Origin of the sequence: Pseudomonas sp. WS 5059, from assembly GCF_012985525.1 — a bacterium.
Classification (GTDB): Bacteria; Pseudomonadota; Gammaproteobacteria; order Pseudomonadales; family Pseudomonadaceae; genus Aquipseudomonas.
In genome coordinates this window covers 172,144-287,486 of the sequence record NZ_JAAQWO010000004.1, presented here as the reverse complement: position 1 = coordinate 287,486, position 115,343 = coordinate 172,144, and the positions used below count along the sequence as shown (strand labels likewise).

The window sequence follows — 115,343 nt, the reverse complement described above, 5'->3', positions numbered from 1 at the left end:
AGGCCCAGCGCGAATGGGGCCTGTCGACCTATATCGAAGCGCTGAAAGAGGCGGTCGATGTGGTCACGGCGATTACCGGCAGCAAGGACATCAACATGCTCGGCGCCTGTTCGGGCGGCATCACCTGCACCGCGCTGCTGGGCCACTACGCGGCGCTGGGCGAGAAGAAGGTCAACGCCCTGACCTTGCTGGTGAGCGTGCTGGACACCACCCTCGACACCCAGGTGGCCCTGTTCGTCGACGAGCAGACCCTGGAAGCGGCCAAGCGCCATTCGTATCAGGCCGGCGTGCTGGAAGGCCGGGACATGGCCAAGGTATTTGCCTGGATGCGCCCCAATGACCTGATCTGGAACTACTGGGTCAACAACTACCTGCTGGGCAATGAGCCGCCGGTGTTCGACATCCTGTTCTGGAACAACGACACCACGCGCCTGCCGGCAGCCTTCCACGGCGACTTGATCGAACTGTTCAAAAACAACCCGCTGGTGCGGGCCAATGCCCTGGAAGTGTGCGGCACCCCGATTGACCTCAAGCAGGTGACAGCCGACATCTACTCGCTGGCGGGCACCAACGACCACATCACGCCGTGGCAGTCCTGCTACAAGTCGGCGCAGTTGTTTGGCGGCAAGGTCGAGTTCGTGCTGTCCAGCAGCGGGCATATCCAGAGCATCCTCAACCCGCCCGGCAACCCCAAGGCGCGCTACCAGACCAGCGAGAGCATGGGCGAGAAGGCATTGGACTGGCAGGAAAATGCCACCAAGCATACCGACTCGTGGTGGCTGCACTGGCAGGGCTGGGTGGGTGAGCGTTCAGGCAAGCTCAAGAAGTCCCCTACGATTTTGGGTAACAAGACCTACGCAGCAGCAGAGGCTGCGCCAGGCACATACGTTCACGAGCGCTAAGGCCACACTTTTGTGTGATTGCAATGAGATCAAATGTGGGAACTCGGTCAGGGTGGGAGCGGGCTTGCTCGCGATGCAGGCAACACGGTGTATCTGTCAGGCCGAGTTGATGCCATCGCGGGCAAGCCCGCTCCCACACACACCTGCTCCCGCATGGGCCGCATTCCAGCAGTAACACTTCACAGGGCTTGAGCATGCCGCAACCGTTCATCTTCCGTACCATCGACCTGGATGGCCAGACCATCCGCACGGCGGTACGACCGGGCAAGTCTCACTTGACGCCATTGCTGATTTTCAACGGCATCGGCGCCAACCTTGAGCTGGTGTTTCCGTTCGTCCAGGCTCTGGACCCGGACCTGGAAGTGATTGCCTTCGACGTACCCGGCGTCGGCGGGTCGTCGACACCCAGCCGCCCCTATCGTTTTCCCGGCCTGGCCAAACTCACCGCGCGCATGCTCGATTACCTGGACTATGGCCAGGTCAATGCCGTGGGGGTTTCCTGGGGCGGCGCCCTGGCGCAGCAGTTTGCCTACGACTACCCGGAACGCTGCAAAAAGCTGATCCTCGCCGCCACCGCCGCCGGCGCCTTTATGGTGCCCGGCAAGCCGAAAGTGCTATGGCTGATGGCCAGCCCGCGGCGCTACATCCAACCGTCCCATGTGGTGCGTATCGCACCGATGATTTATGGCGGCTCGTTCCGCCGCGACTCGAAACTGGCCGCCGAACACGCGAGCAAGGTGCGCTCGGCCGGCAAGCTGGGCTACTACTGGCAACTGTTTGCGGGCCTGGGCTGGACCAGCATTCACTGGCTGCACAAGATCAAGCAACCGACCCTGGTACTGGCCGGCGACGACGACCCACTGATCCCGCTGGTCAACATGCGCATGCTGGCCTGGCGCATTCCCAATGCCCAACTGCACATCATCGACGATGGCCATCTGTTCCTGATCACCCGGGCCGAAGCCGTGGCACCGATCATCATGAAGTTTCTCCAGGAGGAACGCCTGCGTGCGGTGATCCATCCGCAGCCGGCGCCCTATAGCAACACCTGAGCGGTATCGGGTCAGGACGACCCCTACGCGCAACTTGGCCAGAACCGACTATGGTTCTGAATTGGCGTGCTTGTTGGCGAATTGACGAAGGAGTGTTGACCCATGCGTGACCGACCCGTAAACGTCCCGGCGCCTACACCCGCCGCGTTCATCAATGCACAAAGTGCGATCACCGGGCTGCGCGGCCGGGATCTGCTGTCGACCCTGCGCAGTGTCGCCGCCCATGGCTTGCGCAACCCGCTGCACAGCGCGCGGCATGCGTTGGCATTGGGTGGGCAATTGGGCCGGGTACTACTGGGTGAAACCGTGCACGAACCCAACCCCCACGACAGCCGCTTCGCCGACCCCACCTGGACCCTCAACCCCCTGTACCGGCGCAGCCTGCAAGCTTATTTGAGCTGGCAGAAACAGACCCGGCATTGGATCGACGACAGCAGCCTTAGCGAAGACGACCGCGCGCGGGCGCATTTTGCCTTCTCGTTGCTCAACGATGCGGTGTCGCCGTCCAACACCCTGCTCAACCCGCTGGCGATCAAGGAGTTGCTCAACTCCGGCGGCAACAGCGTGGTGCGTGGCATGAGCAACCTGTTCGATGACTTGCTGCACAACAACGGCCTGCCGCGCCAGGTCACCAAGCAGGCCTTCGAGGTCGGCAAGACGGTGGCCACCACGCCTGGCTCGGTGGTGTTTCGCAATGAACTGCTGGAGCTGATCCAGTACAAGCCCATGAGCGAAAAACAGTACGCCAAGCCGCTGCTGGTGGTGCCGCCGCAAATCAACAAGTACTACATTTTCGATTTGAGCCCAGCCAACAGCTTCGTGCAGTACGCCCTGAAAAACGGCCTGCAGGTGTTTATGGTCAGTTGGCGCAACCCCGACGTGCGCCATCGCGAGTGGGGCCTGTCGACCTACGTGGCGGCCCTGGAAGAGGCCCTGAACATCTGCCGGGCGATCAGCGGCGCCCGTGAAGTGAACCTGATGGGCGCCTGCGCCGGGGGCCTGACCATCGCCGCCCTGCAAGGCCATCTGCAAGCCAAGCGCCAACAACGGCGGGTCGCCAGTGCCACCTACCTGGTAAGCCTGCTGGACAGCCAGATCGACAGCCCCGCCATGCTGTTTGCCGACGAACAGACCCTGGAAGCGGCCAAGCGCCGCTCCTATCAACAGGGCGTGCTGGATGGCCGCGACATGGCCAAGGTCTTCGCCTGGATGCGCCCCAATGATCTGATCTGGAATTACTGGATCAACAACTACCTGCTCGGCAAGGAGCCACCGGCGTTCGACATCCTGTACTGGAACAACGACAACACCCGCCTGCCGGCAGCCTTGCACGGCGATCTGCTGGATTTTTTCAAGCACAACCCACTGAGCCACCCCGGTGGCCTGGAAGTCTGCGGCACGCCCATCGACTTGCAGAAAGTCACGGTGGACAGCTTTAGCGTGGCAGGGATCAACGATCACATCACGCCCTGGGACGCGGTCTACCGCTCAACCTTGCTGCTGGGCGGCGACAAGCGCTTCGTGCTCTCCAACAGCGGGCATATCCAGAGCATCCTCAACCCGCCGGGCAATCCCAAGGCGAATTTTGTCGAGAACCTCAAGCTGAGCAGCGACCCCCGCGCCTGGTACTACGACGCCAGCCACATCGAGGGCAGTTGGTGGCCGCAGTGGCTTGAGTGGATCCAACAACGCTCCGGGGTGCAGCGCGAAACCCTGACGGCCCTGGGCAACCAGAACTACCCACCGATGGAAGCGGCGCCGGGCACTTATGTGCGAGTGCGCTGAGCTCAACGATCAGACTAAGAAGACTGGATGAAAACCCGCGACCGGATCCTTGAATGTGCCCTGCTGTTGTTCAACCACAAGGGCGAACCAAATGTTTCAACCATGGAGGTGGCCAATGAAATGGGGATCAGCCCCGGCAACCTCTATTACCACTTCCATGGCAAGGAACCCCTGGTACTGGGGCTGTTCGAGCGTTTTCAGGGGGAGTTGGCGCCGCTGCTCGACCCGCCGGCCGATGTGCAGTTGGCACCGGAGGATTACTGGCTGTTCCTGCACTTGATCGTCGAGCGCATGGCGCACTATCGGTTCCTGTTCCAGGACCTGTCGAACCTGGCCGGGCGCTTGCCCAAGCTAGCCAAGGGCATTCGCAACCTGCTGACCGCGCTCAAGCGCACCCTGGCTTCGCTGCTGGCGCGGCTCAAGGCCGAAGGGCAGTTGGTCAGCGATACCCAGGCACTGGGGCAGTTGGTGGAGCAGATCACCATGACCCTGCTGTTTTCCCTGGATTACCAACGCATCCTCGATCGTGAGGCCGAAGTGCGGGTGGCGGTGTATCAAGTGATGATGCTGGTGGCGCCGCATCTGTTGATGCCGGCGCGGTTGGCTACCGAGCGTTTTGCACTCAAATACCTGGATGACACCGATTAACAATGTGGGGTGTGCTGTTGCAAGCGCCCAGTAAAAACGCCCGACCTTTGCAGGCCGGGCGCTTTTATTTGTCCCGTGTAAATCAGGACTGACTGGATGGCGTCGGGGTGGCCGGCGTTACAGTCGGGGTCGCTGCGGCGGGCGTCGGCGCGGTGGCCGAGTTGGTCGCAGGTGCCGGGGTTGCAGGCTTGGCCGCTACAGCAGGCTTGGGCGTTGCAGGTTTCTTGGCTACGGCCGGCTTTTTCGCTGCTGGCTTTGCCGCAGGTTTTGCCGCTGCTGGCTTGGCTGCAGGCTTCGCGGCGGCCGGTTTGGCAGCGGGTTTTGCTGCCACTGGCTTGGCAGCCGGCTTGGCCGCAGCCGTTTTTGCCACAGGCTTGGCAGCAGGTTTCGCTGCCGGCTTGGCCGCTGGTTTTGCAGCAGCTTTAGCCGCTACTGGCTTCTTGGCAGCAGGCTTGGCGGCAGGTTTGGCTGCTGCCGTTTTCGCCGCTGGCTTGGCTGCAGGTTTAGCGGCTGGCTTGGCCGCGGCCTTGACCAGTGGCTTGGCCGCGGTTTTCGCCGCAGGTTTGGCCGCAGCCGTTTTCGCGGCCGGCTTGGCAGCAGGCTTGGCCGCTGCTTTGACGGGAGCGACTTTAGCACCGGTCAGCTTTTCGATTTGCTTGGTCAGGGTATCGACCTTGCTGTGCAGCGCCTTCACTTCATTGCGGCTCGGCACGCCCAGGCGCGAAATAGCACTGTTCAGGCGCTTGTCGAGTGCACCTTCAAGTTCGCCCCAAGTACCCAGTACCTGCTTTTTCGCATCACTGATACGGGACTTGGCCGAACTCGCGCTCGCCTTGGCCGCATCTACTTGTTTACCGACTGTGCTCTTGGTCAACTTCTCGGCCTTCTCACCGTCTTTAACCAAAGTCTCGAAGAGTTTACTGCCGTCACTGTCGATCTTCGAGTACACGCCTAAACCAGCCAGCCAGATCTTGCGGGAGTATTCTTCAACTTTCCCGACCCAAGAGCTGCCTTCTTTCTGAGTAGTCTTTTTAACAGCCATCCGATGTCTCCTTAGTGTTTACGCGCGACACGTTCGAGCAATGCCGTTAGCTCATCGAGCTTAGCAGAGAGTGTCTCCACGTCATGTTTAGACGCAATGCCGATTCGATTCAAGGCACTTGCAACACGCGCGTCAAAAGCCTTCTCGACTTTATCCAGTTGCACTTCGACGCGACCTTTGACGCTGGAGACATTGCTCTTAACGTAATCAATCTGACTGTTGGCGGCATCAAGTTGTTCATTCACAACTTTTTTGCCTTTGCTTTCAACATGTTGACCGGTCTTAACGAGCTCCTTGAAGTACTCGCTGCCTTCGCTGCCGACCTTCGCGTAAGCCCCCAAACCCGCCAGCCAGATCTTGCGAGCATAGGTTTTAACGTCGCTCAGAGCGCTGATTTGGGTGTCGATTTTTTTCTTCAAAATAACTTTGGCCATGGTGCACCTCACGCATAAAAGGGTGGAGGAACTGCCCACAGGAGTTGAGGGCTGAGTACAAAGTAGGGAGAAAAATTAGAATCGGCACCCTAAGAACAGCACAATGAGCCTCCAGCCAATGCGGCGCGCAGTCGCAGATCAGGCCAGGGCTTTATCCAGGGCCTTCTCGATTTCGGACTTGATGGTGCCACTCATGGCCGACATCAACAGGCCCAGTTCCACTTCAATCCTTAACGAATCCTCGGCCACTTTCAGCGTGCCTTTGACGCCGGAACGCTTGAGGTTCAACGTGTCGCCAGACCAAGATGGCTCCAGGCCATATTGTTCCTTGAGTTTATGCGCCAACTTCTCGGCTTTCGCCCTGGCAGCTTCCTTACCCAGTGCGTGGGCACGTTCAATCTGTATGCGGGCCATTTGAATGACTCCTCGTTATAAAGACGTATTGAGCACCCTGCTTACCCGCCATGCGGCAAAAGGTCTCGGCGGCCACCTATCTTACCTTCAGCCTTGCCAAGACAAAGCATGCCTTGGGGATTAGAATGCCCCCATTCTCTTTTGGTGACAGCGATATGACTGATCAGCGCAAAGGCAGCGATGCCGAACCCACCACTCACTTCGGCTTCAAGAACGTCCCGGAAAGCCAGAAAGCGGAAAAAGTCGCTGAAGTGTTCCACTCCGTGGCCGCCAAGTACGACCTGATGAACGACGTGCTGTCGGGCGGCATGCACCGCCTGTGGAAACGGTTCACCATCGAGTTGTCCGGCGTGCGCACCGGCAACCGGGTGCTGGATATCGCCGGTGGCACCGGCGACCTGGCCGCCAAGTTCTCCAAGCTCGTTGGCCCCACCGGCCAGGTGGTATTGGCGGACATCAACGGCTCGATGCTCAAGGTCGGCCGCGATCGCCTACTGGACAAGGGCGTGGCCGGCAACATCGAGTTCGTCCAGGCCGACGCTGAAAAGCTGCCGTTCCCCGACAACCATTTCGACTGCGTGACCATCGCCTTCGGCCTGCGCAACGTGACCCACAAGGAAGACGCCCTGCGCTCGATGCTGCGGGTGCTCAAGCCCGGTGGTCGCCTGCTGGTGCTGGAGTTCTCCAAGCCGACCAACGCGCTGATGTCCAAGGTCTACGACACCTACTCGTTCGCCTTCATGCCGTTGATGGGCAAGCTGATCACCAATGATGCCGAGAGCTATCGCTACCTGGCCGAGTCGATCCGCATGCACCCTAACCAGGAAACCCTGAAGTCGATGATGGTCGAGGCCGGCTTCGACCGCGTGACCTATCACAACATGACCTCCGGTATCGTCGCCCTGCATCGCGGCATCAAGCCCTGATGTTGTTCACGGGCCTTCTCGCCAGTGTCGAACACGGCCTCAACCGTGTCCTGCGCCTGGACAGCACCGCCCTGGCACGGCTGGCGCACCTGAACGGCAAGATCATTGCCGTCGATTGCACCAGCCCGGCCTTGCAGCTGTTTATCCTGCCCAGCGACGAAGGCCTGATGCTCGCCGCGCACTGGGCCGCCGATGCCGACTGCACCCTGCGTGCACCGGCGGCGAGCCTGCTGCGCCTGGCCTTGAGCCGTGACAAGACCGCGATCCTGCACGGCCCCGAGGTGACCCTTGAAGGCGACAGCGCGGTGCTGATGGACCTGGCCGCCGTGCTGCAAGACCTGGAGCTGGACTGGGAATACGAGCTGTCGCGCTGGCTCGGCCCGGTGGCCACCCAGTTGATCAGCGGGCACCTGCGCAGCCTTTCGCGCTGGTACCAGCCGGGTTTCGCCAGTCTCAATAAGAACCTCGCCGAATACCTGAGCGAAGAATCGCGCACCCTCGTCGGACAACGGGAAGCCGAAGCGCGCTTTCGTGAACTCGACCAGGCCAAACTCGACCTGGAACGGCTTGAGGCGCGCTTCGAGCGCCTGAGCCGCTCCCTTGATCCAAGCGATAACGCATGAAGCTGCTCGCCGTCCGCCGTCTGTTCCGAATCCAACGCGTCGTCATTCGCTACCGCCTCGATGACCTGCTGTTCGCCCTGCCGCTGCCGTGGTTGTTGCTGGCAGTGCGCTACGTGCTGCCGTGGCGCTGGTTCCCGCGCAAGACCCTGGACCTGAGCCGTGGCGCGCGCCTGCGCCTGGCCTTGCAGGACCTGGGGCCGATCTTCATCAAGTTCGGGCAGATCCTGTCGACCCGTCGCGACCTGCTACCCGAGGATATCGCCGACGAGCTGATGCTGTTGCAGGACCGCGTGCCGCCGTTCGACTCACAGCAGTCGATGAAGCTGATCGAAGAACAGCTGGGCAAGAAAATCAGCGAAGTGTTCAGCCGTTTCGACGTCGAGCCCCTGGCCTCGGCCTCGGTTGCCCAGGTGCACGCCGCGCAGCTTAAAACCGGCGAAGAGGTGGTGGTCAAGGTGATCCGCCCTGGCCTCAAGCCGATCATCGGCCAGGACCTGGCGTGGCTGTTCATTCTGGCCCGCGCCGCCGAGCGTTTCTCTGCCGATGCGCGCCTGCTGCACCCGGTGGATGTGGTCGCCGACTACGAAAAAACCATCTACGACGAACTCGACCTGTTGCGTGAAGCAGCCAACGCCAGCCAGCTCAAGCGCAACTTCGAAGGCTCGCCACTGCTGTACGTGCCGCAGGTCTATTGGGACTGGTGCCGGCCAAAGGTGCTGGTGATGGAGCGCATCTACGGCGTGCAGGTCACGGACCTGGCGACCCTGGCCGACCAGCGCACCGACATGAAGATGCTCGCCGAGCGTGGTGTGGAGATTTTCTTCACCCAGGTGTTTCGCGACAGCTTCTTCCACGCCGACATGCACCCCGGCAATATCTTCGTCAGCACGGTAAATCCATGGAGCCCGCAGTACATCGCGATCGACTGCGGCATCGTCGGCAGCCTCACCCCCGAGGACCAGGACTACCTGGCGCGCAACCTGTTTGCCTTCTTCAAGCGTGACTACCGGCGCGTGGCGCAATTGCACATCGATTCGGGCTGGGTGCCGGCCGAAACCAAGCTCAATGAGTTCGAGGCAGCAATCCGCACCGTGTGCGAGCCGATCTTCGAAAAACCGTTAAAAGATATTTCATTCGGCCAGGTACTGATGCGCCTGTTCCAGACCGCGCGACGCTTCAATATGGAAGTGCAGCCGCAACTGGTGCTGCTGCAAAAGACCCTGCTCAATATCGAAGGCCTGGGCCGCCAGCTGTACCCGGACCTGGACCTGTGGAACACCGCGCAACCGTTCCTCGAACGCTGGATGCGCGAGCGCGTCAGCCCGAAAACCCTGCTGGGCAACCTGCAAAGCCAGGTCGAGCAGCTACCGCACCTGGCCAACATGACCCGCGACCTGCTCGAGCGCATGTCCCAGCCCCACGCCAAGGACCCGGCGCCGCCGTGGCACCAGCGCAAGGACGACTGGTTCCTGCGCCTGCTGGGCGCGGCGCACCTGGGCGGTGGCGCGGTGCTCGCAGCCGGTGGGCCGTTGAACGAGCTGGGCCATTGGCCGGCCGGGATCATGGTCGCCGTGGGCCTTTATCTGGTCGTGCGTCGATAGGCCGACCGGTTATACACTGTTGCACATTGCCGGGGCGGGTCGCGCACGGCTGTCGGAGTCGAAGATGAAAGACTGGCTGGACGAGATCAAATGGGACAGTGACGGCCTGGTGCCAGCCATTGCCCAGGACCACAAGACCGGGCGCATCCTGATGATGGCCTGGATGAACCGCGAGGCCCTGAGCCTGACTGCCGCCGAGCAGCGTGCCATCTACTGGTCACGTTCCCGTGGCAAACTGTGGCGCAAGGGCGAAGAGTCCGGGCATGTACAAAAGCTGCACGAAATGCGCCTGGACTGCGACGCCGACGTGATCGTGCTGATGGTCGAGCAAGTCGGCGACATCGCCTGTCATACCGGCCGCCACAGCTGCTTCTACCGAGTGTTCGAGAACGGCGCGTGGAAAACCGTCGAGCCGGTGCTCAAAGACCCGCACGCCATTTACTCGGCAGGACATTGAACATGAGCGATACCCTGAACCGTGTGGCCCAGGTGCTGGAGGACCGCAAAGGTGCGGACGCCGACAGCTCCTATGTCGCCAGCCTGTACCACAAGGGCCTGAACAAGATTCTGGAAAAACTCGGCGAAGAATCCGTCGAGACCATCATCGCCGCCAAGGATGCTGAAATCAGCGGCGATTACAGCGATGTCATCTATGAGACCGCTGACTTGTGGTTCCATAGCCTGGTCATGCTCGCCCAACTGGGGCAGCACCCACAGGCCGTGCTGGATGAACTGGACCGTCGCTTCGGCTTGTCCGGGCACGCCGAAAAGGCCTCGCGCCCGTCCGCCTGAATAACTTTCTGACTGAGGAATTGCAGCATGGGCATTTTTGACTGGAAACACTGGATCGTCATTCTCGTGGTGGTCGTCCTGGTGTTCGGTACCAAGAAACTGAAGAACCTGGGCACTGATGTCGGCGAATCCATCAAGGGCTTTCGCAAGGCCATGAACGACGACGAAAAGCCGGCCGATACCGGCGCCACCCCGGTTCCACCGGCGCAACCTGTACACCCGCAGGCGGCACAGCCGATCACCGAGCGTCGCACCTTCGACGTACAGGCCGAGAAAGTCGAAGAGCCGTCCCGCAAAGACTCGTGAGCACTGACTAATGTTTGGTATCAGCTTCTCTGAACTGCTGCTCGTCGGCCTCGTTGCCCTGCTGGTGCTGGGGCCTGAACGCCTGCCCGGCGCCGCGCGCACGGCCGGCCTGTGGGTCGGGCGCCTGAAACGCAGTTTCAACGCCATCAAACAGGAAGTTGAACGGGAAATCGGCGCCGACGAGATTCGCCGGCAACTGCACAACGAACACATTCTGTCCCTGGAGCAGGAAGCGCGCAAAATCCTCGCGCCCCAGCAACAGGCGCCGACACCGGTTGAGCCGGTGGCCGAGCAGAGCATTGCGCCGGTGGCCGAGACAGCCCCGATCGCCACGCCCGCTCCCCCAGCAGAGCCTGCGCCGACGCCCGCCGCGTCGCCCGCTCCCCACGACCCTACATTGCCGCCGCGAGCCCCATGAGCGCTGATAAACCGGAAAACGACCAGCATATGCCGCTGGTCTCGCACCTCACCGAGTTGCGCACCCGCCTGCTGCGGTGTGTCGCGGCGATCTTCGTGATCTTTGCCGGGCTGTTTGCCTTTACCCAGCAGATCTACACCTTCGTCTCCACGCCGCTGCGCGAGTACCTGCCGGTGGGCGCGACGATGATCGCCACCGACGTGTCCTCGCCGTTCCTCACGCCGCTCAAGTTGACGATGATGGTGTCGCTGTTCTTGGCGATCCCGGTGATCCTGCACCAGATCTGGGGCTTTATCGCACCGGGCCTGTACAAGCATGAAAAACGCATCGCGGTGCCGCTGTTGGTGTCGAGCATCATGCTGTTCTACACCGGCATGGCGTTCGCCTACTTCCTGGTGTTCCCACTGATCTTCAAGTTCTTCGCCGCCGCTACCCCGGCCGGTGTGGAAATGATGACCGACATCACCAGCTACCTCGATTTCGTGATGACGCTGTTCTTTGCCTTCGGCGTGGCCTTCGAGATCCCGGTGGCGGTGGTGCTGCTGGTGTGGATCGGCGTGGTCGACGTGAAGTACCTGCGCAAGATCCGCCCGTACGTGATCATCGGCTGCTTCGTGGTCGGCATGATCCTGACCCCACCGGATATCTTCTCGCAAACCTTGCTGGCCGTGCCGATGTGGATGCTGTTTGAAATTGGCATCTTGTTTGGCAGCCTGATAAGCAAGCGCGGCGAACACCCGGATGACCAACCCGCCGATGACGACCAGCCGCCAGCGACCCAATCGTGAACCTGCTGCTGCTTGAAGAGGCCGACTTTATCGCGCCCGACCGGGTCGTGCTGCGTGACCGGCGCCTGGTGCACATGCAAGAAGTGCATCGCGCCGCGGTCGGCGACAGCCTGCGCGTGGGGCGCATTGGCGGCTTGATGGGCAATGCACAGTTGCTGCGCCTGGAAGCGGGCGAGGCCGAGCTGCAAATCAGCCTCGACCAGCCGCCACCGGCCAAGTTGCCACTGACCCTGCTGCTGGCCCTGCCACGCCCGAAAATGCTCCGTCGGGTGTTGCAGACCGTAGCGTCCATGGGTGTGCCACGGGTGGTGCTGCTCAACAGTTATCGGGTCGAGAAAAGTTTCTGGCAGACCCCGTTCCTGGAGCCCGAAGCCATCCGCGAGCAACTGATCCTCGGCCTGGAACAGGCGCGGGATACGGTGCTGCCCGAGATCGTCATCGAAAAACGCTTCAAGCCCTTCGTTGAAGACCGCCTGCCGGCCCTGGCCCAGGACACCCTGGGCCTGGTCGGGCATCCCGGCGATTACCCGGCCTGCCCACGCGGCCTGGATGAACCGGTGACCCTGGCCATCGGCCCCGAAGGTGGCTGGATTCCCTATGAAGTGGACTTGCTGGCCAAGGCCGGCTTGCAGCCGGTGCAACTGGGCGCGCGGATCCTGCGCGTAGAAACTGCCGTGACCGCCCTGCTCGCCCGCCTCTTCTAACCCTGCCCCTCCAAACACCACGGGGCTTTGTGCCGCTACAGAATCCCGCTCGCATGCCGATACCCTCAGGATAAGTCCAAGCCTTGTTCAGGGGAGTTCACCGCATGTACCGTTGGCTAGCTGAAAAACTGGGGAATGTGAGCGTCAATCGCAAGCTGAGCGTGGGCTTTGGCCTGGTCTTGGTCCTCACGCTGCTGATCACCTTCACCGGCTGGACGGGCCTGAGTGGCGTGATCAGCCGTGGCGATAAACTGGGTTTTATTTCCAGCCTCAACGAACTCACCAAAGACCTGCGCCAGGCCCGGCTGGACTATGAAATGCGCCGTGGCGAACAAGGCCCGGGGCTGGTCAACGAGCTGATGGATAAACTCGACAGCGGCCTGAAGACCGCGCGCAGCCAGATCGAGCAACCGGCCGATGTCGCCATCATCGATGAGCAGTTGGCCGCCGTCGCCAAGTATCGACAGGCCTTTGGCGCCATGGTCCAGGCCGGTGCCCACCGCGAAGATGCACGCAGCAAGCTTGGCGCTACCGCCGACAACGCCGTCGGGCGCGTCGCGGAAATCGAAAAAGTCCTGCTGCAAGGTGACAGCGTCCCCCAGTTCAACAGCGCGGTCGAACTGAGCAAGTTGATCCAGCAGGCGCGTTTCCAGGTGCGCGGCTATACCTACAGCGCCAAGGTCGAAGCTGAGCAACCGGCGCTGGATGCCATTGCCAACGCCCTGAAGAGCGCCGACAGCCTGCGCAGCCAACTGCCGGATCAATACAGCGCCAACCTGCAGGAGGCCAGCGACTCCCTCAAGGCCTACCTCGCCGCCGTCAGTCAGTTTCGCGATTCCCAGGTGGCCAGCGCCGCAGCCCTCAAGGCCATGGCCGAGCAAGGTGACCTGCTGTTCGAGCGCAGCAAAAAACTCACCGCCTCCCAAACCATCATCCGCGACGCCGACGCCGCACAGGCCAAGTTCCTGTTGATGCTGGCCACCGCCTTGGCGCTGGTCTTTGGCATGGTGGCGGCCTGGGCGATTACCCGGCAGATCGTGATTCCACTGAGCCAGACCCTCAAGGTCGCCGAGCGCGTCGCCGCCGGTGACCTGACCCATGATCTGGTTTCGCAACGCCAGGACGAATTGGGCCAACTGCAACGCGCCATGCAAAGCATGACCATGGGCCTGCGCGACCTGATCGGCGGGATCAGCGACGGCGTGACGCAAATTGCCAGCGCCGCCGAAGAGTTGTCGGCGGTTACCGAGCAGACCAGCGCCGGGGTCAACAGCCAGAAGGTGGAGACCGACCAGGTCGCCACCGCGATGAACGAAATGGCCGCCACCGTGCAGGAAGTGGCGCGCAATGCCGAGGAGGCCTCGGAAGCCGCCGTCGCCGCCGACCAACAAGCCCGCGAAGGCGACAGGGTGGTCGGCGAAGCCATCGCCCAGATCGAGCGCCTGGCCGGCGAAGTCGGCAATTCCACCGAGGCCATGGGCCATCTCAAGCGCGAAAGCGACAAGATCGGCAGCGTGCTGGACGTGATCAAGTCCGTGGCCCAGCAAACCAACCTGCTGGCACTCAACGCCGCCATTGAAGCGGCACGCGCCGGGGAAGCCGGCCGTGGCTTCGCGGTGGTGGCCGATGAGGTGCGCAGCCTGGCGCAGCGCACGCAAAAATCCACCGAAGAGATCGAAGAGCTGATCGTTGGCCTGCAAAGCGGCACCCAGCAGGTGGCGACCATCATGGACAACAGCCGCGGCCTCACCGACAGCAGCGTCGAGCTGACCCGTCGCGCCGGCAATGCCCTGGGGAACATCACCCGCACGGTCTCGGCCATCCAGGCGATGAACCAGCAGATCGCCACCGCCGCCGAGCAACAGAGCGCCGTGGCCGAAGAGATCAACCGCAGCGTGCTGAACGTACGCGATGTGTCCGAGCAGACCGCAGCAGCCAGCGAAGAGACTGCCGCCTCCAGTACCGAACTGGCGCGCCTGGGCACCCATCTGCAATCACTGGTCGGCCGCTTCCGGGTCTGACCCCTGCCCTTCGCGGCGATCCGTCCGGGTCGCCGCTCGCAGCTTGTGAAATTTCCTACACGTTTTTCAGTCCATGATCGGTACACCTGGCGCCTACGCCGACTAGCGTTCAAATGGATTCAATGTGTCCGCGCCCGTCGGCGCCCCGGCACGTCGAACGCCTTTGTTCACTTGCCGGAGGTTGGCCATGCTTCGTCGAATGACTCAACTGCTGGGTAACACCAGCGTCACCCTCAAACTGGCCCTGGGTTTTGCCTTGGTGCTGGCCCTGAGCCTTGTAATCGCCCTGACTGGCTGGCAGTCCCTCGCCGCCTCGCTCTACCGCTCACAAACCCTGACCGTGCTGGCGCAACTGGCAGTGACCGGTGAACAAGTGCGGGCCGACCGCATCGTGTACCGCACCCTGGACGACGCAACCAGCCTCAATAAATTGAGCGTCTCCATGGACAAGGTCGACGGGTACATGAGCGAGCTGTCAAACCGTCTCAAGGCGCCAAAAGCCCTGCAATACCTGCAGAGCATGGCCAGTATTTCAGGCAAGTTCAAAACCACGCTCAAGGATGTGCCATCACTGGTCAAGCAGCGGGAAACTGCCCGCGAACAGCTGAAACAGAGCTCCATCCGTACCAGCGACAGCCTGGCGCAACTGGCCAGCGACCTGCCCGACCAGGACGACGAAAAAGCCCTCGATGCCATCGAAGCCCTGCGCCTGGCCATTGAACAAGCCGAAGACCGCGCCCTGAGCCCGGCCTGGGCGGCCAGCAGCCTGGATACCTATGCCCAGGCCGTCAGCGACGCCGAGCGCAGCCTCGAACTCGCCCAGGCGGCAGTGGAGAAACTGCCCGTGGACAGCAGCGCATTGAGAAATGCCGTGCTCAGCCTGCGCACCCATCTGGCACGCCTGCGCGATAACCAGCTCACCACCGAAACGGCGCAAAACGAGTTGGAGCAGCAGCTGGATCAACTGCTGGTACAGAGTGACCTGTTGAGCCAGGACCAGGCCCAGCGCCGCAATCGGGAAGCCGAACAGGCCCGCACCCAGACGCTCGCCATTACCGCTGCGGCCGTGCTCTTTGGCGCCCTGGCCGCCTGGATAATCGCCGGGCAGATCGTCAAGCCACTGCGCAGGGCCCTGGCCGTGGCCAATCGCATTGCCGACGGCGACCTCAGCCACGATGTGCAGACCCGGCGCCGCGATGAGCTGGGCCAGTTGCAATGCAGCATGGCGCAAATGACCCTGAACCTGCGGGGGCTGATTGGCAGCATCAGCGACAATGCCCGGCAGATCGCCAGCGCCGCCGAGGAGTTGTCGGCCGTCACCGAGCAAACCCGGGCGGGCGTGAATAATCAGCGTGACGAAACCGAGCAGGTGGCGACCGCCATGAACCAGATGCTCGCCACCGCCCAGGAAGTCGCGCGGCATGCCGAACAGGCCTCGATTGCCGCCGGCCAGGCCAATCAGCAGACCGAACTGGGCGACCAGGTGGTGACGGATGCGGTGGCGCACATTGAACACCTGGCCCACGAGATGGCGCGCTCCAGCCAGGCGATGCTGGGCCTGCAACGGGAAAGCCAGAAGATCGGCAGCGTGCTGGAGGTGATCAAGTCGGTGTCCCAGCAGACCAACCTGCTGGCGCTCAATGCGGCGATCGAGGCCGCACGCGCAGGTGAAGCCGGCCAGGGATTTGCCGTGGTGGCCGACGAAGTACGCAGCCTTGCCCAGCGCACCCAACAGTCCGCCGAGGAAATCGAAGAACTGATCGGCGGCTTGCACAGCGGCACGCAACAGGTCGCCGACATCATGGACAACAGCCGCGCCCTGACCGACCGCAGCGTCGGCCTGACGCGCAATGCCGGCGACGCCCTGACGGAAATCGCGCGCACTGTGCTGGTCATCCAGGAAATGAACCCACAGATCGCCGCCGCCGCCGAACAGCAAAGTGCGGTGGCCGAGGAGATCAATCGCAGCGTGTTGAAGGTCAGGGATGTGTCGGAGCAAACCGCCGCTGCCAGCGAACAGACGGCGGCGGCGAGTATTGAATTGGCACGGCTGGGCACGAATCTTCAGCAGTGCGTAGGCAAGTTCAAGGTCTGAACCTGCCCCCGTGGGTTACAGAACCTGGCGCAGGAACGCCTGTGCCCGTGGGTCCTTCGGTGCATCGAAGAACTGCGCGGGTGCAGCGTCTTCCAACAGTTTGCCGTGATCGAAGAACAGCACCCGGTCTGCCACTTCACGGGCAAAGCCCATTTCGTGGGTCACGCAGACCATGGTCATGCCTTCCAGGGCCAGGGTCTTCATGACGTCCAGCACTTCGCCGACCATTTCCGGGTCCAGTGCCGAGGTGGGCTCGTCAAACAACATGACCTTGGGCTCCATGGCCAGCGCCCGGGCAATCGCCACGCGCTGTTGCTGGCCACCCGAGAGCCGCGAGGGGAACTCGTTGGCTTTTTGGGCGATGCCGACCTTTTCCAGCAATGCCAGGGCCTTGGCCTCGCGCTCCTTCTTGCCGCGCTTGCGCACGACTTTCTGCGCCAGGCACAGGTTTTCCAGCACGGTCATGTGCGGGAACAGGTTGAAATGCTGGAACACCATGCCGACTTCCCGGCGATAGGCGTTCACGTCGGTCTTGGGGTCGGCCAGTTGCAGGCCATCAATGCTCACCGAGCCCGAATCGAACTCTTCCAGGCCGTTGAGGCAGCGCAGGAACGTCGATTTGCCGGAGCCGGACGGGCCGATCACCACCAGCACCTCGCCCTTGGCTACCTGGGTGGTGACGTGATCCACCGCGCGCACCACGTGCCCACGGGTGTCGAAGACTTTTACCAGATCGCGCACTTCAATCACTTTGGGCGAGCCTCCGCTCAAGCCGGCTGGCCATTTTCGACAGCGGCAGGTTGATCAGCAGGTACAGGCCTGCGACACAGAACAGGATTTCAAACGGCGAGAACGAGGTGGTGATGACCTCGCGACCGCTCTTGAGCAGCTCGGTAATGGCGATCACCGACACCAACGAGGTGTCCTTGACCAGACTGATAAATTGCCCGGCCAACGGCGGCAGCACGCGCTTGAAGGCCTGCGGCAGCACCACATGGCGCATCGACTGGCTGGCGCTCAAGCCCAGGGAGCGGGCAGCTTCGCCCTGGCCACGGGCAATCGACTGCACGCCGGCACGCACGATTTCGGCCACGTAGGCGCCGGTAAACAGCGACAGCGCGGCGATGCCGGCGAACTCGCGCGACAGGTTCAGCACCGTGCCGATGAAAAAGTAGAAAATGAAGATCTGTACCAATAGCGGCGTACCGCGTACCAGTTCGACATAGATCGTCGACAGATCGCGCAAGGTCGGATTATTCGACAAACGACACAGGCCGGTTGCCAGGCCGATGAACAAGCCCAATACCCCCGAGACCAGCGACAGCCACAGGGTGGTCCACAACCCCCACATCAATGGGCCCAGCGCCCAGTGCCGGGTCACACCGATCACATCGCCCTCGGCCACATCGTCGCCACGGGCCACTTGCAGGCTGTTTTCGGCCACCGTCAGGTGCTGTTCGGCGCCGGCGTCGTTGCGCAGGGTGACTTGCGCCACGTCGCCCTTGCGCACCAACTCGACCACCGTGGAAATATCCGCCGCCCGCTTGGACTCTTCAGCCTGGTAGGCGAAGTATTGCGGCACGCGGTTCCAGCGCCATTCGTAGGACATCAGCGAGGTGGCGTAGTACAACGCGCCGGCCATGCCGACCAGCACCAGCACGGTCAGCAGGTGCCAGGACCATTGGGCTTTTTTCTGTTTCATTGCGGGTTCCGGGATGTGTATCGGCTGTCAGGCCGCCATCGCGGGCAAGCCCGCTCCCACACTGGAATGCATTCCAAATGTGGGAGCGGGCTTGCCCGCGATGGGCGCGACGCGGTTTCTAGCTTATTCCATGTCCTTGAGCCACTCGGAGCTCTTGAACCACTTGTCATGAATGCGATCGTAGGTGCCGTCGTTGCGGATCTGGTGCAGGAAGTTATTGATGAAGTTGATGCTGTCGTAGTCGCCCTTCTTCAAACCGAATGCCAACGGCTCGTAGGTGAAGGGTTCTTCGAGGTACACCAGCTTGCCATTGCCGACTTTTTTCTCGGCAACCACGTTGTACGGCGCGTCGTAGACAAAGGCGTCGGCCTTGCCGTTGACCACGTCGAGCACACCTTCCTGCTCGTTGTCGTAGCCGTGGTACTTGGCCTTGGAGATCAGCTTCTTGGCCACCATCTCACCCGTAGTGCCGAGTTTGGAGGTCAGGCGGTACTTCTCGTCATTCAGGTCTTTGTAGGACTTGATGGTGCCTTCCAGTTCCTTGCGGATCAGCAGGGTCTGACCAACCACGATGAAGGGTTCGCTGAAGTTCAGGCGCAGGTTGCGTTCCTGGGTCAGGGTCATGCCGCTGCCGATCATGTCGAACTTGCCGGTGAGGAAGGCTGGGATGATGCCGTCGTAACCGGTGGAGACCAGTTCCAGCTTGACCCCCATGGACTTGGCCATCGCCTTGAGCAGGTCGACTTCAAAACCAATGATTTCGCCACGCTTGTTGGTCATCTCAAACGGCATGTAGGTCGGATCCATGCCGACTTTCAAGGTGCCGCGCTTGACCGCTTCGTCAATCGCACCGGCCTGGGCCGTATTGACTGCCAGCAGGGCCGTAACGCCGAGCATCAGCATCGAAAGATACTTTTTCATCACCAAGTCCCCTGACTCATTTTATTTTGATGCAGGCCTTCACAGGGCTGCACTATTTCTTCGGGGAGCGATGCTAACCCACTCGCCCACCGGCACAAAGGTCTAGCCGGGATTTGTTGGCGGATATGACAGAAAAACCCCACAAAACCCCGGAGAAAAGCGCAGTTAGACGGCTTGACCTGACGGGTAAGCCCCTAGGAGTTATGTAAGCAGTTGTGACCATCATTCGATCTCCGACAACCAGTCCGTGTCCCGAAACCACTTGTCATGCAGCCGATCGTAGGTGCCGTCCTGGGCTATCTGATTAAGGAAGTGATTGATCCAGTTCAGGCTATCGTAATCGCCCTTTGGCAATCCAAACGCCAGGGGTTCGTAGGTGAAGGGCTGCTCCAGGGCCAGCAGTTCGCGGTTTTGCGGCTTGGCCAGGGCAATCAGGTTATAGGGTGCATCATGGATAAAGGCATCAACCCTCCCGTCGACCAACTGGCGCACGCCTTCCTCCGCCGTGGCAAAGCTGCGCAGTTGCGCAGCCCCCAGGAAGCGCCGCGCCGCCGCTTCGCCGGTGGTGCCGTCTGCGGCAGCAATCCGATAGCCGGCTTCGTTCAGGTCTTCAATGCTGCTGACTTTGCCGGCCAGGCGCGGGTGCAGCAGTACGGTCTGGCCAACGATGATGAACGAGTCGCTGAAGTTGAGCTTGAGGTTGCGCTCCTGGGTTACGGTCATACCGCTGCCGATCATGTCGAAGCGGCCGCCCAGCAGGCCCGGGATCAGCTCGGTATAGGCCACCGGGACCCATTCCAGCGCCACCCCCAGGGCATTGCTCATTTCTTCGAGCAGGTCAGCTTCAAAGCCGATGACACGCCCCTGCTTGTCGGTCATTTCAAAGGGCACGTAGTTGGGGTCGGTCCCCACTTTCAAGACCCCGCGCCGCACGGCCTCATCAATAGCGCCCGCGTGCGCCATCTGTACCTGTAGCAACGCGACAATACCCAGCAGTATCGACCAGTAACCCTTGATCATGAAAAGCCCCTTTTTCATTAAGCAGCCGCGTACCGTGCGTTGCGGGTCTAGCGCAAGCCACAGGCGGTCGAGTCAGATTTGGGGGGCGATCCTAACCCACTGGCAGGCACGGCAATACGCCTTGAACCAGGGTCTTTTGTATCGAAGTTAGAAGGCTAAGGCAGAAGCGAAAAACGCTGTAGGAAGGGCGTTTCAAGCGCCCCCGAGACGAATCCCGGGGGCGTCTGAATCAGGCTGGCTGAGCCTGGGATGACAGCGGCTTGAGCGGCAGCAACGGCGCATGCGGGTCGGCCTTGACCGATTCGCGCCAGGCGCCAAGCCATTCGGCATGCCCCTCGCTCCAGACTTGCTCATGCAGGCGCCCCAGGGCCACCGGGTCGCTGAGCAAGGCCACGCGTTCGTTGTTGTTCAGGCCCGCGGGGCCGACTTTCAAGGCATGTCGCACGCGATCGGCGCGCAGCCACTCAATCGGCTCCGCATGGCCATGGCGGGAGGTCGCCAGGGCACAGGCCAGGGCGTTCTGCTGCGGATCGACCACTGCCCGGATAAAACCGTCATTCAGTGCATGCCAACGGTTTTCGTGGGTGTAGCGGTCGGTCGACAGCAGCGCCTGCGGCGGATTGTATTCCTCGGGGATCAGGAACAGGCTTTCGTCGCGCGACTTGAGGCCCAGATTGACCCGGCTGGAGATCACCGAGACCGGGATCGACAACATCAGCGAACCGACAATCGGCACCAGCCACCACAGGAAGCTTGGGTTCAACCACACCACCAGCAGCGCCCAGAAGAAGCCCAGCAAGGTCTGCGGGCCGTGGCGCTTGACTGCCTCGCTCCATGGCGTGGAGTCATCGTCACGTTGCGGCGAGTTCCAGGTCGCAGCCCAGCCGAGGAACGCAGCGAGCACGAAGCGGGTGTGGAAAATCATCCGCACCGGCGCCAGCAGCATTGAGAACAGCATCTCCAGCAGCATCGACAAAGTCACCTTGAACTTGCCACCGAACTCTTTCGCGCCCTTGGCCCAGATCAGGATGATGCTCAGCAATTTAGGCAGGAACAGCAGCACGATGGTGGTGGAGAACAGGGCCACCGCCTTGTCCGGATGCCACTGCGGCCACAGCGGGTACAACTGGCGCGGCGCCATGAAGTACTGCGGCTCCATCAGTGTGTTGACCGCCAGCAGGGCCGTGGACAGCACCAGGAACAGGAACCACAACGGCGCCGACAGGTACGACATCACGCCAGTGAGGAACACCGCACGGTGTACCGGGTGCATGCCCTTGACCAGGAACAGGCGGAAGTTCATCAGGTTACCGTGGCACCAGCGACGGTCACGCTTGAGTTCGTCCAGCAGGTTGGGCGGCAGTTCTTCGTAGCTGCCCGGCAAGTCATAGGCAATCCACACGCCCCAGCCGGCACGGCGCATCAGCGCAGCTTCAACGAAGTCGTGGGAAAGAATCGAGCCGGCAAACGCACCTTTGCCGGGCAACGGCGCCAGGGCGCAGTGCTCGATAAACGGCTTCATGCGGATGATCGCGTTGTGGCCCCAGTAGTGGGATTCGCCCAACTGCCAGAAGTGCAGGCCCGCGGTGAACAGCGGGCCGTAGACGCGGGTGGCGAACTGCTGCATGCGCGCATACAGGGTGTCCATGCCCGAGGCACGTGGCGCGGTCTGGATGATCCCGGCGTCCGGCGTGGCTTCCATCAGGCGCACCAGGCTGGTCAGGCATTCGCCGCTCATCACGCTGTCGGCGTCGAGGACCACCATGTACTTGTAGTCACCGCCCCAGCGACGGCAGAAGTCGTCAAGGTTGCCGCTCTTGCGTTTGACGCGACGACGACGGCGGCGATAGAAAATCTTGCCAAAGCCACCGGCCTCGCGGCAGACGTCGAGCCAGGCTTGCTGTTCGGCGATGCAGATGTCGGCGTCGTTACTGTCGCTGAGCACAAAGAAGTCGAAACGATCCAGATCGCCAGTGGCAGCGACCGACTCGAAGGTCGCGCGCAGGCCGGCAAACACCCGGGGCACGTCTTCGTTGCAGATCGGCATGACCAGCGCGGTACGGGCCTCTTTCGGGATTGGCTCGTCGCCGGCGCTTTTCCCGGAGATCCGGTACTTGTCGTGACCGGTAAGCAACTCAAGGAAACCCATCAGCGCAGTCCAGAAACCCGCCGAAACCCAGCAGAACAGGATGCCGAACATGATCAGGATGCTGGTTTGCAGGGCGTAGGGCAGGACCTGGGTGGCAGTTTGCAGCAGGGTCTGGTTGCGCACCTCGTCAAAGTCGACGAAGGACCAGCCCTGGTACGGCATGATGCCTTTCATGTACCAGCCGGCCACGATCGTCTGGCCGAGCATCAGCACCAGCAGGATATAGCGGCGGATCGAACCCACGGTGCGCCAACGCGCAGCCGGCAGCACGCGCTCGTCTTTGGGCGGCGCAGGCGGGTTGCTACGGCCGGTCAGCCGGCGCCAGCCACGTACCAGGATATTGGTGCGCCAAGGCTCGGGCACCACTTTGGTACGCCGGATCGGCGGCGTGGCCTTGAGGCAAACCCGACCGCTGGCGTCGAGCACCAGCATTTCGGCTTCCTCTAGCTCCTCGGCCGTGTTGAGGGTGAGCCTTCGGCCAACCGAGGCCTGCGCCGCGTCCACCGGGGCGTCAAAGGTCGACGACGACAGGCGCTCGTGCAGTTCGGAGAAGGACTTGCAGCCCGCCAGTTCGGCGCGCTGCTCGTCGGTCATCGGAAGATGCGCCAGGTACTCGGCAAGAGTCTCTGGCTGGACTTGGGAGTTACTCATCGGCAGGCAACTGATTGCTCCAGGTTTCGGTCAGGACTTGTTCTGTCTTGACTGGCTCCGGGGTGGCTGGGGCAGCTTCTGGCTGCTTGTCTTGCTTGTCCTTGGCGTCTTTCTTGGCGTGTTTCTCGTGTTGCTTGGCCAGGACTTTGTCAGCCTTCAGGACTTGGGTGGAAGCCTGCTCTGGCTCAGGCTTGACGATGTCCTGGACCAGGGCCGCACGCATTTCGGTCGGTTTGCCCGCATCCTTGATCTTCAAGCGCAGGGTCAGGCGCCAGCCTTTGGTGTGCGGGTTGTAGCGCACGCTGTTTTCCACGACTTCGCCGTTTTCACCGACGCTGACCTGGCTGCGCACTGCCGCATCTGGCTTCAGGGCCTTGAGGGACGGGCCCTCGAAGTCCACCAGATAGGCCACGCTGCCGTCTGGCTGGCGGATCAGGTTGGACTGTTTCACATCACCAGTAGAACGCAGGGTCTGCTTGACCCAGGCACTGTCCGGCGAGTGGAACGGTGCATCGTTGAGAGTCCAGTGCAGGCGGTAGGCGATATCCAGCGGCTCGCCGGGCTTGGGCAGTTCGGCCGGGCTCCAGAAGGCAACGATGTTGTCGTTGGTCTCATCGGCAGTCGGGATCTCTACCAAATCGACGGAGCCCTTGCCCCAGTCGCCTTCAGGCTCGATCCAGGCGCTTGGGCGCTTGTCGTAGTTGTCGTCGAGGTCTTCGTACTGGCTGAAGTTGCGACCACGCTGCAACAGGCCGAAACCACGCGGGTTTTCTACCGAGAAGTTGCTGACCGACAGGTGTTTTGGGTTGTTCAGCGGGCGCCAGATCCACTCGCCGTTGCCGGCATGGATCGACAGGCCGCTGGAGTCGTGCAGTTCGCGACGGTAGTTGAGCACTTTGGACGGCTGGTTGGCGCCGAACAGGAACATGCTGGTCAACGGGGCAACGCCCAGCTTGCTGACCTTGTCGCGCAGGAACATCTGCGACTTGACGTCGACAATGGTGTCGGTGCCCGGGCGCAGGATCAGGCGATAGGCGCCGGTGGCCCGTGGCGAGTCCAACAGGGCAAAGATCACCAGGTGCTTGTCACCCGGCTTTGGACGCTCGATCCAGAACTCGGTGAAACGCGGGAACTCTTCGCCGGACGGCAGCGCGGTATCAATCGCCATGCCACGGGCGGACAGGCCGTAGACCTGATCCTTGCCCACGACGCGGAAATAGCTGGCGCCGAGCATGGTCATGATTTCGTCTTGCTTGTCGTCCTTGTTGATCGGGTACAGCACGCGAAAGCCGGCATAACCCAGCTGGTCGGTGGCTTTTGGATCAAACTTGACGTCGCCGAAATCGAAACGAGTCGGGTCGTACTTGATTTCCTGGACGTCAGTCGCGGTGATTTCGTTGATCTTCACCGGCGTGTCGAAGTGCATGCCCTGGTGATAGAAGGACAGCTTGAACGGGGTTTTCTGATCGGCCCACTCGGCTTTTTCATTGCGGAAACGAATTTTCTGGTAGTCAGCGAACTTCATTTCGCGGAATTCGTTCGGCAGATTGCTGCGCGGGGCTTCGTATTTCTGCCCGGCCAGCTCTTTTGCCTTTGCCGACACATCGTCCAGACTGAATGCCCACAGTTGACCCGCGCCGAACAGGCAAAACAGGGCAGAGCCCGTCACCAGTGCGTTTCGTAACCGTTTGGCAGACAATTTTGGTGCATTACAGGGACTAACAATCACGAGCAACCCTCGCCGAAAACAGATCAAAAAACCAACGGCCAGCTATCTATATGCCAGGTTGGCGAGCATTGTTCCGACTCCGATGGGGCTAAATGATTCCCCACGGGCGAGCGGACAAGTCTCTACCTAAGTCAAAAATGGATCAATTTACGCTGATCCCCGTAGCGCGCGATTATCTAGTAGCCGGTGAGATAACGCAGCAGGGGCAGCGAAGTATTTGTAGCGAAAACTTGCGTTTTTGCGCATTAAAAGTCGTTTTTCATACAATCAGGTCTGTAAAAGGAAGGTGACCGGGCCGTCATTGACCAAATGCACCTGCATATCCGCGCCAAAACGCCCCGACGCCACAGTGCCATGCAATTGTTGCGCTTGTAGCAACAAGTGCTCGAAAAGTGCCTCGCCCACTTCCGGAGGCGCCGCTGTGGAGAAGCTGGGCCGCAGGCCGCTCTTGGTATCGGCCGCCAGCGTGAACTGCGACACCAGCAGCAAACCGCCGCCAACGTCCTTCAACGACAGGTTCATCTTGCCCTCGTCGTCACTGAACACCCGATAGTTAAGCAGCTTATGCAACAGCTTGTCGGCACTGGCCGCTGTATCTGAAGGCTCGACGGCCACCAGTACCAGCAAACCCTGGTCTATCGCGCCCACCACTTGCCCTGCCACTTCGACCCGGGCGCCACGCACCCGCTGCAAAAGGCCCTTCATGCTTCTTCAGGGGGCAGATCAAGCAGACGCCGTGCCATCTGGCTCGCGGCACGCACCAATGCATCGGTGATGCCCGGCTCGGACGCTGCGTGGCCCGCCTCGCGGATCACCTGCAGCTCGCTGTTGGGCCAGGCTTGGTGCAGCTCCCAGGCATTATCCAGCGGGCAGATCATATCGTAGCGGCCATGGACGATGATGCCCGGCAGATGGGCGATCTTGTGCATGTCGCGAATCAGCTGGTTGGGCTCCAGGAACGAGTTGTTGGTGAAGTAGTGGCACTCGATACGCGCAATCGACAAGGCGCGCTGAGGCTCGGAGAAGCGTTCGATCAACTGCGGGCTGGGGCACAGGCCCAGCATGCGGCCTTCCCAGGTGGACCAGGCCTTGGCGGCATGCATCTGGGCGATCTGGTCGTTGCCGGTGAGGCGCTTGTGATAGGCGCTGATCATGTCGTCGCGCTCTTCCAGCGGGATGGGCGCGATGTAGTCCTGCCAGTAATCCGGGAACAGGCGGCTCGCGCCGGCCTGGTAGAACCACTGGATATCCTGGGGGCGGGCCAGGAAGATGCCGCGCACGATCAGGCCATGCACGCGCTCGGGATGGGTTTGCGCATAGGCCAGGGCCAGGGTCGAGCCCCAGGAGCCGCCGAACAGCACCCACTTTTCGATGCCCAAGTGCTCGCGAATGCGCTCAAGGTCAGCGACCAGATCCCAGGTGGTGTTGTTTTCCAGGTTGGCCCGTGGCGTGGAGCGCCCGCAACCACGCTGGTCAAAGGTGACGATGCGGTACAGGTTGGGATCGAAATAGCAGCGGCTGTTGGCATCACAACCGGCGCCGGGGCCACCGTGGATGAAGACCACGGGCAAACCTTGCGGGGAACCACTTTCGTCGACATACAGCGTGTGGGTTTCATCGACGGCCAGATCGTGCCGGGCGTAGGGTTTGATCTGCGGGTACAAAGTCTGCATTGCGCACTCCGTAAGGGGTCGGTTCCATCCCTGGGGGGACGTCTATTATTTTGCCGTCTGGCATCATAAACCCGAATTGTGCAATGAGCATGTCCTTGAAGGCCTGGACCTGGGTCAGCGATCAGCCAGGAAGGTTCACGCAACCACGTGTGGGAGCGGACTTACTCGCGATAGCGGCGTATCAGTCGACATATTCGTGAACTGACAGACCGCCGTCGCGCGCAAGCCCGCTCCCCACAGTTTGATCTTCGTTGCCTCAGGTGTAGTGCTTCTGGCCCCAGGCCAATAGCCCTTGCAGCAACTGCCTCAACACCACCCGCGTCGGTTCGGCCAAATCCTGCCGATACCTGAACGGCTCAAACTCCTCCATATACGTGCACTGCCCCAACTCCAGCTGCACCGCATGAATACCCTGCGCCGGGTTGCCGTAGTGCCGGGTGATATGCCCGCCCTTGAAGCGTCCGTTCAGCACATGGCTGTACTGCGGATGCGCCGCACAGATGGCTTGCAGCTGGCTGGCCAACTCGGGGTCGCAGGCGGCGCCATTGAAGGTGCCGAGGTTGAAGTCCGGCAACTTGCCGTCGAACAGGTGGGGGATCACCGAGCGGATCGAGTGGGCGTCGAACAGCAACGCGTAGCCAAATTCAGCCTTGAGCCGTGCCAGTTCCTGTTGCAGGGTCTGGTGATAAGGCGTCCAGATCTGCTCCAGGTAGGTCGCCCGCTCCGCCTTCGACGGCTCCTTGCCTTCGATAAACAACGGCACGCCATCAAACAGCGTCGCGGGAAACAGGCCGGTGGTCGCGCCGACATACAACGGCTTATCGTCAGACGGCCGGTTCAGGTCGATGACAAACCGCGAATACTCGGCCGCCAGGGTGCTGGCCCCCAGTTCCTGGGCAAAGTCGTACAGCGTGGGGATATGCCAGTCGGTATCCGGCAGGCTTTGCGCCTCGGGGATCAGGCCCGCTGCAACCGCAGGCGTCAGGCGCAGGCCGGCATGGGGCATGCTGATCAGCAGCGGCACACGGCCTTGTTTGAAGTTCAGAACCTTATCCACAGCAGTACTCCTTACTCACAAAGGCAGCCTTACACATCGACGTCGACGCCATGGCGCACGACGCGTTTATCCAGCTCGCCGCCCAGCCAGTAGGCCAGGTCGGCGGGGCGATCGATCTGCCAGGCGACAAAATCCGCGACCTTGCCCACTTCCAGCGAGCCGTGGGTGTCGCCCATGCCCAGTGCCGTGGCGGCATGTCGGGTGGCGCCGGCCAGGGCTTCTTCCGGGGTCATACGAAACAGGGTGCAGGCCATGTTCAGCATCAGCCGCACGGACAAGGCCGGCGAGGTGCCGGGGTTGAGGTCGCTGGCGATGGCGATCTTCACCCCGTGCTTGCGCAAGGCATCCATCGGCGGCAACTGGGTTTCGCGCAAAAAGTAGAACGCGCCCGGCAGCAACACGGCGACGGTGCCGGCAGCGGCCATGGCGATGGCGTCTTCTTCGATCATGAACTCCAGGTGGTCCGCCGACAGCGCCTGATACCGCGCCGCCAGGCTTGAGCCATGCAGCGACGACAGTTGCTCGGCATGCAGTTTTACCGGCAAGCCCAAGCGCTGCGCGACTTTGAACACGCGCTCCACCTGCTCGGTGGAAAACGCCAGGTATTCACAGAACGCATCCACCGCATCCACCAAGCCTTCTGCTGCCAGGGCCGGCAGCATCTCGTTGCAGATGTGTTCGATGTAGTCATCGGCGCGATCCTTGTACTCCGGCGGTAACGCATGGGCCGCCAGGCACGTGGCGCGTACGCTGACCGGCAACTCCTGCCCCAGGCGCCGGGCCACCCGCAGCATCTTGCGCTCGTTGGCAAGGTCCAGGCCGTAGCCGGACTTGATCTCTACCGTGGTCACGCCGTCACGCAGCAAACTGCGCAGGCGCTTGCGGCTGCTGTCGAACAGCTCGTCTTCCGTCGCCGCACGCGTGGCGCGCACGGTGCTGGCGATGCCGCCGCCGGCCGCCGCGATCTCGGCGTAGCTCACGCCTTGCAGGCGCTGCTCGAATTCGCCGCTGCGGTTGCCGCCAAATACCGTGTGGGTATGGCAGTCGATCAGCCCCGGCGTGACCCACGCCCCTTGCAAGTCATGGGTCTGCCCGTAGTCGCCAGGCGGTAGCTCGGCACGGGGGCCGATCCACTCGATCAGCGAACCGGCCGTGACCATGGCGCCATCCTCGATGATCGAGTACTCGCCCCGGGCCATGGTTGCGATGTGGCAGTGTTGCCAAAGCGTTTTCATCAACGCCTCCCTAAGTTATCGGTGAGACAAAGCCGGGTCGTAATTGACCTTGGCCGCTTGCCCGGCTGCGGGCTTGACCCACAGCAGGTAGGCGAGGACCAGCAACACGATCCATACGGCGCCTACCAGCAGCGCGGCCTGGGTGTCCGGGAAGTAGCCCAGCACGCCAAAAATAAACAGCATGAACACAATGGCCGCCGCCGGCGCATAGGGCCAGAACGGTACCGGGAATTTCAGTTCGGCGATCTGCTCGCGGGTCATCGAGCGGCGCATTGCCACCTGCGTGACCAGGATCATCAGCCATACCCACACGGTAGCGAAGGTGGCAATCGAGGCAATCACCAGGAACACGTTTTCCGGGATCAGGTAGTTCAACACCACACCGCCCAGCAGCGCCGCGCCCATCACCACCACGGTCATCCATGGCACACCGTGGCGCGACAGTTGCGCAAAGCCCTTGGGCGCCTGCCCTTGCTGGGCCAGGCCGTACATCATGCGGCCTGCGCCGAAGATGTCACTGTTGATGGCCGAGACGGCCGCCGAGATCACCACGATATTGAGGATGGTCGCCGCCGAGCCAATCCCCAGGTTGCTGAAGATCTGCACGAATGGGCTGCCCTGGCTGCCGATCTGCGGCCATGGGTAGATGGCCATCAGCACAAACAGGGTCAGCACGTAGAACAGCAGGATGCGCAGCGGCACCGCGTTGATCGCCTTGGGGATCACCCGCTGCGGGTCCTTGGCTTCACCGGCGGTGATGCCGATGATTTCGATGCCGCCAAAGGCAAACATCACCACCGCAAACGAGGCGATCAGCCCGCCCACGCCATTGGGCATGAAGCCACCATGGGCCCAGAGGTTGCTCAACCCGGTGGCCGGGGCTTCGCCGGCCGAATGCGCGCCGAACAGCATGATGCCGAACCCGCCGAGGATCATTGCGACAATCGCGCCGACCTTGAGCAGTGACAGCCAGAACTCCATTTCGCCAAATACCTTGACGTTGCACAGGTTCAGCCCGCCGATCAGCAGGACGATGCCGAGCACCCAGACCCAGCGTGCGACTTCGGGAAACCAGAAGCCCATGTAGATGCCAAAGGCGGTGACGTCTGCCAGGCAGACGATGATCATCTCGAAGGCGTAGGTCCAGCCGAGAATAAAACCGGCCATCGGGCCCAGGTAAGTGCTGGCGTATTGGCCGAACGAGCCGGACACCGGATTGTGCACGGCCATTTCCCCGAGGGCGCGCATCACCATGAACACGGCAGCGCCACCAATCAGGTAGGCCAGCAACACCGCCGGGCCAGCCATCTGGATGGCCGAGGCGGAGCCGTAGAACAACCCGGTGCCGATCGCCGACCCCAGTGCCATGAAGCGAATATGGCGGGCGGTCAGCCCGCGTTTGAGACCTTGCGCTTGCTGGTGCATTTCTCGTCCCTAATTATTGTTATCCAGAGAGAATCCGAACCTATGGGCGATCACCTGTGGGAGCTGTCGAGCCTTGGCGAGACAGCTCCCACACGGGATCGGGGTGGTGCTTAGAGACTTGGCAGCAGCTTGGCCGGCACCAACTCGTTCAGGCAGCGGCTGGCCAACAGCTCGCTGGCAGCGTTGATGTCCGGGGCGAAGAAGCGGTCCTTGTCGTAGAAGCCCACTTTGGCGCGCAGGATCCCACGGGCCTTTTCCAGCTTGGGCGAGGTTTTCAGGCCATCGCGCAGGTCCAGGCCCTGGCAGGCGGCCAGCCATTCCACTGCGAGAACCCCACGGGTGTTTTCGGCCATTTCCCACAGGCGCTTGCCGGCAGCCGGCGCCATCGACACGTGGTCCTCCTGGTTGGCCGACGTCGGCAGGCTGTCGACGCTATGGGGATGGGACAACGCCTTGTTCTCGCTGGCCAACGCCGCCGCCGTCACCTGGGCGATCATGAAGCCGGAGTTGACCCCGCCATTGCCCACCAGGAACGGCGGCAATTGCGACATGTGCTTGTCCATCATCAGCGAGATGCGGCGCTCGCTCAGGGAGCCGATTTCAGCGATGGCCAGGGCCATGTTGTCGGCGGCCATCGCCACCGGTTCGGCGTGGAAGTTACCGCCGGAGATCACATCGCCTTCGGCGGCGAACACCAGCGGGTTATCGGATACGGCGTTGGCTTCGACCACCAACACCTCTGCCGCCTGGCGGAACTGGGTCAGGCAGGCGCCCATGACTTGCGGCTGGCAACGCAGGGAGTACGGGTCTTGCACCTTGTCGCAGTTCTGGTGGGACTGGGACACCTGGCTGCTGTCGCCGAGCAGGTCGCGATAAGCGGCGGCCGAGTCAATCTGCCCACGCTGGCCACGGGCCGCATGAATGCGCGCGTCGAACGGCGAGCGCGAGCCCAGCACCGCTTCCACGGTCAGGCCGCCACAGGCGATAGCGGCGGCGAACAGGTCTTCGCCTTCAAACAAACCGCGCAAGGCGTAAGCGGTGGAGACCTGGGTGCCGTTGAGCAGCGCCAGGCCTTCCTTGGCGGCCAGGGTCAGGGGCGCAAGGCCGGCGACTTTCAGCGCTTCGGTCGCCTCCAGCCACTCGCCTTTGTAACGGGCCTTGCCTTCGCCCAGCAGCACCAGGGACATATGGGCCAGCGGCGCCAAGTCACCGGACGCGCCCACCGAGCCCTTGAGCGGGATATGGGGGTAGACCTCGGCGTTGATCAGGGCGATCAGCGCATCGATTACCTGGCGGCGAATCCCGGAAAAACCCCGGCTCAGGCTGTTGACCTTGAGCACCATCACCAAACGCACCAGCGCATCGCTGATCGGCTCGCCAACCCCGGCCGCGTGGGACAACACCAGGGAACGCTGGAGGTTTTCCAGGTCTTCGCTGGCGATACGGGTCGAGGCCAGCAGGCCGAAACCGGTGTTGATGCCGTAGGCGGTGCGGTTCTCGGCGAGAATCTGCTCGACACAGGCCACACTGGCTTCGATCTGCGCCGAGGCGCTGTCATCCAGGCTGAGGGTTACCGGCTGCTGGTAGATGGCCCGCAGTTGGGCAAGGGTCAGTTGGCCTGGAATCAGATTTAGCGCAGTCACATTCATGCTCCTTTTGAAATAGGGTTCAGTGCAAATTCGGTAAAACGTGGTTCAGCAAATCAGGGGTGTTGAGCAGCTTTGCGGTGGTCGCGATATCCGGTGCCAACCAGCGGTCCTGCTCATAGGCCGGGACGTGCTCGCGCAGCAGGCGCCAAGCCGCGTGGGTGCCGGCGCCGAAGCCTTGGTGTTTGAGGAACTCAAAGGCCTGGGCCGCCAGCAGGTATTCGATGGCGAGGATCTGGGTGACGTTTGCCAGCACCGAATGCAGCTTGAGCGCAGCGTTGGTGCCCATGCTCAGGTGGTCTTCCTGCAGGCCCGAGGTGACGAAATTGTCGAGCACCGCCGGCTGCGCCAGTTGACGATTCTGCCCACAGAGGGAAGCGGCGACGTACTGCACGATCATCATCCCCGAGTTGACCCCAGGGTTGCTCACCAGGAACGCCGGCAAGCCGCTGACGTGAGGATTGATCAGGCGGTCCAGGCGGCGCTCGGCGATGGAACCGATCTCGGCCATGGCGATAGCCAGCATATCCGCCGCCAGTGCCACGGACTGCCCGTGGGGGTTGGCCTGGGACACCACGTGGTAGTTGTCTGGCGTGCCGAGCAGTAACGGGTTGTCGGTGGCGCCGTTGAGTTCGGTTTCAATCTGGCGGGTGGCGTGTTCCAGCTGATCGCGGGCGGCGCCGTGGACCTGGGGGATCGAACGGATGCTCAGCGCGTCCTGGGTACGAATGCCCCGGCTGGCGGCAATCACCTCGCTGCCCGCGAGCAACGCCCGCAGGTTGCTGCCGACCTGCTGCATGCCAGGGTGTGGCTTGAGGGCAATGATCTGCTCGTCGAACGCATCGATCTGCCCGCGCTGTGCTTCAAAGCTCATGGCGCCGATCACATCGGCCCATTGCAGCAAATGGTGGGCATCGGCCAGGGCCAGGCAGCTCAGGCCGCTCATGCACGGCGTGCCATTGACCAGGCACAGGCCGTCCTTGGCGCCGAGCACCACCGGCTGCAGGCCTTCGGCGGCCAAGGCGGCCTGGGCGGTAACGATCTGGCCGCGATAGCTGACATTTCCTACACCCAGCAAGGCAATACCGATATGGGCCATATGGGTCAGGTAGCCCACCGAACCCTGGGACGGCACCTGCGGGGTAATGCCATGGTTGAGCAGCGCCAGCAACGAATGCACCACCTGCGGATGCAGGCCGGACTTGCCCTGGCTGTAGTTGAGGACAGCGGCGCAGATGATGGCGCGAGTCTGCTCATCGGTAAGCGGCGCACCGACACCGCAGGCGTGGCTGAGCAAGGTATTGCGCGACAGCTGGCTCAGTTGCTCGCCCTTGAGCGACACATTGCACAACGCGCCCAGACCGGTGTTGACACCATAGGCGCGCTCGCCGCCGGTGACGATGCGTTGCACGATGGACTGGGCATTGTCGATGCGCGCCCAGGCCTGGCCCGACAGCGCAAGCTCGGCGCCGAAGCGCGCGACGGCGACCACGTCCTGCCAGTGCAGGGGGGTGTCGGCGATGACGATTTTTTTAGCCTGGGACATCTTCATACCTTCTTCAAATTTTTGCGGCCTTGCCGGCCTCTTCGCGAGCAAGCCCGCTCCCACATTTGGAATGCGTTCCCCTGTGGGAGCGGGCTTGCTCGCGAAGAGGCCGGCCAATTCACCACAAGGCTCGGTTCAGACCACCGCCGCCCGCCGCTGAACAAACCGATCCACGTACTCATCGGCCGGCGAATGCAAGATCTCCCGCGGCGTGCCGACCTGGATCAGCTTGCCGTCCTTGAGGATCGCGATGCGATTGCCGATGCGCACGGCCTCGTCCAGGTCGTGGGTGATAAACACGATGGTCTTGTGCAGGGTCTTTTGCAGTTCCAGCAACTGGTCCTGCATCTCGGCGCGGATCAGCGGGTCGAGGGCACTGAACGCTTCGTCCATCAGGATGATGTCGGTGTCAGCCGCCAGGGCCCGGGCCAGGCCCACCCGTTGGCGCATGCCGCCCGACAACTGGTGCGGGTATTTGTTTTCATACCCCTTCAAACCCACGGTTGCGATCCAGTGCAAGGCACGCTCGGTGCACACTTGCTTGGTTTCGCCGCGCACTTTCAGGCCATAGGCCACGTTGTCCAGCACGCTCTTGTGCGGCAGCAGGCCGAAGCTCTGGAACACCATGCTGATCTTGTGCCGACGGAACTGGCGCAAGGCGTCCATATCCAGTTGCAGAATGTCTTCGCCGTCCACCAGGATCGCGCCGCTGGTGGGGTCGATCAGGCGGTTGAAGTGGCGCACCAGGGTGGACTTACCGGAACCCGACAGGCCCATGATCACAAAGATCTCGCCGGTGCCGATGCTCAGGGACAGGTCATTGACCCCCACCACGCAACCGGTCTGCGCCAGCACCTGGTCCTTGGTCTGGCCCTGGCCAATCAGCGCCAGGGCTTCCTTGTCACGGGCGCCGAAAATCTTGAATACGTTTTTAACTTCGATCTTGCTGACAATAGTCATTTGCTCGCCTCATGCCGTGGACGACCATAGGCCTGGGTAATGCGGTCGATGACCACTGCGAGAATCACAATCGCCAGGCCAGCCTCCAGGCCGCGCCCGACGTTAAGGGTCTGGATGCCCACCAGTACGTCTTCACCCAGGCCACGGGCGCCGATCATCGAGGCGATCACCACCATCGACAGGGCCATCATGGTGGTCTGGTTGATCCCGGCCATGATGCTCGGCAGGGCCAGCGGCAGTTGCACGCCAAACAGCTGCTGCCAGCGGTTGGCGCCAAAGGCATTGATGGCTTCCATCACTTCCCGATCCACCTGGCGAATGCCCAGGTCGGTCAGGCGAATCAATGGCGGCGCGGCGTAGATCACCGTAGCGAAAATCGCCGGCACCTTGCCCAGGCCAAACAGCATCAATACCGGGATCAGGTACACGAAGCTGGGCATGGTCTGCATGATATCCAGCAACGGCATCAGCACCGAGCGCAGGCGATTGCTGCGCGCCGAGAGGATGCCCAGGGGAATGCCGATCAGCACCGAGATCACCGTGGCCACCATCATCAGCGCCAGGGTTTGCATCAGCTTGTCCCACAGGCCGACCGCGCCCACCAGGAACAGCAGGCCGACGATCACCGCCGTGGTCAGCACCTTGCGGGTGGCGTGCCAGGCAACGCCGCCGACTATCGCCAGCATCAGCCACCAGGGCGCCGCGCGCAGCAGGCCTTCCAGGTTGACGATAGCCCACAGCAAGGTGTCGGAAATCTGCCGGAACACATCGCCGTAGTTGGTCACCAACCCATCGACCCAACCGTTGACCCAGTCGGCGATGGAAAACGTAAAACTCTCAGGAAACATAACGTGCTCTCGATCCAGTGGAGTGTGGCCGGTGTCCGGCTGCCTGTTCAGGGTAGCCGGGAGCACTGTGCCTACAAGGCCGCGTCTATTTTCTTGGCTGCGTCTTCACTGACCCAGGCGTGCCAGACCTCCGGGTGCTCCTTGAGGAAAATCTTCGCCAGCTTCGACGAATCAATCCGCTCTTTGCTCATGCGCGCCAGGTTCTGGTTGAGCAGGTCGATCGGCAGGTTGACCTTCTCCAGCACCGCCACCAGTTCCGGGGCCTGCTCGTGGAACGTCTTGGACAGGCCGACCTTGATGGTCACGCTTTTATCCACGCCGGGTTTTTCGTCGAGCTTGACCAGGTCCACCTGGCCCATCAGTGGCGTCGGCGACCAGTAGTAGAACAGGATCGGTTCGCCACGCTTGTAGCTCGACAGCACCGCTGCATCCAGCGCCGGGCCGGTGCCTGGGCGGAAGTTGGTGTAGGAATTTTCCAGGCCGTAGCTCTTGAGCATTTCGCTGTTGTCCAGCTCGCAGGTCCAGCCGGCCGGGCAGTTGTAGAAACGGCCTTTGGCGGGCTCTTCCTGGTCCTTGAACACTGCGGAATACTTGGCCAGGTCGGCGATGCTTTTCAGGTCCGGGGCCTTGGCTTCGAGCTTGCGCTTGGCGTCGCCTTCGATCACGTAGCGCGGCACGTACCAGCCTTCAACCGCGCCGACCACGGGCGCACCGACACCCACGACCTTGCCGGCCTTCTCGGCCTTTTTCCACACTTCACTGCGGCCAACCCACTCTTCGGCGAAGATCTGGATATCGTTACTGCCCAGGGCGTTTTCCATGGTGATGGAATTGCCCGGCAGGCTATCGGTTTTACAGTCGTAGCCTTTTTCCAGGACCACTTGCAGGACGTCAGTCAGCAACATGCCGCTTTCCCAGTTCAGGCCGGCGAACTTCACCGGCTTGCCCGACTCGCACCAGCCGGCCGCCTGGGTGGCGCCAGCGCTGGCCAGCAGGCCGGCGGCGAGCAATGGGGTCAGCAGGGTCTTATGCATTCTCATTATGTGACGCTCCCAATCATGAAATGGATTACGGCAGTCAAAAGGCATCCTGCCTTGTCCACGTCCCATCAGGCTTGTGCACTCAGCCCGTTGTTTTTAGGGGTAACTTGGGGTGCAGCGCCCTGCTCTACCGGCAGGATCAGCCGCTCAGGAATCGCACCGTGCCATTTTTTCGCACACACGTAATACAGGGCGGCGGGCAGTACCAGGCCAATGATCCAGGAAATATCCACACCCCCCAGGCTGGCCACCAGGGGACCGGTGTAGAACTTGGTGGCGATGAACGGCAACTGCACCAGCACCCCGAACACATAGACGCTGATACCCAGCGGGTTCCAGCGGCCGTAGCGACCATTTGGATCGGCCAGCGCCGGCACGTCATAGCGATCGCGGGTGATGCAGTAGTAGTCCACCAGGTTGATCGCGCTCCAGGGCGTAAAGAACGCCAGCAAAAACAGGATGAAGGACTTGAACGCACTGAGGAACGAGTGCTGCCCGAGCAACGCGATCAGAGTCGCCGCACCGACGATGGCCAGCACGAAAACCAGGCGCTGCATGCGCGACACCTCCATGCGCCCGCGAAAACCGCTGACGATGGTCGCAATGCACATGAAGCTGCCGTAGGAGTTCAGCGTGGAAATGGTGACTTTGCCGAACGCGATGCTGAAATACAGCAGTGCCGCCGTAGCCCCCGTGCCGCCCAGGCCCACGATGTAGGCCACTTCGTTACCGGCAAATTTGCCGTTGGACATCGCAGCGGCAAACACACCGAGAATCATCGCCACCTGTGCGCCAATGACCGAGCCGGCGCCTGCGGCCAGGAAGGTTTTCACCGAGGACGTGTTGCGCGGCAGGTAGCGGGAATAGTCCGCCACATAGGGCCCGAAGGCGATCTGCCAGGAGGCCGCGAGCGATACCGCGAGTAGGAAGCTGCTCCAGCTGAAGTGACGGATTTGCAGGAGTGCGCCAACGTCGGTCTGGCTCATCAGGCGGCTGAACAGGTAGACAAAGGCAATCACGCCAATGACGCTGGCGACACGGCCGATGAAATGGATCACCCGGTAACCGAGCACCGTGACCAGCACGATGACACTGGCGAAAATCAGAATGCCAACACTGTCGCTGACCCCAAACAACTGGCCCAGCGCCTGGCCGGACAGCACGGTCCCGGTGGCGGTGAAACCGAGGTACATCAAGCACACCAGCACAATCGGGATGGCTGCGCCATACACACCGAACTGCACCCGGCTGGAAATCATCTGCGGCAGGCCAAGCCTGGGCCCTTGCGCCGCATGCAACGCCATCACGCCGCCGCCCAGCAGTTGACCGACCAACAGACCGATCAACGACCAGAACACATCCCCGCCCAGCACCACGGCCAGGGCCCCGGTGACAATCGCGGTGATTTGCAGGTTGGCACCCATCCACAGGGTGAACTGGCTCAATAGACGACCGTGTCTTTCCGCTTCCGGGATGTAGTCGATCGAACGCCTTTCGATCAACGGGGTGGAGCTTGCACGCGCGTCTTTTGCAGCCATGGGTATTCAACCTCTAATGGATTGTTTTCGGTGGTGCGGCTCAAACATGTTTCAAATACACAGCAGGTCAAATGTGGGAGCTGGCTTGCCTGCGATTGCATCACTGTGATCTGCCTGACAGACCCAGTCGCCCGCATCGCAGGCAAGCCAGCTCCCACAGGAACCGAGCCAGGCGCTACTTGATCATTGGCAGGTTCAGGCCCTGCTCCTTGGCGCAATCGATCGCGATCTGGTAACCCGCATCGGCATGACGCATCACCCCGGTGGCCGGGTCGTTGTGCAGCACGCGGGCAATGCGCTCGGCGGCTTCGTCGGTACCGTCGCAGACGATGACCATGCCGGAGTGCTGGGAGAAGCCCATGCCCACGCCACCACCGTGGTGCAGCGAAACCCAGGTCGCGCCGCTGGCGGTGTTGAGCAGGGCGTTGAGCAGTGGCCAGTCGGACACGGCGTCGGAACCGTCCTGCATGGATTCGGTTTCGCGGTTGGGGCTTGATACCGAGCCGGAGTCCAGGTGGTCACGGCCGATCACTACCGGTGCCGACAGCTCGCCGCTGCGCACCATTTCGTTGAATGCCAGGCCGAGCTTGGCGCGCTGGCCCAGGCCAACCCAGCAGATGCGCGCCGGCAGGCCCTGGAAGCTGATGCGCTCGCGCGCCATGTCCAGCCAGTTGTGCAGGTGGGCGTCGTCGGGGATCAGTTCTTTGACCTTGGCGTCGGTTTTGTAGATGTCCTGCGGGTCGCCCGACAGTGCCGCCCAGCGGAACGGGCCGATGCCACGGCAGAACAGCGGGCGGATGTAGGCCGGTACAAAGCCTGGGAAGTCGAATGCGTTTTCCACGCCTTCTTCCTGCGCCATCTGACGGATGTTGTTGCCGTAGTCGAAGGTCGGTACGCCCATTTTCTGGAAGTCCAGCATCGCCTTGACGTGTACGGCCATCGACTGCTTGGCGGCCTTGATCACGGCGGCCGGTTCGGTCTTGGCGCGGGCGCGGTATTGGTCCCAGGTCCAACCGGCGGGCAGGTAGCCATTGAGTGGGTCGTGGGCGCTGGTCTGGTCGGTGACCATGTCCGGGCGCACGCCGCGCTTGACCAGTTCCGGGAGGATTTCGGCAGCGTTGCCCAGCAGGGCGATGGAGATGGCCTTGCCTTCCTTGGTGTACTTGGCGATGCGCGCCAGGGCGTCGTCGAGGTCGCGGGCTTGTTCGTCGACATAACGGCTGTTCAAGCGGAAATCGATACTGACCTGCTGGCATTCAATGTTCAGCGAGCACGCGCCGGCCAGGGTCGCGGCCAGAGGCTGGGCGCCGCCCATGCCGCCGAGGCCGGCAGTGAGCACCCAACGGCCCTTGAGGTTTGAATCGTAATGCTGGCGACCGGCCTCGACGAAGGTTTCGTAGGTGCCCTGGACGATGCCCTGGCTGCCGATGTAGATCCAGCTGCCGGCGGTCATCTGGCCGTACATGGCCAGGCCCTTGGCATCCAGTTCGTTGAAGTGCTCCCAACTGGCCCAGTGCGGCACCAGGTTGGAGTTGGCGATCAACACACGCGGGGCATTACTGTGGGTCTTGAACACGCCGACCGGCTTGCCCGATTGCACCAGCAGGGTTTCGTCGTCGTTCAGGTTGGTCAGGCTTTCGACGATCTGGTCGTAGCACTCCCAGTTACGCGCCGCACGGCCGATACCGCCGTACACCACCAACTCTTTGGGGTTCTCGGCCACTTGCGGGTCGAGGTTGTTCATCAGCATGCGCAGCGGCGCTTCAGTCAGCCAGCTTTTGGCGGTGAGCGTGTTGCCACGGGCGGCGCGGATTTCAACGTCGCGGTACTTGGTAGGCTTGTTCTGGGAAAAGTCAGTCACAAAAAACTCCTCAGCAATCGATGCGCGAACACGATGGTGCGAAGAGGATGTTTAGCGACTCTTATGCACACACCTTTACTTGTACATACAAGCATATGCAATCGAGCGGCCAACTTGATGAGGGAGAGCTTAAGATTTTTTGGGGTGGGCGTGCAGGCCTCTGAAATCAAGGCTTGGGGGCTTGATAAAATTTCTTAAAGCACTGGTTTGGACAGTTGGGGAGTTGTTACAAAAGCAGGGTATTGCGCCATGCTGGGGCATTCGGTAACAACTTGGTGCGGGACTGGAAACAGATTGTGCAGCCTATACATAACCCATGTGGGAGCTGGCCTGCCTGCGATAGCCATTTGTCTGACACACCGCAATCGCAGGCAAGCCAGCTCCCACATGTTTAATCGCGCGCGGTCAGTTCGATCAGGCAGCAGCGACCTGTCACGCTGATATCCAGCAAGTCACTGTTACCGTCCACCTGCAAACAATCATGATGGCCCAGCACTTCGCCCAGCACCTTCACCTCATCGGCCACACTGAACACCAGCACGGTGTGAGCGGTACTGAAAAACTGCTGCACTCCGTCCACCCATTGCAAACGTGCGTGGTAACGCTGGGGCGAATAGATCAGGTTGAAGTCGCGAATCGGCCCGGTGATCAGGCGGCACGCCACCTGGCTTTCACCCTTGAAGGCAAACGGCTGCAGAGGCAGCAGGCCGCGCTGCTCTTCGCCGTCCACCGTCAGCACCATGCCGGCACCCTGGATCACGGTGATGATCCGCTGATACCCGGCAAACGTGGAAAAACCACCCGACTCGCCGATGTCGGCAATCGACAGGCGCCAGCCAAAACCGTCGAGGCCCAAGCCTGCATCACGGGTGATTTCTTCGGTGCTGCCACCGCCGTTTTTCCACGGCATGCGTACGTAATCGGCGGCGCGCCAGACCTTGACTGCACTCATTTGCTGAAGCGTCCTTCGAGGCTATGCCGGGAACCTGGGTGGATCAGCCGCGCAGCGGTCACCGGCTGGCGCCCAGACCAGGTGCGCCGGCGAATCAGCAGGCACGGCTCGCCGGCCTCGATCTGCAGCAGCTTGCATTCCTGCGGGTCGGCCAGGATCGCTTCCACCACATGCTCACCCTCGGTCAGCGGCGCCACCTGGTTGAGATAGGCGTAGGGGGTTTGCTGGGTGAAATCCTGTTGCAGGTACTGGGGGGCGACCAGGGCGTTGACGAAACGGTCTTCGATTTGCACCGGGATATCGTTTTCGTAGTGCACGATCAGCGAGTGGAACACCCGCCCGCCTTCACGCATTTCCAGGGCCACGGCGCGCTCGGAACCAGCAGCCTCCTCGCCCAGGGTAATCACCTTGCAGGTGTGGCGATGGCCGCGGGAGGCGATCTCATCGGCGATGTTATGCACCTCGAACAGCGCCGACTGGCTCTTGGGCTCAGCAACGAAGGTGCCGACGCCTTGCATGCGCACCAGCAAGCCTTCGGCGGTCAGCTCCCGCAGGGCGCGGTTGATGGTCATGCGGCTAAAGCCCAACTGGTTGACCAACTCGCTTTCCGACGGCACACGATAGTGCGGCGGCCAGTTGCCGTTGAGAATCTGCTGGCTGATCATCTGCTTGACGCGGGCATACAAGGGCGCCGGACTTTCGTCCATGTGGGCAGCCAGCGGGGACTTGGCGGGCGGAGTCGGCACGGGGAATCCTTGCAGGAGGAAAAGATGCATAGATTGCCGGAGTTTACCGAGCAGGCAAACGTCTGTATATGTATATACAAATAAACACACGACCGGGGTGCCTTGATCATGTCCGCTTTCTTTGCCGAACGCGCGCTGCTGCCTAATGGATGGGCCACTGATGTACGCCTTGAAGTCAGCGCCGATGGCCTGCTGACCAACGTGACGGCCAATGCCAGCGCAGACGGCGCCGAACGACTGAGAGGCCCTGTGTTGCCGGGCATGCCGAACCTGCACTCCCATGCGTTCCAACGGGCCATGGCGGGGCTGGCGGAAGTCGCCGGCAACCCCAATGACAGCTTCTGGACCTGGCGTGACCTGATGTACCGCATGGTCGGCCAGATCAGCCCCGAGCAATTGCAGGTCATCGCGCGCCAGCTGTATATCGAGATGCTCAAGGCCGGCTACACCTCGGTCGCCGAGTTCCACTATGTGCACCACGATATCAGCGGCCAGCCTTACAGCGACCCCACCGAACTGTCGCGCCAGATCAGCCTGGCCGCGGCCAGCAGCGGGATCGGCCTGACCTTGCTGCCAGTGCTCTACAGCCACTCGGGCTTTGGCGGCCAGGCGCCGAACGACGGACAGCGCCGCTTTATCAACAGCACCGATAACTACCTGGAGCTGCAAGCGCGCCTGCAACCGATCCTGGCGGCACAACCGGCCCAGCAACTGGGCCTGTGTTTCCACTCATTGCGCGCGGTAACGCCGCAACAGATCAGCGCAGTGCTGGCCGCCAGCGACCAGGCCTGCCCGGTGCACATCCACATCGCCGAGCAGCAAAAGGAAGTCGATGACTGCCTGGCCTGGAGCGGCAAGCGCCCACTGCAATGGCTGTATGACAATGTGCACGTCGACCAGCGCTGGTGCCTGGTGCACGCCACCCACGCCAACCCCGACGAAGTGACATTGATGGCCAACAGCCGGGCGATCGCCGGGCTGTGCCTGACCACCGAGGCCAACCTGGGCGACGGGATCTTCCCGGCGGTGGACTTCCTGGCCCAGGGCGGGCGCATGGGGATTGGGTCGGACAGCCATGTGTCCTTGAGCGTGGTCGAAGAACTGCGCTGGCTGGAATACGGCCAGCGCCTGCGCGACCAGCGGCGCAACCGGCTGTATCGCAGCGATCAACCGATGGTCGGCCGCACCCTGTATGACGCAGCCCTGGACGGCGGCGCGCAGGCGCTGGGGCAACCGATTGGCCGCCTGGAAGTCGGCAAGCGTGCGGACTGGCTGGTGCTCGATGGCAATGATCCGTACCTGGCGACGGCCCATGAGGATGGCATTCTTAATCGCTGGTTGTTTGCCGGAGGGGATCGGCAGGTGCGCGATGTGCTGGTCAACGGCCAGTGGGTGGTGCGCGATGGGCATCATGCGGGCGAGGAAGAGAGCAGCCGGGCCTTCACGCAAGTCCTCAGAGACCTACTGTCTTAAGAACAACACATAACCCCTGTGGGAGCGGGCTTGCCCGCGATAGCCGTGTGTCAGTCGAAATCGTCATCGACTGGCCCGCCGCCATCGCAGGCAAGCCAGCTCCCACATTGGGTAGTGTGGTGCCCTTCTGGCTTTGCAAAAAACCAGCAAAAAAAGAGCGGGCTTTATGGCATGCCCGCCCTTCTTTACTCGACCTTGTTTCGGGTTACTGCGAGGTCTTGGCCATCTGTTTGTCCGACGTACGCCAGATCAACCGTGTGGTGTCGTAACCCTGCTGGCGCGCCCGGCTCAGCAGGTCTTCACGGGTGTCGGCGCTGACGGTCGGCGTGCGTGACAGCAGCCACATATAGCGCCGGCTCGGGCTGCCGACGATGGCGGTCTTGTAGTCATCGCTGACATACAACACCCAGTAATCGCCCTTGGCCACGCCCGGTAGCAACGCGGTGAACCAGTTATTGAATTCGACCCACAGCTTGTCGGTCTTGCCCGGTACCTGCGGCGTGGCCGTGCCCTTGGCTTCTTCCCACTTCCACTCGGTGGTCAGGCAACGGTTGAACACTGACATGTCGCCATCGGGCAACAGGGAGTAGCGGGCCTCGGATTGCGCGCAGTTGCGCTGGAAGTACATGGGCAAGCGGGCCAGTTCGTACCAGGTGCCCTGGTAACGCTTGAGGTTGACGCTGCCGACAGTCTTGGGTTGCAGATCATCGCCAGAATGGCTGGCGCAGCCTGCCAAAAACAGGCTGGCGCAAAGGTATAAAACGAAACGCATCATTCTTCTTCTCCCGCAGGCTTGCGCCCCGGTTTACTTCAGGCCTTGCCCGGAAAACATCAGAACTTTGTCACCGGCGTACTGCACGCTGATAAAGCTGTTTTTATCGCCCCAGGTGCAACTGGACATGCCCAGTGCGCCAGAACAATCGGTGGGCTTGCCCAGCAACGACTCCACCTCGGCCTTGGCCATGCCAGCCGAGAGCTTCTGGTAATTTTCCTGGGTGACCTTGCTGCAAGCGGCCAACAGCACGCAAAAGCACAAGAGGGCGAGACGGCGTAACGACATGGTAGAGCTCCTGGAGGGACACGCAGCAGTGGGGGTCTGCCAGAAGCTTAGAAGGGAAAAGGGGGGTCTGGTTCCCGCAAGGCAAAAACAAAAAAAGCCCCGAATCGCTGAAACGTTTCGGGGCTTGATCTGACGTGCAAGGTTCACTGTAGGAGCGAGCTTGCTCGCGAAAAAGGTACAGCCAACGCAGCAATGCGCCTGGAATACTTTCGCGAGCAAGCTCGCTCCTACAGAAGGCGTTAAGCCTTCTTGTGGTAACCGGTCACACGCGCCACTTCTTCCTTGGACCCCAGGAACACCGCCACACGCTGGTGCAGGCCTTCAGGCTGGATGTCGAGGATGCGCTGGTGGCCGTCAGTCGAGGCACCGCCCGCCTGCTCAACCAGGAACGACATCGGGTTGGCTTCGTACATCAGGCGCAGTTTGCCCGGCTTGGACGGCTCGCGGCTGTCGCGTGGGTACATGAACAGGCCACCACGGGTCAGGATGCGGTGTACGTCGGCAACCATCGCGGCCACCCAGCGCATGTTGAAGTTTTTCTTCAGCGGGCCTTCTTCGCCTTCCATCAGCTCGTTGACGTAGCGCTTGACCGGTTCTTCCCAGTGGCGCTGGTTGGACATGTTGATCGCGAATTCCTGGGTCGAGGCAGGAATGGAGATGTCTTCGTGAGTCAGCACGAAGCTGCCCATTTCGCGGTCCAGGGTGAAGCCCTTGACGCCATCACCCAGGGTCAGCACCAGCATGGTCTGCGGGCCGTAGATCGCGTAGCCAGCGGCAACCTGTTCGGTGCCTGGCTGCAGGAAGGCCTTTTCGTTCAGCGCTTCGTTCTGGCTCAGGTATTCGTTAGGGCAACGCAGCACCGAGAAGATGGTGCCGACTGGCGCGTTGATGTCGATGTTCGACGAGCCGTCCAGTGGGTCGAATACCAGCAGGTACGCGCCTTTAGGGTATTTGCCCGGGATCTGGTAGGCATTGTCCATTTCTTCGGACGCCATGCCGGCCAGGTGACCGCCCCATTCGTTGGCTTCGAGCAGGATTTCGTTGGAAATCACGTCGAGTTTCTTCTGCACTTCGCCTTGCACGTTTTCAGTGCCCATGCTGCCCAGGACGCCGCCCAGCGCGCCCTTGGACACGGCGTGGCTGATTTCCTTGCAAGCACGCGCCACCACTTCGATCAGGAAGCGCAGATCGGCAGGGGTGTTGTTGCTGCGGGTCTGCTCAATCAAATAGCGACTCAGGGTAACGCGGGACATGGACGGCTCCGGAGAATGGGGGGGCTAAAAACCCGCGCAGTTTAGCGCGAGTCGGGGCGCATTTCCTCCTATCAGACGAGATAAGACTGACAGAGTTCATGTAGGCCCCGGCTCAGGGCCTGGCCGGCGGCTTGCGCAGCAGACTGTAGGCCATCGCCCCAAGTGCCGCCACGCCCAGTAACAGCACGGCCCACAGGCCGATTGTCTTCCAGTGGATACCTGCGGCATTTGGCGCAGGCGGTGTACTGGCGCGCCACGCGCCATCGACCCGGGCCTGGCCCAGAGTCGCGAGGCGCTGCGGGGTGTAGCCGGGAATCAAGGTGGTCAGTGCCAGGTTCGCGGCCTTGGCCGACGGATTGCCCAGCGCCAGGGTAAACGGCGGTTCGCCCCGCGCCAGGAACACCACTTGCGTGGCCCGCACGGCAAAACTCAACGCCGGCGCCGGCGCCCCCAGGCCACCGCCCCGTTCGTCCACCTCCAGCTTGAGCTGCCGCACCGGATAGCCCGGCAGTTGCAGTTGATCCTGGGTGACTTCTTGCCCGCCTTGCGCCAAGCGATAGAGCAAACCACGGCTCAACGGCTGCCATCCCTGCTTGCTGTCCTGACGCCCTTGCAGCCCCACCGGCGCCAGGCTGTTGGGCTGGCGCAACTCAACGCGCACCCGCTCGATATTCAACACCCCAGGCAGCTGCCAGCTGTACTGCCCAGGCTCAAGGGTGCTGCCGGCCAAAGGCTCGGACCACACCAGCGACAGCGGCAGGCTGCTGGTGCTTTGCACTTCAATGGAGGTCAACTCGGGCGCGGCCTGACCTTGCCATAGCAGGCGCAGGTAGCGCGCCGACTGCCCTGGCAAGGCGACTTCACGCTGCTCCACCCGATCCTCGGCAAATGCCAGGCGCGCCACCTGCCCGTCGCCCCAGGAGCGCCACTGCTGCAAATCGTCACTGGCTTCGATGCTGAAACGCTGGAAACCCTCGTGCTCGGCGGGCCAGTCGAGGATCAGCTTTTGCAACGGCGCCTTGACTGCACTGGCATCAAGCAACCAGCCACGGCGCACCTGCGCACCGGTCGGCACCTCGCTGGACGGCTGCACCTGCACCAGGGTGCCCGTGGCGCTGGATTGCACGCGCACGCTGGGCACACTGTCGCTGGCATTGTCGGCGGCATAGAGCGGGAAGCCCTTCAGCCGGGCCCGGTTGTTTGCGCTTGCGGCCGACTGCCGCACTAATGCATATGCCTGGGGTTCGCCCGCCGCGTTGAACACCCGCAGGTCACCGAGATCCGCCTGGCTGGCGCTCAATTGCACCGCCAGCGGCAACTCCAGGCGATACCAGGGGCCGTCGCCGCTGACGGTCAGCGGCACTTGGGTGGTGAAGTCGGCGAGGCCTTCTGCGGCCGACGCCGATAACACGGCGCACAGGCCCACCAGTGCAATACTCAGTTTGCCGATCAAGAGGACGCTCCTTGGGTTTGAACCTCGGGTTCACTGCGTTTGGGCGGCAGCGGGGCAAAATAGCCCACCACCAGCAACAGCCCGCCCACGCCGATAAACGACACGATCCGCTCCAGCCCGCCACGGTTGCTCAGCTCGACGAGGAACAACTTGGCGACCACTACGCCGATCAGCACCGCGCCGACCAGCCACACTTCCCGGCGATTGCGCAGGTGCCCGCCGATCATCAGGCCCAGGGCAATCAGGGTCCAGACAATCGACAGGCCGGCCTGGACCAACATTGAGTCGAGCAACGCATCCAGATGAAACGGCACGCCGCCCCAATGGTGCGCCGCGCGCATCACCAATGCGGTGAAAAAGGCGAACAGCGAGACCCCGGCAACGCTCTGGGCAATCCACGGGGTGCGGCTGCCCAGTTGTGGCGCCGCGCTGCGCGCCCACAGGTACACGCCCAGCAGCGCAAACAGCAGGCCCAGGTCCAAGGGGTTGAGCAACGGCACATAGGGCAATGGCCTGGCCGTGCCGTCGCTGAAAATATTGGCCAGCCAGAACCACACCAGCATCAGCGCGGCCAACGGCAGCGCGGCCAGCAGGCGGTATTCACGCGCATAAGCAGATATCGGCCATGGCCACTGGCGCGGCGTAGCGACGGCTATCAGGTACAGGCTGGGGAAAATCGCCCAGCCCAGCCAGCGCCAGGCGTTGTATTGCACCGAGAGCACCAACAGGCCATAACGCAGCTCCAGGGCGAGCATGCCGATCAGCATCCAGCAGCCCAGCACATGGGCGACGCTCAGGGCCTTTGCCGCCGCCAGGTCGGCCAAATAACGCAGCGCGATGAAATGTACGGCGAACACCGCCAGCCAGGCCAACCAGCCCAATTCGGCCGCCGGGTGGTAATAGCGATGCAACGACACCAGCACCACCAGCGCCGCCGCTGGCATCAGCAACAGGCAGAGGGTACCCAGCGCGGCCCAGCGCAGGCGCAACGCCAGCAACATCCACAACGCCGCGCTGGCCGCAGCCGCCGCCAACAGGAACGTGGCTTGCAACTCTGGCGGGGTGAAGCGCAGCACTTCATGGTTCAGCGCCAATACCCACCACGCCGCGCCCCAGGCCAGCAGGCCGTTGGAAAGATGGGGCAACTTGAGCCGTCGATCACTGCCCTGCAAGCGCCAGGCGCCGACAAATGCGGCCAACCCCACCAGCATCGGCGCCCAGAAACCGATATGCCGAAACGCCGGCAGTTCTTCGCCGCCCCATGACGTGAGCATGAGCAACGCCCCCGCCAGCACTTGCACGCCAAGCGCGCAGAACAGGAAGGTGCGCGAAGCGATATGCCAGCCGACAAACACCGTTACCAGCCCGGCCAGCGCCCAACTGATCGCGGTGCCCTGCTCGGCCACCAGCAACGGCGCCAGCAGGTACACAAAGCCCAGGCCAAGGCCGGCCAGGACCGGCAAGCCCCGGCGCTCCCACGTCGTGGTCTGCGCCAGCGCGGCCGTGCGCAGTTGCTGGAAGCTGAACAGCAACGCCACGCCGAGCAACAACGCGCCCAGCGCCGCGCCGTCCAGCAGCGTGTGTTCGCCCACGTCCAGCTCACTGAGAAAGGCCAGCGCCGAGCCCAGTTGCAACAGCAAGCCGAACCCGCGCGCCAACGCTCGCTGCTGACGCAGGCCAAGCCACAGGATGCCAGCGCCTTCCACCGCCCAGGCTGCGGCGGTCCAGCGCGCGTCCAGGCCCAGGGGGATCGCCAGGCTGGCGAAGATCACGCCCAGGGCCAGGCAGGTTTCTGCCAGCAACACGGTGCGCCCACCGCTGAGCACACGCGCCAGGACCATATAGATGATCCCCAACGCCAGCGCGCTGAATGCCGGAGCGAAGGCCAGGTGTTGCACCAAGGTGAACTGCAAACCAAACGCCACCAGCGGCGGGCCGAACAGCAGGCCGCCATCCACATAATCACCCTTGGCCGCCGACCAGCGCAGCAGCGCGCCACGGCTGTCATCGGCCGGGGCGTCGGGGGTTTCCAGGAGTTTGCGCCGCGCAAACAGTAGGCCGATGGCCAGGTACATCAGGAAAAACAGGATCAGGAACGGCTCGGTACTCCACAGCAGTTCCGGGGTGTAGGAACGAATCCCCCAGGCGAAGCCAATGCCGAAGGTGCCGGCAAAGCCAATCACATTGAGCAGGCGCCAGGCCTTGAACCAGGCGATGGCGAGGATCCCGGCGTTGAGCAGGGCGAAGTAACTGAACAGCGCCACATGGCTGCCTTCGCCGGTGGACGCCAGGATCGGCGCGGCAAACCCGCCGAGGGCTGCGGCGCAGGCCAGGCCGATGGCGTCCTGGGTAATCGCCAGGATCGCCGAAAACACCGTCACCGCCACCAGCAGGCCCAGCGCCGCACCCGGATCGAGCAGCGGGTGCAGGCGCATGGCGGCGAACACCGTCAGGTACAACACGGCAATGCCCGTGCCTTGCAGGATCAGCGCGTAATTGCCCCGGCGCAGGCGCAGCCACCAACCCAGGCCCAGCAAGCCCAGGGCGCAGGCGGCGACACCGGCGTAGCGCATCTCGATCGGCACCACCAGGCCTTCGGTGGCATAACGCAGCAAAAATGCCAGGCCCAAGAACAGCAACACCACGCCGACCCGCAGCACGGTATTGCCGCCCAGCAGCCAGTTGCGCGCGGCGCCGATGGCACGTTCGATCAGGTTGGGGCTACGGGGGATTTCGGGTTCAGCTTCGCGGGCAACGGCGGCCGGTTTCCACAGGTCGTCCGGCAGCGGTTGGCTCGGTTCGGGAGCAGGGGTGGATTGCAGTTCGGCGGGCAGCTCCCAGACCAGCTCTGGGGCGGGCGCGGGTTCGGCCATGGACGGTTCGACCTGAGGCGGCTTTTCCAGCAGCGCGAGGCGTTGTTCCAGCGCCTTTACGGCACTGCCAAGGTTCGACAGGCGAATGGCCTGGCCAACCCCCAAACCCAGTAGTGCACCGAAGCCTGCATCACTAAACGATTCATCCAGCGCCCAGCCGAGCACCAGGCCAATGAGCATGAACATCCATTGCATGGTCCAAATCCCTAAGCAAACCGAGGCCCAGTATATAGACGCATAACCAATGTGGGAGCGGGCTTGCTCGCGATAGCGGTGCATCAGTCACCTACTTGCTAACTGACGCAGCGCTATCGCGAGCAAGCCCGCTCCCACATTTTGCTCCTGCGGCGTTTAGTCCAGGGCTTTCCAGATTTCGGTCGCATACTCGCGGATGGTACGGTCCGACGAGAACCACCCGGTACGCGCGGTGTTGAGCACCGCTGAACGCCACCATTCCTTGGAGTCATGCCAATGGGCCTCGACCCGCGCCTGGGCGTCCCAGTAGGCATCAAAATCGGCACACACCAGGAAGCGATCATAGGCGATCAACGAGTCGATCAACCCCACATAGCGCCCCGGATCGTCCGGCGAGAACACCCCGCCACGAATCGCCTGCAGCACGTCGTTCAAGCGATGGGAGGCCGCGATATCCGGGCCGGCATTGAATTCACCCGCCTGTTTGCGCGCTTCGACCTGCTCGGCGCTGAGGCCGAAGATAAACATGTGCTCGCCGCCGATGCGCTCGTGCATCTCGACATTGGCGCCATCCATGGTGCCGATGGTCAGCGCGCCATTGAGGCCGAACTTCATGTTGCTGGTGCCCGAAGCCTCGAACCCGGCGGTGGAGATCTGCTCTGACAGGTCCGCCGCCGGAATGATGTTTTCCGCCAGGCTGACGTTGTAGTTGGGCAGGAACACCACCTTGAGCAGGCCGCGCACGGTCGGGTCGTTATTGACCGTACGCGCGATGTCGTTGGTCAGCTTGATGATCAGCTTGGCCTGGTGATAACTGGCCGCCGCCTTGCCGGCGAAGATTTTCACCCGCGGCACCCAATCCACCTCAGGCTCGGCACGAATCGCCTGGTACAAGGCGACGGTGTGCAGCAGGTTCAGCAACTGGCGCTTGTACTCGTGGATGCGCTTGACCTGCACATCGAACATCGCCGCCGGGTTGACCGAGATGCCCAGGCGCTCATGGATGATATCGGCCAGTACGCGCTTGCTGTGCAGGCGCTGCTCGGCGAAGGCCTTGCGGAACGCCTGCTTCTCGGCAAAGGTTTCCAGCTCCACCAGGCGCTGTTCCATGTTGTCGAGAATGTCCGGGCCCAGGGCTTCTACCAGCATTGCGGTGAGCTTGGGGTTGGCCTGGAACAGCCAGCGGCGGAAGGTGATGCCGTTGGTCTTGTTGTTGATACGGTCGGGGTAGAGCTTGTGCAGTTCGGAAAACACCGTGCTGCGCATCAACTGGGTGTGCAGCCCGGACACGCCGTTGACGCTGTGGGAGCCAAGGAACGCCAGGTTGCCCATGCGCACGCGGCGACCGTTGTCTTCTTCGATCAGCGACACTGCGCGCAGCACGTCGAAATCGTGGATGCCCTTGGCCCGCAGCGAATCGATGTGCTGGGCGTTGATCAGGTAGATGATCTGCATATGCCGGGGCAGCATGCGTTCCATCAGGCCTACGGGCCAGGTTTCCAGAGCCTCGGGAAGCAGCGTGTGGTTGGTGTAGGAAAGCGTCTCCACCGTAACCTGCCAGGCCGCATCCCAGGCGATGTCGTGCAGGTCGACCAATTGGCGCATCAACTCGGCCACGGCGATGGACGGGTGGGTGTCGTTGAGCTGGATGGCCGCGTGTTCGCCCAGGCTCAGCACCGAGCCGTGCATGTTTTTGTGGCGCCGCAGCAGGTCTTGCAGGGAAGCCGAGACGAAGAAGTATTCCTGGCGCAGGCGCAATTCCTGCCCTGCTTCGGTGCTGTCGGCCGGGTAAAGCACCCTGGAGATGCTTTCGGCACGGGCCACTTCGGCAACGGCGCCCAAATGGTCACCGGCGTTGAAGCGCTCCAGGTGCAGGTCTTCGACAGCTCGCGCACGCCACAGGCGCAAGGTGTTCACACTGGCACCGCGCCAGCCGACTACCGGGGTGTCGTAGGCCACCGCGCGCACGGTTTCATTGGGCGACCAGACCTGTATCGACTTTCCGGACGCATCCAGCACGGTCTCGACGCTGCCGCCGAAGCCGATCGGGTAGATCACTTCGGCGCGCTCGAACTCCCAGGGGTTGCCGAAATCCAGCCAGCGCTCGGTCTGCTCCTGCTGCCAGCCATCGACAATCGCTTGGCGAAACAGCCCGTGTTCATAACGAATGCCATAGCCATGGCCGGCAATGCCCAGGGTCGACATGCTTTCCATAAAGCACGCGGCCAGGCGGCCCAGGCCACCGTTGCCCAGGGCCGCATCGGGCTCCAGCAGGCGGATGCGCTCCAGGTCCACACCCAACTCGCCGAGGGCTTCGCGCGCCACCTCCAGCAGGCCGAGGTTGCTCAGGCTGTCAAACAGCAAACGGCCGATCAAGAACTCCAGGGACAGGTAATACACCCGCTTCTGCCCACGCCGGTAGATGTGCCGGGTGTGGTCCATCCAGTGGTCGACCATGTGGTCGCGCGCCGCCAGGGCAATGGCTTCGAACCAGTCATGGTCGAAGGCGTGATCGGGATCCTTGCCCACCGCATAAGTGAGTTTGGTCAAGACAGCATCGCGAAACGCGGCTACCTCTGCTTCTCGTACAAGCGGTTCCTGAGACATCGGTGCGACCTCGGGCGAGATAGAAGAAGGGAAATCCTAGAGCCTAGACGGTCTGACCCGCGGCATGGCTGACGGTTCGGCAGTTTTTTCACTCATTCACGCATGCAGGTTTTAGATGCAGGGGCCGTGCCCGTTTACGCCACCAAGCAGCCTTTGAGCCGAAACCCGCAAAATATTGTTCAAAAAATCACCAATCCCGGTATGATCGCGCGCCCGGACAAAGCCCCTCTTGGAAACCTGATGAAGCCTCAACTGATCGCCGCCGCGGAACTCGACCGTCTCGAAACGTGGCAGAAATACTCCAGCCACATGTGCGGCGGCTGCACGTCCAACTGCTGCACCCTGCCGGTTGAGGTGAAGATCAAGGATTTGATCCGCATTGGCATCGTCGATGAATTCGAGCGTGGCGACCCGCCGAAGAACATCGCCAAGCGCTTGCAGAAGGAAGGCATCGTCGAGCGCTTCAACTCCAAGTCCGAGATCTTTACCCTGCAGCGCATGAGCAACAACGATTGCCTGTACCTGGATCGTAAGACGCGCTTCTGCACTATTTATGACAAACGCCCGGATACCTGCCGCAATCACCCCAAGATCGGGCCGCGCCCAGGGTATTGCGCGTACAAGCCCAAGGAAGTGGTGCGCGAGACCAAGTTGCGCACGCTCGACAAGTTCTAAATGTTGGTTGCCTGACAGATCGCCATCGCAGGCAAGCCAGCTCCCACAGTTGATCGCGTTCATCCTCAATAAACTCGGTCAATGTGGGAGCCGGGCTTGCCCGCGATGAGGCCAGGCCAGACACCACACAATCTGCAGGCATAAAAAAACGCCCCCGGCCAACAGGCCGGGGGCGTTTTTATTCAGCTGGAACTAAGTATCAGTTCTTAGCCTTTTTGGCAGCGCGGGTACGCTCGCCTTCGTCCAGGATCTTCTTGCGAAGACGGATGGACTTAGGCGTCACTTCGCACAGCTCGTCGTCCTGGATGAATTCCAGGGCCTGTTCCAGGGTGAAGCGAACAGGTGGAACCAGGGCGATGGTTTCGTCTTTACCCGAAGCACGCATGTTGTCGAGCTTCTTGCCTTTGGTTGGGTTGACGCCCATGTCGTTGTCACGGCTGTTCAAGCCAACGATCTGACCGTTGTAGATCTCTTGACCGTGTTCAACGAACAGCTTGCCACGCGCCTGGAGAGTTTCCAGGGAGTAGGTCAGCGCCTTGCCGGTTTCTACCGATACCAGGACACCGTTCTGACGGCCGGACATGTCGCCGGACTTCATGGTGTCGTAGCGATCGAAGATCGAGGTCAGGATGCCAGCACCGTTGGTCAGGGTCAGGAACTGGTTACGGAAACCGATCAGACCACGAGCAGGGATGTTGTATTCCAGACGCACACGGCCTTTGCCATCCGGCACCATGTTGGTCAGGTCGCCCTTACGCAGGCCCATCTCTTCCATGACCTTGCCCTGGGATTCTTCAGGGGTGTCGATGGTGACGTTTTCGAACGGTTCCTGCTTCACGCCGTCAACGGTACGGATGATCACTTCCGGACGACCAACGCCCATTTCGAAGCCTTCGCGACGCATGGTTTCGATCAGTACCGAGAGGTGCAGCTCACCACGGCCGGAAACCTTGAACTTGTCAGCCGAGTCGCCTTCTTCAACGCGCAGTGCAACGTTGTACAGCAGCTCTTTGTCCAGACGTTCCTTGATGTTACGGGAAGTCACGAACTTGCCTTCTTTACCGCAGAAAGGCGAGTCGTTTACCTGGAAGGTCATGGAAACGGTTGGCTCGTCGACGGTCAGAGGCTTCATCGCCTCGACAGTGTCCGGCTGGCACAGGGTGTCGGAGATGAACAGCGAGTCCATACCGCTTACGCACACGATGTCGCCGGCGAAAGCTTCTTCAACGTCGATGCGGTGCAGGCCGTGGTGACCCATCAGCTTGAGGATACGACCGTTGCGCTTCTTGCCGTCGGCGCCGATAGCCACAACCGGGGTGTTCGGCTTGACGCTACCGCGAGCGATACGGCCAACACCGATAACACCCAGGAAGCTGTTGTAGTCCAGTGCCGAGATTTGCATCTGGAACGGGCCTTCACGGTCAACCTTCGGCGGTGGAACGTGGTCAACGATCGCCTGGTACAGCGGGGTCATGTCTTCCGCCATGGCGGTGTGTTCCAGACCGGCAATACCGTTCAGGGCAGAGGCGTAGATCACTTGGAAATCAAGTTGCTCTTCGGTAGCACCCAGGTTGTCGAACAGGTCGAAGATCTGGTCCAGAACCCAGTCCGGACGCGCGCCTGGACGGTCAACCTTGTTGATGCACACGATCGGACGCAGGCCGGCTTCGAAAGCCTTCTTGGTCACGAAACGGGTTTGCGGCATAGGGCCGTCTTGAGCGTCAACCAGCAGCAGAACGGAGTCAACCATCGACATTACGCGTTCTACTTCGCCGCCGAAGTCGGCGTGGCCCGGGGTGTCCACGATGTTGATGTGGTAGCCGTTCCAGTTGATGGCGGTGTTTTTCGCCAGGATGGTAATACCGCGCTCTTTTTCCTGGTCGTTGGAGTCCATCACGCGCTCGTCGTTGAGCTCGTTGCGCTCCAGGGTGCCGGATTGACGCAGGAGTTTGTCTACCAGGGTGGTTTTACCATGGTCAACGTGGGCAATGATGGCGATGTTACGTAGATTTTCGATCACTTGTGTATCTCGATCAGAGGATTCGGTGTGCTGACAGGTCGTGGCAGCGATTAACAGTAGAGTCAGGCCTTGCCGTTACAGCTTGACGGCAGAGTCGGGGGGCCGGTGACGCAGGCCACAGGCAAACAGCCCCGGGCTCTTAGCTCGGTCGATAAACGCGCACATTGGCATGCCCCTCACTGAGCAAATGGTGGGCATGCAGGCGACTCATCACGCCTTTGTCGCAATACAGCAGGTACTGACGGCTGTTATCCAGTTCCTTGAAACGCGCGTTCAGTGCATAGAACGGCAGCGTTTGCACGTCGATGCCAGCGACTTCCAGCGGCTCGTCGCAAGCGGCATCCGGGTGACGGATGTCGATGACAATCTGGCCGGCCAGTGCTTCGCTGACTTCTTCGATCTGCACATCCTGGCCCAGTTCGTCGATTACCCGATCGATCGGCACCAGTTTGGCGTTCTCGAGCGCTCGCTCCAGAATCGCCATGTCGAATTCTTTCTCTTCATGCTCCACGCGGTAGCGCTTGGCATGGGTCTTGGGGTTCACCGAAATGACCCCGCAATACTCTGGCATGTGCTTGGCGAAATCAGCGGTGCCGATTTCGTTGGCCAGGTCGATGATGTCTTGCTTGTGGCTGGCGATCAGCGGGCGCAATACCAACTTGTCGGTCACGCAGTCGATCACAGACAGGTTCGGCAGGGTCTGGCTGGAGACCTGGGAAATCGCCTCGCCGGTGACCAGCGCTTCGATTTGCAGGCGGTCGGCGATTTTCGACGCTGCGCGCAACATCATACGCTTCAATACGACGCCCATATGACCGTTATCGACTTTTCCGAGAATTTCTCCCAGGACTTCCTCGAACGGCACGCTGACAAACAGCACGCGCTGGGAGCTGCCGTACTTCTTCCAGATATAGTGCGCGACTTCCATCACGCCCAATTCGTGTGCACGCCCGCCCAGGTTAAAGAAGCAGAAGTGGCTCATCAGGCCGCGGCGCATGATCTGGTAGGCCGCCACGGTGGAGTCGAAACCGCCGGACATCAGCACCAGGGTCTGCTCCAGCGCGCCCAGCGGGTAGCCGCCGATGCTGTTGTGCTGGCTGTGGATCACAAACAACCGTTGGTCGCGAATTTCGATGCGCACTTCGATTTGCGGCTCTTTCAGCGAGATTCCAGCCGCGCCGCACTCACGACGCAGCTTGCTGCCGACGTACTTCTCGACGTCCATGGAGCTGAACGGATGCTTGCCCGCACGCTTGCAACGCACCGAAAAAATCTTGCCCACAAGGCTGTCGCCAAAGTGCAGTTTGCATTTTTCAGTGATGTCGTCGAAGTCGCCCAGCGGGTACTCGTCAACCTGCAGGAAATGCGCGATGCCCGGCATGCAGCTCAGGCGCTCGGTCATATCTTTCAAGGCTTTAGGGTCGCTGACGCGGGTTTCCAGCTCGAGATTGTCCCACACACCGTTCACCACCACGGCCGGGTCCAGGTCACGGAGCACAGCGCGGATGTTCTTGGCCAATTGACGGATGAAACGCATCCGTACCGGTCGGCTCTTGATGGTGATCTCGGGGAAGACTTTAACGATTAATTTCATGGAAACAGCGCGCGCAGGGCCAGCCGAAAAAGGGGGGCGCGGATTATAGCGGAAATCGCTCAAGGTTTAACCAGTTAATATACAAACGGCATGCAGCGCACCAAAGAGGTGCATTTAAGACTGATTGCGCTACATTGCAGTGCGCGATTTTTGCCGTTTTGACGATTTGCACCTTTATAGGGGCCATTTTGAGGCAAAAAACCCATGTCGGGGCACTGGCATGCAATTTGCTCTCTTGTGAGGCAGGTTGCCATGGCGGACTATCCGCGCCGGCATCACCCACATTCTAAGGGCTACTCCACTACCCAAGCCCGAAGCCACCCGGAGGACACTATGTCGAAGTCGGTTCAACTCATCAAAGATCATGACGTTAAATGGATTGATCTGCGCTTCACGGACACCAAAGGCACTCAGCACCACGTGACCATGCCGGCTCGCGACGCGCTGGATGACGCCTTCTTCGAAGAAGGCAAAATGTTCGACGGCTCCTCCATCGCTGGCTGGAAAGGCATCGAAGCCTCCGACATGATCCTGATGCCGGACGATTCCACCGCCGTACTCGACCCGTTCACCGAAGAGCCGACGCTGATCATCGTCTGCGACGTGATCGAGCCTTCGACCATGCAGGGCTACGACCGCGACCCACGTGCGATCGCCAAGCGTGCCGAGGAATACCTCAAGTCCACCGGTATCGGTGACACCGTATTCGTGGGCCCGGAGCCTGAGTTCTTCATCTTTGACCAAGTGAAGTTCAAGTCCGACATCTCCGGCTCCATGTTCAAAATCTTCTCCGACCAAGGTTCGTGGATGTCCGACCAGGACGTGGAAGGCGGCAACCATGGCCACCGTCCAGGCGTCAAAGGCGGCTACTTCCCGGTTCCACCGTTCGACCACGACCACGAAATCCGTACCTCCATGTGCAACGCCATGGAAGACATGGGCCTGGTCATCGAAGTTCACCACCACGAAGTGGCAACTGCCGGCCAGAACGAAATCGGTGTGAAGTTCAACACCCTGGTGGCCAAGGCTGACGAAGTACAGACCCTCAAGTACTGCGTACACAACGTGGCTGTGGCCTACGGCCGTACCGCTACCTTCATGCCTAAGCCTCTGTACGGCGATAACGGTTCGGGTATGCACGTTCACCTGTCCATCGCCAAAGATGGCAAGAACACCTTCGCTGGCGAAGGTTATGCCGGCCTGTCCGACACTGCCCTGTACTTCATCGGCGGCATCATCAAGCACGGTAAGGCCCTGAACGGCTTCACCAACCCGTCGACCAACTCCTACAAGCGTCTGGTCCCAGGTTTCGAAGCGCCAGTGATGCTGGCCTACTCGGCGCGCAACCGTTCCGCTTCGATCCGTATTCCTTACGTGTCCAGCCCTCGCGCTCGCCGTATCGAAGCACGTTTCCCGGATCCAGCAGCCAACCCGTACCTGGGCTTCGCTGCCCTGCTGATGGCTGGCCTGGACGGCATCCAGAACAAGATCCACCCAGGCGACGCCGCCGACAAGAACTTGTACGACCTGCCGCCTGAAGAGGCCAAAGAGATCCCACAAGTGTGCGGCAGCCTGAAAGAAGCCCTGGAAGAGCTGGACAAGGGCCGTGCGTTCCTGACCAAAGGCGGCGTGTTCAGCGACGACTTTATCGATGCCTACATCGCCCTGAAAAGCGAAGAAGAAATCAAGGTCCGCACCTTCGTACACCCACTGGAATACGAGCTGTACTACAGCTGCTGATCCGGTAGCGCCGCTTAGTGGCGTGACAAAAAGGCCTCCTTCGGGAGGTCTTTTTTTTGCCTGAAACAATGACTATCCACCTTTGCAAACCCCATCAAAACTGTAGGAGCTGGCTTGCCTGCGATGGCGGTGTATCTGTCGCATCACGACTGACTGAACCACCGCTATCGCAGGCAAGCCAGCTCCTACAGTTTGATGGGGTGCTTCCAGGAAATATTTGATCGCTGAACAGAATGTGGGGATTCGCACTATATTGGTGCGATAGGTTGCACCCATGCCCACGGACCAGCCCATTTTGGGTCGAAATCTCCCGAGCAGGCTGGCAGAGCGCCATAGTTTCGCGCCTCAAGCCCCCATTTCAGGGCTTTTACGCTTCTTTTCGGAGCCTTGGTTTGGTTTTTGCATTTTCCTGGTATCAGCGTGTGCCTCAAGCCCACGCCTTGCTCCAAAAGAGGTCCTAATGACCATCAGCGACGCACTGCACCGCTTGCTACTCGACAACCTGACCACCGCGACCATCCTGCTCAATGACGAACTGCGCCTTGAGTACATGAACCCCGCGGCGGAGATGCTCCTGGCCATCAGCGGCCAGCGCAGCCATGGGCAATTTATCAGCGAGCTGTTCACCGAGTCCGCCGAGGCCTTGAGTTCCTTGCGCCAGGCCGTGGAGCAGGCCCACCCGTTCACCAAGCGTGAAGCGATGCTCACGGCCCTCACCGGCCAGACCCTGACCGTCGACTACGCGGTAACACCGATCCTGAGCCACGGCGCCACCTTGCTGCTGCTGGAGGTGCATCCCCGTGATCGCCTGCTGCGCATCACCAAGGAAGAGGCCCAGCTGTCCAAACAGGAAACCAGCAAGATGCTGGTGCGTGGCCTGGCCCATGAGATCAAGAACCCGCTGGGCGGGATTCGCGGCGCCGCGCAGCTGCTGGCCCGCGAGTTGCCGGATGAAAACCTCAAGGACTACACCAACGTCATCATCGAAGAGGCGGACCGCCTGCGCAACCTGGTGGACCGCATGCTCGGCTCCAACAAGCTGCCGTCGCTGGCGATGACCAATGTGCATGAAGTGCTGGAGCGCGTCTGCCAATTGGTGGAGGCCGAAAGCCAGGGCTGCATCACCCTGGTGCGCGACTACGACCCGAGCATTCCCGACGTGTTGATCGACCGCGAGCAGATGATCCAGGCGGTGCTCAATATCGTACGTAACGCCATGCAGGCCATCAGCAGCCAGAACGAGCTGCGCCTGGGCCGCATCAGCCTGCGCACCCGCGCCTTGCGCCAGTTCACCATCGGCCATGTGCGCCATCGCCTGGTGACCAAGGTCGAGATCATCGACAACGGCCCGGGCATCCCGGCCGAACTGCAAGAAACCATTTTCTTCCCAATGGTCAGCGGTCGCCCGGACGGTACCGGGTTGGGCCTGGCCATTACCCAGAACATCATCAGCCAGCACCAGGGCCTGATCGAATGTGAAAGCCATCCCGGCCACACGACCTTTTCGATCTTTCTGCCACTGGAACAAGGAGCCCCATCGACATGAGCCGTAGTGAAACTGTCTGGATCGTCGATGACGACCGTTCCATCCGCTGGGTCCTGGAGAAAGCCTTGCAACAGGAAGGCATGACCACCCAAAGCTTCGACAGCGCCGATGGGGTGATGAGCCGCCTGGCGCGCCAGCAGCCCGATGTGATCATCTCTGATATCCGCATGCCCGGCGCCAGCGGCCTGGACTTGCTGGCGCGGATCCGCGAGCAGCACCCGCGCTTGCCGGTGATTATCATGACCGCGCACTCGGACCTGGACAGCGCTGTCGCGTCGTATCAGGGCGGCGCCTTCGAGTACCTGCCCAAGCCGTTCGACGTTGATGAGGCGGTGGCGCTGGTCAAGCGCGCCAACCAGCACGCCCAGGAACAGCAAGGCCAGGCCGTGGAACCGACCCTGACCCGCACCCCGGAAATCATCGGTGAAGCACCGGCGATGCAGGAAGTGTTTCGCGCCATCGGGCGCCTGAGCCACTCCAACATCACCGTGCTGATCAACGGTGAGTCCGGGACCGGTAAAGAGCTGGTGGCCCATGCCCTGCACCGTCACAGCCCGCGGGCGGCCTCGCCGTTCATCGCGTTGAACATGGCGGCGATCCCCAAGGACTTGATGGAGTCCGAGCTGTTCGGCCATGAAAAAGGCGCGTTCACCGGCGCGGCCAACCTGCGTCGCGGGCGCTTTGAACAGGCGGACGGCGGCACGCTGTTTCTCGATGAAATCGGCGATATGCCCGCCGACACCCAGACTCGGCTGCTGCGAGTGTTGGCCGATGGGGAGTTCTATCGTGTCGGCGGTCATACGCCGGTCAAGGTCGACGTACGGATCATCGCCGCGACCCACCAGAACCTGGAAACCCTGGTGCACGCTGGCAAGTTTCGCGAGGATTTGTTCCATCGCCTGAATGTGATCCGCATCCACATCCCGCGCATGTCGGACCGTCGCGAAGATATCCCGACCCTGGCCCGCCACTTCCTCAGCCGCGCCGCCCAGGAGCTGGCGGTAGAGCCCAAGCTGCTGAAGACGGAAACCGAGGAGTACCTGAAGAACCTGCCGTGGCCGGGCAACGTGCGCCAGCTGGAAAATACCTGCCGCTGGATCACGGTGATGGCGTCCGGGCGCGAGGTGCATATCAGCGACCTGCCGCCGGAGTTGTTGAACCTGCCGCAGGATTCGGCGCCGGTGACCAACTGGGAACAGGCCCTGCGCCAGTGGGCCGACCAGGCCCTGGCCCGTGGCCAGTCGAGCCTGCTGGACAGCGCCGTGCCGACCTTTGAGCGGATCATGATCGAAACCGCCCTCAAGCACACCGCCGGCAGGCGTCGTGATGCCGCCGTGCTGCTGGGCTGGGGCCGCAACACCTTGACCCGCAAGATCAAGGAGTTGGGGATGAAGGTCGATGGTGGGGATGATGATGAGGGCGAAGAGGGCTGAGCACAGCTTTCCTTTGTAGGAGCTGGCTTGCCAGCGATGCATGCACCTCGGTTTTTCAGTGAGACCGCGGTGATGCTATCGCTGGCAAGCCAGCTCCTACATTGTTTTGTGCAATCGCAAAAAACCATGCACCGCTTCAACGCACCATGAACCGCTATCGCGCACGAACTCCAGGCCGCTTTCAAAAAACTCTGAACCCTGAAAACGCCAAAGCCCCGTAATCCTGGGCTTTGCGCTTTATAAAAGAATTTCCTCAGACAAATTCGCCATTCTGGCACGCCCCCTGCAATACCTCTGGTACTACCCAGTTTCGGGGACCTTGGTACAGGCAGGCCGAGAATCCCCTCTTTAATTCGAGCGTCAAACCGTTTTGGGAGCCCTGGTACAGGCAGGCCGGGAACTCCCTCTTTTATTGCTCCAGGAGATGGATCTCCAGTCGCCAGCGGTCATCGACCGCCTTGCCCGACCATTCCCCACGCAGCGGCCGTGCCGCCACCAGGTTCAACAGCAAGCCGCCATCGGTCTTGCGCACGCGCCAGTTCACATCCTTGTCATTGACCTTCAATTGCCCCGCCTGGGCCTGGCCCTGGGCGTCGAACAGCAGCGCCACGGTGCCGTCGATATGCTCGCCGTGCAGCTTCGGCTCGCTGTTGAACCACACCACCAGGCCATCGCTGCCAGGCTCTACCTGCAGCAAGGCGGTTGGGTCCGAGGTGGTCAGGCGACCGATCATCAAGCCCACCATCAACCCGACAATCGCCAGCGAACCCAGGACGCGGGGCAATAGCTGCGGCCTGGGGTCGTCTTCAGGGGTAGAATGCGCTGCATCTTTATCTTCGGAGCCGTGCATGTTTCACGTCATCCTTTTTCAACCAGAAATTCCGCCGAATACCGGCAACGTTATCAGGCTGTGCGCCAACAGTGGCTGCCACCTGCATTTGATCGAGCCGCTGGGCTTCGAGATGGACGACAAGCGCCTGCGCCGCGCGGGCCTGGACTATCACGAGTACGCCACCCTGCAGCGTCACGCCGACCTCGCCAGTTGCCTGGAGAGCCTGGGGCACCCGCGCCTGTTTGCGTTCACCACCAAGGGCTCGCGGCCGTTTCACGATGCCAGCTTTGCCGAGGGCGATGCCTTCCTGTTCGGCCCCGAAAGCCGTGGCCTGCCGGCAGACGTGCTCGACGCCCTGCCCGACGGCCAGCGCCTGCGCCTGCCGATGCGCGAGGGCTGCCGCAGCCTGAACCTGTCCAACACCGTGGCCGTCGCCGTCTACGAAGGCTGGCGCCAGCTCGGTTTCAAATAACCCGCCTAAACAAATGTGGGAGCGGGCGTGTGTGGGAGCCGGGCTTGCCCGCGATGCAGGCACCTCGGTGTGTCAGTCACACAGAGGTGATGCTATCGCTGGCAAGCCAGCTCCCACACACGCCCGCTCCCACATTTAGAGCGGCGTCGGGTTCAGCTTACTGAACCGTCGGTGCGCCTTCCTGTTGCATGCGCTGCAGCTCTTGCGCATACAGGGCATCGAAGTTCACCGGGGCCAGCATCAGGGCCGGGAACGAACCACGGGTAACCAGGCTGTCCAGGGTCTCGCGGGCATACGGGAACAGGATGTTCGGGCAGAACGCGCCCAGGGTGTGGCTCATGGACGCATCGTCCAGGCCCTGGATCAGGAAGATACCGGCCTGTTGCACTTCAGCGATGAATGCCACTTCTTCACCGTTCTTCACGGTGACCGACAGGGTCAGTACCACTTCGTGGAAGTCGCCTTCGAGCTGCTTCTGACGGGTGTTCAGATCCAGGCCGACGCTTGGGGTCCACTCCTGGCGGAAGATCGCCGGGCTTTTCGGCGCTTCGAACGACAGGTCACGCACGTAGATACGCTGCAGGGAAAATTGTGGGCCTTGAGCCTCTTCTGCTGCCGCTTCGATGTTCGGTTGGTCAGTCATCTCGCAGATCCTTCTTGATCTTGGGGTCTTTTAGGTTTTTGGAGTCAGACGTGAAGCAGCGCGTCGAGTTTACCGGCGCGCTCCAGGGCGTACAGGTCGTCGCATCCACCGATGTGCTTGTCACCGATCCAGATCTGCGGAACGGATGAACGCCCTGCCTTCTTGGTCATTTCGGCACGCACCGAGGGTTTGCCATCGACCTTGATCTCTTCGAATGCAACGCCCTTCTTCTGCAGCAACGCCTTGGCATCCCGGCAAAAAGGGCAATAATCGCTGGAATAAACGACAACCTGGCTCATATCACTTCACCAACGGCAGGTTATCGGCGCGCCAGCTGGAGATACCACCCGACAGCTTGGCGGCGGTGAAACCGCTCTTCATCATTTCGCGGGCATGGCCACCGGAGTGCTGGCCCTGGGCGTCGACCAGGATAATGGTCTTGGCCTTGTGCTTTTCCAGCTCGGCGATGCGGGCGATCAGCTTGTCCTGGGGGATATTCAGCGCGCCAACGATATGGCCGGCGGCAAAGTCCTTGGCCGGACGGATGTCGACGACAACGGCCTGGTCCTTGTTGACCAGCGCGGTCAGCTCGGCGGTGCTGAGGCTACGGCCGCCACGGCTCACTTCATGAGCAATCAGCAGCGCCAGCAGTACAACGAAGGCACCGACCAGCAGATAGTGAGAGGTAGCAAATGCAATCAGGTGATCAACCATCAAGGAGGTTCCAGGGCGTTAAAATGGCGGTAAGTATACACAGCCGCCATGGGGGGCCAACCCCCGTAAAGCGGTGACGGCATCGGAACTTCGCTTTAAACTGCCACTCCCTTTTCAATCGCCTTCCTTTAATACCGCCGCGAGAGGATCTATGACTACCACGCCTAAACCTTTGGTCCTGATGATTCTCGATGGCTTCGGTCACAGTGAAAACCACCACGACAACGCCGTATTCGCGGCGAACAAGCCCGTACTGGACCGCCTGTGCGCCAGCGTACCCAATGGCCTGATCTCCGGATCGGGCATGGACGTCGGCCTGCCGGACGGCCAGATGGGCAACTCTGAAGTCGGCCATATGAACCTGGGCGCCGGACGAGTGGTATATCAGGACTTCACCCGCGTGACCAAAGCCATCCGCGATGGCGAGTTCTTCGAGAACCCGACCATCTGCGCCGCGGTGGATAAAGCCGTCGCCGCCGGCAAGGCCGTGCATTTCATGGGCCTGCTGTCCGACGGTGGCGTGCACAGCCACCAGGACCACCTGGTCGCCATGGCCGAACTGGCCTACAAGCGCGGCGCCGAGAAGATCTACCTGCACGCCTTCCTTGATGGCCGCGATACCCCGCCCAAAAGCGCGCAATCGTCTATCGAACTGCTGGACGCGACCTTCGCCGCCCTCGGCAAGGGCCGCATCGCCAGCCTGGTTGGCCGCTACTTTGCCATGGACCGCGACAACCGCTGGGACCGTGTGTCCCAGGCCTACAACCTGATCGTCGACGGCAACGCCGAATTCAACGCGGCCACCGCCCAGCAAGGCCTGGAAGCCGCCTACGCCCGTGGCGAGAGCGATGAGTTCGTCAAGGCCACCACCATCGGCGAGCCCGTGAAGGTCGAAGATGGCGACGCCGTGGTGTTCATGAACTTTCGCGCCGACCGTGCCCGCGAACTGAGCCATGTGTTCGTCGATGAGGGTTTCAAAGACTTCGAGCGCGCGCGCCAGCCGAAAGTCGAGTTCGTGATGCTGACCCAATACGCCGCCAACATCCCGGCCCCGTCGGCCTTCGCCCCGGGCAGCCTGGAAAACGTGCTGGGTGATTACCTGGCGAAAAACGGCAAGACCCAACTGCGTATCGCCGAAACCGAGAAGTACGCCCACGTCACCTTCTTCTTCTCCGGCGGGCGTGAAGAACCGTTCCCCGGCGAAGAGCGCATCCTGATCCCATCGCCGAAAGTCGCCACCTACGACCTGCAACCGGAAATGAGCGCACCGGAAGTTACCGACAAGATCGTCGACGCCATCGAACACCAGCGTTATGACGTGATCGTGGTCAACTACGCCAACGGCGACATGGTCGGCCACAGTGGCAACCTGCAAGCCGCGGTCAAGGCCGTGGAATGCCTGGACCTGTGCGTAGGCCGGATCGTCGACGCCCTGGAAAAGGTCGGCGGCGAAGCACTGATCACCGCCGACCACGGCAACTGCGAGCAGATGTCCGACGAGTCCACCGGCCAGGCCCACACCGCCCACACCACCGAGCCGGTGCCGTTCATATATGTCGGCAAGCGCGACTTCAAAGTGCGCGAAGGCGGCGTGCTGGCGGACGTGGCGCCGACCATGCTCATGCTGATGGGGCTCAAGAAGCCTGCCGAGATGACCGGCACCTCGATTCTGGTCTAAACCAAAACGCCCTGTAGGAGCCGGCTTGCCGGCGATGGCGCCTGATTGATCACCACAAGGTTCAAGGCCCCCATCGCTGGCAAGCCAGCTCCTACAGTGAGTTAGAGGTGTTTTTGAGGGTGGCGTTTAGCCATACCCTGCCGTATGGCAGCTAACTTACCCATTGGGCGTTTTTTTTGCAGCGTGGGGCGGGCATACTAGGCCGTCCCTTTCCCTGGTGTCGCCCGCCTCTATGCTTCGCGCCTTGATTACCCTTGCTCTTGTCTGCGTGCTCCAACCGGCCTTGGCCGACGAGCGTGCGCAAACCCAACAACAGTTGGACGCTACGCGTCAGGACATTACCGAGCTGAAGAAACTGCTCGGCAAGCTCCAGGAAGAAAAATCCGGGGTGCAGAAAGACCTGCGCGGCACGGAAACCGAAATGGGCAAGCTGGAGAAGCAGGTCCAGGAGCTGCAAAAAGAACTAAAGAAGAGCGAGTCGGAACTGGAGCGACTCGACGGTGAGAAAAAAAAACTCCAGAGCGCGCGCGTTGAACAGCAACGCCTGATCGCAATCCAGGCCCGTGCCGCCTACCAGAACGGCCGCCAGGAGTACCTCAAGCTGCTGCTCAACCAGCAGAACCCGGAAAAATTCGCCCGCACCCTGACCTACTACGACTACCTGAGCACCGCGCGCCTGGAGCAACTCAAGAGCTTCAACGAGACCCTGCGCCAGTTGGCCAACGTCGAGCAGGAAATCTCCGATCAGCAAAGCCAGTTACTGGCCCAGAAAAGCAGCCTCGACACCCAGCGCGACGAGCTGGACAAGGTGCGCAAGGAACGCCAACAGGCCCTGGCCAAGCTCAACAGTGACGTAAAAGCCCGTGATGCCAAGTTGCAGGCGCGCCAGCAGGACCAGGCCGACCTGGCCAAAGTACTGAAAACCATCGAGGAAACCCTGGCACGCCAGGCCCGCGAAGCCGAACAAGCGCGGCAGAAAGCGCTGATCGCCCAGCAGGAAGCAGAAAAACAGCGCCAGCGTGAAGCCGAGGCGCTCGCCAGCGACGCCCCGCGTAAACCGGCGCGTGCAGCCCCCGGCCCACTGGTTTCCAGCGCCGGTGAATCGTTTGGCGGGCCTTTTGCTACTGCCCGAGGCAAACTTCCATGGCCAGTTGATGGTCGACTACTGGCACGCTTTGGTGAAACCCGTGGCGATGACACCCGCACCAAGTGGGATGGCGTGATGATCAGCGCCTCTGCGGGCAGCCAGGTGCATGCCGTGCACGGCGGGCGCGTGGTGTTCGCCGATTGGCTGCGCGGCGCCGGTTTGCTGGTGATTCTTGACCACGGCAATGGCTATTTGAGCCTTTACGGCCACAATCAGACGTTACTCAAGGCCGCAGGTGATGTTGTAAAAGCCGGTGAATCCATCTCCACTGTCGGTAACAGTGGCGGCCAGGACACCCCGGCGCTGTACTTCGCTATTCGTCAGCAGGGCCGCCCGAGCGACCCTGCACAATGGTGTCGCGCCCAAGGATAGGCCGCACCTACATTAGGAGTTCGTTCGACATGCTGCATTTGTCCCGCCTCACTTCGCTGGCCCTGACGATCGCCCTGGTGATCGGCGCGCCTATGGCATTCGCCGACCAGACCGCCCCGTCAGCCACGGCCGCGACCACCAAGGCACCGCTGCCGCTGGACGAATTGCGCACCTTTGCCGAGGTCATGGACCGGATCAAGGCAGCCTATGTCGAACCTGTGGACGACAAGACCCTGCTGGAAAATGCCATCAAAGGCATGCTCAGCAACCTCGACCCGCACTCTGCCTACCTGGGTCCGGAAGATTTCGCCGAGCTGCAGGAAAGCACCAGCGGCGAATTCGGTGGCCTGGGCATCGAGGTCGGCGCCGAGGACGGCATCATCAAGGTGGTGTCGCCAATCGATGACACCCCGGCGTCCAAGGCCGGCATCCAGGCCGGCGACCTGATCGTCAAGATCAATGGCCAGCCGACCCGTGGCCAGACCATGACCGAAGCCGTCGACAAGATGCGCGGCAAGGTCGGCCAGAAAATCACCCTGACCCTGGTGCGTGACGGCGGCAGCCCGTTTGACGTGACCCTGACCCGCGCCACCATCGTGGTCAAGAGCGTGAAGAGCCAATTGCTGGAATCGGGTTACGGCTACATCCGCATCACCCAGTTCCAGGTCAAGACCGGCGACGAAGTGGCCAAGGCCCTGGCCAAGCTGCGCAAGGACAACGGCAAGAAGCTCAACGGCATTGTCCTGGACCTGCGCAACAACCCCGGCGGCGTACTGCAATCGGCGGTGGAAGTGGTCGATCACTTCATCACCAAGGGCTTGATCGTCTACACCAAGGGCCGCATCGCCAACTCCGAACTGCGCTTCTCGGCCACCGGCAAGGACCTCAGCGAAAACGTCCCGCTGGCAGTACTGATCAACGGCGGCAGCGCCTCGGCCTCGGAAATCGTCGCCGGCGCCCTGCAAGACCAGAAACGCGGTGTACTGATGGGCACCACCAGCTTCGGCAAGGGCTCGGTGCAAACCGTGCTGCCGCTGAACAACGAGCGTGCGCTGAAGATCACCACGGCGCTGTACTACACGCCTAATGGTCGTTCGATCCAGGCCCAGGGCATCGTGCCGGATATCGAGGTGCGTCGGGCCAAGATCACCAACGAGAGCGACAACGAATACTTCAAGGAAGCCGACCTGCAAGGTCACCTGGGCAATGGCAACGGCGGCGCCGACCAGCCAAGCGGCAGCGGCCCGAAAGCCAAGCCGATGCCACAGGACGACGACTACCAACTGGCCCAGGCGTTGAGCCTGCTCAAGGGCCTGAGCATTACGCGCAGCCGTTGATATGCGTTTTGCGCTCATCCTCGCACTGTTGTGCAGCCTGGCAGGAGTCGCCCAAGCGACTCCTGCCGACCAGCCCCACAAAGCCTACCTGACCCTGATCATCGACGACCTTGGGCAAAACCTGCCCAGGGATCGTCGCGTGCTGGCCCTGCCCGGCCCGGTGACGGCGGCGATCATGCCCGATACCCCGCACGCCGCCGAGTTCGCCCGCGAAGCCCATCGCGCCGGCAAGATCGTGATCCTGCACATGCCCATGGACCCGGCCACCGGCCCGTTCGCCTGGCACCCCGAGCTGCCTGTCGAAGAACTGGGCAAGCGCCTGGATGCAGCGTTCAAGGCCGTGCCCTACACCGCCGGCATCAACAACCATATGGGCAGCCGCATGACCGCTGAGCCTGGCGCCATGGCGTGGTTGATGGGCGAGTTGCAGCGCCGGCACAAGTTTTTCGTCGACAGCCGCACCAGCGCCAAGACCGTGGCCGCCGCCGAGGCACAGAAGATCAACCTGGCCCACGTCTCGCGGGATGTATTTCTGGATGACGAACGCACCGAAGCGGCCATCACCACGCAGTTGCAGACGGCTATCAAGCTGGCGCACAAACAGGGTTCGGCAGTGATGATCGGCCACCCATACCCACAGACCCTGGCGGTGCTGGAGCGCGAGCTGCCCAAGCTCAAGGCCCAGGGCGTCGAGTGGATTGATATCAAGCTGATGATCAGTGTGCGCAGCAACCAGGCCATGAGCGGCCACGGCAAAAATGGCATCTACCGCTAGATAGCTACCGCACCGCCGCACGTGAACACCTGAATAGTGAGCGGACAACACTCAACTATCAGGATGATCATGACCCCCTCTCGACACCTTCTCTCTGGGCTGTTGCCCAGTGCCCTTTACACAACCCTCATCGCCGCGCCCAGGCTTCTGCACAATAACCGGCAACAGCACCAAAGCCAGGCCCTGTGTACCGCCAGCCTGCTGGATACGCGCAATGCGCACGGAAAATCCGGTCCGGCCTATGTGGTGACCAGCAGCCATTGTCTGCATCGTCTCGGCGGTCTGGTGCATGAGGATCTGCCGATCAAGGGCAGCGTCAACTTCAACTATTTCGACGACACCCTGGAAACCATCAAGGCTCATCCACTCAAAACCCTCAAGTGGAGCAGCAGCCAAGGGGTGGACCTGGCCATCGTCGAGCTGCACACCTCGCTGGCAAGCCTGATTGACGATGGGATCACGCCCTTGAAACTGGCTGAGGCCGCGCCCGCCGATGGCGCTGACATTCTGGCCCTGACAGCGCGCCTATCGACGCCCGCAACGCCTATATCAACGACCCTATTGGCCCGCAAACCGCCCAGAACCCATCGCTCTGTTTCGCCCACTCGATGACGCGGTCAGCGGGCCAGAGGACCACCTCACCAAGATCCTTTTTGTAAATAACAAGCCTGTCAAAGTCTGCACCTATGCCTGTGATCAGGCCGACCAACCCTCAACCCTGCGGGTTGACTTCATAAAGCCTCGCTAACAACCGGAGCCCCACGAATGGAATCGATAAAATTTGGCAATCTGCTCATTAATTTCACAACGGAGTTCAGTCGACTCTGGGACAACAAGGGTTCACCCAACGCAGCACCCGTCAGTTTTTGGCGCCCGGTACCGTCCGCCGACTTCCTCACCGACTATTTTCCGCTCGGCGACCATGCGGTTGCCGGACACGACGGTATCAACCATAAAGCCACGGTCGCTGTGGTATCGGAGGCCCCTGCACTAACCGAAGAAGAGCGCAGTAAAGGCAACGCACTCATGCCACCCATCGAGTTCGAAAAAGTGTGGGATGACAAAGGCTCCAGTGCCCATTCGAACGGGGCCATCTGGCGCCCGCTTCCACCCACCGGCTATGTAGCAATGGGACTGGTGGCCACTGACGGCTACGAAAAGCCCTCACTCAACACGATCCGGTGCGTTCGAGCGGATCTGGTGATTGCCTCATACATCAGCGACCCGATCTGGAATAACAGGCGCAGCCCCGCCCGGCTGGACTTCAGCGCCTGGGGCATCAGCCCTCCAGGGGCGGCGGCAGGCGAGGTGTACCTGTCGGCAGGAACCTTTGTCGGAGTCGCCAGCTATACCAAACCCTCGGTACACATTGCGGCTTATTCATTGCGCATGCAGATCCCCCTGCAGGCCAAGGCCCCGCCTCCGGCGCCAGCACTTGCAAGCGAGCGACAGCCTTCGCCTTTCGAAAAGGCCGAAGTGACCTATATCGCAAAACTGGCCTGGTTTACCGTCACGGACCCCAATCTGTCGCCCCTCCAACAACTGCGTACGTCCCCCACTTACCGACTGGAACGATCGGACAAATACATATTGGTCGGGTTTGGTCATAACAACAGCTCGCTGAACCAGACCTTCAAATGGACCGCTACGCGAGGGCAGAACGGCAGTAGCCTCAAGACACTGACCGACACCACGGCCATCGAAATTGGCACTGAATGGGGTTTCAACGTGTGGGGCGCTTCGGGCAAGGTCTCGGCAAAACTCAGCGGCAGCCTCACGCACACGCAAACGTCCTCCGAAGGGTGGACCAGCTCGACCACTTTTGAAGTCAACGCCACAGTTCCCGCGCACAAGGCGGTAGCCGTCTATCTGGTGCAAAGCAATTACAAGCTGCTGCGGGAAAACGGTACGCAAGTGTCAACTAGCATCAGCTACACCGACGGTGACAGTGTGTATTGGAGCGAATACCCACCGGCCCGTGAATGCGCGGTCACTTGCAAGCCGTTGCCAGCGCCTGCCTCATGAACCGCTAGAGATAGCGCGCCATGATCTGATCGACCACGCCTTCCTTACGTAGCTGATCCAGCGCCGCCTGCAGTTTGGCCACCACCTCATCCGGCACGTCCTTGTTCAGTGCCAGATACAGCTGGGCACTGTTGAAGCGCAGCACCGTCTTGAGCCCGGAAACACCGACCTGGCGCGCCAGATACCGCCCGGCGGGGTCGCCGGTGGCCCAGAGGTCGATCTGCCCCTCCATGAGCTTTTGCGCATTGTCCTGGTCGCGCAGCACGATAATCGGCTTGAGCCCGCGTTTTTCCAGGGTCTGGGCAATGGCATCGCCTTTATAGGCACCGATCTTGTAGGTGCGGGCGTGCTCAAGGTCGGTCAGTTGGATGCTGCTGTCGGCCCTGGCCAGCAGCACCCAGTCATCCGGGCCGATGGGGCCGACCCACTTGAACAACGCTTCGCGGTCCGGCAGGCGCGCCATTACGAATACGCCGTAGCCTGGCTGTTCCAGGGCGAGTTTATAGATCCGCTCCCAGGGGAAGCGCAACGTGAGGTTGTAGGAAATGCCGGCCTGCTTGAAGGTCTCGCGGACAATGTCCACCGCAATGCCTTCGATGTTCTCGTCCTTGGCAAAATTCTTGCCGTTTTTCGCCATGTTGTAAGGCGGAAAGTTTTCCGTCAGCAGCACCAGGGAGGTGCCGGAAGGCTCGGCGGCGTTGGCCGAGCCCGCCAACAGAATGGAAGAACTGGCGAGGGCAAGCAGCAGGTCTTTGAACATGTAGGGTTACCGGAATCCATGGCAGGCCCCAGAGTGCCGCGAGCCTGTCATGGTGTCCAGTGGCGTTTAGCGTACGACGATGCCGCGTGCAGCCATGTAGGCCTTGGCCTCGGGAACGGTGTATTCGCCAAAGTGGAAAATGCTCGCCGCCAACACCGCACTGGCGTGGCCTTCGATGACGCCATCGGCCAGGTGTTGCAGGTTGCCCACCCCACCGGACGCAATCACTGGAATGCCCAGTGCGTCACTGATGGCGCGGGTCACGCCCAGGTCGAAGCCGTTTTTCATGCCGTCCTGGTCCATGCTGGTCAGCAAAATCTCACCGGCGCCCAGGCCTTCCATCTTCATCGCCCACTCCACCGCATCCAGGCCGGTAGGCTTGCGCCCGCCGTGGGTGAAGATCTCCCAACGCGGGGTTTCACCGGGGCCTGAGACTTTCTTGGCGTCGATGGCGACGACGATGCATTGTGAACCGAAATGCTGCGCGGCCTCGCCGACAAACTCCGGGTTGAACACCGCCGCAGTGTTGATCGAAACCTTGTCTGCACCCGCGTTAAGCAGGTTGCGGATGTCTTGCACGGTGCGCACGCCACCGCCCACGGTCAGCGGGATAAACACCTGGCTGGCCATGCGCTCCACGGTATGGAGCGTGGTGTCGCGGCCGTCGACGCTGGCGGTGATGTCGAGAAAGGTAATCTCGTCGGCGCCCTGCTCGTCGTAGCGACGGGCAATTTCCACCGGGTCGCCGGCGTCACGGATGTTCTCGAACTTGACGCCCTTGACCACCCGACCGTTGTCGACGTCCAGGCAAGGGATGATGCGTTTGGCCAGCGCCATGGTCAGTCCTCAGCCTTTGTAGGCATCGCAGTAAGCCTGGGCTTCGGCGACGTCCAGGGTGCCTTCGTAGATCGCGCGGCCAGTGATGGCGCCAATGATCCCCGGCGCCTTGGCGTCCAGCAGCGACTTGATATCGCCCAGGTTGTGGATACCACCGGAAGCGATCACCGGGATTTTGGTGGCAGCCGCCAGCGCCGCGGTAAACGGTACGTTGCAGCCCTGCATCATGCCGTCTTTGGCGATGTCGGTATAAACGATGGCGGACACACCGTCGGCTTCGAACTGCTTGGCCAGGTCGATTACCTGCACGGTGCTGATTTGCGCCCAGCCGTCTGTAGCGACGAAACCATCCTTGGCGTCCAGGCCCACGATGACCTTGCCGGGGAACGCGCGGCAGGCCTCGGCGACGAAGGCCGGGTCTTTCACGGCCTTGGTGCCGATGATCACGTAGCTCACGCCCGCCTTGACGTAGTGCTCGATGGTTTCCAGGGAGCGGATACCGCCACCGATCTGGATCGGCAGGTTCGGGTAGCGCTTGGCGATGGCCGTCACCACTTCGCCATTGACCGGCTGGCCTTCGAAGGCGCCGTTCAAGTCCACCAGATGCAGGCGACGGCAGCCGCCCTCCACCCACTTGGCAGCCATGCTCACCGGGTCATCGGAGAACACCGTGGAATCTTCCATGCGGCCCTGGCGCAGACGTACGCAAGCGCCGTCCTTGAGATCGATAGCGGGGATAATCAGCATCTGGCAAACCTTATTCGATATTCAGCATTGCTCGGAAAATCAGGGTTTTTCGAGCGCCCACAAGTCGCTTTCGATGCTCTCGAACCTTTCTTTAAGGTGCGTCTGGGCATCGAAAATCGCCCTGTTGTAATAGTGCGGAGCAATTTCAGTGGTGAACAGTTCGAGGATCTCAGCCACCTCGAACGACCCGAGACGGAGCTCGAAGCGGTCTTCCATGAAACGCTTGATCTTGTCGGTCGCCTCACTCTCCTGCTGGGGAGTGAGGTTGAGGATCGGCGGCTTGATCTTCTTGGCCATTACCAGCGCCCGTCCCAGCTGGCGAAGTTCTGCAGCAACTGCAGGCCATGGGTATGGCTTTTCTCCGGGTGGAACTGCACGGCAAAGCGCGAGCCTTCGGCCAGGGCTGCGGCGAAATCGACGCCGTAGTGCCCGCCACCCACCACCTGGCGCGGGTTACCGGCGGCAATGTAGTAGCTGTGCACGAAGTAGAAACGCGCCATGTCCGGGATGTCGTGCCACAACGGGTGATCGACGGTGCGGCGCACTTCGTTCCAGCCCATGTGCGGGACTTTCAGATGTTCGCCGTCTTCGTGCAGATCCTTGCCGAAAAACTTCACCGCGCCTGGGAACAGGCCGATGCAGTCGACGCCGCCGTTCTCTTCACTGCGGTCGAGCAAGGCTTGCATGCCCACGCAGATCCCGAGGAACGGCCGGTCCTGGCTGACTTCGCGCACCAGGCTGTCAAAGCCCAGGCGGCGGATTTCGGCCATGCAATCGCGAATAGCGCCCACACCGGGGAACACCACACGGTCGGCTTCGCGGATCACCTGCGCATCGCTGGTGATCAGCACCTTGCCGGCACCGACGTGTTCGAGGGCCTTGGCCACCGAATGCAGGTTGCCCATGCCGTAGTCGATAACCGCGACCGTCTGCATTACAGAACGCCCTTGGTCGACGGCATTTGCCCGGCCATGCGGTCATCCAGCTCCACCGCCATGCGCAGGGCGCGGCCGAAAGCCTTGAACACGGTTTCGATCTGGTGGTGGGTGTTGGTGCCGCGCAGGTTGTCGATGTGCAGGCTGACCAGGGCGTGGTTGACGAAGCCCTGGAAGAATTCCTGGAACAGGTCCACATCAAAGCCGCCCACGGTGGCGCGGGTGTAGGGCACGTGCATCTGCAGGCCTGGGCGGCCCGAGAAGTCGATGACCACACGCGACAGCGCCTCATCCAGCGGGACATAGGCGTGGCCGTAACGGCGGATGCCTTTTTTGTCGCCGATGGCCTTGGCAAACGCCTGGCCGAGGGTGATGCCGACATCCTCCACGGTGTGGTGGTCGTCGATATGCAGGTCGCCCTTGCTGACGATATCCAGGTCGATCAGCCCATGACGGGCGATTTGATCCAGCATGTGCTCAAGAAAAGGGACACCGATATCAAATCGGGCCTTTCCGGTGCCATCCAGGTTGATCGAGGCTTTGATCTGGGTTTCCAGAGTGTCGCGCTCGACGGACGCCTTACGTTCGGCCATCACCAGCTCCGCAAAATCATTGGGCGAAAAAGGTGGCCATTATAGGGGCTGCGGGCGCTAAACAGAAACATCGAAGGGGATAAGACTGACGGCCTGTCGGGGATAGACATGTGCATACAACCCCCGACAAGCACGCAACAACCCTTGTAGGAGCCGGCTTGCCGGCGAAGCATTCGCAAGATCAGCATCGACCTCACTGACGCCATCGCCGGCAAGCCGGCTCCTATAGGTTTTTACATCAGTGGAATAGCACTGCAGTCTTCTGCAAGGTCACCCACACGCCCCACGCCAGCGGGATACCTACAACCAGCCAGGCAGCAATGGCCAATGGCACGGTGCCAGAGGCTGCTTTCCACTCCAGGGAAGTGCTGGCATCGGCGCCCTTGTCATGGCCCAGGGCCTGTTCGGCAGCCAGTTCGGCGTCGGTCATGAAGTACTTGTCGGCCACCGGGCGTACCAGCAGGTTGCAGATAAAGCCCAGCACCAGCAGGCCGGCGAGGATGTACAAGGTGATGTCATAGGCCGCGGCGCGTTCGACGCCGATGCTCAACTGATACTCACGCAAGTAGTTCACCAACACCGGGCCCAGCACGCCGGCCGCCGCCCAGGCGGTGAGCAGGCGACCGTGGATCGCGCCGACCATTTGCGTGCCGAACAGGTCCGCCAGGTAGGCCGGTACGGTCGCGAAGCCGCCGCCGTACATCGACAGGATGATGCAGAACGCCGCCACGAACAGCGAGACGTTGCCCAGGTGGCCGAGGTTCGGGATCAGCGCATACAGGGCAAAGCCCAGGGCGAAGAACACGAAGTAGGTGTTCTTACGGCCCAGGTAGTCGGAAAACGACGCCCAGAAGAACCGCCCACCAATGTTGAACAGGCTCAGCAGCCCGGTGAAACCCGCCGCGATGGCGGCGATGGAGGCCAGTTGCCCGGCATCCAGTTGACCAAATGGCACGTCCACGCCCAGCAGCTTGCCGCCAAACACTTCCTGCAACAGCGGCGACGCCATGCCGAGGATGCCGATACCGGCCGATACGTTCAGGCACAGCACCAGCCAGACCAGGCGAAATTGCGGGGTTTTCCAGGCCACGTTCACGTGCACGTGACGGTGGGTGATCATCGCGTTGCTGGCTTTTTTCGCCGGCGCGGTCCAGCCCTCAGGCTTCCAGCCGGTCGGTGGCACGCGGTAGGACAAGGCACCGCCGATCATGAACACGAAGTAGATCGCGGCCATTACCAAAAAGCTCTGCCACACGCCCACGCCGGTCGGCGAGGCAAAGTGGCCCATCAGCGCTGCCGCCAGCGGCGCACCGACCATCGCCCCGCCGCCAAAGCCCATGATCGCCATGCCGGTGGCCATGCCGCGCTTGTCCGGGAACCACTTGATCAGGGTCGAGACCGGCGAGATATAGCCCAGGCCCAGGCCAATACCGCCAATCACCCCCGAGCCGAGCCACATCAGCCAGATCTGGTGGGTATAAATCCCCAGCGCCGAGATCAGCAGGCCACCACACCAGCACAGTGCCGAGACCACACCGGCCTTGCGCGGCCCGGCGTGTTCCAGCCAGCCGCCCCAGATCGCTGCCGAGCAGCCCAGGAAGATGAAGAACAGGGTGTAGATCCAGCCCAGCATGGAGATCGGCCAGTCGCAGGACGACGAGAAGATCTGCGCGATAAAGCTCATGTCCGGCGCACAAGCCACCGGCGCGGTCACACCCAGCGCCTTGGACAGTGGCAGCCAGAACACCGAGAAGCCGTAGGCCATGCCGATGCACAAGTGGATGGCCAGGGCGGCCGGCGGAACCAGCCAGCGGTTGAAACCGGGCTTGGCGATGATGCGCTCCTTGGACAGGAACGCAGGCTGCGCAGCAGTAACGCCGGCCGCAGTGCTAGTGTTCATTGGTGTTTCCCCCAGTTATTGGTCTGTGTTCGCCAGGCGCTCTCCTCCTCGGCCTTTGCACGCAATGCGTGGCCGTTTTGTCGAGTGAAGCTCCTTGTAGGCGCGACGTTTCGTCGCAGAAGGCGGGCGAACGCGCAAAGATTAGCATCTGGCGCAGCGAGAGAAACCAAACTGACACTACCTTTTTCGGTTCATCTGTTTTGTTTGACACTATGTAACGATGCGTAAACAGCCGTGGACCTCGCGGCGTTATACTCTGCGGCTAAATTTTAAAATCGACACACAAGGACTCGCCCATGAAAGCGTTCGGCAAAATCCTGGGTCTGGTACTTCTCGGGCTGTTGCTGATCATTGTGGCTCTGGGCTTTGCCCTGACCCACCTCTTCGATCCCAACGACTATAAAGACGAGATTCGCCAGATTGCCCGCGACAAGGCCCACATCGAGCTGACGCTCAATGGCGATATCGGCTGGAGCCTGTTCCCCTGGCTGGGCCTGGAGTTGCATGAAGCCAGCGTGGCTACCCTGAGCAATCCTGCCCAACCGTTTGCCGACCTGCAGATGCTCGGCCTGTCGGTACGCGTGCTGCCGCTGCTGCGCCGCGAAGTGCAGATGAGCGATGTGCGCGTCGAGGGCCTGAACCTGCGCCTGACCCGCGACAAGCAAGGCCATGGCAACTGGGAAGATATCGGCAAGGCACCGCCCGTCGTGGCTACCGGTACCGCCGATGCACCCGCGACGACTGCGCCAACCACGGCGCCAGCGCCGGAGAAACCGGCCCAGCCGATCCGCCTGGACATCGACAGCCTGACGGTCAACAACGCCCGCATCGAGTACAACGACGAGCAGACCGGCAAGCAGTTCAGCGCCGAAAGCATTCAGTTGAGCACCGGTGCCGTGCATGAAGGCGCAAGCATTCCGGTCAAGCTCACCGCGTTCTTCGGCAGCAACCAGCCGGTAATGCGGGTCAAGAGCGAGCTCAACGGCGAGCTGCGTTTTGATCGTGCCCTCAAGCGCTATCAGTTCGAAGACATGAAAATCGCAGGCGAAGCCACTGGCGAGCCGCTGCAAGGCAAGACCGTGACGTTTGCCACCCAGGGCCAGTTACTGGTGGACCTGTCGGCAAACATTGCCGAGTGGACCGGCCTCAAGCTCTCGCTCAACCAACTGCGGGCACTGGGCGAACTGAAGGTCAACGACCTGGATAAAACCCCGCAGATCAGCGGCGCCCTGTCGATTGCCCAGTTTGACCTGGCCAAGTTCCTCGACAGCGTCGGCCAGCCGCTACCGGCCATGGCCCCAGAGAGCCTGAGCAAGGTCGAACTGGTCAGCCGCCTGCAAGGCACGCCGTCGAGCATGGCCCTGGAAGACCTCAACCTCAAAGTCGATGGCAGCACCTTCACCGGGCGCCTGGCGGTGGAGGACTTTGCCAAGCAAGCCCTGCGCGTGCAGTTGAAGGCCGACACGTTCAATGCCGACCACTACCTGCCCGCCAAGTCCGAGGCCGCCAACAGCGCCGCCGTTGCGCGCAAGGCCGAGGTGCAGAGCAGCGAAGCCGGGGCCATGGCCGCCGGTGGCACCACGCCGTTGCCGGACGCGCCGACCAAAGGCGCCTGGAGCACCGACAAGCTGCTCCCGCTGGCGCGCCTGCGCAGCCTGGACGTGATTGCCGACCTGTCCTTCGGCCAACTGACCCTGAGCCAGTTGCCCATCGAGAATGCAGCACTCAAGGCCTCCGGCCAGGGTGGCCAACTCAAGCTCGACACCTTGAGCGGCGGTCTCTACAACGGCACGTTCCAGGCCAGCGGCAGCCTCGATGCACGGGAGGATGTGCCGGTGCTGGCGCTACAAACCAAAATCAAGCAAGTGCCGGTCGAGCGGATCCTGCAGGCCCAGGGGCAAACCCCGCCGGTCAAGGGCCAGATCACCCTCGACAGCAACCTGAGCGGGCGTGGCAACAGCCAGAAAGCGCTGATCGACAGCCTCAACGGCACCGCCAGCTTCGTCATCAACAATGGTGTGCTGCTCAATGCCAACCTTGAGCAACAGCTGTGCACCGGCATTGCCCTGCTCAACCGCAAGACCCTGGCCGCCACACCGCGCAGCAAGGACACCCCGTTCCAGGAACTCAAGGGCAACCTGACCTTGCGTAATGGCGTGGCCAGCAACCCGGACCTGAAAGTGCGCATCCCCGGCCTGACCGTCAACGGCAATGGCGACGTGGACCTGCGCGTACTGGGCATGGACTACCGCGTGGGCATCATCGTCGAAGGCGACAAGCGCGACATGCCGGACCCGGCCTGCCAGGTCGGCTCGAACTTCCAGGGCATCGAAGTACCGCTGCGCTGCCGTGGCCCGTTGGAACTGGGCGCCAAGGCCTGCCGCCTGGACAAGGACGGCCTGGGCCAGGTGGCCGCTAAAATGGCGGGCAACAAACTCAGCGAGAAGATTGAAGAGAAGCTCGACAAGGTCAATCCCAAGCTCAAAGACGCCCTCAAAGGTTTGTTCAACCGATGAGAAACGAGCAATTTTCAGCGGCCGTGCTCGACTGGTACGACCGTCACGGCCGCCATGACCTGCCCTGGCAACAGGGCATCACCCCGTATCGGGTGTGGGTCTCGGAAATCATGCTGCAACAGACCCAGGTCAGCACCGTACTCAATTACTTCGATCGCTTCATGGCTTCGCTGCCAACGGTCGAAGCCCTGGCGGCCGCGCCGGAAGATGAAGTGCTGCACCTGTGGACCGGGCTGGGCTACTACACCCGGGCACGCAACCTGCAAAAGACCGCGAAGATTGTCGTCGCCGAATACGGCGGCGAGTTTCCCCGCGATGTAGAGAAACTCACCGAGCTGCCGGGCATCGGCCTGTCCACCGCCGGCGCCATCGCCAGCCTGAGCATGGGCCTGCGCGCGCCGATCCTCGACGGTAACGTCAAGCGCGTGCTGGCACGCTTTACCGCCCAGGAAGGCTACCCGGGCGAGCCCAAGGTGGCCAAGCAGCTGTGGGCCACTGCCGAGCGCTTTACGCCCCACGACCGCGTCAACGCCTACACCCAGGCCATGATGGACATGGGCGCCACCCTCTGCACCCGCAGCAAACCCAGTTGCCTGCTGTGCCCCCTGGAAAAGGGCTGCGAGGCGCACATGCTGGGCCTGGAAACCCGCTACCCGATCCCCAAGCCACGCAAGACCATCCCGCAAAAGCGCACGCTGATGCCGATACTGGCCAACCAGGAGGGCGCGATCCTGCTTTACCGTCGCCCCTCTACAGGGCTGTGGGGCGGGCTGTGGAGCTTGCCGGAACTGGACGACCTGAACGACCTGGAACACCTGGCCAACCAGCACTCACTGGCGCTGGGCAAACATCAGGAACTACCCGAGCTGGTGCACACCTTCAGCCACTTCCAGTTGGCTATCGAACCCTGGCTGGTGCAGGTCGAGGAATCGGCCCATCACGTGGCCGAGGCCGACTGGCTCTGGTATAACCTCGCCACCCCGCCGCGCCTGGGCCTTGCCGCCCCGGTGAAAAAACTGCTGAAGCGCGCGGCCGACGTATTGAACGCAGGAGTTTCGTCATGACCCGCACCATCATCTGCCGCAAGTATCACGAAGAACTGCCCGCCCTGGAGCGCGCCCCATTCCCGGGCGCCAAGGGCCAGGACATTTTCGACCACGTCTCCGCCAAGGCCTGGGCCGACTGGCAGAAGCACCAGACCCTGCTGATCAACGAAAAACGCCTGAACATGATGAACGCCGAAGACCGCAAATATCTGCAGGGCGAGATGGACAAGTACTTTTCCGGCGAGGATTACGCCAAGGCCGACGGCTACGTGCCGCCTGCTCAATAATTGAGCAAAAACCGGGGTTGGCACGTAAGCGACGGTAATAATTAAATATTTTTTGAAAACTTGCTTGACGACCCCCTGAAAAACCCGTTTAATGCGCCCCGTTGCCCAGATAGCTCAGTCGGTAGAGCAGGGGATTGAAAATCCCCGTGTCGGCGGTTCGATTCCGTCTCTGGGCACCACTTATTAGTTTCAGGTGGTGCAAACATCATCTGAAACACACAAGAAACCCGCCTAGTGCGGGTTTTTTGTTGCCTGCGATTTAGTGCGCCAGCGCCCCTCTGGTTACTTTTAGGTTAACGCCAAGCCTCACGGGCATCCGATGTGTTATTTATCGCGCCGCTCAACCGTCTAGCCTTAATCCACTCTTCAGCAAGGTAGTTACTTCATGACCCGGTATTTGTTCTGCACGCTGTTAATGCTGACAGCGCTGCTCAGCGGATGCGCCACGACGATGGACGTCGCGATCAATGCAACCCCTGATCCGGACTATCACTTTGACCGACAGGCGCCCGTGCTGGTGACATCGGTCGGCGGCAATAGCGAGAATGCGCTCAATGCCCGCTACTACCTGCGCGACATGGTCAGCGCCATGAAGGACCAGGGGTTTCGCGAGGTCTATACCGACGTGACCCTGCCCAAGAATCGCACGCCAAAAATCACCATCACCCTCGATATCGACAGCCACCAGGTGACCTACCGCTATACCGCCACCGAGTATGGGCAGGTGCCAACCAGCACCTCTACCGTGTGCAAGAACAGCAAGAAAAAAAGCGACCAGATGATCTGCACCAGCACGCCGAACACCACCTATGGCCCGGTAGGCAGCTCGGAACGCACCGGCTACACCACACTCACCACCTTCACCGCCACGGCTCGGGATGAAGCGAGCAAACGCGCGGTGTACCTGCTGCGGGTAACGTCCTACAACGAGGACTGCCAGGCGGCCAAGGTCGAGGCCTTCCTGGTACAGCAGGGCCTGCAGAACCTGAACTTCCAGGACCGTGTGCAGCGCAACTACAGCGTCACGATGCCCGAGGGGTATCGCTGCAAATAGTTCGTCGCCCCATTCCAGGTAGTGCAGGGCGAATGTCACTTCGCAGTCCTGCCTGACTGCCAGCCTTGATTGCCCCTCCCCGCACAGGGCGACCCCACCCGGTCGCCCGCATCAAACATCCCCCCCGCCAAAAAGCCAGGCTCGACTGAAGCCCATAGTTGCTAATAGCAATTATTATCATTTAAGCTGGCGCGCAAAATCCCCCCTGCACCACTAAAAATAATCAAGGAGCTGCGATGCCTTCTGCACGCGAGCCAGGTTCATGGTTGAAGGCACTTGGCCTTGCCCCCTTAGGATTCGCTTCGATGCTTGCCCCCGCCGCCTTCGCGGCCGAGGAAAAAGGCCAGCTCGAACTGCCCAGCCAAAGCATTACGGCAACTGCCTCAGAAGAAACGGCCGACGGCCCGGTCAAAGGCTATGTTGCCAAGCGCAGTGCAACGGGGGTCAAGACTGACACCCCAATCACTGAGATCCCCCAGTCGATCTCCGTCATCAGCGCCGACCGCATGCGCGATCAGGGCGCACTGACCGTGCAAGACGCATTGCGGTATGTTTCTGGGGTGCGGGCCGAGACCTTCGGGCTCGATAGCCGGGGAGACTGGTCGAAAGTGCGAGGCAGCTCGCCGGCCCTGTTCCTGGATGGTTTACAGCAGAGCTTCGGTACTTACACCAACGTGCGCACCGACCCCTTCACCCTGGAACGCCTTGAAGTGCTCAAGGGCCCCGCGTCGATGCTGTATGGGCAAAGCCCCGTGGGGGGCCTGATCAACCAGGTCAGCAAACGCCCCAAAGCCGAACAGCACACCGAAGTGCAACTGCAATACGGCAATTACAACCGCCAGCAGGTCGCCGTGGACACCACCGGTTCCCTGAACCCACAAGGCACGCTGCTGTACCGGCTGGTGGCGATCCAGCGCGACAGTGACACTCAGGTTGATCATGTCAAAGACAACCGCCAGGTCCTGATGCCATCGCTGACCTGGCGCCCCAACGACGATATCGACTGGACCCTCCTGGCCAACATCCAGCGCGATGACAGCGGCTCCACCACGCAGTTCTTCCCACACAAAGGTACCGTCTGGAACGCGCCATATGGCCGGATCCACAGCAACCGGTTCGCCAGCGAGCCAGGCTTTGACGAATACGACAGTGACCAGACAGCGCTGACGTCGCAATTTTCGTGGCATCTGAACGATACGTGGACCCTGCGCCAAAACCTGCGCTGGCAAAAAAGCAAAGTCAGCTACCAATCGATTTACTCGGTATTTGCCAAAAACCCACCGTTCAAGCCCGATAACCAGACCCTCGACCGCGTCTATTACGTTTCCAAACCCGAGGTCAAAGTGTGGGTCGCCGACCAAAACGCCGAGGCTCGATTTGACACCGGCCCGCTCCAACACACCCTGTTGCTGGGAGGCGACTACCAGCATGCCGTCTCCAACCGGGACGGCGCCAGCGGCAACGCAACACCACTGAACGTGTACGAACCGGTGTATGGCACCTTTGATCCCTCTGTCATTCGCCTCACCGCAGACCCGGAGCAACGGGTCATGCAAAAAGGGCTTTATGCCCAGGACCAGATCAAATACGAGCAGTGGTTGTTGACCCTGGGCCTGCGCAAGGACTGGTCCGCCAGCCAGACCCAAGGCAGCGCCCGACAAAAGGACGACAAGCTGACCGGCCGCGCGGGCCTGACCTATCTGTTCGACAACGGCATAGCGCCCTACTTGAGCTACAGCGAATCATTCCAGCCCCAAATCGGCCTCAACCGGCGAACGCTGGAGCCCTACGTACCGCTCAAGGGCAAACAATGGGAGCTGGGCGTGAAATATCAGCCGGTTGGCAGCAACAGTCTCTACACCGCAGCGGTGTATGACATTCGCGAGCAGAACCGGCGCATGCCCGACCCCCTGGATGCGATGAACACCCTGCAAAGTGGTGAAACCCGTGCCCGTGGGCTGGAGCTCGAAGCCCTGGTGACAGTCACGCCCGCCTGGGACCTGATTGGCACCTACAGCTACACCGACACCACCGTCATCAAGGGCTCGCCCGCCGAGCAAGGCAAACGCCTGGCCAGCGTTCCAGAGAACATGGCGTCGGTATGGAGCCAGCATCGATTCAGCATCGGCGACATTTCCGGGTTCAGCGTCGGGGCAGGCATTCGCTATGTAGGAACCAGCTGGGATGGGGCCGACCGGCTGAAAACACCGTCTTCCACCCTGGTGGACGCGATGCTCGGGTATCGCTACCAGAACTGGAACCTGAGCCTCAACGCGACCAACCTGGAAGACAAGACCTACTACACCACATGCCTGGCACGAGGTGACTGCTTCATCGGCAACCGTCGTACGCTCGTCGGTACACTGGCCTACAACTTTTGATCGAGCTGTAAGACCACGACACTGCGGCGGCTGATCACGGCACCCGGAACACCAACAACGGGTTGTCATTGAGTCGCCCATTGAACGCTGGGGCCAGGTGCTCCAGCGGCGTGGCCTGCAGCAGTTCGGTTTCCTTGCGCGCGACGATGACCCAGGACGAGCGCGGCAGCGCGTTCAGTTGCGCAAGGTCGTCACGCCCGACAAACAGCGGCTGCTCGTCATGGCCCAGGTTCATGATGTAGCGAATGGCCCAGGTGTCCTTGCCGAGGTTGAGAAACACCAACGGTCCGGGGTGCTCGGCCCGCAGGTTTTCCACCGCACCAACAAAGTTTTTGGTGTCGAATTGCAGGTCCTTGGCCGGCTCCACGACCGTCACCAGTACCAGCCATTGAGTGGCCAGCGCGATCAGGCTGAGCGTCACCAGTCGCGGCCCCACACGGCCGTGCAAACGACGCCAGGCAGCCACCGCCGCCAGTTGCAGGACGACCAGCAGCGCAATCAATCCCGGCACTGAAACATCAGGCCAGTAACCGTGCTTGCTCCACAGCTGCCGGCAGACCAGGACCACGACAAGCCCCAGCAGCGGCAGGACCGCCACCAGCCACTCATAACCCCGACGCACCCCAAGCAACCAGCCCCGGGCCTGTAGCAGCCCGTAGGCCGCCACCGCGGCAAACATCGGGACCATCGGCAGGATGTAGTAGGCGCGCTTGAAGTTCGGCACCGATAACCCCAGCAGGATCATCAGGCCACAGCCGCCCAGGCGCAGCATCAGCCGCACATCGGCATCTTCATTGCGCGCCGACCAGGTGTGGCGCAGGGCAATCAACGTCGCCAGCGCCAGCGGGATCACCGGGAAGTAGCGATACAGGCTCAGCTTGAAGTAGAAGTAGAACGGTTCGCCGCTTTCATCCAGGCGGCCGGCCACCTGCATCTTCATCACCTCATCGGCAAAAGCATCACCCCCGGTGATCCGCGCCAGCTTCAGCAACACCCACCAACAGGCAAGGAGTAGGACCAGGCCGATCACGCCGTGGGCAATCACCTTTTTCAGCAAGCCAATCTTCTCTTCCCGCGAACGGGCAGGCCCCAGCGCCCAATACACGCAGGCAACACCACAGACCTCGATCAACCCCAAAGGGCCACGAATGGCAAAGGCCGCCACAAACAGGGGAAAGATTGCGTATTGGCGCAGCCGCGAGCCCAGGCGCTCGCCGGTGTGCAGCAGGTAGAAACAGCCCAGGCACAGCAGGGAGACCATCTGGTCCAGGCAGACTGAACGCGACTTCTCCAGCAATTGCGCGGTCAAGGCCGTCAGCACTACCGTCAGCAACGCCCAGGCCCGCCCGGAGGGCACCAGCAAACGGTAGACCAGGCCCATGACCCCGGCCGACGCCAGGGCGGTGGGCAGCACGTTAGCCAGGTCGTTAGGCGCACCGAACAACCGGGCAAAGAGCAGGCTGAAATAAGTCGCCGTCCCTGGGTAATCCGGGTAAGGCTCACCGTAGGTGGTAGGGAAAAGACTCGCGCCGTGGCGGAACATCTCCTGCATGAACACCGCCCAACGCCCGTCAAACCCTTGCGGCTGTTGATCCCAGATGCCCAGGGTAAATAACAACAAGGCCACCAGGAAAACACCCAGGGCCTCCACACGAAAACGGTTGCGGTGTTCCATGGTTTAACCTGCCAGGGCCGGGGGAGATGCTGGCGTATATTGCCGGCAGCACGCCTGAATCGCGCCTGAACCAAACGCAACATTGCGATGGCACAGACAACAACTCACTGTAGGCGCTGGCTTGCCAGCAAAAAGTCGTCAACGATCACAAGAATGCTGGCTCACTCCCCCTATCCACAGCGCATGGATCAAGGCCTTTCATGAACCTGCCCACCCGCCCTCACCCCGAGACATTCCGCGAGCCCGCCGCCGACCACTACCCCATCGGCGGTTTCACCTGGCGCCATATCCGCCGCGACATCGAGCGCCCAGTGGTGATCATCAACGCCGCCACCTCGGTACGCTGCCGTCACTATTCGCGCTTTGCCGCGTACTTGTTTGCCAATGGCATGGACGTCATCACCTACGACTATCGCGGTATCGGCGAGTCGCGTAGTGGCTCATTGCGCGGGTTCAAGGCCTCGTGGTCAGACTGGGGCCGGCTGGATTTCGAGGCCATCGTGCAACGGGCGCAGCGCGAGTTTGCCGGGCAGCCCATTGATGTGGTCGGCCACAGCTTTGGCGGCTGCGCGGCCGGGCTCGGGGCGTCGGGGGCGGCGATCAGGCGCTTGGTCACCGTAGGGGCGCAGTTCGCCTACTGGCGCGACTATCAAGCGGACGGGCGCTGGCGGATGTTTGCCAAATGGCACCTGGTGATGCCACTGGTGACCGCCGTGTGCGGGTATTTCCCGGGCAAGCGCCTGGGCTGGCTGGAAGACACGCCCGCCGGGGTGGTGCGCGACTGGAGCACACCCACCCCCACCTACGAGACACGCCCCAGCGGGCGGGCCTTGGGCGTGTTGCCCTTTGCCCGGGTGCAGGCACAGATCCTGGCGATCAGCATCAGCGACGACCCGTTTGGCACGGTGCCCGCCATTGAGCGTCTGCTGAATTACTTCCAGGCCAGCGAGCGCACGCACCTGCGTATCGCGCCGGGGGATATTGGCGAAGAGGTCGTCGGGCATTTCGCGTTTTTCCGCAGTGAATATCAGGATCGGTTGTGGCCGATTGCACTGGCGTGGCTGCAGCACGGCCAACTGGCGCCCGACACACCGGGCACCCGGCTGTAGAAACCCTTGGGATTTCGCCAGACCTGCGCTTCAATACGCCACCCAGATCCTGAACCAAGGACGTGAGCCCATGGCTTCGCCAGACAAGCAGCAAAAACGTGCCCAGCGGGCAAAAGCCAAGGCCAAGCAGAACCGCACCCAGCGCGCCAATGCGCCCAAGCAGGATGCGTTTGCAGGTGACGACGAGCGTATTGACCTTGAGTCGGTGGATTTGACCGAACTGTTCGTGCAAATGCGCGCGGCCGGCGAGACCAGCCAGCAGGCGCTGTGTGCGGCATTCCTGGCGCACCCGTTGCTGGCGCTGGTGCTGGAGCAGGAAGGCGAAGAAAACGCCACGGACTTTATCCTGGCGGCGCTGATCGAGTATCGGCAGTGGTCCACCGACAGCGATGATGAAGCGGCGGCGTTGGCGTGGATTGAATCGCCAGAGTTCCAGGCGGACTACGTGGCGGCATCCCAGGCGCTGACTAGCGCGCAGGATTGATACAACACAAGCGGGCTTGCCCTAATGCCGATCAGTTAAGCGAGCGCAATGCTCAAAGCAGTGAAGATCAAATGTGGGAGCGGGCTTGCCCGCGATGGCGGTGGGCCAGTCAATATCGTAGTCGACTGAACCACCGCCATCGCGGGCAAGCCCGGCTCCCACAGTGCTTTGTGGTGCTAGACAGCAAGCATTTCAACTCATCAGTTGAGTACCGCAGCCCCCAACTTCTGGGCCCGGCGCCGACTTGCCACCAGCAACCCCGCCAACACCACCAGCAGGCTCAACACACCGGTCGCGATAATCTCCACCCGATGCGCTTCCTGGAGCAACATGATGGTCAACGCGCCGACGATAAACACGATCACCGCGTAAGTCAGGCCGGGGAACAACCACATCTTGAAGGCAATCTTCTCGCCCGCCGCAGTACGTTTCTGCCGCATGCGCAGTTGCGACACGGCAATCACCAGGTACACCAGCAGCGCAATCGCGCCGGAGCTGGCCAGCAGGAATTCAAACACCGCCGCCGGCGCCACGTAGTTGGCAAATACCGCGAGGAACGCCGCGCCGGTAGACAGCATCACCGCCCAGTAAGGCGTGCCGCTCTTGTTGGTGCGCTTGGCTACCGCCGGTGCATCACCACGACGCCCCAGGGAAAACAGCATGCGTGACGCGGTGTACAGCGCCGAGTTCAAGCAACTGGTCACGGCGACCAACACCACCAGGTCGACGATCAGCTTGGCATTCGGGATGCCCATGCGTTCCAGCACAGTCTGGTAGGAACCGACGGCAGCCAGGGTCGGATCGTTCCACGGCACCAAGGCCACAACGATGAAGATCGACACCAGGTAGAACAAGCCGATCCGCCAGATCACCGAGTTGGTGGCCTTGGTGATCTGCTGGCCAGGGTTCTTCGATTCTGCAGCCGCGATGGTCACGATTTCGGTGCCCATGAACGAGAACATGGTGGTCAAAATCGCCGCCAGCACTGCACCCATGCCGTTGGGCAAAAAGCCTTGGGTGTCGAACAGGTGCGAGACGCCGCTGACCTGGCTGCCCGGCAGCAAGCCAAAGATCGCCAGTACGCCGAGGATCACAAAGCCGATGATCGCCACCACCTTGATCAGGGCAAACCAGAACTCGAACTCGCCGTAGTTCTTCACGCTGAACAGGTTGGTCGCGGTCAGCAGCAGGGTGATGACCAGGGTGAAAGCCCAGATCGCCACGTCGGGGAACCAGGCATGCAGGATAGTTGCGGCGGCGTTGGCTTCCAGGGGAATCACCAGCACCCAGAACCACCAATACAGCCAGCCGATGGTAAAGCCGGCCCAATGGCCGATAGCCCGGTCGGCGTAAGTGGAAAATGAGCCAGTGTCTGGCGAGGCAACGGCCATCTCGGCCAGCATGCGCATCACCAGCACCACCAACGTACCGGCTGCGGCATAAGCCAACAGTACGGCGGGCCCGGCTGCCGCAATCGCGTGGCCGGAGCCGACAAACAAACCAGCGCCGATCACACCGGCAATCGACAACATGGTGACATGCCGCGGTTTGAGCCCCTGTTCGAGGTCATTGGAGCTTTGCGTACTACTCATTGACACACCTTTGCGAGGAATTGCGTATACGGTCCACCCGGCCTGCCGCCTCTTCGTGAAAAGAAACAAACGGGGCGTTCTTTATTTTTTACGCAAGATTTGCGCCAAAATGTTACAAAGCCAAGGTTGACGCGGCCTGTAGGACAATCCCTCAGCGCTCGCAAGCCATTGAGATTACTGGCAATCCGCCACAGCGTTACCGCTCGACTCACTTCAAGAACGAATGAGCGCACCAAAAACACACACAAAAAGTAAGTGACGCCCAATTAAAGGGCCGATAGGCACCGTTTACCCGTTTAACCCTTCCAACACCCGGCCAAAGCTGGCACCATCGCGCCCTTTTTTACGCGACTGCCACGGGTTTATCGGTTAAAACGGCTGTTCGGTTGTTGATGGCGCGACACGCTACTGTGCCGATGCGACAACCTGTCACACACCGTCTGTTTAACGCCCGTGGCGCTGTTGGCTGTCATCCGGACGCTATGCTAGCTTGGCGCCACGCCAGGAAGGCGACCCAACAGCAGGAACGCAATGAACACAATGAGGACCGCACATGGCTTTGGCCGCGCCCGCGCTTGAAATCCGCAACTTGCATAAACGCTATGGTGAGCTGGAGGTGCTTAAAGGCATCTCGCTGACCGCTCGCGACGGCGATGTGATCTCGATCCTGGGTTCGTCCGGTTCCGGCAAGTCCACCTTCCTGCGCTGCATCAACCTGCTGGAAAACCCGCACCAGGGCCAGATCCTGGTGGCCGGCGAAGAGCTCAAGCTCAAGGCCGCGAAAAACGGCGAGCTGATGGCCGCCGACGGCAAGCAGATCAATCGCCTGCGCAGCGAAATCGGTTTTGTCTTCCAGAACTTCAACCTCTGGCCGCACATGAGCATCCTCGACAACATCATCGAGGCCCCACGCCGCGTGCTCGGCCAGAGCAAGGCCGAAGCCATCGAAGTGGCCGAGGCGCTGCTGGCCAAGGTCGGCATTGGCGACAAGCGCCACGCCTACCCGGCGCAATTGTCTGGCGGCCAGCAGCAACGCGCCGCCATCGCCCGCACCCTGGCGATGCAGCCTAAAGTCATTCTGTTCGATGAGCCCACTTCGGCACTTGACCCGGAAATGGTTCAGGAAGTACTTAATGTGATCCGCGCGCTGGCCGAAGAAGGCCGCACCATGCTGCTGGTCACCCACGAAATGGGCTTTGCCCGCCAAGTGTCCAGCGAAGTGGTGTTCCTCCACCAGGGTCTGGTCGAAGAGCAAGGATCGCCACAGCAGGTGTTTGACAACCCGCTTTCGGCGCGCTGCAAACAATTCATGTCCAGCAACCGCTAACGGAGCAACATGCATGCAGAACTATAAAAAATTCCTCCTGGCCGCCGCCGTTTCCATGGCATTCAGCGCCACGGCCATGGCCGAGACTTTGAAAATGGGGATCGAGGCGGCCTACCCGCCCTTCAACAATAAAGACGCCAGCGGCAACGTTGTCGGCTTCGACAAAGACATCGGCGACGCCCTGTGCGCCAAGATGAAAGTCGAGAAGTGCGAAGTGTATGTCTCGGACTGGGACGGCATCATCCCGGCCCTGAACGCCAAGAAGTTCGACTTCCTGGTGTCGTCGCTGTCGATCACCGACGAGCGCAAGCAAGCCGTTGACTTCACCGACCCGTACTACTCCAACAAGCTGCAATTCATCGCGGCCAAGTCCATCAAAGACTTCAAGACCGACGCCGACTACCTCAAGGGCAAGATCATCGGTGCCCAGCGTGCGACATTGGCCGGTACCTACCTGGAAGACAAACTGCCAGACACCACCGCCAAGCTCTATGACACCCAGGAAAACGCCTACCTCGACCTGACGTCCGGCCGCCTGGACGGGATGCTCGCCGACAAGTACGTGCAATACGAGTGGCTCAAGAGCAAAGACGGTCTGGCCTATGAGTTCAAAGGCGACCCGGTTGTAGAAAGCGACAAGATCGGCATCGCCGTGCGTAAAGGCGACCCACTGCGCGAGCGCCTGAACAAGGCCCTGGCGGAAATCAAGGCCGACGGCACCTACAAGAAGATCAACGACAAGTACTTCCCTTTCAGCATCGAATGATCCTGATTGGCCAGACCGGCGCGCTCCGTTGAGCGCGCCGGTTTTTCGCAAGCCTTGCGCGATATGAAAAAACCATGAATTTCGATCTCTACGGATTCGGCCCCGCACTCGCTGCCGGCGCGCTGATGACCGTCAAACTGGCACTCACGGCGTTATGCCTGGGGCTGGTGCTCGGCCTGGCCGGCGCCCTGGCCAAGACTTCCCCGTACAAGTTCCTGCAATGGCTTGGCGGCGCTTACTCGACCATTGTCCGGGGCATTCCCGAACTGCTGTGGGTGCTGCTGATTTATTTCGGCACGGTCAATATGATGCGGGCCCTCGGGGAGTTTTTCGGTAACCCCGACCTGTCGCTCAGCGCCTTCGCTGCCGGCGTGATTGCCCTGGGCCTGTGCTTTGGCGCCTATGCCACCGAAGTGTTCCGTGGCGCGATCCTGGCGATCCCCAAGGGCCACCGTGAAGCGGGCATTGCCCTGGGCCTGTCGAAGCTGCGTATCTTCACCCGGTTGATCATGCCGCAGATGTGGCGCATCGCCCTGCCGGGCCTGGGCAACCTGTTCATGATCCTGATGAAGGACACCGCACTGGTCTCGGTGATCGGCCTGGAAGAAATCATGCGCCACGCGCAAATCGGCGTGACCGTCACCAAGCAGCCGTTCACCTTCTTCATGGTCGCAGCCTTCATGTACCTGGGCCTTACCGTCCTGGCCATGGCCGGCATGTACTTCCTGGAAAAACGCGCCGCTCGCGGCTTTGCGAGGAGCACGCAATGAACGGCGACTATAGCTGGCTGGCGCATTTCGACCTGGGCCTGAACTGGGCCGTGATCATCAAGTGGCTGCCACGACTGGCCCAGGGCGCGACCCTGACCCTGGAACTGGTGGCCATCGCGGTGATCGCCGGGCTGTTGCTGGCGATCCCCCTGGGCATCGCCCGTTCTTCGCGACTGTGGTACGTGCGCACCCTGCCTTACTGCTACATCTTCTTCTTCCGTGGCACGCCGCTGCTGGTGCAGCTGTTTTTGGTCTACTACGGCCTGGCGCAGTTCGACGCCGTGCGCGAGAGCGCCCTGTGGCCCTACCTGCGGGACCCGTTCTGGTGCGCCACCGTCACCATGACCCTGCACACCGCCGCCTACATCGCCGAGATCCTGCGCGGCGCGATCCAGGCCATCCCGCCCGGTGAAATCGAAGCGGCGCGGGCGCTGGGCATGTCCAAGCCCAAGGCGCTGTTCTACATCATCCTGCCGCGCGCCGCGCGCATCGGCCTGCCGGCCTACAGCAACGAAGTGATCCTGATGCTCAAGGCCAGCGCCCTGGCCAGTACCGTGACCTTGCTGGAATTGACCGGCATGGCCCGCACCATCATTGCCCGCACCTACCTGCCGGTGGAGATCTTCTTTGCCGCCGGCATGTTCTACCTGCTGATGGCCTATGTGCTGGTGCGCGGCTTCAAGCTGCTGGAACGCTGGTTGCGGGTCGATGCCTGCCAGGGACGCTGACAGCGGGTTGACGGGCGAGCGACTGCTGGCCCGTTTTCTCGCGCTGGATGCGTTCCTCACCGAACATCAAGGGCTGTGGCGACCACGGCCCTTCACCCATCTGCAATTGCCTTGGGAAGCCCAGCATCCAGCGCTGGCCCAATGGCTGCGCCAGCGCTCGCTGGCAGAGGCCGAAAGCAGCCATAACCTGCCCACCGAACTACAGGCCCCGGCGCCGTTTCCCCAATGGGCGCAGCTGGCGGCGCGTCTCAGTGCTGTGGATAAGCTACCGTCGAGCGCGCTGCATGCGCCGTCGTCGCGCCTGAATGTGGATGTACCGGGGCGCAAATGGCAGCAGATCGAGGCGTTTGGCGCCGCCTTGCAGTTTGCCGAGCGCCCCACCCATTGGCTCGATTGGTGCGCCGGCAAAGGCCACCTTGGCCGGCGGCTGCTGCAACCGGGGCAAAGCCTGACCTGCCTGGAGTACGATCCGGCGCTGATCGGCGCAGGCCAAATCCTCAGCGACCGTCATCAAATGCCCGCCCGCCACCTCCAGCAAGATGTGATGGCTGAAAGCGCTGTGCAGCAACTCACCGATAAACACACCCCGGTGGCCCTGCATGCCTGTGGCGATCTGCACGTACGCCTGCTGCAATTGGCCAGCGCCGCCGGCTGCCAGCACCTGGCCGTGGCGCCCTGCTGTTACAACCGCATCAGTAGCGAGCAGTACCAGGCGCTGTCGGCCCCGGCTCGTGCTTCGGCGCTGCGTTTATCGCGCGAAGACCTCGGCCTGCCCCTGAGCGAAACCGTCACCGCAGGCTTGCGGGTGCGCCTGCAACGCGACACCTCCATGGCCCGGCGCCTGGGTTTCGATCAGTTGCAGCGGCTACTGCGCGGGTGTGACGAGTACCTGCCCACGCCTTCGTTGCCCAGCGAATGGCTGCACCGGCCCTTCGCTGATTACTGCCAACACCTGGCGGCGCTCAAGGGTTTATCCACAGGGCAGCAGGATTGGGCAACCCTGGAACGGCACGGCTGGCAACGCCTGGCCCATGTACGAAACCTGGAACTGGTACGTGGCCTATTTCGCCGCCCGCTGGAATTGTGGCTGGTGCTGGATCGGGCATTGTTCCTGCAAGAAAACGGCTACAAGGCTCTAGTCGGTCGCTTCTGCGAATCGTGCCTGACACCGCGCAACCTGATGGTGCTCGCCGAGCGCGATCAAAGGGCAGCAAGCCCTGTGGATAACTCTGTTGATGAAATTCTGTAGGACGCCGTAAAAGCGGGCGCCATAGGCCAAAATCCTGACTGATCATTTTTTGTTCATAAAATAAAACGCACGAAAAACAGGCAGTTGCAGCGTAATGAGAACAGCTCCACAAAATGACTGTTTCAACACCTGTCCGACCAACAGATTGTGCATAAGCATCTGCGGTTAACCGTATAAGGCGTGGGTCAGGGCACGTTTGGCGGGCTATCCAGCAACTGGCACAGCCCATGGATATCGTCACAGGCCAGGCTCACCGCCTCGTTATCCAGGGGGTCCTCGCCAAAGGCCAGCGCCTCGCTGATCTGCGGGTCGCGATGGATCACCTCCAGGCCATCCTCCCCGAGGCGCTGCTTGAATACGTCCAGCATATCCAGGCTGAAGGCACTGCCCTCATCCAACTGGTTGACGAACACATGGCAACGCGGTGCCGACGGGCGCGCAAGATACGGCGCCAGCAACCGCTGCATCTGCTCCAGCGCACCCAGCGACGCCGCGTCTGCCAGGGCAACCACCACCACCCTGTCGGCGACGTGCAATGCCTGGTGCAGGTAGACGTTATTGCCGGCGGGGGTGTCGATGATGACCGTGGCCTGCTCACTCAAGCCCAGGCGCGACAAGTGCTGCGCCAGCCACTGCGGGTCCTGCTTGAGCCAGCGTTGCAGGTCTTCCTGCTGTTGCAGGTCGGTCTCGCCAAAGACCACTACCCGACAGCCACAAAAGCCGGGTTGGGCGATCGGCCCCCAGGGTTGCTTGCACAGGCTGGCACGCCCGATTCCCGGGGTGTCGTGGGGCAGGCCAAAGTGCAGGTGCAGGGCGTTTTGTGGGTCCAGTTCCAGCACCGTCACTGCGCGCCCCAGGCGTTGCAAACCACTGCCCAATGCCGTCGCCAGGGTGCTGCGCCCTACGCCGCCATTGCCCGACACCAACGCCACAACCTGCGCGCGACAGGCCGGCATGGCGGTTGGTTGGGGTTGCTCAATGGAGGAAGGCGCATCGTCGATGGGGGTATCTTCGAAGAACTGCAGCGTCGACGTCATCGGGTGATCATGACTGGCAAGATTCTTGGCAAAACGTTCGTCGGCATGGCTCACAGACCACCCTCCTTTGTCACGGCACCTCTTTTAGGACATGGGTGCACTTGTTGTTCAAGCAGTGTGTGACAGGAGTAGGTGGGTGTCATTATTTTGGTGTTTTTTAGCGCAGCAATTTCGACGAGCGGTTAAAAGTCAATTTAATGACAACCCTTTATCCGCTCCCACTGCTGCGCAACCTGCTCGGCACTGGAGGCCCTGACCCGCGCCAGGTCAACGGGATAATCCACCCCCGGATTCTCGACAAACCGCGTCGCAGTAAATTGACCATTGCTGGCGCGCAGAACATAGCCGGTGTCCTGGCAGCGCTCCGACGCCAGGAACACCACCCCCGGCGCTACCCACTCTGGCTTGAGATTGCCCGGCTCACCCTCAACACCCCACATGCGCGTCTTGGCCACCGGCGACACCGCATTCACCAGAATCCCGGCGTTTGCGCCTTCCATACTCAAGGCATTCATGATGCCCAACTGCGCCATCTTCCCCGCCGCATAGGCCACCAACCCGGACTGGGCATATTGCTGGTACATCGCCCGATCAGAAGACGTCAGCACCACCCGCGCAGCGGTGGATTGCTTGAGGTGTTTCCAGGCATGTTTGCATAGCCATATGGGCGCATAGACATTGATATCCAGCGCACGCCCGATAAACGCCGCGTCCGCCTCCTCAATGGATTGATAACCCACCCAGCCGGCGTTATGAATCAGGATGTCGAGCTGCCCAAACGCCGCGATGGCCGTCTCGACCAACTGCCGACAGCCTTGCTCGCTGGACAAGTCCCCCTGATGAGCAACCGCGCTCAAACCCTCGGCCTCAAGGCGGCGTGCCGCGTCCAGGGCGATGGAGGCATCGCTTCCCGAACCGAGGTTATCGGCGCCGATATCACTGATCACCACATTGGCCCCGCGCTGGGCCAGCGCTTGTGCGTAGACAAAACCCAAACCACGGCCAGCGCCGGTGATAACGGCGGTTTTTCCTGCGAAATTCATTGGCTTTTCCTCATTGAGTGCCACCTCAACTTAGCAATGAACAACGGCGTTGTTTAATACTGATCACGGGGCGGTTTGATACCTTCTGCGTATCAAGCCTCAGGCCTCGCCATCGGCCCTCATCACCCTTTGTGAAACCGCTGGAGCGTGCGACTGCCAGCGAAAAAACCACGCACTGAAAAATAGTCAGAATTCAGGGGTTTACAGAACCTTTCCAATCGCTATAATCGTCGCCCTAACACGCCGGTATAGCTCAGTTGGTAGAGCAACTGACTTGTAATCAGTAGGTCCCGGGTTCGACTCCTGGTGCCGGCACCATTTAAAACAAGGGCTTGCAGCGATGCAGGCCCTTTGTTTTTGCGCAATACGTAACAAGCGACGTAACAAGCGCTCCCGTGGCCATCAAAAGGCACAGAACGGGTTGCTCTCAGCTCAGTAGCTGGGGGGTGAAAGTGGAAGTGTCGCGGTGTGATAGGCCGAATGTTTAGAGCCTGTGCGATGTGTACGCGTATGACCAAACACCCCTTATGCGAAGCGAAAAAAAATTAAGGTTGACCCCTTAAAAGCCTGTCAGATTTGTCAGATTTATATTCATCTACTCTGTAACCCTTGTATTTCAAGCCTTTCAGCGTTTTGCATCACTGTCAGAAAGCTGTCAGCGAACTGTCAGAACCTGACAAAACAGGGCAGGTGATATCCGCCGGTGAGTTCAGGGAATTGTCGTTCTACGCTGCGCTTGATTGCGTCGGCCATCGGATGACCACCTGGTTATCGACGAGGGCCACACTGGTGATGCGCTCGCCGTGGTTGATCGTTGCACCTGGTCGCAACCCGGGAAGGGCCGCAATCATTGCGCTCTGGTTGCCCGGGTAGTCGTCGAACAGTTCCGCCGGCAGCTGCAACGGCGGGCGAACGCCAAAGAAGCTGTCAGCCCAACTGCCCACGAACACCTCCCCATCACCCTGCTGCTGCCAGATGAAGTCGGGGATGTTGAATACCCAGGCCAGGCTGTAGAAGAACGGCGCCTTGACCCCGGCGTAGGGCTTGTCTGGCACGCGAAAGCGCAGGCCGGTGTGCTGACTGATCTCGACCAGGATGGCGCGCAGATCAACGTGGCGCAGGTTTAGCGGCAGCGGGTTGGCCAGGATTGCCGCCAGTTCGCGGCAGAACAGCACCTGCAGGGTGCTGCTGGCCGTGGTGGAGCGTTCGACGTAGCCAATGAAGTGACGCTGCAGCGTGCTGTCGTTGTAGCCGATATCGAGCGTCACCAACCCTTTGACCGGCGCTGTAGCCTATCCCCTCGAGCGCCCACAACCCGCTGTAACTAGGCCTGATCGGCGCCCAAAACTCTGTATCAGGCGCCGCCAGAATCTAGCCTCCTGCTCTACACCGTTCTCTATTGAGGCGACGACAAATTGATACGTCACCATTACGTAACGCCGACAAATGAGTCTCTCCACTTAACAAAGTCACCGTGATTTGCATAAAAAGTGCCATCGACAAAATAGGCGCCCGAGTTAATATTATCAGGACAGCTCATAAGCAATACAATTCCATTTTCATTCACCACAAGTACTTCACCCCCGATCCACACACCAACTTTACTCCCGATCAGACCAGAGATGTATTGCAAAGTATTATTGGAGTCATTACTCTTGAACACTTCCCAATTGACTATTTCGCCATCCCGATTTATCACCTCATACTTACCCCCCCACCAAACTTACCCGTCTGGACTTCTTTTACCATAGAAGAAAAAACCGCTCCTTCAGCGTCCCTGAAAACCTTGTCAATCTTACCTATGATCCCCAACGATTTGAGATTGTTATTCGCCTTGTTGTATGTATCCAGTAGGCTATACCTTCCAACACCGAGATAAATATGCAAAACCGCTACAGAGCCCATAAGAGACGCCTCCATTCAAACAAATGAAATTGAAAAATAATCCAATATCAGGCCCACTACTACTGTCAAATCTAACAGGTACAAATACAATTTCACGATATACGTTATTCCCCTTAGCAATAACGTACTGCGACTGGTTTCGAGTTCGTTTCAAGCAAAAATGACCAAAAACCACCTCAAGCTAGATATTTTTCAAAAAAAATAAAATCATGCCAATTAGGCATTACTTCGCAAGACCAGATAGCAACTGCGTAAAAAATATCTACCATCAAAACGATTACACTCATACAAACGCTTAAAAATTAAATAGTATAAAACCCATTAACAGATCTGCCCCCGTTATGCGTTACTCCTTAGCTAACCGAAGCTGTTCCGCGTCAATGTCGGATTCGCTATTCGCCCCCCTTGAACGCAGCCAAAATGTTATCGCTGGAAGCCGCCATGAATCCAAATCTACTTAAAGACTCCATGCCACACATCGGTCACGACGCAATGCAGTATTAAGCTGTAGAAGCAACTACCTGATCGGCCGTATCTCATTATTCATATACACCCGATCAATCTTCTCCAAATCCCCAAACCTCGCTGCATTCTCGGGCATGCACCCCGCCAGCTCCGGGTTCATGAGCCAAGCCGCAATCACGTCGTTGCGAGTGATGTTCTTGAAGCGAGTCAGCGTTCCTATAGAGAAGCTCGAACAAGGCTGGCGGCCCGAGGAGGAACCTACGGGACGATAACGGGAAGCCACGATGCAAACATAATCAGTAGGTCACGGGTTCGACTCCTCGTGCCGCACCATACAAAACAAAGCCCCCACAGAAATGTGGGGGCTTTGTTGTTTCTGGGGTTCGGGTTTGTGCCCCCCACAAAATGTCCACACCTTTCCCTCCCTGGCGCAGAAAAGTCTCTTGCATAAAAATCATGCCATCACGACAATGAGAGCGATTACCATTTACGCATCGGTGGCACGCTCATGTCAGCGCTTGATCAATCAGCTCTTCATCAGCTGTATAGCGAACACAACAGCTGGCTGAAAGGCTGGTTGCGAGTCCGCCTGGGCAATGCCGCCGATGCTTCGGATCTGGCTCAGGACACGTTTGTGCGGGTCATGACGGCCCGCAATGACGCGCCGATCCGCGAGCCTCGAGGTTATCTCAGTGCCATTGCGCGTTCTCTTCTGATCGATAAGGCCCGCCGCCGCACTATTGAGCAGGCTTATCTGCACGCGCTGGCTCAAAGGCCAGAACCTGTGGATGTCTCACCAGAGATACGGTTGTCGATCATCGAAATGCTGGTTGCCGTCGATAGCCTGCTCGATGAGTTGGGCACCAGGACTCGGGAGATTTTTCTCGCCGTGCAACTGGAAGGGCTTAGCTATGTTGCAGCTGCTGAGCGATTCGAGGTGTCAGTGACGACGGTCAAAAATCACTTGATTCGTGCCATGACCCGTTGCCTGTTGCTGGTCGACAGTTGATGACCCCCTCTCTGGATCTCAAGACGCTTGAGGCTGCGGCTACCTGGTACGTGCAACTCAATGACGGTACGGTCAATGAAGCCAGAACCCAGGCCTGGCAGGCTTGGATAACGTCCGACCCACTGCACTCGCAAGCCTGGGAAAGGGTCGAAACGCTTCAACGGCAATGGGCGTTGATGCCCAGGCGAGCCGCCCTCTCCAGCCTGGACGCAGCGAAGACACAGCGCCGTGATGTTCTGAAACTGCTTGGCATGCTGGTGGCCGCTGGCGGCTGTACTTGGATGGCGGCGGACCAGATACCGTACCGCTCGATGCTCGCTCAACAACGCACCGGGACCCGTGAGCGTCGCACGCTGCAGCTTGACGATGGCTCGCAGTTGGAACTGAATGCCGGCACCGCCCTGGATGTCCGCTTTGACTCAAAACAGCGCGTGATCCAGCTATACAGTGGTGAGATTGAGGTTCAGACCGCCAAAGACCCCGCCCTGCGTCCGTTTATCGTTCAAACCGGCGAGGGCAGCGTACGCGCGCTGGGTACCCGGTTCAGCGTCCGTCAATTGCCTGAGCAAACACTCGTCGGCGTACTGCAATCGGCTGTGCAGGTATGCCCAAGTCAGCATGTCGAGCGGACGCTGCGCCTGGAAGCCGGGCAGCAAGTGGCTTTCAGTCGCGATGAAGTCCACAAGGTGCGCCCATTACCCGCGGGCTCAACTGCGTGGGTCCAGGGGATGTTGAGTGTGGATGACTGGCGCCTGGGAGACTTTATCGAAGAGCTGGGTCGCTATCGTCCAGGCGTATTGCGCTGTGCCGCGTCTGTACGGGGCATGAGTATCTCGGGCGCGTTCCGTATCGATGACACCGATACGGTGTTGGAAAACTTGAGCAAAACCCTACCCGTTAAGGTGAGCTATCTGACCCGGTATTGGGTCAGCATCGAGCCGGCATAATCCCCTGGTGTTGATTCTTGCCCAACGACCTTGCTGATTTTGATTCTCATCCGTCAATGACATAAGCCGCGATAACAGCGGGTTTCTGCCATGACAACGCAAGGATCAACGAATGCTCCCGCTCCCCCTCAATGTCACTCCCAAGATAACGTGCGCCATACGCTTTGCAGTATTTGGCATGTCCCTCGCCGGGTTGCCGGGTTTGGCACTGATGCCGCTGCCGGTGCTGGCCCAGAGCCTAAAGACTTACCAGATTCCTGCAGGCCCGCTGGGTAGCGCCCTGACCCGGTTTGGGGTGCAAGCAGGGGTCACTATTTCATTCGACACCGAGCAAACACGCCGCCTTTCTACCGCGGGCCTTACTGGCACCTACAGCATCGAGGAAGGGCTATCGCGCTTGTTGGAAAACAGCGGATTACTGGCGCAACGCCAAGGCAACGGGGGCTTTGTGTTAATTGCTGGCAATAACGAGTCAGCGGTGCTACTCGGCACAACCAGCATCTCAGGGCAGAGCCTGGACGCAATGACCGAAGGTACCGGTTCCTACACCACAGGTTCCATGAGCACCGCGACCAAACTGGCCACCTCGATGCGCGAGACGCCGCAGTCAGTAACGGTCATCACCCGCCAGCGCATGGATGATCAGAACATGCAGTCCCTGGAGGACATTTCGACCTACACCCCGGGCCTGACCATGCGCAAGACCGGCGGCGAACGCCCGCAGTTCTACTCGCGTGGCTCGGCCATCGACAACATCATGATCGATGGCCTACCCGTGGCATATGACACCGACACTCTCGGCACCTCGACAATGGCGATGTTCGACCGGGTCGAGGTGGTGCGCGGTGCGTCGGGCCTGATGATCGGTGCCGGCAACCCGTCCGGCACGCTCAACCTGATCCGCAAACGCCCGACCGTCGAGCCACAAGTATCGGTGACCGTAGGTGCCGGTTCGTGGGACAACTACCGCACCGAACTCGATGCCAGCAGCGCACTCAATTCCAGCGGCTCGATCAGGGGGCGTGTGGTCGGCGCCTTTCAGGACAAAGACAGCTTTACCGATGGCTACAGCAGCAAGCGCCAGTTGCTGTACGGCATCACTGAATTTGACCTGAGCGAAGCCACTACCCTGACCCTGGGCGCGTACTACAACCGCGAAGACAACCCAGGGGCCGACTGGTCGGGCATACCAACCAAAGCCAATGGCACGTTCCTGCCCATCTCCCGTTCGACGCGCATGAGCCCGAAGTGGACCTACTGGAACAAGAAAAACACCAGTGCCTTTGCCGAACTCGAACACCGTTTTGACAACGACTGGAAACTGCGCCTGAACACCACCTGGTTGCGAGGCGACCTGGACATGCTCGGCACCAGTTTCTACCGACTGGACCCGGCAGCCGACCAACTGAACCTGAACGTGGGCCGATACACCTACCAACACACGCAAAAAAGCGTCGACAGCTACGTTTCCGGGCCCTTCATCCTCTTCGGCGCCACCCACGAACTGGTGCTTGGCGCCAGCTATCGCACCGATAACACCGACGATGGTCCCGGCGGCGGCTTCCTCAACGACCCGAACGTCGTGCTCGACCCGTCCCATTTCGACTATCACGGCGTGGATAAACCCACCATCAACTACAACTGGTCGCGCAAAGGCCAGGTCGATCAGTACAGCACATACGCCACCACGCGCTTGCACCTGCGCGATGACTTGAAACTGATCCTCGGCTCACGCCTGGATTGGTACGAGTACGAACAGAACACTATTTCCGGTGAATACACGTTCGGCGCCGACTACAAGGCTACGCGCGAATACACCCCCTATGCCGGCCTGATCTACGACATCAACGACACCTACTCGGTGTACACCAGTTGGACAAAAATCTTCCAGCCCCAGGCCAACGTGAATTACTACGGCAGCCTGCTGCCGCCAGTCACGGGCACCAACCGTGAGGTCGGGATCAAAGGCGAATACTTCGAGGGTGCCTTGAACGCCAGCGTGGCCTATTTCCAGCTGACTCAGGAGAACCGCGCCCAAAGCCTGGACACGTGCTTGCCGGGGGTCGCGTCTTGCTCAGTAGCGTCCGGTGAAGTGCAGACCAAAGGTGTCGACATGGAGCTGCAGGGCATGCTCGCTCGTGGCTGGCAGGCCTCGGCCGGCTACACCTATGCCGCCGCCAAGAACGTCAAGGGCGGCAGCGGCCGCTTCGACAGCGACACGCCGTACAACTTGCTCAAACTGTCCACCACTTACCAACTGCCGGGCGACCTGGAAAAATGGTCCATTGGCGGTTCATTGCGCAGCCAGAGCAGCACCTATACCTCGTTCGGCGTTACTCAGGGCGGCTACAGCATCTTCGACCTGATGACTGGCTACAACGTGAACAAAAACCTCAAGGTACAAGCCAACCTCAACAACGTGTTCGACAAGCGCTACTACCAAAGCATCAGTAACCCTGCCGGCGCGAACCTCTTTGGCGACCCACGTAACGTGGCGGTGACCATGAGGTGGAGCATGTAAGGCGCAGCCGTTGAAAACGACAATACCCTGCTTGCGCACGGTATTGTCGCGCTTGACAGGCGTGATATCTCAAGGCACGTTCTTCGCAAAATACCGACTCGGCACCTCCCCCAACACCCGCCTGAAAACACTCGTAAACGCACTCGAGCTGCTGTACCCCAAATCAATCGCCACCCGCGTCACCGACTCTCCATTCCCCAACCTAACCACCGCCGCCAACAGGCACGCTTGCTGGCGCCATTCCACAAAGCTGATGCCCGTCTGCTGGCGAAACAAGCGGGTGAAGGTGCGGCGGCTCATGCCGAGGCGTTGGGTCATGTCGTCGATGCTGGTTTCCAGTGATGGCTGTTCCAGCAGGTGGCGGCAGATGTCGGCCAGCCGGGGGTCGTTGGGAAGTGGGGCGTTGAGTGACAGGGGGCGCATGTCGGCTATTTCGTCGAGCAGCAGGGTCATCAGGCGGCCGTGCAGATGGTCCTTTTCGTACAGCGCCGGTACATCGATGGCGCGGCTCAGCAGTTCGCGCAGCAGCGTTGATACGCCGAACACCTGGCACTGCGCGGGCAGGTTGAGGCGGGTTGCGGCGTGGGTGCGGATGTAGGTGTTGAGCATGGTCACCGGGCCGCTCATGCTCATTTCGTGGGGCACGCCCGCCGGGACCCAGATGGCACGGTGGGGTGGCACCACCCAGTTGCCCTGTTGGGTGAAGACGGTGATCACGCCGCAGGCGGCGTAGGCGAATTGCCCGCGCCGATGGGTATGCAACGCAAAGTGCTGGCCGTCGGCATAGTCGTTGGCGGTGACCACGGCGTCGCGGGGGGTGTTTTCGTAAGGGTCGATGTCAGTTTCGCGCATGGCCCGAATTTAATGATTTATGACCTGATAGTGCAAGCGAGCCAGCTCACCTATTGCGCATAGTTGCGCCTTGGCTGACGCACACAGGAATCAGAACACTATGCAAAAGAAACACTTGGCCCTGGCCGTGTTGGTGACGGCTGTCTGGGGGCTGAATTTTCCGATTACCAAGCTGGGGCTGGCGGGGATCGATCCGCTGTTGCTGACCGCCCTGCGCTTTACGCTGGCGGCGTTGCCGTGGGTGTTTTTTGTGCGGCGTCCGGCGGTGGCGATGAAGTGGCTGGTGGCCTATGGCTTGATCTTCGGGGTGGCGATGTGGGCCTTGATCAACCTGGGGATTGAATGGGGTGTGCCGCCAGGTACGGCAGCCTTGTTGATCCAGTTCAGTGCCTTTTTTACCCTGGGTTGGGGAGTGTTGTTGTTTCGCGAGCAACTGAGCGTCGGCCAGATCCTCGGAGTGGGGCTGGCGGCTGTAGGACTGATCGGCATTATCGCCGGCAGTCCGGGCGAGGCGACAACCCTGGGTTACGGCCTGCTGCTGGTAAGTGCGTTCAGTTGGAGTGTGGGCAACGTCATCATCAAGCAATCAAAAGTGCGCGAGATGTTTGCCTTTGTGGTGTGGGCCAGCCTGTTCCCGCCGCTTCCGTTGCTGCTGCTGACGTGGCTGGCCCATGGATCGGCGCCGTTCACTGCGCTGGTCACCCATATGGAGTGGCTAACGGTGTTCTCGCTGTTGTTCCAGGTGTATGCGGCCACGCACTTTTGTTACTGGGGCTGGAACCTGCTGCTGCGCGAGTACCCGGTCTCCAAGGTGGCGCCGTTGTCGCTGCTGATCCCGGTGTTTGGCGTCACCGGTTCCATGCTGTTGCTGGGGCATCGGGTCGATCTCAACGAGGGGATCTCGATTGCGCTGATTTTGTCTGCATTGGCCGTGGGGCTGGTGAAATCGCGCCCGGCGGGGACGTCATCTGCCGCTTGATGCCGAGGGCGGCGGGCGCCAGATGGCACTTAGCCATATTTCTAATTGACACCCCCCTCCCCGTCCTTTAAAACCCCATGCATTCGCTGCGGGAAACCTGCCCCCAACAGCACCCGCCGTTTTTTATCGAGACATGGATGTCGAAGAACCCCCCGCTTTTTAATCGTCGTCGATATTTGCTCGCGTTTTTTATCGTGTTGCTAGCGGTGCTCGACCCCTTCGGCCTGGCCAGTTCCAGTGACAAGGCATCCGCCCAGTGGCTCAACCGGATGTTCTCCAGCAATTACCCCGGCACCGGCCAGCAACATATCACCGTGGTGTTGATCGACGACGCCTACCTGATGCGCAACAACACCTCGTGGCCGATGCCGTATAGCGAGCAGAGCAAGTTGTTCAAGCGCTTGCTGGCCTACAAACCCAAGGCGGTGTTTGTGGATTTGCTGTACAGCCACGATCACTCCCTGGGCGATCCGACGCGCGGCAGCCAGTTGTTGGCGAATGTGTTCGAGCGCTATCAGCGCCGGGGCATTCCCCTGCTGCTGGCCAATACCGGGGTGACGCGGGGCGAGAATGGGCAGGCCAATACCCTCGAGCAGTTTGCCGCGTTCAGCCAGCCGGGGCTGGTGGTCTGGGACGGTGTGGACGACAAGTACCCGCTGGCGATGCCGACCGCCCTGGGGGTGATGGAAACCCCAGCCCTGGCGATGTACCGCCAATTCTGCAAGGACGCTCACTGCACGGGTCTGCCCGAAGATGCCGAGGCGGCCTCACGCTTGCAGCCAATCGCCGTGCAGTGGGGCTTGAAGCTGGCGCCCGAGCAGGCACAGATCGCCGATATTCGCCACTGCGCAGCGCCGCGCAACTTTGTACTGGATTGGGTGGCGCAGTTGCTCCAGGCGGTGTTCTGGAAACTGGACGACTCAGCCCAGGCCCGCTGCCCTTATAGCCTGACCTTGTCGGCCAGCGACCTGGAGGTCAGTTCGCCGGAGGATCAGGCGCTGGTGGCCGGGTTGCTGCGCGATCGGCTGGTGATGGTCGGGGCCAGCATCACCTCAACCGGCGACGTGGTGCAATCACCCGTGCATGGCCTGATTCCTGGGGTTTACCTGCATGCCATGGCCTTGGACAACCTGATCAACAAGGGCATGGATTACGAGCGCGAGCCGGCCAATTTCCCCGGTTGGAACCTGCACTGGGTGGACGTGCTGGAGCTTGGGCTGCTGGCGCTGATTATCGTGCTCAAGGCCCTGCATGCCCGGCGTCTGGCCGGCCTGCATACCTGGACTCGCTGGCGCAGGCAGGAGATCCGCTTCTTCACCTCGCCCTATCCGTCGTGGGGTTTGGTGATGCTGATGCTGCTGGTGGTGTGCGGGGTGCTGTATCTGAACCACATCACCCTGGTCAACGTACTGGGGATTGTTTTGTTGTCATTGGCGCTGTTCAGCGAGCGGATCGAAGCTTTCTTCGACCGTGGCCGCTGAGGGTGCCGCCATGTCGTCTCACTCAAGGAAACCAAGGATGAACAGAATCCTCATCGTGTTACTCGCCGCGCTCTACAGCCAGGGTGTGCTGGCCGAAACCCACGTCATCAAGGAATTCCTGGCCGACCCGGTGGAGGTGGTGGACGAGCAGGGCAAGCTGCTGCGGGAAATCGCCCGCAAAGACACACCCAAGCAACCCGTTCAGGTGTTGCAACTCAACAAGGAGCTGGAGTTGGTCCTGGTGGAGCTGGCTGGGCAGAAAGTCTGGCTGGACACCAGGGACCTGCGAATCGACCCGCCCCTGAATGTCACAAAGCTGCCGTGCCAGCTCATGCCCCAAAGCCTGGCCAAGGACAGTAACAACAAGTCCACCCTCGGCTACGGTGCCGGCTGCAATCAATAAGGGAGTACCGCGGTGAAGGGATATCTATTGCTGGCCAGTGCATTGCTCAGCGGCTGCGCCACCTTGAAGGGTGCAGACCAGGCGTTTCTGAACCTGGTGGGGCCGTCGACCCAGTCGCGCGTCGAAGGCCACTACGTGGACAACGCCGACGTGCGCCAGTACTACAAGCTCGACCCGCAACGCGCGGGCCAGCAGCGCTTGAGTTACGACGGGCGCACCGTGCCTGCGGCCGAGGCGCGCCAGCAGAACCTGGTGGATATCCCGATGTTGCAGGTGTACTTGCAGGGCATCGTCACGCGCCTGTCCAAGGGCTGGCCGGGGCAGTTGCCGCTGTTGCAGGTGAAGATCACCGACAGCTACAGCTTCGGACCGTCGGCGGACCCGTACGGCAATATCTTCGTGCCCCTGGGCATGCTGGAGAACGTCGGCAGCGAAGACGAAATCGCCGCCATGCTCGGCCACGAAATGAGCCACGTGCTGCTGCACCACCATGATCGTGCCGCTGCCTTCCAACAGCAGAAGGACATGTTCACCACCGTGGCCTCCACCGTGGCCCTGGCAACCGTGGCGGCCAACACCGGGGTGGACCGCAGTTCGGGCACCATGAAACTGTTCAGCAAGGACCCGGCCGGCACGCAAAAAACCATCGGCAATACCGTGTTGTATACCTCGCTGGCCAACAGTTTTTCCGACAACGTCTGGAGTACTGCCTGGGGCCGCAGCCAGGAAGACCAGGCAGATTTGCTCGGCACCGACCTGATGATCCGGGCCGGCTACGCGCCCCGTGCGGCCACCCACAGCCTGGAGCGCCTGAATGATTTCCAAGGCAAGCAAAAGCCGCTGCTGACGGGCTTTCTCACCGCCCGCAAGGACGCGATGCAAGATTCATTGCAGCAGTTCAACCTCGACCGCTTTACCAAGGAGCTGGACGTGCTGGTCAAGGACGGCCTGACCAATACCATCACCGCCACCACCGATTACTTCAACCGCTCCCACATGTCCGCCATCGACCGGGACACCGAGCTGCGCCAATACCTGCAACGCGAGTACCGCAAGGAGCGCCGCGCCCGGGTCAACACCACGAGCTGGCCGAAGGTGCGTGACGCCGCGCCTGTGGCCAAGGCCATGCAGGGTTACAAGGACGCCTACGCCGCCACCGCCGCCCTGGCCAAAAACAAGGTGCCCGAGGCCGATGCGTTTATCCGGCGCGCCTTGAGCTCGCCGGTCAAGGACCAGCCGAACATCCGCCGCACCGCCTACGCCGTGCGCCTGGCCCAGGGTAGAAATGCCGATGCCCTCAAAGAATTGCAGGCGATCAAGGACTGGTCCCTGGCCGGGCCTTCGACCTATGACTTGATGATCAGCTACTACCTCAAGCGCGGCGACGGCAAGGCCGCCCTGGCAATGATCGACACGGCCGAGCGTCACCTGGGTTCGGAGGAGCTGTTTATCACCGAGAAGCTATTGGCCAACCAGCAACTGCAGAACACCCAGCAGGTGCAAAGCGTGTTGCGCAAATGCGGGCAGTACCCGGCGCGCAAGGCCAACTGCCAGAAGTTGGCGCAGGTCAAGGCGTAGGGTTTAGGCAGCCATAAAAAAACCCCGACAAGTCGGGGTTTTTTATTGCCTGGTATCAGGCACGACGCACGATCTTAGAACACGTTGATCGGGTAGTCGGCGAACAGGCGGATTTCGTTACCACCAACGTTGTAGTTGTTGGCGTTGGTCGAAACACGCAACCAGGAGGCACGGGCACGCAGGCTCAGGTCTTTAGCCGGGCCGCTCTGTACTACGTACTTGAACTGGTTGAAGATTTCACGCTCGGTGCCATCGCCACGGTTGCTACCGTCGTCGATGTTGGTGCCACGCACGTAAGCGATGTTGTAGGTCAGGCCCGGTACGCCGAAGGTGCTGAAGTCAATGCCGTAGCCGACCTGCCAGGAGCGCTCGTCTTTACCGTTGAAGTCAGACCAGTAGGAGTTGGCCAGCAGGATGGTGTTACCACCGTCGCCGATACCACTACCCTTGGTGTTGTTACGGTAGCCGCCGTACATGTAGCCGGTGTCACCGGTGCTGCGCTGGTGAGCCAGGGTCAGGCTGTGCGGACCGAAGGCCCAAGTGGCGCCCAGGCTCCAGATCTTGTTGTCGCGGGCGTCAGCATCACCTTGGGTCAGCTGGGCGAAGCTCTTGTCCAGCTTGGTCTTGTAGCCGTTGAAGTCAAAAGTCAGCGACTGCTCTTGTGGCAGGGCCAGCACGTAGTTGACGTTGACGTATTGCTTCTTCAGCACGTCTTCCATGTCGGATGCGTACAGCGCGGCCGACAGGCTTTCGGTGAATTTGTAGCTACCGCCCAGGTAGGCGATGTTTTTCAGGTTGCCGCTGTCGGTGCCTTCGGCGCCTTTTTGGGCTTCCTTGGTGAAGTAACCACCTTGCAGCTCCAGACCCTTGATCTCTTTGGAGACGATCGAGGTACCGGTGTAGGTTTCCGACAACAGACGGGAGTTGTCGTACTGCAGGACCGGCACGGCTGGCATCTGGTCACCGTACTTCAGCACAGTGTTGGAGATGCGTGCCTTGACGGCTGCGCCGCCCTTGGCCAGGTCGTGTGGTGCCGCGCCGCTGTCGCCTTGCTTGAAGAAGTTGATGCCGCCAGCGCCGCTGCGACCTTTACCACCGTCCAGACGGATGGCGTATTGGCCGATCACGTCCACACCCACACCAACGGTGCCTTGGGTGAAGCCGGACTCGAACTTACCGATGAAGCCTTGGCCCCACTCGGCTTTATCTTTACCACCGTCTTTGTAGTCGCGGCTGATATACGCATTACGCGCCGCGATGTTCAAGTGGCTGTCTTCCACGAAGCCTTTGGATTGCTCCTGGTCGTTTGCCATTGCCTGAGTAGCGCTCAAAATCCCCAGAGCAATCAGACCCATCCGTTTATTCAACATTTTTTTATTCCTTATTACTGGTTGAGTACGCGCTGTGACACCTGGCTCCATTTGGCTTTTTTGGTATCGACTTTCCCCGGATAAAAAAAGGCCCGCGGACGACCGAATATGCCGCGGGCCTTTTTTATAGAGAAGTCATGGCGGTTAGCCACAGGCGTTGAGGCGAATCCTATCCGCGCCCTGAACCGCGTGTCAATTTAGTGAATCGTCTGTATTTAGGCAAAAAAAGTCTAAGCGATATTATTTAGCCATTATTTACGCGATATATACGCTCGGCCAATTCATCGTGTGAATAAGCCGCTGGTGGGTAACGCATTTTCCATTGATGCGTAAAATTCCCTCGAAAACACATTTTGTAACAAATGCCCGAGCAGGCAGCGTAAGAATAAATCACGCGCGCAAATAGCAAGCATTATCATTCGCGCATTATTTACCCTCCCTCTTACGGATGCGCCCCTAGATGCCTGCCTCTCGCCTGACGCCCATGACCCTTGGGCTTTCTGCACTGCTGTGCGCCGGATTTGCCTGCGCCGCGACCACCCTGCCCGCCACCGCCATCAGCGCCGAAGCTGACGAAGACGACCCGCGCGTCAAAGACACCAACACCGCCACGCGCACAAGCACGCCGGTGCGCTACGTGCCCCAGGCGATCGACTCGGTAAAGACCGAGAACCTGCGCGCCTACGGCACCAACGACCTGGGCCAGGCCCTGAGTGGCATCCCCAACGTCAGCAGCGGCGCCGACACACGCTTCGACAGCTTGCGCATCCGCGGCTTCGAGGCCAGCAGCGACTTCTACCTCGATGGCATCCGCGACGACAGCCAATACGTGCGCGACCTGCACAACATCGAGCGCATCGATGTGCTCAAGGGCCCCGCCGCCGTGTTGTACGGGCGTGGTGGCCAAGGCGGGATCGTCAACCGCGTCAGCAAGCTGCCCCAGGCCGGGCGCGCCTCCAGCATCGAGGCCCAGGGCGGCACGAACGGGCTGCGCAGCCTGTACACCGACTTGAGCGCCGACCCGACCGAGAACATCAGCCTGCGCCTGAACATGGGTAACGAAGACACCGATAGCTTTCGCGATGGCATCAGCGGCAACCGTAAATTATTCGCCCCGTCGATGAGCTGGCAACTGACCCCGCAACTGAACTGGCTGGTGCAATACGAATACAGCCGCTACGACCGCACCCCGGACCGGGGCATCCCTGGCGTGCGCGGGCGCCCGGCCGATGTGAGCCGCGACACTACCTACGGCGACCCACGGGACTATATCGACGACACCACCCAGTCCCTGCGCTCCAAGCTCGCCTATGAACTCAACGACAGCTGGCAACTGCGTCACACCCTGGGTGTGTTCAAGCTCGACAGTGATTTCGACAACACCTACCTGACCGGCTACGACCCCAAGACCAACACCGTCGGGCGCCAGCGCTGGCAGCAGGACCTGACGACGCGCAACGTATTCAATAACGTCGAGCTCGAAGGGGGCTTCAATACCTTTGGCCTGGAACACCGCCTGCTGACCGGCGTGGAGCTGGGCAGCCAGCGCCGTGATCCGAAGTTGTACAGCGCGGTAACGGCAACAGTGCCCGGCCTCGATCTGAACCACCCCAACCGGCACCTGAGCCATACCGGGCCGATGAGGATCTCCAGCAACAACCACACCGAAGTCGAAAGCCAGGGGCTGTATGTGCAGGACCAACTGCGCCTGAACGATCAGTGGCAAGTACTCGCCGGTTTGCGCTACGACCGTTTTGAAGTAGAAACCACCAATAAGATCACCAATATCCGGCAACCCGTCGACAGCCACAACACCAGCCCACGGCTGGGCGTGGTGTGGACGCCGGTGGAGAACCATTCGTTCTACGCGTCCTGGAGCAAGACGTTTTCCCCCACCGGCGGTGGCCTGATAGGCATCACCCCGAATGCGCCGGGCAATGCCAACGACCTGAGCCCCGAGCTGACCAAGCAAAAGGAAATCGGGGTCAAGAGCGACTGGCTCGACGACCGCCTGAGCACCACCCTCGCCGTGTATGAACTGGAGCTGTACAACCGCCGCACCCGCGACCCGGAGAACCCGCTGGTCACCCTGCTCAGCGGCCTCCAGCGTTCCCGTGGTATCGAGCTGACCACCACCGGCAAAATCGTCGGCAACTGGTATGTGCGCGGTGGTGTCGGCGTGCAGGATGCCAAGGTGGTGAAGGACAACAATGGCTTTGAAGGCAAGCGTATCAGCGACGTGGCCAAGCGCAACGCCAGCCTGTTCGTCACCTGGAAACCGGAGATGGGCTGGTACGCCGAAACCGGCCTGACCCTGGTGGGTGATCGTTATGCCGATAACGCCAACACCGTGGTGTTGCCGGGCTATGGCCGCTGGGACGCCCTGGCCGGGTTCCGGCACAAGGACTGGGATGTGAAGGCGGCGCTGAACAACATCAGCGACAAGACGTACTACGCGTCGGCGACCAGCGCCAACCAGATCCAGTTTGGTGAGCCGCGCAGCCTGGTGGTGACGGGGACGTACAACTTCTAAGCCACATGCAGTTCCTGTGGGAGCGGGCTTGCCCGCGATAGCGGTGTATCAGTCACATATGCATCAACTGACACACTGCTATCGCGGGCAAGCCCTCTCCCACATTTGGATATCAGCGTCCGTCAGTCCTGGATCAATTCGCACAGCACCTGCACTTCATCCTCACTGAACAACCCCAGCGGGTAGCGCTCACTCATCACCCTGCGTGGATCCGCCTGCCGGATCCGGCGCGAGCCGTTTGCCTTCAACCAAAGTGCCAGCGTGTGAATCGCGTCACCTCGCACGACCGAAGGATGGGGCGCGCGTGTATAGACCAGGTTGATATCGGCGTTCATTTCAGCGCTCTCTCCTACTGCTTGAGCGGCTAACTTACTCAAGGTTTATGACAGAACTGCGCAGTCACAAACCCCGATCACTGTCACAACGCCGATACAAGAGCTGTGCCAAAGCGTCCGGTTTATAGGCCTGCGGACACAAAAAAGCCCACGACCCCGACGGGCCATGGGCTTGCTGTTATTACCCGGCGCACTTGCCGGCAATCAGCCGAGGTGCAGCGAAATTGCCTGTTACAACTGCACTCAGTTTTTGTGCGGCGCGGGCTGTTGTTGAGTCAGGCAATGGATATTGCCGCCACCCAGTAACAGTTCACGGCCCGGCACCATCACCACTTCATGCTGCGGGAACAGGCCCTGGAGGATTTCCTGGGCGCGGCTGTCCAGCGGGTCATCAAAACTCGGCGCGATAATGCCGCCGTTGACGATCAGAAAGTTGACGTAGGAACCGGCCAGACGCACGGTCGGATTACGCTCCTGGGAACCGTCCACCGGGTCGACACCGGCGCATTCTTCCTCAGTGGCGTACAACGGCCCCGGGATCGGCATTTTATGCACGGTAAACGCGCGGCCCTTGGCGTCGGTGCTGTTTTGCAGCACGTCCATGGCAGCATGGCAGCGTGCATAGTTCGGGTCTTGCGGATCGTCCGTCCAGGCCAGCAACACTTCACCCGGGCGCACGTAGCAGCAGAAGTTATCCACATGGCCGTCGGTTTCGTCGTTGAACAGACCGTCGGGCAGCCAGATGATCTTATCCACAGCCAGGTTGGCGCTCAGGACCGCTTCGATCTCTTCGCGGCCCAGATGGGGGTTGCGATTGCGATTGAGCAGACATTCCTCGGTAGTGATCAGGGTGCCTTCACCGTCGACGTGAATCGAACCGCCTTCGAGCACAAAACCCTCGGTGCGATAACGCGGGCTGCGCTCGATCTCGAGGATCTTGCCGCCCACCTGGGAGTCGCGGTTCCACGGCGCATACAGGCCACCGTCAAACCCGCCCCAGGCATTGAAGTCCCAATTCACGCCACGGACTTCGCCGTGGTCATTGATCACGAAGGTCGGCCCGCTGTCGCGTACCCACGCATCGTCGCTGGACATCTCCACCACCCGGATATTCGGCACATCCAGGCGCGCCCGGGCGTTTTCGTACTGACCGGCGGAAACCGCAACCGTCACCGGCTCAAAACGCGCAATGGCCTTGGCCACTGCCACGTGGGCCGCCTGCGCCGGTTTGCCGCCCAGGCGCCAGTTGTCCGGGCGCTCGGGCCAGATCATCCAGGTCTGGGTCTGGGGTGCCCACTCGGCTGGCATATAGAAGCCGTCAGCGCGAGGCGTGCTGTGCAAAGTGGTCATGGCGATCAGGACTCCAGGGAACCGTCGAGGGTCTTGAGCGCGCCGTACAGGTTCGGCCGGCGGTCACGGAACGAGCCCCACGCGCTGCGGATGTGCTCCAGTTCATCGAGGTCGAAGCTGTGCACCAGGATGCCTTCTTCGGTTTCGTTGAGCTCTTCGACTTTTTCGCCGAACTGGTTGGCAATGAACGACGAGCCGTAGAAGTCGATGTCGTAGCCGTCCTGCTCTTCGTTGCCGATGCGGTTGCTGGCGATCAGCGGCATCAGGTTGGCGCCGGCATGGCCTTGTTGCACGCGCTGCCAGTGGTCACGGGACGAGATGGTCTTGTCGTGTGGCTCGCTGCCGATGGCGGTCGGGTAGAACAGGATCTCCGCGCCTTGCAACGCCATGCTGCGGGCGCATTCCGGGAACCACTGGTCCCAGCAGATGCCCACGCCGATTTTCGCGTAGCGGGTGTTCCACACTTTGAAGCCGGTATCGCCCGGGTTGAAGTAGTACTTTTCGTGGTAGCCAGGGCCATCCGGGATGTGGCTTTTACGATAAATCCCGAGGTTGGAGCCGTCCGCGTCGATGATCGCGATGCTGTTGAACCGCGCACGGCCGGCCAGCTCGAAGAAGCTGATCGGCAGCACCACTTGCAGTTCCTTGGCGATTTTCTGGAAGTGCTTGATGGCCACGTTTTCTGCAACCGGGGTTGCCAGTTGCAGATAGTCCGGGTTTGGCTTCTGGCAGAAGTACGGGCTTTCGAACAGTTCCTGGATCAGGATGATCTGCGCGCCTTTGGCTGCGGCCTCACGGACCAGCTTTTCAGCGGTCTCGATATTGGCTTCGAGGTCCCAGGAACAAGCCATCTGGGTAGCGGCGACGGTAACGATACGGCTCATGAATCATCTCCTGGGCGGTGGTCAGCGGCCAGGATAACCGGGGCCGATGACAGAAAGGGGAATGCTGGACGACTTTATAGCGGATAAAAATCGGCTTTTAAAGCTTGCAAACATCCAACCGTCTAAAAAACTCAAAATATTCCCGATAACAATCGGGTTAACGTCTGAAACCCCATCACCCTTGTGGGAGCGGGCTTGCTCGCGAAAGCGGTGTGTCTGTCTACAAATCTGTCACTGATACACCGCTTTCGCGAGCAAGCCCGCTCCCACAGTGGTGATCTCATTTCAACTCATAGAAAGGTGTCTACAACCCTTCATCCAACACCTTCGACAACATGTCGACAAAGAAATCCACACTGCGTTTAGACGTGACCATCGGCGGCTTGATCTTGAGGATGTTCAGATAGTCCCCGGTCGGCTGCATGAAAATCCCCAGCTCACGCAAGCGATCACACAGCTTGGCGGTTTCTTGCGTCGCCGGCTCCAGGGTCTGGCGGTCGCGCACCAACTCCAGTCCCAGATAAAAGCCCGAGCCATGCACCGCCCCCACCAGGGGATGGCGCTCGATCAACGCCTCGAGCCGCGCCTTGAAGTGCCCGCCGACCACCTGGGCGTTTTCCCAAAGCTTTTCTTGCTCCATCACATCCAGCACCGCCATGCCAATCCGGCAACTCACCGGGCTGCCCCCCGAGGACGAGAAGAAATACCCTTCGGCCTCCAGCGCTTCG

Annotated in this window: 98 protein-coding genes, 2 tRNA genes and 4 pseudogenes (2 of these 104 only partly in view); 50 read left to right on the top strand and 54 right to left on the bottom strand. The window is 61.0% G+C overall.

All coding sequences use genetic code 11. The features are described from left to right. The 4 genes from phaC (HBO12_RS13700) to HBO12_RS13685 form a co-directional block, all read left to right on the top strand. Positions 1–902, top strand: the 3' portion of a protein-coding gene (gene phaC / locus HBO12_RS13700; protein WP_169952406.1) for a class II poly(R)-hydroxyalkanoic acid synthase. It extends 778 nt beyond the left edge of the window; the window shows 902 of its 1,680 coding nt (coding positions 779–1,680); the start codon falls outside the window, past its left edge; it ends in the stop codon at positions 900–902. A gap of 194 nt (positions 903–1,096) precedes the next feature. Continuing rightward, positions 1,097–1,954: a poly(3-hydroxyalkanoate) depolymerase gene (gene phaZ, locus HBO12_RS13695; RefSeq protein WP_029296035.1), complete on the top strand. Its 858-nt coding sequence runs from the start codon at positions 1,097–1,099 to the stop codon at positions 1,952–1,954. A gap of 102 nt (positions 1,955–2,056) precedes the next feature. Beyond that, entirely contained in the window at positions 2,057–3,739 is a 1,683-nt protein-coding gene (phaC, locus tag HBO12_RS13690) for a class II poly(R)-hydroxyalkanoic acid synthase (protein ID WP_169952408.1), read from the top strand. A gap of 27 nt (positions 3,740–3,766) precedes the next feature. After that, positions 3,767–4,387, top strand: coding sequence for a TetR/AcrR family transcriptional regulator (locus HBO12_RS13685; RefSeq protein ID WP_170042385.1), 621 nt, complete (start codon positions 3,767–3,769; stop codon positions 4,385–4,387). 82 nt (positions 4,388–4,469) lie between these two features. Here the strand turns inward: HBO12_RS13685 and HBO12_RS13680 are convergent, their stop codons facing one another. From HBO12_RS13680 to HBO12_RS13670, 3 genes are all read right to left on the bottom strand, one after another. Next, complete coding sequence (locus HBO12_RS13680; RefSeq protein ID WP_169952412.1) at positions 4,470–5,429, bottom strand: phasin family protein; 960 nt, start codon at positions 5,427–5,429, stop codon at positions 4,470–4,472. A gap of 11 nt (positions 5,430–5,440) precedes the next feature. Then, positions 5,441–5,863, bottom strand: coding sequence for a phasin family protein (locus tag HBO12_RS13675; RefSeq protein WP_076961706.1), 423 nt, complete (start codon positions 5,861–5,863; stop codon positions 5,441–5,443). 138 nt (positions 5,864–6,001) lie between these two features. Further along, positions 6,002–6,277 (bottom strand): polyhydroxyalkanoic acid system family protein, encoded by a 276-nt coding sequence (locus tag HBO12_RS13670; RefSeq protein WP_032862236.1) that lies wholly within the window; start codon positions 6,275–6,277, stop codon positions 6,002–6,004. Between the two features lie 155 nt (positions 6,278–6,432). Here HBO12_RS13670 and ubiE point away from each other — a divergent pair, with 155 nt between their 5' ends. The 12 genes and pseudogenes from ubiE to HBO12_RS13615 all read left to right on the top strand — a co-directional run bounded on the left by ubiE (position 6,433) and on the right by HBO12_RS13615 (position 16,551). Then, entirely contained in the window at positions 6,433–7,203 is a 771-nt protein-coding gene (gene ubiE, locus HBO12_RS13665; RefSeq protein WP_003209306.1) for a bifunctional demethylmenaquinone methyltransferase/2-methoxy-6-polyprenyl-1,4-benzoquinol methylase UbiE, read from the top strand. Next, positions 7,203–7,826 carry a ubiquinone biosynthesis accessory factor UbiJ gene (locus HBO12_RS13660; protein WP_170042384.1) on the top strand — a complete coding sequence of 208 codons (624 nt, stop codon included), beginning with the start codon at positions 7,203–7,205 and terminating at the stop codon, positions 7,824–7,826. Before ubiE ends, HBO12_RS13660 begins: the two co-directional genes overlap by 1 nt. After that, on the top strand, positions 7,823–9,427 hold the full coding sequence (ubiB, locus tag HBO12_RS13655; protein WP_169952416.1) for a ubiquinone biosynthesis regulatory protein kinase UbiB: 1,605 nt from the start codon (positions 7,823–7,825) through the stop codon (positions 9,425–9,427). The genes HBO12_RS13660 and ubiB overlap by 4 nt, the downstream gene beginning before the upstream one ends. A 64-nt stretch (positions 9,428–9,491) precedes the next feature. Then, positions 9,492–9,884, top strand: coding sequence for a phosphoribosyl-AMP cyclohydrolase (gene hisI / locus HBO12_RS13650; protein ID WP_169952418.1), 393 nt, complete (start codon positions 9,492–9,494; stop codon positions 9,882–9,884). A 2-nt stretch (positions 9,885–9,886) separates the two neighbouring features. Further along, a complete protein-coding gene (locus HBO12_RS13645; RefSeq protein ID WP_029295998.1) occupies positions 9,887–10,219 on the top strand; it encodes a phosphoribosyl-ATP diphosphatase in 333 nt (110 codons plus the stop codon). 27 nt (positions 10,220–10,246) lie between these two features. Continuing rightward, on the top strand, positions 10,247–10,525 hold the full coding sequence (locus HBO12_RS13640; protein WP_170042383.1) for a twin-arginine translocase TatA/TatE family subunit: 279 nt from the start codon (positions 10,247–10,249) through the stop codon (positions 10,523–10,525). A gap of 10 nt (positions 10,526–10,535) precedes the next feature. After that, positions 10,536–10,943 (top strand): Sec-independent protein translocase protein TatB, encoded by a 408-nt coding sequence (gene tatB, locus HBO12_RS13635; RefSeq protein WP_170042382.1) that lies wholly within the window; start codon positions 10,536–10,538, stop codon positions 10,941–10,943. After that, on the top strand, positions 10,940–11,731 hold the full coding sequence (tatC, locus tag HBO12_RS13630) for a twin-arginine translocase subunit TatC (RefSeq protein WP_170042381.1): 792 nt from the start codon (positions 10,940–10,942) through the stop codon (positions 11,729–11,731). The genes tatB and tatC overlap by 4 nt, the downstream gene beginning before the upstream one ends. Continuing rightward, the gene (locus tag HBO12_RS13625; protein ID WP_170042380.1) at positions 11,728–12,435 is read left to right on the top strand and encodes a 16S rRNA (uracil(1498)-N(3))-methyltransferase; all 708 of its coding nucleotides are present in this window, start codon (positions 11,728–11,730) and stop codon (positions 12,433–12,435) included. Before tatC ends, HBO12_RS13625 begins: the two co-directional genes overlap by 4 nt. A gap of 104 nt (positions 12,436–12,539) precedes the next feature. Then, positions 12,540–13,553 (top strand): annotated as a pseudogene (locus tag HBO12_RS28755) (methyl-accepting chemotaxis protein); the annotation flags it as partial. Between the two features lie 30 nt (positions 13,554–13,583). Further along, entirely contained in the window at positions 13,584–14,456 is an 873-nt protein-coding gene (locus HBO12_RS28750) for a methyl-accepting chemotaxis protein (protein WP_407073435.1), read from the top strand. A gap of 187 nt (positions 14,457–14,643) precedes the next feature. After that, complete coding sequence (locus HBO12_RS13615; protein WP_170042379.1) at positions 14,644–16,551, top strand: methyl-accepting chemotaxis protein; 1,908 nt, start codon at positions 14,644–14,646, stop codon at positions 16,549–16,551. A 15-nt stretch (positions 16,552–16,566) separates the two neighbouring features. Here HBO12_RS13615 and HBO12_RS13610 read toward each other — a convergent pair whose 3' ends face one another. The 20 genes and pseudogenes from HBO12_RS13610 to hutC all read right to left on the bottom strand — a co-directional run bounded on the left by HBO12_RS13610 (position 16,567) and on the right by hutC (position 41,280). After that, on the bottom strand, positions 16,567–17,301 hold the full coding sequence (locus HBO12_RS13610) for an amino acid ABC transporter ATP-binding protein (protein ID WP_057437198.1): 735 nt from the start codon (positions 17,299–17,301) through the stop codon (positions 16,567–16,569). Then, the gene (locus HBO12_RS13605) at positions 17,294–18,253 is read right to left on the bottom strand and encodes an amino acid ABC transporter permease (RefSeq protein ID WP_169955674.1); all 960 of its coding nucleotides are present in this window, start codon (positions 18,251–18,253) and stop codon (positions 17,294–17,296) included. Before HBO12_RS13605 ends, HBO12_RS13610 begins: the two co-directional genes overlap by 8 nt. A gap of 123 nt (positions 18,254–18,376) precedes the next feature. Further along, complete coding sequence (locus HBO12_RS13600; protein WP_032862246.1) at positions 18,377–19,174, bottom strand: transporter substrate-binding domain-containing protein; 798 nt, start codon at positions 19,172–19,174, stop codon at positions 18,377–18,379. Positions 19,175–19,396: 222 nt separating this feature from the next. After that, positions 19,397–20,194 carry a transporter substrate-binding domain-containing protein gene (locus HBO12_RS13595; RefSeq protein WP_169955673.1) on the bottom strand — a complete coding sequence of 266 codons (798 nt, stop codon included), beginning with the start codon at positions 20,192–20,194 and terminating at the stop codon, positions 19,397–19,399. A gap of 155 nt (positions 20,195–20,349) precedes the next feature. Further along, positions 20,350–22,994: pseudogene (mdoH, locus tag HBO12_RS13590) on the bottom strand (glucans biosynthesis glucosyltransferase MdoH). Next, positions 22,987–24,723 carry a glucan biosynthesis protein G gene (locus tag HBO12_RS13585; protein ID WP_346266880.1) on the bottom strand — a complete coding sequence of 579 codons (1,737 nt, stop codon included), beginning with the start codon at positions 24,721–24,723 and terminating at the stop codon, positions 22,987–22,989. Before HBO12_RS13585 ends, mdoH begins: the two are co-directional and overlap by 8 nt. A gap of 267 nt (positions 24,724–24,990) precedes the next feature. Beyond that, positions 24,991–25,428, bottom strand: coding sequence for a D-aminoacyl-tRNA deacylase (gene dtd, locus HBO12_RS13580; RefSeq protein WP_169955670.1), 438 nt, complete (start codon positions 25,426–25,428; stop codon positions 24,991–24,993). Beyond that, a complete protein-coding gene (gene pip / locus HBO12_RS13575; RefSeq protein WP_169955669.1) occupies positions 25,425–26,396 on the bottom strand; it encodes a prolyl aminopeptidase in 972 nt (323 codons plus the stop codon). Before pip ends, dtd begins: the two co-directional genes overlap by 4 nt. Before the next feature lie 256 nt (positions 26,397–26,652). Next, complete coding sequence (gene hutG / locus HBO12_RS13570) at positions 26,653–27,453, bottom strand: N-formylglutamate deformylase (RefSeq protein WP_170042377.1); 801 nt, start codon at positions 27,451–27,453, stop codon at positions 26,653–26,655. A gap of 29 nt (positions 27,454–27,482) precedes the next feature. Further along, positions 27,483–28,688, bottom strand: a complete 1,206-nt coding sequence (gene hutI / locus HBO12_RS13565; RefSeq protein ID WP_170042376.1) for an imidazolonepropionase — start codon at positions 28,686–28,688, stop codon at positions 27,483–27,485. Positions 28,689–28,703: 15 nt separating this feature from the next. After that, positions 28,704–30,113, bottom strand: a complete 1,410-nt coding sequence (locus HBO12_RS13560) for an amino acid permease (protein WP_170042375.1) — start codon at positions 30,111–30,113, stop codon at positions 28,704–28,706. A gap of 110 nt (positions 30,114–30,223) precedes the next feature. Then, complete coding sequence (gene hutH, locus HBO12_RS13555) at positions 30,224–31,762, bottom strand: histidine ammonia-lyase (RefSeq protein WP_170042374.1); 1,539 nt, start codon at positions 31,760–31,762, stop codon at positions 30,224–30,226. Positions 31,763–31,781: 19 nt separating this feature from the next. Beyond that, positions 31,782–33,305: an HAL/PAL/TAL family ammonia-lyase gene (locus tag HBO12_RS13550; protein WP_170042373.1), complete on the bottom strand. Its 1,524-nt coding sequence runs from the start codon at positions 33,303–33,305 to the stop codon at positions 31,782–31,784. Positions 33,306–33,440: 135 nt separating this feature from the next. Then, positions 33,441–34,265, bottom strand: coding sequence for a quaternary amine ABC transporter ATP-binding protein (locus tag HBO12_RS13545; protein WP_169955663.1), 825 nt, complete (start codon positions 34,263–34,265; stop codon positions 33,441–33,443). After that, a complete protein-coding gene (locus HBO12_RS13540; RefSeq protein ID WP_076961686.1) occupies positions 34,262–35,113 on the bottom strand; it encodes an ABC transporter permease in 852 nt (283 codons plus the stop codon). The genes HBO12_RS13545 and HBO12_RS13540 overlap by 4 nt, the downstream gene beginning before the upstream one ends. A gap of 71 nt (positions 35,114–35,184) precedes the next feature. After that, complete coding sequence (locus HBO12_RS13535; protein WP_169955662.1) at positions 35,185–36,153, bottom strand: ABC transporter substrate-binding protein; 969 nt, start codon at positions 36,151–36,153, stop codon at positions 35,185–35,187. A 68-nt stretch (positions 36,154–36,221) separates the two neighbouring features. Then, positions 36,222–37,691 (bottom strand): purine-cytosine permease family protein, encoded by a 1,470-nt coding sequence (locus HBO12_RS13530; RefSeq protein ID WP_170042372.1) that lies wholly within the window; start codon positions 37,689–37,691, stop codon positions 36,222–36,224. A gap of 175 nt (positions 37,692–37,866) precedes the next feature. Beyond that, positions 37,867–39,552 carry a urocanate hydratase gene (hutU, locus tag HBO12_RS13525; RefSeq protein WP_170042371.1) on the bottom strand — a complete coding sequence of 562 codons (1,686 nt, stop codon included), beginning with the start codon at positions 39,550–39,552 and terminating at the stop codon, positions 37,867–37,869. A gap of 391 nt (positions 39,553–39,943) precedes the next feature. Beyond that, complete coding sequence (locus HBO12_RS13520; RefSeq protein ID WP_169955659.1) at positions 39,944–40,504, bottom strand: HutD/Ves family protein; 561 nt, start codon at positions 40,502–40,504, stop codon at positions 39,944–39,946. After that, positions 40,501–41,280 (bottom strand): histidine utilization repressor, encoded by a 780-nt coding sequence (gene hutC, locus HBO12_RS13515; protein ID WP_169955658.1) that lies wholly within the window; start codon positions 41,278–41,280, stop codon positions 40,501–40,503. The genes HBO12_RS13520 and hutC overlap by 4 nt, the downstream gene beginning before the upstream one ends. 78 nt (positions 41,281–41,358) lie before the next feature. Here hutC and HBO12_RS13510 point away from each other — a divergent pair, with 78 nt between their 5' ends. Continuing rightward, positions 41,359–42,723, top strand: coding sequence for a formimidoylglutamate deiminase (locus tag HBO12_RS13510; protein ID WP_170042370.1), 1,365 nt, complete (start codon positions 41,359–41,361; stop codon positions 42,721–42,723). A 205-nt stretch (positions 42,724–42,928) separates the two neighbouring features. Here HBO12_RS13510 and HBO12_RS13505 read toward each other — a convergent pair whose 3' ends face one another. The 6 genes from HBO12_RS13505 to HBO12_RS13480 form a co-directional block, all read right to left on the bottom strand. Further along, a complete protein-coding gene (locus HBO12_RS13505; protein ID WP_032862264.1) occupies positions 42,929–43,498 on the bottom strand; it encodes a lipocalin family protein in 570 nt (189 codons plus the stop codon). Between the two features lie 30 nt (positions 43,499–43,528). Continuing rightward, positions 43,529–43,783: a lipoprotein gene (locus HBO12_RS13500; RefSeq protein WP_038445326.1), complete on the bottom strand. Its 255-nt coding sequence runs from the start codon at positions 43,781–43,783 to the stop codon at positions 43,529–43,531. Positions 43,784–44,022: 239 nt separating this feature from the next. Further along, entirely contained in the window at positions 44,023–45,036 is a 1,014-nt protein-coding gene (locus tag HBO12_RS13495; protein WP_032862268.1) for a class 1 fructose-bisphosphatase, read from the bottom strand. Between the two features lie 112 nt (positions 45,037–45,148). Beyond that, a complete protein-coding gene (locus HBO12_RS13490) occupies positions 45,149–46,486 on the bottom strand; it encodes a DUF3999 family protein (RefSeq protein ID WP_170042559.1) in 1,338 nt (445 codons plus the stop codon). Next, the gene (locus HBO12_RS13485) at positions 46,486–49,557 is read right to left on the bottom strand and encodes a DUF2339 domain-containing protein (protein ID WP_170042369.1); all 3,072 of its coding nucleotides are present in this window, start codon (positions 49,555–49,557) and stop codon (positions 46,486–46,488) included. The genes HBO12_RS13490 and HBO12_RS13485 overlap by 1 nt, the downstream gene beginning before the upstream one ends. A gap of 156 nt (positions 49,558–49,713) precedes the next feature. After that, positions 49,714–52,164: a glycogen/starch/alpha-glucan phosphorylase gene (locus HBO12_RS13480; protein ID WP_169955653.1), complete on the bottom strand. Its 2,451-nt coding sequence runs from the start codon at positions 52,162–52,164 to the stop codon at positions 49,714–49,716. 240 nt (positions 52,165–52,404) lie between these two features. On the opposite strand from HBO12_RS13480, the gene HBO12_RS13475 reads away from it, so the two are divergent. Further along, positions 52,405–52,839 (top strand): YkgJ family cysteine cluster protein, encoded by a 435-nt coding sequence (locus HBO12_RS13475; protein WP_032862271.1) that lies wholly within the window; start codon positions 52,405–52,407, stop codon positions 52,837–52,839. Between the two features lie 199 nt (positions 52,840–53,038). On the opposite strand, the gene typA is transcribed toward HBO12_RS13475, so the two are convergent. Both typA and thiI read right to left on the bottom strand, forming a co-directional pair. Then, a complete protein-coding gene (gene typA / locus HBO12_RS13470; protein WP_053140412.1) occupies positions 53,039–54,859 on the bottom strand; it encodes a translational GTPase TypA in 1,821 nt (606 codons plus the stop codon). Positions 54,860–54,998: 139 nt separating this feature from the next. Further along, entirely contained in the window at positions 54,999–56,453 is a 1,455-nt protein-coding gene (thiI, locus tag HBO12_RS13465; protein ID WP_170042368.1) for a tRNA uracil 4-sulfurtransferase ThiI, read from the bottom strand. 333 nt (positions 56,454–56,786) lie between these two features. On the opposite strand from thiI, the gene glnA reads away from it, so the two are divergent. The 3 genes from glnA to ntrC all read left to right on the top strand — a co-directional run bounded on the left by glnA (position 56,787) and on the right by ntrC (position 61,172). Next, positions 56,787–58,193: a glutamate--ammonia ligase gene (gene glnA, locus HBO12_RS13460; RefSeq protein WP_029295916.1), complete on the top strand. Its 1,407-nt coding sequence runs from the start codon at positions 56,787–56,789 to the stop codon at positions 58,191–58,193. A 460-nt stretch (positions 58,194–58,653) separates the two neighbouring features. Continuing rightward, positions 58,654–59,739: a nitrogen regulation protein NR(II) gene (gene glnL / locus HBO12_RS13455; protein ID WP_003218001.1), complete on the top strand. Its 1,086-nt coding sequence runs from the start codon at positions 58,654–58,656 to the stop codon at positions 59,737–59,739. Further along, complete coding sequence (ntrC, locus tag HBO12_RS13450) at positions 59,736–61,172, top strand: nitrogen regulation protein NR(I) (RefSeq protein ID WP_169955651.1); 1,437 nt, start codon at positions 59,736–59,738, stop codon at positions 61,170–61,172. The genes glnL and ntrC overlap by 4 nt, the downstream gene beginning before the upstream one ends. A 409-nt stretch (positions 61,173–61,581) precedes the next feature. Here the strand turns inward: ntrC and HBO12_RS13445 are convergent, their stop codons facing one another. Beyond that, on the bottom strand, positions 61,582–62,022 hold the full coding sequence (locus tag HBO12_RS13445) for a hypothetical protein (protein ID WP_169955650.1): 441 nt from the start codon (positions 62,020–62,022) through the stop codon (positions 61,582–61,584). Between HBO12_RS13445 and HBO12_RS13440 the strand changes: the two genes are divergently transcribed. Then, a complete protein-coding gene (locus HBO12_RS13440; RefSeq protein WP_029295910.1) occupies positions 62,021–62,476 on the top strand; it encodes a tRNA (cytidine(34)-2'-O)-methyltransferase in 456 nt (151 codons plus the stop codon). The two genes, HBO12_RS13445 and HBO12_RS13440, sit on opposite strands and share 2 nt — an antisense overlap. A 157-nt stretch (positions 62,477–62,633) precedes the next feature. On the opposite strand, the gene secB is transcribed toward HBO12_RS13440, so the two are convergent. From secB to HBO12_RS13425, 3 genes are read right to left on the bottom strand one after another with little or no spacing between them, the layout of a single operon-like run. Beyond that, positions 62,634–63,119, bottom strand: a complete 486-nt coding sequence (gene secB / locus HBO12_RS13435; RefSeq protein WP_057437139.1) for a protein-export chaperone SecB — start codon at positions 63,117–63,119, stop codon at positions 62,634–62,636. Positions 63,120–63,163: 44 nt separating this feature from the next. Further along, a complete protein-coding gene (gene grxC, locus HBO12_RS13430) occupies positions 63,164–63,418 on the bottom strand; it encodes a glutaredoxin 3 (protein ID WP_170042367.1) in 255 nt (84 codons plus the stop codon). A gap of 1 nt (position 63,419) precedes the next feature. After that, positions 63,420–63,833 (bottom strand): rhodanese-like domain-containing protein, encoded by a 414-nt coding sequence (locus HBO12_RS13425; RefSeq protein ID WP_029295907.1) that lies wholly within the window; start codon positions 63,831–63,833, stop codon positions 63,420–63,422. A gap of 151 nt (positions 63,834–63,984) precedes the next feature. On the opposite strand from HBO12_RS13425, the gene gpmI reads away from it, so the two are divergent. The 6 genes from gpmI to HBO12_RS13395 all read left to right on the top strand — a co-directional run bounded on the left by gpmI (position 63,985) and on the right by HBO12_RS13395 (position 71,167). Continuing rightward, entirely contained in the window at positions 63,985–65,511 is a 1,527-nt protein-coding gene (gpmI, locus tag HBO12_RS13420) for a 2,3-bisphosphoglycerate-independent phosphoglycerate mutase (RefSeq protein ID WP_169955648.1), read from the top strand. 232 nt (positions 65,512–65,743) lie between these two features. Next, positions 65,744–67,030, top strand: a complete 1,287-nt coding sequence (locus tag HBO12_RS13415; protein WP_170042366.1) for a murein hydrolase activator EnvC family protein — start codon at positions 65,744–65,746, stop codon at positions 67,028–67,030. 29 nt (positions 67,031–67,059) lie between these two features. Beyond that, complete coding sequence (locus HBO12_RS13410; RefSeq protein WP_169955646.1) at positions 67,060–68,367, top strand: S41 family peptidase; 1,308 nt, start codon at positions 67,060–67,062, stop codon at positions 68,365–68,367. 1 nt (position 68,368) lies between these two features. Further along, positions 68,369–69,142, top strand: coding sequence for a divergent polysaccharide deacetylase family protein (locus HBO12_RS13405; RefSeq protein ID WP_169955645.1), 774 nt, complete (start codon positions 68,369–68,371; stop codon positions 69,140–69,142). 69 nt (positions 69,143–69,211) lie between these two features. Then, positions 69,212–69,754, top strand: a complete 543-nt coding sequence (locus tag HBO12_RS28395) for a hypothetical protein (protein ID WP_262376982.1) — start codon at positions 69,212–69,214, stop codon at positions 69,752–69,754. A 153-nt stretch (positions 69,755–69,907) separates the two neighbouring features. Then, complete coding sequence (locus HBO12_RS13395; RefSeq protein ID WP_169955644.1) at positions 69,908–71,167, top strand: Vps62-related protein; 1,260 nt, start codon at positions 69,908–69,910, stop codon at positions 71,165–71,167. 4 nt (positions 71,168–71,171) lie between these two features. Here HBO12_RS13395 and HBO12_RS13390 read toward each other — a convergent pair whose 3' ends face one another. From HBO12_RS13390 to HBO12_RS13360, 7 genes are all read right to left on the bottom strand, one after another. Further along, positions 71,172–71,927 (bottom strand): substrate-binding periplasmic protein, encoded by a 756-nt coding sequence (locus tag HBO12_RS13390; RefSeq protein ID WP_169955643.1) that lies wholly within the window; start codon positions 71,925–71,927, stop codon positions 71,172–71,174. Positions 71,928–71,993: 66 nt separating this feature from the next. Beyond that, entirely contained in the window at positions 71,994–72,764 is a 771-nt protein-coding gene (gene hisF / locus HBO12_RS13385; protein ID WP_003171107.1) for an imidazole glycerol phosphate synthase subunit HisF, read from the bottom strand. Positions 72,765–72,773: 9 nt separating this feature from the next. After that, complete coding sequence (gene hisA, locus HBO12_RS13380; protein WP_038445290.1) at positions 72,774–73,511, bottom strand: 1-(5-phosphoribosyl)-5-[(5-phosphoribosylamino)methylideneamino]imidazole-4-carboxamide isomerase; 738 nt, start codon at positions 73,509–73,511, stop codon at positions 72,774–72,776. 39 nt (positions 73,512–73,550) lie between these two features. Next, entirely contained in the window at positions 73,551–73,808 is a 258-nt protein-coding gene (locus HBO12_RS13375; protein WP_169955642.1) for a DUF2164 domain-containing protein, read from the bottom strand. Continuing rightward, positions 73,808–74,446 carry an imidazole glycerol phosphate synthase subunit HisH gene (gene hisH / locus HBO12_RS13370; protein WP_057437127.1) on the bottom strand — a complete coding sequence of 213 codons (639 nt, stop codon included), beginning with the start codon at positions 74,444–74,446 and terminating at the stop codon, positions 73,808–73,810. The genes HBO12_RS13375 and hisH overlap by 1 nt, the downstream gene beginning before the upstream one ends. Continuing rightward, positions 74,446–75,039 (bottom strand): imidazoleglycerol-phosphate dehydratase HisB, encoded by a 594-nt coding sequence (hisB, locus tag HBO12_RS13365; protein WP_003218037.1) that lies wholly within the window; start codon positions 75,037–75,039, stop codon positions 74,446–74,448. Before hisB ends, hisH begins: the two co-directional genes overlap by 1 nt. Positions 75,040–75,277: 238 nt before the next feature. After that, on the bottom strand, positions 75,278–76,939 hold the full coding sequence (locus HBO12_RS13360) for an OFA family MFS transporter (protein ID WP_169955640.1): 1,662 nt from the start codon (positions 76,937–76,939) through the stop codon (positions 75,278–75,280). Positions 76,940–77,235: 296 nt separating this feature from the next. On the opposite strand from HBO12_RS13360, the gene HBO12_RS13355 reads away from it, so the two are divergent. The 6 genes from HBO12_RS13355 to HBO12_RS13330 all read left to right on the top strand — a co-directional run bounded on the left by HBO12_RS13355 (position 77,236) and on the right by HBO12_RS13330 (position 84,223). Then, positions 77,236–79,455, top strand: a complete 2,220-nt coding sequence (locus HBO12_RS13355; RefSeq protein WP_170042365.1) for an AsmA family protein — start codon at positions 77,236–77,238, stop codon at positions 79,453–79,455. Further along, a complete protein-coding gene (gene mutY / locus HBO12_RS13350; protein WP_170042364.1) occupies positions 79,452–80,519 on the top strand; it encodes an A/G-specific adenine glycosylase in 1,068 nt (355 codons plus the stop codon). Before HBO12_RS13355 ends, mutY begins: the two co-directional genes overlap by 4 nt. Beyond that, positions 80,516–80,788 carry an oxidative damage protection protein gene (locus HBO12_RS13345; RefSeq protein ID WP_038445278.1) on the top strand — a complete coding sequence of 91 codons (273 nt, stop codon included), beginning with the start codon at positions 80,516–80,518 and terminating at the stop codon, positions 80,786–80,788. Before mutY ends, HBO12_RS13345 begins: the two co-directional genes overlap by 4 nt. A gap of 103 nt (positions 80,789–80,891) precedes the next feature. After that, positions 80,892–80,967 (top strand) — tRNA-Phe (locus HBO12_RS13340). 206 nt (positions 80,968–81,173) lie between these two features. Continuing rightward, positions 81,174–81,842 (top strand): YajG family lipoprotein, encoded by a 669-nt coding sequence (locus HBO12_RS13335; RefSeq protein ID WP_169955637.1) that lies wholly within the window; start codon positions 81,174–81,176, stop codon positions 81,840–81,842. 305 nt (positions 81,843–82,147) lie between these two features. Continuing rightward, entirely contained in the window at positions 82,148–84,223 is a 2,076-nt protein-coding gene (locus tag HBO12_RS13330; RefSeq protein ID WP_170042363.1) for a TonB-dependent siderophore receptor, read from the top strand. Positions 84,224–84,257: 34 nt separating this feature from the next. Here the strand turns inward: HBO12_RS13330 and HBO12_RS13325 are convergent, their stop codons facing one another. Next, positions 84,258–85,898 (bottom strand): ArnT family glycosyltransferase, encoded by a 1,641-nt coding sequence (locus tag HBO12_RS13325; protein ID WP_170042362.1) that lies wholly within the window; start codon positions 85,896–85,898, stop codon positions 84,258–84,260. Between the two features lie 200 nt (positions 85,899–86,098). Here HBO12_RS13325 and HBO12_RS13320 point away from each other — a divergent pair, with 200 nt between their 5' ends. Next, positions 86,099–87,007, top strand: a complete 909-nt coding sequence (locus tag HBO12_RS13320; RefSeq protein WP_170042361.1) for an alpha/beta hydrolase family protein — start codon at positions 86,099–86,101, stop codon at positions 87,005–87,007. Between the two features lie 70 nt (positions 87,008–87,077). Continuing rightward, positions 87,078–87,491, top strand: a complete 414-nt coding sequence (locus tag HBO12_RS13315) for a hypothetical protein (RefSeq protein ID WP_170042360.1) — start codon at positions 87,078–87,080, stop codon at positions 87,489–87,491. A gap of 200 nt (positions 87,492–87,691) precedes the next feature. Here the strand turns inward: HBO12_RS13315 and gabP are convergent, their stop codons facing one another. After that, positions 87,692–89,083 (bottom strand): GABA permease, encoded by a 1,392-nt coding sequence (gene gabP / locus HBO12_RS13310; RefSeq protein WP_170042359.1) that lies wholly within the window; start codon positions 89,081–89,083, stop codon positions 87,692–87,694. A 553-nt stretch (positions 89,084–89,636) separates the two neighbouring features. Here gabP and HBO12_RS13305 point away from each other — a divergent pair. The 5 genes from HBO12_RS13305 (at position 89,637) to HBO12_RS13285 (ending at position 93,923) form a co-directional block, all read left to right on the top strand. Further along, complete coding sequence (locus HBO12_RS13305; protein WP_057437115.1) at positions 89,637–90,410, top strand: ABC transporter ATP-binding protein; 774 nt, start codon at positions 89,637–89,639, stop codon at positions 90,408–90,410. Between the two features lie 13 nt (positions 90,411–90,423). Beyond that, positions 90,424–91,176, top strand: coding sequence for an ABC transporter substrate-binding protein (locus tag HBO12_RS13300; RefSeq protein WP_170042358.1), 753 nt, complete (start codon positions 90,424–90,426; stop codon positions 91,174–91,176). A gap of 74 nt (positions 91,177–91,250) precedes the next feature. After that, the gene (locus HBO12_RS13295; protein ID WP_076961640.1) at positions 91,251–91,946 is read left to right on the top strand and encodes an ABC transporter permease; all 696 of its coding nucleotides are present in this window, start codon (positions 91,251–91,253) and stop codon (positions 91,944–91,946) included. Between the two features lie 38 nt (positions 91,947–91,984). Next, positions 91,985–92,674 (top strand): ABC transporter permease, encoded by a 690-nt coding sequence (locus tag HBO12_RS13290; protein WP_029295855.1) that lies wholly within the window; start codon positions 91,985–91,987, stop codon positions 92,672–92,674. Beyond that, positions 92,655–93,923: a methyltransferase gene (locus HBO12_RS13285; protein WP_170042357.1), complete on the top strand. Its 1,269-nt coding sequence runs from the start codon at positions 92,655–92,657 to the stop codon at positions 93,921–93,923. Before HBO12_RS13290 ends, HBO12_RS13285 begins: the two co-directional genes overlap by 20 nt. 185 nt (positions 93,924–94,108) lie before the next feature. Here the strand turns inward: HBO12_RS13285 and bcsQ are convergent, their stop codons facing one another. Together bcsQ and HBO12_RS13275 are read right to left on the bottom strand one after the other, a co-directional pair. Beyond that, positions 94,109–95,014, bottom strand: a complete 906-nt coding sequence (bcsQ, locus tag HBO12_RS13280) for a cellulose biosynthesis protein BcsQ (RefSeq protein ID WP_346266881.1) — start codon at positions 95,012–95,014, stop codon at positions 94,109–94,111. A gap of 140 nt (positions 95,015–95,154) precedes the next feature. Further along, the gene (locus tag HBO12_RS13275; protein WP_170042356.1) at positions 95,155–96,003 is read right to left on the bottom strand and encodes an SDR family NAD(P)-dependent oxidoreductase; all 849 of its coding nucleotides are present in this window, start codon (positions 96,001–96,003) and stop codon (positions 95,155–95,157) included. A 242-nt stretch (positions 96,004–96,245) separates the two neighbouring features. Here HBO12_RS13275 and HBO12_RS13270 point away from each other — a divergent pair. Further along, a tRNA-Thr gene (locus tag HBO12_RS13270) sits at positions 96,246–96,321 on the top strand. 407 nt (positions 96,322–96,728) lie between these two features. On the opposite strand, the pseudogene HBO12_RS13265 reads toward HBO12_RS13270, so the two are convergent. Both HBO12_RS13265 and HBO12_RS28390 read right to left on the bottom strand, forming a co-directional pair. Next, positions 96,729–97,295 (bottom strand): annotated as a pseudogene (locus HBO12_RS13265) (hypothetical protein); the annotation flags it as partial. Positions 97,296–98,428: 1,133 nt separating this feature from the next. Next, a pseudogene (locus HBO12_RS28390) lies at positions 98,429–98,584 on the bottom strand (phage portal protein); the annotation flags it as partial. A gap of 297 nt (positions 98,585–98,881) precedes the next feature. On the opposite strand from HBO12_RS28390, the gene HBO12_RS13260 reads away from it, so the two are divergent. The 3 genes from HBO12_RS13260 to HBO12_RS13250 all read left to right on the top strand — a co-directional run bounded on the left by HBO12_RS13260 (position 98,882) and on the right by HBO12_RS13250 (position 102,850). Continuing rightward, on the top strand, positions 98,882–99,382 hold the full coding sequence (locus HBO12_RS13260; protein ID WP_169953863.1) for a sigma-70 family RNA polymerase sigma factor: 501 nt from the start codon (positions 98,882–98,884) through the stop codon (positions 99,380–99,382). Then, entirely contained in the window at positions 99,382–100,329 is a 948-nt protein-coding gene (locus HBO12_RS13255; protein WP_262376981.1) for a FecR domain-containing protein, read from the top strand. Before HBO12_RS13260 ends, HBO12_RS13255 begins: the two co-directional genes overlap by 1 nt. A 112-nt stretch (positions 100,330–100,441) precedes the next feature. Then, positions 100,442–102,850 carry a TonB-dependent siderophore receptor gene (locus HBO12_RS13250; RefSeq protein ID WP_262376980.1) on the top strand — a complete coding sequence of 803 codons (2,409 nt, stop codon included), beginning with the start codon at positions 100,442–100,444 and terminating at the stop codon, positions 102,848–102,850. Positions 102,851–102,919: 69 nt separating this feature from the next. On the opposite strand, the gene HBO12_RS13245 is transcribed toward HBO12_RS13250, so the two are convergent. Then, on the bottom strand, positions 102,920–103,702 hold the full coding sequence (locus HBO12_RS13245) for an AraC family transcriptional regulator (RefSeq protein WP_170042355.1): 783 nt from the start codon (positions 103,700–103,702) through the stop codon (positions 102,920–102,922). Between the two features lie 100 nt (positions 103,703–103,802). On the opposite strand from HBO12_RS13245, the gene HBO12_RS13240 reads away from it, so the two are divergent. The 4 genes from HBO12_RS13240 to HBO12_RS13225 all read left to right on the top strand — a co-directional run bounded on the left by HBO12_RS13240 (position 103,803) and on the right by HBO12_RS13225 (position 108,143). Beyond that, positions 103,803–104,681, top strand: a complete 879-nt coding sequence (locus HBO12_RS13240) for an EamA family transporter (RefSeq protein WP_170042354.1) — start codon at positions 103,803–103,805, stop codon at positions 104,679–104,681. Between the two features lie 137 nt (positions 104,682–104,818). After that, a complete protein-coding gene (locus HBO12_RS13235) occupies positions 104,819–106,162 on the top strand; it encodes a CHASE2 domain-containing protein (protein ID WP_169953866.1) in 1,344 nt (447 codons plus the stop codon). Between the two features lie 37 nt (positions 106,163–106,199). After that, entirely contained in the window at positions 106,200–106,565 is a 366-nt protein-coding gene (locus HBO12_RS13230) for a hypothetical protein (protein ID WP_169953867.1), read from the top strand. A 12-nt stretch (positions 106,566–106,577) separates the two neighbouring features. Beyond that, positions 106,578–108,143 carry a M48 family metalloprotease gene (locus HBO12_RS13225; RefSeq protein ID WP_169953868.1) on the top strand — a complete coding sequence of 522 codons (1,566 nt, stop codon included), beginning with the start codon at positions 106,578–106,580 and terminating at the stop codon, positions 108,141–108,143. 74 nt (positions 108,144–108,217) lie between these two features. Here the strand turns inward: HBO12_RS13225 and HBO12_RS13220 are convergent, their stop codons facing one another. Continuing rightward, positions 108,218–109,513: an OprD family porin gene (locus HBO12_RS13220; protein WP_169863984.1), complete on the bottom strand. Its 1,296-nt coding sequence runs from the start codon at positions 109,511–109,513 to the stop codon at positions 108,218–108,220. A gap of 460 nt (positions 109,514–109,973) precedes the next feature. On the opposite strand from HBO12_RS13220, the gene HBO12_RS13215 reads away from it, so the two are divergent. Beyond that, entirely contained in the window at positions 109,974–112,046 is a 2,073-nt protein-coding gene (locus tag HBO12_RS13215) for a TonB-dependent receptor (RefSeq protein WP_170042353.1), read from the top strand. A gap of 122 nt (positions 112,047–112,168) precedes the next feature. On the opposite strand, the gene HBO12_RS13210 is transcribed toward HBO12_RS13215, so the two are convergent. From HBO12_RS13210 to HBO12_RS13195, 4 genes are all read right to left on the bottom strand, one after another. Beyond that, positions 112,169–112,381, bottom strand: a complete 213-nt coding sequence (locus HBO12_RS13210) for a hypothetical protein (protein WP_169953870.1) — start codon at positions 112,379–112,381, stop codon at positions 112,169–112,171. Positions 112,382–112,624: 243 nt separating this feature from the next. Next, positions 112,625–113,731 (bottom strand): agmatine deiminase, encoded by a 1,107-nt coding sequence (gene aguA / locus HBO12_RS13205; RefSeq protein ID WP_170042352.1) that lies wholly within the window; start codon positions 113,729–113,731, stop codon positions 112,625–112,627. Positions 113,732–113,736: 5 nt separating this feature from the next. Further along, the gene (gene aguB, locus HBO12_RS13200; protein WP_170042351.1) at positions 113,737–114,615 is read right to left on the bottom strand and encodes an N-carbamoylputrescine amidase; all 879 of its coding nucleotides are present in this window, start codon (positions 114,613–114,615) and stop codon (positions 113,737–113,739) included. A 304-nt stretch (positions 114,616–114,919) separates the two neighbouring features. Further along, a protein-coding gene (locus HBO12_RS13195) for an aminotransferase (RefSeq protein ID WP_170042350.1) crosses the window boundary here: on the bottom strand, positions 114,920–115,343 show its final stretch. It continues 2,486 nt past the right edge of the window; 424 of the gene's 2,910 nt are visible here — the last part of the coding sequence; its start codon lies off the right edge, out of view; it ends in the stop codon at positions 114,920–114,922.

Bases quoted from the DNA above. Each gene is read 5' to 3' on its own strand.
- glnL (WP_003218001.1), top strand. From the start codon at position 58,654: ATGACCATCAGCGACGCACTGCACCGCTTGCTACTCGACAACCTGACC.
- HBO12_RS13325 (WP_170042362.1), bottom strand. From the start codon at position 85,898: ATGGAACACCGCAACCGTTTTCGTGTGGAGGCCCTGGGTGTTTTCCTG.
- secB (WP_057437139.1), bottom strand. From the start codon at position 63,119: ATGACTGACCAACCGAACATCGAAGCGGCAGCAGAAGAGGCTCAAGGC.
- HBO12_RS13500 (WP_038445326.1), bottom strand. From the start codon at position 43,783: ATGTCGTTACGCCGTCTCGCCCTCTTGTGCTTTTGCGTGCTGTTGGCC.
- aguB (WP_170042351.1), bottom strand. From the start codon at position 114,615: ATGAGCCGTATCGTTACCGTCGCCGCTACCCAGATGGCTTGTTCCTGG.
- ubiE (WP_003209306.1), top strand. From the start codon at position 6,433: ATGACTGATCAGCGCAAAGGCAGCGATGCCGAACCCACCACTCACTTC.
- HBO12_RS13680 (WP_169952412.1), bottom strand. From the start codon at position 5,429: ATGGCTGTTAAAAAGACTACTCAGAAAGAAGGCAGCTCTTGGGTCGGG.
- HBO12_RS13240 (WP_170042354.1), top strand. From the start codon at position 103,803: ATGCAAAAGAAACACTTGGCCCTGGCCGTGTTGGTGACGGCTGTCTGG.
- HBO12_RS13495 (WP_032862268.1), bottom strand. From the start codon at position 45,036: ATGTCCCGCGTTACCCTGAGTCGCTATTTGATTGAGCAGACCCGCAGC.
- ubiB (WP_169952416.1), top strand. From the start codon at position 7,823: ATGAAGCTGCTCGCCGTCCGCCGTCTGTTCCGAATCCAACGCGTCGTC.
- HBO12_RS13535 (WP_169955662.1), bottom strand. From the start codon at position 36,153: ATGAGAATGCATAAGACCCTGCTGACCCCATTGCTCGCCGCCGGCCTG.
- HBO12_RS13480 (WP_169955653.1), bottom strand. From the start codon at position 52,164: ATGTCTCAGGAACCGCTTGTACGAGAAGCAGAGGTAGCCGCGTTTCGC.
- HBO12_RS13445 (WP_169955650.1), bottom strand. From the start codon at position 62,022: ATGCACGGCTCCGAAGATAAAGATGCAGCGCATTCTACCCCTGAAGAC.
- HBO12_RS13550 (WP_170042373.1), bottom strand. From the start codon at position 33,305: ATGTCCCAGGCTAAAAAAATCGTCATCGCCGACACCCCCCTGCACTGG.
- gpmI (WP_169955648.1), top strand. From the start codon at position 63,985: ATGACTACCACGCCTAAACCTTTGGTCCTGATGATTCTCGATGGCTTC.
- hisB (WP_003218037.1), bottom strand. From the start codon at position 75,039: ATGGCCGAACGTAAGGCGTCCGTCGAGCGCGACACTCTGGAAACCCAG.
- HBO12_RS13560 (WP_170042375.1), bottom strand. From the start codon at position 30,113: ATGCACCAGCAAGCGCAAGGTCTCAAACGCGGGCTGACCGCCCGCCAT.
- HBO12_RS13545 (WP_169955663.1), bottom strand. From the start codon at position 34,265: ATGACTATTGTCAGCAAGATCGAAGTTAAAAACGTATTCAAGATTTTC.
- HBO12_RS13215 (WP_170042353.1), top strand. From the start codon at position 109,974: ATGCCTGCCTCTCGCCTGACGCCCATGACCCTTGGGCTTTCTGCACTG.
- phaZ (WP_029296035.1), top strand. From the start codon at position 1,097: ATGCCGCAACCGTTCATCTTCCGTACCATCGACCTGGATGGCCAGACC.
- hisF (WP_003171107.1), bottom strand. From the start codon at position 72,764: ATGGCGCTGGCCAAACGCATCATCCCTTGCCTGGACGTCGACAACGGT.
- HBO12_RS13355 (WP_170042365.1), top strand. From the start codon at position 77,236: ATGAAAGCGTTCGGCAAAATCCTGGGTCTGGTACTTCTCGGGCTGTTG.
- HBO12_RS28395 (WP_262376982.1), top strand. From the start codon at position 69,212: ATGACCCCCTCTCGACACCTTCTCTCTGGGCTGTTGCCCAGTGCCCTT.
- aguA (WP_170042352.1), bottom strand. From the start codon at position 113,731: ATGACCACTTTGCACAGCACGCCTCGCGCTGACGGCTTCTATATGCCA.
- HBO12_RS13475 (WP_032862271.1), top strand. From the start codon at position 52,405: ATGAAGCCTCAACTGATCGCCGCCGCGGAACTCGACCGTCTCGAAACG.
- HBO12_RS13320 (WP_170042361.1), top strand. From the start codon at position 86,099: ATGAACCTGCCCACCCGCCCTCACCCCGAGACATTCCGCGAGCCCGCC.
- HBO12_RS28750 (WP_407073435.1), top strand. From the start codon at position 13,584: ATGCAAAGCATGACCATGGGCCTGCGCGACCTGATCGGCGGGATCAGC.
- HBO12_RS13250 (WP_262376980.1), top strand. From the start codon at position 100,442: ATGCTCCCGCTCCCCCTCAATGTCACTCCCAAGATAACGTGCGCCATA.
- HBO12_RS13540 (WP_076961686.1), bottom strand. From the start codon at position 35,113: ATGTTTCCTGAGAGTTTTACGTTTTCCATCGCCGACTGGGTCAACGGT.
- tatC (WP_170042381.1), top strand. From the start codon at position 10,940: ATGAGCGCTGATAAACCGGAAAACGACCAGCATATGCCGCTGGTCTCG.
- glnA (WP_029295916.1), top strand. From the start codon at position 56,787: ATGTCGAAGTCGGTTCAACTCATCAAAGATCATGACGTTAAATGGATT.
- tatB (WP_170042382.1), top strand. From the start codon at position 10,536: ATGTTTGGTATCAGCTTCTCTGAACTGCTGCTCGTCGGCCTCGTTGCC.
- ntrC (WP_169955651.1), top strand. From the start codon at position 59,736: ATGAGCCGTAGTGAAACTGTCTGGATCGTCGATGACGACCGTTCCATC.
- gabP (WP_170042359.1), bottom strand. From the start codon at position 89,083: ATGAGTAGTACGCAAAGCTCCAATGACCTCGAACAGGGGCTCAAACCG.
- HBO12_RS13305 (WP_057437115.1), top strand. From the start codon at position 89,637: ATGGCTTTGGCCGCGCCCGCGCTTGAAATCCGCAACTTGCATAAACGC.
- HBO12_RS13600 (WP_032862246.1), bottom strand. From the start codon at position 19,174: ATGAAAAAGTATCTTTCGATGCTGATGCTCGGCGTTACGGCCCTGCTG.
- HBO12_RS13395 (WP_169955644.1), top strand. From the start codon at position 69,908: ATGGAATCGATAAAATTTGGCAATCTGCTCATTAATTTCACAACGGAG.
- HBO12_RS13405 (WP_169955645.1), top strand. From the start codon at position 68,369: ATGCGTTTTGCGCTCATCCTCGCACTGTTGTGCAGCCTGGCAGGAGTC.
- HBO12_RS13235 (WP_169953866.1), top strand. From the start codon at position 104,819: ATGTCGAAGAACCCCCCGCTTTTTAATCGTCGTCGATATTTGCTCGCG.
- hutC (WP_169955658.1), bottom strand. From the start codon at position 41,280: ATGCATCTTTTCCTCCTGCAAGGATTCCCCGTGCCGACTCCGCCCGCC.
- hutH (WP_170042374.1), bottom strand. From the start codon at position 31,762: ATGAATGTGACTGCGCTAAATCTGATTCCAGGCCAACTGACCCTTGCC.
- HBO12_RS13425 (WP_029295907.1), bottom strand. From the start codon at position 63,833: ATGGTTGATCACCTGATTGCATTTGCTACCTCTCACTATCTGCTGGTC.
- HBO12_RS13520 (WP_169955659.1), bottom strand. From the start codon at position 40,504: ATGAGTGCAGTCAAGGTCTGGCGCGCCGCCGATTACGTACGCATGCCG.
- HBO12_RS13245 (WP_170042355.1), bottom strand. From the start codon at position 103,702: ATGCGCGAAACTGACATCGACCCTTACGAAAACACCCCCCGCGACGCC.
- HBO12_RS13345 (WP_038445278.1), top strand. From the start codon at position 80,516: ATGACCCGCACCATCATCTGCCGCAAGTATCACGAAGAACTGCCCGCC.
- HBO12_RS13485 (WP_170042369.1), bottom strand. From the start codon at position 49,557: ATGCAATGGATGTTCATGCTCATTGGCCTGGTGCTCGGCTGGGCGCTG.
- HBO12_RS13230 (WP_169953867.1), top strand. From the start codon at position 106,200: ATGAACAGAATCCTCATCGTGTTACTCGCCGCGCTCTACAGCCAGGGT.
- hisH (WP_057437127.1), bottom strand. From the start codon at position 74,446: ATGCAGACGGTCGCGGTTATCGACTACGGCATGGGCAACCTGCATTCG.
- HBO12_RS13675 (WP_076961706.1), bottom strand. From the start codon at position 5,863: ATGGCCAAAGTTATTTTGAAGAAAAAAATCGACACCCAAATCAGCGCT.
- HBO12_RS13375 (WP_169955642.1), bottom strand. From the start codon at position 73,808: ATGGCCAAGAAGATCAAGCCGCCGATCCTCAACCTCACTCCCCAGCAG.
- HBO12_RS13670 (WP_032862236.1), bottom strand. From the start codon at position 6,277: ATGGCCCGCATACAGATTGAACGTGCCCACGCACTGGGTAAGGAAGCT.
- HBO12_RS13210 (WP_169953870.1), bottom strand. From the start codon at position 112,381: ATGAACGCCGATATCAACCTGGTCTATACACGCGCGCCCCATCCTTCG.
- hutI (WP_170042376.1), bottom strand. From the start codon at position 28,688: ATGAAAACGCTTTGGCAACACTGCCACATCGCAACCATGGCCCGGGGC.
- HBO12_RS13685 (WP_170042385.1), top strand. From the start codon at position 3,767: ATGAAAACCCGCGACCGGATCCTTGAATGTGCCCTGCTGTTGTTCAAC.
- HBO12_RS13260 (WP_169953863.1), top strand. From the start codon at position 98,882: ATGTCAGCGCTTGATCAATCAGCTCTTCATCAGCTGTATAGCGAACAC.
- HBO12_RS13510 (WP_170042370.1), top strand. From the start codon at position 41,359: ATGTCCGCTTTCTTTGCCGAACGCGCGCTGCTGCCTAATGGATGGGCC.
- HBO12_RS13285 (WP_170042357.1), top strand. From the start codon at position 92,655: ATGCCTGCCAGGGACGCTGACAGCGGGTTGACGGGCGAGCGACTGCTG.
- HBO12_RS13315 (WP_170042360.1), top strand. From the start codon at position 87,078: ATGGCTTCGCCAGACAAGCAGCAAAAACGTGCCCAGCGGGCAAAAGCC.
- HBO12_RS13390 (WP_169955643.1), bottom strand. From the start codon at position 71,927: ATGTTCAAAGACCTGCTGCTTGCCCTCGCCAGTTCTTCCATTCTGTTG.
- HBO12_RS13640 (WP_170042383.1), top strand. From the start codon at position 10,247: ATGGGCATTTTTGACTGGAAACACTGGATCGTCATTCTCGTGGTGGTC.
- hisI (WP_169952418.1), top strand. From the start codon at position 9,492: ATGAAAGACTGGCTGGACGAGATCAAATGGGACAGTGACGGCCTGGTG.
- HBO12_RS13595 (WP_169955673.1), bottom strand. From the start codon at position 20,194: ATGATCAAGGGTTACTGGTCGATACTGCTGGGTATTGTCGCGTTGCTA.
- thiI (WP_170042368.1), bottom strand. From the start codon at position 56,453: ATGAAATTAATCGTTAAAGTCTTCCCCGAGATCACCATCAAGAGCCGA.
- HBO12_RS13645 (WP_029295998.1), top strand. From the start codon at position 9,887: ATGAGCGATACCCTGAACCGTGTGGCCCAGGTGCTGGAGGACCGCAAA.
- hisA (WP_038445290.1), bottom strand. From the start codon at position 73,511: ATGCTGATTATCCCCGCTATCGATCTCAAGGACGGCGCTTGCGTACGT.
- HBO12_RS13440 (WP_029295910.1), top strand. From the start codon at position 62,021: ATGTTTCACGTCATCCTTTTTCAACCAGAAATTCCGCCGAATACCGGC.
- HBO12_RS13335 (WP_169955637.1), top strand. From the start codon at position 81,174: ATGACCCGGTATTTGTTCTGCACGCTGTTAATGCTGACAGCGCTGCTC.
- mutY (WP_170042364.1), top strand. From the start codon at position 79,452: ATGAGAAACGAGCAATTTTCAGCGGCCGTGCTCGACTGGTACGACCGT.
- HBO12_RS13660 (WP_170042384.1), top strand. From the start codon at position 7,203: ATGTTGTTCACGGGCCTTCTCGCCAGTGTCGAACACGGCCTCAACCGT.
- HBO12_RS13530 (WP_170042372.1), bottom strand. From the start codon at position 37,691: ATGGCTGCAAAAGACGCGCGTGCAAGCTCCACCCCGTTGATCGAAAGG.
- HBO12_RS13300 (WP_170042358.1), top strand. From the start codon at position 90,424: ATGCAGAACTATAAAAAATTCCTCCTGGCCGCCGCCGTTTCCATGGCA.
- HBO12_RS13410 (WP_169955646.1), top strand. From the start codon at position 67,060: ATGCTGCATTTGTCCCGCCTCACTTCGCTGGCCCTGACGATCGCCCTG.
- HBO12_RS13275 (WP_170042356.1), bottom strand. From the start codon at position 96,003: ATGAATTTCGCAGGAAAAACCGCCGTTATCACCGGCGCTGGCCGTGGT.
- HBO12_RS13295 (WP_076961640.1), top strand. From the start codon at position 91,251: ATGAATTTCGATCTCTACGGATTCGGCCCCGCACTCGCTGCCGGCGCG.
- HBO12_RS13415 (WP_170042366.1), top strand. From the start codon at position 65,744: ATGCTTCGCGCCTTGATTACCCTTGCTCTTGTCTGCGTGCTCCAACCG.
- HBO12_RS13220 (WP_169863984.1), bottom strand. From the start codon at position 109,513: ATGTTGAATAAACGGATGGGTCTGATTGCTCTGGGGATTTTGAGCGCT.
- grxC (WP_170042367.1), bottom strand. From the start codon at position 63,418: ATGAGCCAGGTTGTCGTTTATTCCAGCGATTATTGCCCTTTTTGCCGG.
- HBO12_RS13255 (WP_262376981.1), top strand. From the start codon at position 99,382: ATGACCCCCTCTCTGGATCTCAAGACGCTTGAGGCTGCGGCTACCTGG.
- pip (WP_169955669.1), bottom strand. From the start codon at position 26,396: ATGCAGACTTTGTACCCGCAGATCAAACCCTACGCCCGGCACGATCTG.
- phaC (WP_169952408.1), top strand. From the start codon at position 2,057: ATGCGTGACCGACCCGTAAACGTCCCGGCGCCTACACCCGCCGCGTTC.
- HBO12_RS13330 (WP_170042363.1), top strand. From the start codon at position 82,148: ATGCTTGCCCCCGCCGCCTTCGCGGCCGAGGAAAAAGGCCAGCTCGAA.
- HBO12_RS13615 (WP_170042379.1), top strand. From the start codon at position 14,644: ATGCTTCGTCGAATGACTCAACTGCTGGGTAACACCAGCGTCACCCTC.
- HBO12_RS13505 (WP_032862264.1), bottom strand. From the start codon at position 43,498: ATGATGCGTTTCGTTTTATACCTTTGCGCCAGCCTGTTTTTGGCAGGC.
- HBO12_RS13360 (WP_169955640.1), bottom strand. From the start codon at position 76,939: ATGAACACTAGCACTGCGGCCGGCGTTACTGCTGCGCAGCCTGCGTTC.
- dtd (WP_169955670.1), bottom strand. From the start codon at position 25,428: ATGAAGGGCCTTTTGCAGCGGGTGCGTGGCGCCCGGGTCGAAGTGGCA.
- HBO12_RS13605 (WP_169955674.1), bottom strand. From the start codon at position 18,253: ATGAAACAGAAAAAAGCCCAATGGTCCTGGCACCTGCTGACCGTGCTG.